This window comes from Marinobacter sp. ELB17, from assembly GCF_000169375.1.
Taxonomy (GTDB): Bacteria; Pseudomonadota; Gammaproteobacteria; order Pseudomonadales; family Oleiphilaceae; genus Marinobacter.
Genome location: NZ_AAXY01000006.1, coordinates 113,696 through 229,038, shown reverse-complemented (window position 1 = coordinate 229,038; position 115,343 = coordinate 113,696). Strand labels below are relative to the sequence as shown.

Here is a 115,343-nt window from a genome sequence, read left to right as displayed (position 1 = left end):
ATCTGGTCAAGCGGCACATCGCAGTAGTTGCTAGGAATAATTCGGGCATAGGGGTTCATGCCCAGGATGCGACTCTCAAGTGCTTTACGTTCCTCCTCAGACACCAGGTCGACTTTATTGAGCAGGATGACATCGGCAAACGCTATCTGCTCGGCTGCCTCTGAACTGTCAGCCAGTCGCGCTGGCAGGTTCTTGGCATCAACCACCGTTACCACGGCGTCCAATGACGTTTTCGCCCTCACCTCATCGTCTACGAAGAATGTTTGCGCCACCGGCGCCGGATCGGCAATTCCTGTTGTCTCAAGAATGATGGCGTCAAAGCCTTTCAGGCGCTTCATCAAACCTGAAATAATTCGGATCAGATCGCCCCGGACGGTACAGCAGATGCAGCCGTTGTTCATTTCGAACACTTCTTCGTCCGCCCCAACAACCAGGTCGTTATCGATGCCAATCTCGCCAAATTCATTAACAATCACGGCGTAGCGCTTGCCGTGCTGTTCCGAGAGGATGCGATTAAGCAGTGTTGTTTTGCCAGCACCGAGATAGCCGGTGAGGACTGTAACCGGAACTTTATTCATTAAGCTCTCCTGACAATTTCATAGATTAGCATGTTATAACATTACACTTAAGCGTCGGATGAGAAAAGGGTTTCGGTACTCATAATGCAAAACGGTATAGGAACAGCGTTTGCAGGGGGGTCAGGTGAGCAGGAACAGAATAATGGGTCCGTATGGCTCAGGCACTGAAAGAGCCTGCTCAGGGTTCGCTCCCTATAAAACCTTCTGCTGTTTTTTCAGTCTCAAGGTAGCCGCTTTTATAGCCGTCTGTTTCTCGGGCCGCTTCATTCCTTTCCAGGCTTTGATTTCCGCTCGTGTGCGGCCGCAACCCCGGCAGACGCCGCTGTCCAGTTGACAGATAGAGTTGCAGGGGTTTTCTACTTCCTTCGCCATAGGAGCTCCCTGCCTACGAATTGTTAGGTGTTGCCTACCCTTAATGTCTTGTGCGCCGTATCTGCGCCAGCCGCGCCAACCAGTTACCCTTCTGGGAGTTCGTGCAGGCTTCCTCGCTGTCGAACTGCAGGCAATTGGAAATGAGGCCTGGGTCCAGGCCGGTTTGTTCAAGCGCGGCTAACGTCCGCACACGCGCATGCTGTTTAAAATCATCAACAAGCGCTTGCTCGAGGTTGGCCCGGGTATCAAAAATCCAGGTCACGCGAAGGCCCGCCGGAAACTGATTTGCGCCGTTATCGTGTGTCAGCCAGCAAAAACCGGGTATTTCAGTTTTTGCAGCTTCGCAGGCTTCGGTGAGCGCCACGACAAACTGGCGTTCTATTTGTTTAAGTTCACGTTTATCAGGTTTCATAGTGTTATAGAGTAACATAACGAAAAGATCAGTTTCTCACTAATCACAAAACAAGGAGCCTCAGTGTCCACTAGCGTCGAAATGAGCGGCATTCACCTTGCCTATCCAACGGAATCAGGTGCTGTTGCCGTGCTCAACAACGCATCACTAAAAGTTCCACCCGGCGAGACGTTGGCGATCACTGGCCCATCCGGAAGTGGAAAAACTTCCCTGCTTCTGCTGCTTTCTGGCCTTGAGCGTCCGGACAAGGGCGAGATTCTGATTGGCAGCCAGCGCCTTGGTGGCATGGATTCAGATGCTCTGGCCGACTGGCGCAGCAGGCACCTCGGCATTATTTTTCAGTCGTTTCATTTGTTGCCCGGCCTCAGCGCGCTGGGTAACGTCAGCCTACCGCTTGAAATTGCCGGGCAAGCCCACGCTCGTGAGCAAGCTATTTCCATGCTGGAAGCCGTTGGGCTGAGCCATCGATTGCAGCACTATCCAGCGCAGCTGTCTGGTGGCGAGCAGCAGCGTGTAGCGATTGCCAGGGCCCTCGTACATCAACCGAGTTTGCTGTTGGGCGATGAGCCAACAGGCAATCTGGACCAGGAAACCGGCAAGAAAGTGCTTTCACTGCTGTTCGACCTGCATAAGAAAAGCAAATCTACGCTGGTGCTGGTGACCCACGACGAGCGCGTCGCGGAGCGATGTCAGCACAGGGTTCGGATGGACGGTGGGCACCTCTATGAAATCTAAAACCTCCGCCCGGCCGTTATGGATGCTGAAATTTGCGATCTCGGACCTGCGCTCGCGCATCTCCGCGCTCAAGGTTTTCCTGGCTTGCCTTATACTGGGCGTTACTCTGGTGGCTGCCACGGCCAGTCTCTACCGGGTTATCGAGCAGAGTCTGCTAGCGGATACCCGCATGCTTCTGGGCGGCGACGTCGAGCTGGAAGCCAGTGAGCCTCTGCCGGATGAAGTGCTTGCATGGGTTCGTGCGACTGGCAGCCTTTCGCTGGTTCGCGAGCTCGACACTATGGTCAGTGGAGCAGCGGTCAGTGGTGCTAGTGAAGCGGGTGATGATAGCGGCGCAAGCTTCGTCAGAGCCGAGATACTGATTCCGGATGCCGCCTATCCGCTTTACGGCAAGCTGCAACTAATGCCGGATCAACCACTTGCAGAGCTAACTTCACAGAAGAATGATCTTTGGGGCGCCATCATTGATCCTTTGCTTGCTGAGCGTCTGGGCCAGTCCATTGGCGATCAGATTCAGATTGGCGCAGCAACCTTTCGCATCAGCGGCCTGATTCAGGCGCAGCCGGATCGCAGCCTGAATGCCAACTGGCGGGGCTTGCCAATCATGATTTCCGAAGCGGCGGTAGAAGCAACCGGGCTGATTCGACCCGGCAGCCGCGTTGACTATGAGTACCGGGTGCAGACAGATCGCAACCTGGACGTCTGGCTGGATGAATTCGAGCGGGCGTTTCCCGATACCCGCTGGGATACCACAACCTTTGCCGAGCGCAGCGAACGCCTGTCCGAACGGCTTGACCAGATTGCAACGGCGCTCATTCTGATCGCTTTTACCACGCTGTTCATTGGTGGCCTGGGTGTCGCCAACAGCATACACGCCTATCTGGACGAAAAACTTGGCACCATCGCCACACTGCAAACGCTGGGCTTGCGCCGCAGGCCTTTGGTGGCCATTTATCTTCTTCAGATCGGCCTGCTGGGCAGCTTGGCCGGCATCATCGGCGGCGCCATCGGGTTGGCGCTGTCTGCTGCAGCCATTGGTATGGCCGGCGATGCCTTTGCGCTGCCCGGATCTGGCGACGCTGGTGTAGCTGGTCAGTGGATCGCTCTTTGGCTTGTGCCATTGCTGCTGAGCTGGCTGTTTGCTGTGCTGACGGCTTACGTCTTCGCACTGCCGGCGCTGGCCAGAGCACTTGCTGCGTCGCCGGCCGGGCTGTTCCGAGGCCGGGTTCAGGCGGCCAGTCATGAGCGTCGTAGCTGGCGGATAGCGAGTTATCTTCTGCTAGCGGTCTACATTGCCGCCACTCTGCTCTGGTTGCCTTCTCCACAACTCGGGTTCCTGTTCCTGCTGGCTGTCGTGCTGCTCTGGGGCTTACTGGAAGGTCTGATCAAGGGACTGCAACGCGCTGCCAGAGCTCTGGAAGACAGCGGCTTTGCTGGTCGAAATTTTGCCCGTCGACTGGCGCTGGCTAATTTGCACAGGCCAGATTCACCGTTGCGGGCAACCCTGCTCTCGCTGGGCACCGCGCTGACGCTTGTGGTGGCTTGCACTCTGCTTGTGGGCACCCTCCTTCGAGCGCTGGAATCCACGATACCGGCGGAAGCCCCTGCCCTGATCCTGTATGAGGTTTTTTCTGATCAGGTTGACCCGCTCAAGTCTGGCCTCGAATCCCTTGATCCGGCCAGCCGGATTGAACTATTGCCACTGGTTCGTGGCCGCCTGGCGGCGATCAACAACGAGCCAATCGCGGATGTTCTGGCAGACAATTCGCAAGCCAGACGCGAAGCGATGGGTGATGAGTACAAGCTCAGTTATCTGTCTGGAAACCCGGAAGATCTAGAGCTCGTCAGTGGCAGTTGGTGGTCGTCACCGGCACCAGAGGGTGAGCCCGCCTTCATGGCGATGGAAGACCGGGAAGCCAATCAGCTCGGGCTGACGGTAGGGGACCGGGTGGAGTTTCAGGCTGAGGGCCAGACAATTGCCGCCGAAATCAGAGCCATATACCAGCAAAAAGGCCTTCAAACCCGATTTTGGTTCGAAGGCATTCTACAAGATGGCGCGCTGGACGAATTGATTGGCAGGTATGTAGGCGTGGTCTACCAAACCGACCCGGCTGCAAAAATGTCACAGCAGTGGCTGGCCAGAAACATTCCGAATGTGATTACACTGCGCACAGCCGACTGGCTCGAGACCGCCGGTGACCTGCTGAACAAAGCGGCGGCCGGCCTTGCCACCATTGCCCTGGTAAGCCTGACGGCAAGCCTTCTTGTGCTGTCCAGCGTGGTCAGTGTCAGCCGCAGACGACAGCTCTACGAAGCCAACCTGCTTCACTGCCTTGGCGCCAGGCACCAGGCTATTCGGCAGTCCATGCTGCTGGAAACCGGGTTACTCACCTTGCTCTCTACCGTGTTCGCGACCGCACTCGGAGCGCTGATTGCCCTTCCACTGGCCAGCATGTTGCTAAAACTGCCGGCAGGCGATCTGTGGTGGCTTGGCGCGCTGGTGGCGGGAGCCGTCAGCTCCCTTGCCCTGCTGGCAGGCTTGCTGCCAACGCTGCGGGCCCTGCGACTAAACCCGGCCCTGTTGCTGCGGGAGGGTTGAGTGGATACCCTCAATTAGCAATCAAGCGAATGATAATGGCGGCCACCATAATCAGGGTCAGCCATTTCACCCACTGTGCACCCCGTGGCCCAACATTGACCTTCACCGCAATGATCGCCCCGGCAATGTTACCTGCGGCCAGGGTCAGGCCCATGGCCCAGCGTACTTGCCCACTGCCTGCGAATATCGCCAGTGCCGGGATGGTATACAGAAGAATGATGAAAACTTTGAGCACGTTCACCTGGAGCAGGTCTATTTTCAGCATACGGTGCAGCGCGACAATAAACAGCGCCCCTACCCCCACCTGAATAAACCCACCGTAAAGACCCACCACAAACATGGCGGCGTAGATCACCGGGCCGAGCCGCTCGGGGGTTAACGGACGAGTGTCCAGTTTTGGCGCGGGCAGCAGCAGAAATGTCGAGGTTGCTATCATGGCGGCAACCAGGATGAACTCAAAAACGGCTGCAGAGACGTCTGTCGCAAGCCAGGCTCCGAGCAAGGACCCCAGCACGGCAGGCACAGCCAGGCGCAAACCAATACCCAGCTGGCCGTGTCCGTTACGGAAAAAGCTGCCAACGGCGGTAATGCTCTGCAACGTTATAGCGACTCGATTGGTGCCATTAGCAACCTGAGGCGGTAAGCCCAGAAACATCAGCAAGGGCAAGGTCAGCATTGAGCCACCGGCGGAGAGTACATTAATAAAGCCGGCGACCCCGCCTAGGGCAGCCAGCAAAACCATTTCAGTGAGTGTCATTCGGTGACCGTATCGATGTTGAACCAAGGGTTTGCGAGCCGCCGCGGCAGAAGATTAGTGACTGCTCCAAGCTTGAATGCTTAACGCAAGGCTAACGGAGGTTGCACCAGAAAAGCTAATGGTAGATTTCACAAAACGTCCCTGTGTCATAATTTCGTTCCATTCAAGTGTATTGCGGTCGAGTCGAAGATTAAATCTAGACCTAACTAGCCGTCGCTGCCATGCTGCAAGACGACAAACTAACGTTCAGCCGACAAATCGCTAATAACGCCGCTGGTACAGACCGGTATAGCATGGCGGATTGACAAAAAATCAATGCTGCAGGAAGTTACGAATGACCTTCGCACGTATTACCGGCACCGGCTCGTACCTGCCGGACCAGATTGTTACTAATAAAGATCTAGAAAAAATCGTGGACACCACGGACCAGTGGATCCGCGAACGAACCGGCATTGAACAGCGCCATATTGCGGTAAAAGGTCAAACCACGGTTGACCTGGCCGAACAGGCTGCCTTAAGAGCCATAGAGGCCGCCGGAATAAACGCTGCGGATATTGATCTGATCGTGTTCGCTACTTCTACGCCCAACAAAGTATTCCCAAGCTCCGCCTGTATTTTGCAGGCACGTCTGGGCATTCGAGGCTGTCCCGCTTTTGACATTCAGGCTGTATGCAGCGGTTTTGTGTACGCGCTGGCCACCGCGGATAAATTCATCAAAACGGGAACCAGCAAAAAAGTGCTCGTCATTGGTGCCGAGGTATTTTCTCGTATTATTGACTGGAGCGATCGCGGTACCTGCGTGTTGTTCGGCGATGGCGCCGGTGCGGTTATTCTTGAAGCCAGTGATGAAACTGGGATTTTGTCCACCCATCTTCACGCCGACGGCAGCTATGAAAAACTTCTTCACGTGCCATGTGGCATCGCCGAAAACCCTGAAAAGTTCAAGGCCGGCCTTGGTTATGTGGAAATGAAGGGTAACGAAGTCTTCAGAATGGCGGTAAACACGCTGGGTAGAATTGTTGATGAAACCCTTGCTCACAACAATATGAAAAAATCGGATATTGATTGGCTTGTGCCTCACCAAGCTAATATGCGAATTATCGCCGCGACCGCTAGAAAACTGAACATGCCGATGGATCAGGTTGTGGTAACCGTTCACAAACATGGCAATACCTCAGCAGCGTCTATTCCGCTGGCCCTTGATGAAGCTGTACGTGATGGCCGGATCAAGCGTAACGAGGTTGTTTTACTGGAAGCCTTTGGCGGCGGTTTTACCTGGGGGTCTGCGTTATTACGGTTTTAAGTGGCAGCATTTAAAAATGCTGACTTAAGCTTGTACCCGATGTGCATCAAGAAAAAAAAGGAAGAAATGATGAGAATGTCACCTCGGGATACCCAGCCTGCGAGCCTCAGTCGCAGACGTTCACTAGTTGGCAGCGCTGGCGCCATGGCCTCAGCGAAAATGCCCGTTACATAACCGCCACGGTTGGCGAAACTCTGGCTAAAGGTTTGGACCCGAAAATCTTGATATTCGAGAGGTCTGTGCCCGTCCGGGCTCTGGATCAGGATCTAAGCGGCAACGCCCGAACCTGGAGCCCGCACTTATCGCCGGCTCCGGGGTTTTCTGTTGCCATTTAATCGGATGTACCTCTTCCTCCTCTCGCGTTTATTCCAAAAGTTTATATTTAAGTTATCCTTTATTCTTTCCAGTTTTAACCGCGCTTTGGTAACTTACCCCTCAACACATCATCTGTTTTAGGGGAATGTCATGCAACGTAAACTCAAAGGCCTGGTGACCGGCCTCGCGCTCAGCGCCTCACTTTTTGCCCCCGCGGCGGTATCGGCCGATCGTGAATTGCTGAACTCATCCTATGATGTCGCCCGCGAACTGTTCGCCGCTTACAACGTGCATTTCAATGAGTATTGGAAAGAAAAGACCGGCGACAGCGTTGAAGTCAGCCAGTCGCACGCAGGTTCTTCCAAGCAAGCACAATCGATTATCCAAGGCCTGAAAGCCGACGTAGTGACCTTTAACCAAGTCACGGATATCGACATTTTGCACACCCGCGGCAATTTGATTCCTGAAAACTGGGCCGAGCGGTTACCAAACAACAGCTCCCCATACTACTCAACCATGGCATTTCTGGTGCGCAAGGGTAATCCAAAAAATATTCAAAATTGGGACGACCTCATAAAAGAAGACGTTGCTCTGGTTATGCCCAACCCGAAAACTTCCGGCAATGGCCGTTATACCTACCTGGCTGCGCTGGGCTACGCCCAAGACAGCTTTGGCGGCGACCAGCAGAAAATCGACGCTTTCCTTCGGGATTTTCTAGGTCAAGTGAAAGTATTCGACAGCGGTGGTCGCGGCGCCACTACAACCTTTATTGAACGCGAAATTGGCGACGTTTTGCTGACGTTTGAGTCGGAAGTGCTGAACCTGGTTGACCGTTACGACAACGGCGAATACGAAGTGGTCACGCCCAAGGTCAGCTTTCTGGCCGAATTCCCGGTTACCTGGATAGACGAGTACGTTAAACAGAACGGCACCGAAGACCTCGCCAAAGCCTATCTTGAGCACCTTTACAGTGAAGACGCCCAGCGCCTGCTGGCCGGATTTCACTACCGCGTGCACAACGACACCGTGAAAAAAGAAACGTCTGACCGCTTCCCGGACGTGAAATTAATGTCCATAGACGCCATTGCCGGCAACTGGGAAAACGCCACCGAAGAGCACTTTGCCAGTGGCGGCAAACTTGACCAATTGCAGCGTCGTAAGTAATCAATGTCTACTGCTAATCAAGCCAGCGCAGCGAAATCACAGCGCTGGCCGCTGACTAAGGGCCGCAGTAAGCGGGTATTGCCGGGGTTCGGTCTGAGCCTCGGCATTTCGCTGTTCTTTATCAGCTTGGTTCTGCTATTGCCACTGACAGGGCTGGTTATTGAAGTGTCGGCCATGAGCCTTAGTGAATTCTGGTTTGTAATCACTGATCCACGGGTTGTGGCTTCCTACAAGGTAACCGCGCTGGCCGCATTAGCTGCGTCACTGTTTAACGGCGCCTTTGGCTTACTGTTGGCCTGGGTTTTGGTGCGCTATGAATTTCCCGGAAAACGCTTGATTGATGCGGTGGTAGATCTACCCTTTGCGTTGCCCACCGCTGTTGCCGGCATTACTTTGGCTACGCTGTTCGCTGCAAACGGTTGGTACGGGCAATTTTTGACCAAACTGGGTATAGAAGTCGCCTTCACACCCGTGGGCATTGTGGTGGCCATGGTGTTTACCAGCCTGCCGTTTGTGGTGCGCACTGTGCAGCCGGTTCTGGAAGAGCTGGCACCAGAAGATGAAGAAGCCGCCGTAAGCCTGGGCGCCAGCGACGCCCATGTATTTCGCCGGGTCATTTTTCCGGCGCTATGGCCGGCATTGGTCACCGGTGTAGCTTTGTCGTTTACCCGCAGCCTCGGCGAATTTGGCGCAGTTATCTTCATTGCCGGCAACATGCCTTACATCAGCGAAGTCACCAGTCTGATGATCTTTATCCGTCTGCAGGAATACGACTACGCCGCGGCCAGCGCGATTGCCTCGGTTATTCTGCTGGCATCACTGGTGCTGCTGTTTGCCATTACGGTATGGCAAGCGCGCTATCTCAAACGCCTGGAAGGACGCTAGAGCCATGGCAAGCAACCGAGCCCGCTCCACACGTTCTTTACAACACCGTCGCGTTGGCGACAGCCCGGCCATAAAGTGGCTGCTGATTGGCATCGCCATCGCTGTCACCACTGGCCTTTTAATTATGCCACTAGTGGTTATTTTTACCGAAGCCCTGAGCTCCGGATGGAGCACATTCGCTGATAACCTGCTAGACCAGTACACCCTACACGCGATCGGACTGACTTTGTTTGTGGCCGCTTTGACCGTGCCGCTAAACCTGGTGTTTGGTGTCGCGCTGGCCTGGCTGGTCACCCGGTTTCGTTTTCCCGGCCGTAAACTGCTAATCACCCTGATTGATATCCCGTTTGCGGTGTCGCCAGTTGTGGCTGGTTTGCTGTACCTGCTGCTGTATGGCCGTAACGGCTGGATTGGCAACTGGCTGGCGGACTATGACATTCAACTGATGTTCTCCTGGCCCGGCATTGTGATGGTAACGGTGTTTGTGACCTGCCCGTTTGTGGCCCGAGAGCTGATTCCGCTTATGCAACAGCAAGGCAGCGAGGAAGAAGAGGCCGGCGTGGTACTTGGCGCATCGGGTTGGAGAATATTTCGTACCATCACACTGCCTAACATCAAATGGGCGCTTATCTACGGCGTTGTGCTGACTAACGCACGTGCAGTAGGCGAATTCGGCGCGGTGTCAGTGGTGGCGGGTAATATTCGCGGACAAACCAACACCCTGCCCCTGCACGTGGAATTGTTGTACCAGGATTACAACGTTGTCGGCGCGTTCACCAGCGCTTCACTATTGGCCGGCATTGCCGTGTTTACGTTGGCCGCTAAAGGTTTTGTGGAATGGCGGCAGGCTCGTACCGTGATCCGCCTGCAAGCACAGGAGACTGTTTAATGAGTATTACCGTTGATGGCATCAAAAAGCGCTTTGGCAAGTTTCAGGCGCTGAATAACGTCTCTCTGGATATTCCCGAGGGCAAACTCACCGCTTTGCTGGGCCCCTCCGGCTCGGGCAAAACGACTTTGCTGCGCATTATTGCCGGGCTGGAGTCTGCAGACAGCGGGCAAATCTCGTTTTCAGGCCGGGATGTTACCGGGCTTCACGTACGCGATCGCAACATCGGTTTTGTGTTTCAGCACTATGCTCTGTTCCGCCACATGACTGTGGCACAGAACATTGCTTTCGGTCTGGATTCTCTGCCGCGCAAACAGCGCCCGGCAAAAGCGGGCATTCAGAAGCGCGTTAGTGAGCTGCTGGAAATGATTCAGTTACCCCACCTGGCCCAACGCTACCCGGCGCAATTGTCCGGTGGTCAGAAACAGCGGGTGGCATTGGCCCGCTCGATTGCGACCCAACCGAAAATTCTGCTCTTGGATGAACCCTTTGGAGCGCTGGACGCCAAAGTACGTAAAGACTTGCGCCGTTGGCTGCGCAATCTGCACGATGAATTCCACTTCACCAGCATTTTCGTGACCCACGACCAAGAAGAAGCGTTGGAACTGTCTGATCAGGTGGTGGTTATGAGCCAGGGCCGTGTGGAGCAGGTGAATGAACCCATAGAGCTTTACGCTCGGCCAGAGAGCCGCTTTGTGTTCGATTTTTTGGGCCAGGTAAATGTAATTTCTGGCCAAGTAAAGCAAGGCAGCCTGAACCAAGGTAATGCTTGGGTAACCGTACCCGGGGTGCAGCACAAGGGAGACGCCCAGCTCTACCTGCGGCCACATGAAGTCCGGCTTGCAACAGCACCGGTGGCGCATGCCAATTTGCCGCTGCGCATTGAAGCGGTCAGCCTGATTGGCTCGGAAGTGCGGGTTGAGTTACGCCCCGAGGGCTGGCAAAGCGAAGGCTCGAATAACATCTGGGAAGTGGGTATCAGCCATGCTGAATTCAACAGTCAGCGCCCTACTCGCGGCGATCTGCGTTATGCAGTGCCGGAGGTCGGGCATCTGTTTACCGGCAACGACGCTCAGCCCGCAACGGTCAACTGGGCCGAAGCAGAACTGGCACCCCGGGTTCGCTTGATCAGCTGAAGGCTGGTCATACTCAGCCACTGGTTTTTAACCAGTGTGGCGAGCGCCGGGGTGCACTCCAAAGCCAAATCAATCCGCTCTTGGGGCGCATCAATCAGAACCGTCAAACGCATGGGCTCGTGCCGCCAGTTCTTGCCGTCGTGCACCGACTGCCACGGCAAGCCAATCCGCAGATCGCTGCCATCACCTTCAATCACGCCTACATTGCCGCCGATCACCGAATGCAGAAGCTTATTGCCTGCACCGTAGGTTTCCGGTGCAGTCACCGAGGCGAAATACTGCAAATTAATCCAGCTGGCAACCACCACCGGGCCACCAAATATAGTGGTCAGTACATTGCCATCCTCGTCTGCCTCGGGGTCATAATCGTGCATGAATACCCGGCCACCCAGGTCGCATCCGCGCGACAATGTACGATTGCCAATCAGCATCGCGGCGTTATTGGCCAAACCCCACTCAGGGCGCACCTCTGCCCAGTTCCGGGTACGTCTTTGCAGTTCGGCCAGCAGCGCATTATCCCCTAAACCGTTTAGCTGAAGTGGTGTCGCCCGCTCCCTCCGCATGCTGGTGCCGGCAATGCTCAGGGCATTTTCAAAACGCGACATGACACCCCTATGACTGCTTGGTAAGGCGTTGCGGCGAATAATCTGAACTTGGTCGGTCACCGTGCAGTGCTGGCCGGCAACCACCCAGGTTTCCTGCGGAATAACGATACCTTCTTTTTCCAGACCTGCACGTACCACCGGCTCATTTAGCATGTCAGCCACAATCTGCGCATTCAGGCCGCCGTTGCGCCCCCCGCAGGCGCCACACGCCAAACCCGCATGGTGGGCGTTATTGTCGGTGTGGGCGCCGTGGCCCACCAGAACCAGCAACGGGGCAAAATGTTCCGTCAGCGACAGCGACCGCAAAAAATCTGTGCCCAGGCGGATTTTGTTCGCGTCAGACAACGGATCTCCGGTTCCGGCATGATGCATGCGCAGCTGTCCAGGCTCGTGACCTTCACCTTTACTGCCATTTCCTTTATTAAGACTGTCACGAACCAGCTTCCAGGCCCAGGCCAAACCGGTGGTTTCCACCAGGGTAAATGTTGACAGGCTGCCATACTTGGCGCCGCGAACGGCCTGGCGGACCAGTTCCTGCTGATTGGTTCTGCTTCGCTGTGCATTATCACCCTGGCTGGTACCCGTGGTGTCAGCGGCTATAATCGCCGGTTCCAACAGGCCCGGAAGCTGGCGCATGCCGGGCTTGTCGCTAAGCGTCTGATGAGCCAGAGCCAAGCCGAAAAAGCCGGCCATGCCCTTGGTTTGGATCCCGCCGTCCGCCTGTTCGAGGTTGCGCCGGATAACTTCCGAACGCACATCAATACAAAATACCGCTTGAACGTCCGGCTTTACCGCGGCAACCGGGCTTGCATCAAGATTCAGGCTTGATAGCAGCTGCCGCTGCCACGCCCGCTCAAACGCCTGCTGCCACAACCACAGTTGGCCGTCAGTGTTTGCGCCGTTATCGAGCCCGTTCTCATTAAACCCACTCTTGGCTGCCAGACCCCACTGGACTCGCCAGGCTTTTTGCGTAGCGTTATCGGCAAGCGCCAACCCTGCCCATTCCCATGCCAGCAACACAGCCAGCAGCTCACGACAGATATTACTGGTGCCCCCTTGATTTTCAGCTCGCCAGTCTATTCCGCGGCACCAGGACGCCCAGCCAATCAGATCCAGCAACAATCCGTGGCAAAGCGCTTCCAACGCCGCGGGCGGCAGAGCCAGATCGCTGGTCAGTTGTGCCAGGGCCTGTTCGGTCTCTTGCGGCAACCCGGCAAGCAAGCGTTGTAAGCCTTTAACGCCAATCTGCTTGTCTACCAGGTGGCTGGCATTCACATGCTGATGCCAGGCCGTGTAAAGGCCGTGTTCCTTGTCTGCAGCCCAGCGTGCCTGGCGCTGATCAAAATAACGGGCACAAAACCGACCGGCCTGGCGCACAACGGCGGCTTGAGAGTTGCCATCGCCAGCCGGCGCAAGGCCCTCATGGCTAAGAAAAATAGAGCAGGCCACCCGCGGCTGAACAGAATCACCCAAGCGCAAGCGCTTAATCATTTCTTCAAGCGATGGCGCAGGTTCAGGGCCAACCGCCTGCAACACATCCTGCACGTCTTCTGGACGAATACGTCCGCCTTCCCAGGCTGACAAGTAGAAAGACGCAGGCATTAACATGCTGATACCACCACGGCGCTGCAACTGATCGGCCGCCGCTGCCACCGATTGTTCCCGCATCCCCCACCAGGGATTAACGGCAATAAACTGGTCCAGAGGCCATATCGGCGCTATGGCCTCGCAAGCCGCGGTTACAGCCGCCTGTAATTCGTTTGGTACAACCTGGCTAGGGTTCATGACCGCTCTCCTGAACTCAACGGGATAACTTTGTTTAGGTTGGTCGGTTTGGCGCCGCTAAGGCTCAAGCTGTTGGTTTTTCTTGCCAATGCAGCACTGATGCGGTTCAACGGCAGGTCTAGCCCTAAGCCTTCGCAGCAGTAATGATGGAGCGCCTGGCTGATGCGGCTCAGCGGTTTAAGCAAGATCATCAGCGAGCCGGCCGCCAGAGCCGCGACGATGGCCAAGCCCGCCACTTGTGCTGCAAGTGGAAGCACCAAGTTACTGGTTGAACCCAGAGCCGGCGACAGCAGCGCATGCAGTAAGCTATAAAGTGGCAACAACATCAGGGTACAAAGCAGCAGGCTGGCTCGAACCGGAGCCTTGACCCAAGCTGGAATGCCCAGTGCGGCAGCGGTGCACGCCAACACCAGCAGCGTACCCAGAACCAGCTTCCCTTCCACTAGTGCCGGCACCGCCGACAATATAACCGCGGCGACCACGGCGGCAAGCACGCCGTTTATCACCTGAACCCGCTCCACTCCGGCGTACCCTGCCAGCGAATGACTGGCCACAACCGTGCGGCTACTGCCCAGGAACGAATGCGCCTTGTACAGCGAGTGCGCCAGAAGATGCAGGAAGGCCAAGGTGTAAGCGCCTAAACCAATTTCGAACAACATAAACCCCATCTGTGCTGACGTAGACCACGCCAGTGAGTGCTTTACTGATGACTGCGTCATCATAACCAGCGCAGCAACGACTGCGGTCACACCGCCGACAACAAGAAGAATGCCGTGGCCCGGGGTAAAACCGTCAAACACCGGGTACAAACGCAGCCATAGAAAACCACCCAGGTTGATAATGCCCGCGTGCAGCAGTGCCGAAACCGGCGTCGGCGCTTCCATAACCCGCAACAACCAGCCATGAACTGGCAGCTGAGCACATTTCAGCAGCGCCGCTATAGCCAGCAGTACAGACGCGGATTGCAACGCCAACGAATGGCCAGCCCCGCCGCCGGCCATCATTTCTGGAAGATAGAAGGTTCCGTAGTGATGGTGCAGCAGCAAAACGGCGCTGAGTACACACACATCACCTACCCTGCTGATTATGAACTTCTGCAAAGCGGCCGCGTTCGCCGCGGCGCGTTGGGGATAAAGGGTAAGCAAGTGGTGAAATGAAAGGCTCACGCCCACCCAGGCACCCACAAGGACCAGCAGGTGGTTGGTCAACACCAGAACCAGAACGCTGGCCAGGGTAATAAGGAACCAGGGGAAAAAGCGCGCACGGCCCGAGTCGCCGCGCAGATAGTCGTCCGCGTAACGAATGATGACCCAACCAATAAAACCAACCAGCATCGACATCCACAGTGCCAGGCCGCTGGGGAACAGGCCAAACTGGGCACCAATTTCCGGCAAACCGGTCGCGAAGCCCGGGCCATCGGCCAACAACATCAGGCCAATAAACCCCGTGATGGCCATCAAGGCAACGAATAGGCTCTTGGCGGCTGTCCAGCAATGGGCAAGCTTGCGTGGGTTACTGGTCCAGTTGGCATAAGCCGCAAGCAACAGCAGCGACAACGGGACTAGCAGCCAGCCCAACAGGGCAAGTTCTGCAACGACGGTGGCGATGGGGTTCATTCAGCAACTCCTTGAACAGAAAATTAGGCAACCTCGCTACTATGCCCACCGTGCATACATTTAAAAAATAGTTTATAAAGAACGTAACATTCACTTTTAAAGAACGAATACATGAAACTAAATTACCATCATCTTTTCTACTTCTGGGAAGTAGCCCGCACCGGACATCTGACTCGCGCTGCGGAAGCTTTGCACATATCCCAATCGGCACTGTCAGGGCAAATACGAAAGCTGGAGGATAGTTTTGGTGAAGCGCTGTTTATTCGCGAAGGGCGACGCCTGAAGCTGTCAGAAGCCGGCCGCGTGGCATTCAGCTATGCCGAGGAAATATTTCGCCAAGGCGCGGAGCTGTCCGCTTTGTTTGAAAGCGGACACCAACCGGCGCGAGAAACATTAAAGGTAGGTGCTGTGGCGACGCTCTCGCGAAACTTTCAGGAGGGATTTCTGGCACCGCTGCTAGAGCAGGATGATCTGGAGCTTAGTCTGCAAAGCGGCGGGCTTGACGATTTACTGCGGCGCCTGTCGGCACATCGGCTAGACTTGGTACTGTCAAACCAATCGGTTCAGGGCGACCAACAGAACCCATTTCGCTCTCGCCGCATTGCACGTCAGCCGGTTAGCATTATCGGGCCTCCCGACGCCGCCACCAACGTAGTATTCCCAGACTTTCTCCAGGGTTTGCGGCTCATTGTCCCCGGGGCCGAAAACAATATACGCCACGCTTTTGATCAATTCTGCGACTACCACAAAGTGCGGCCAAGGCTGATAGCAGAGGTGGACGACATGGCGATGATGCGACTGCTGGCAAGGGACACCCGCTACTTTTCGGTACTACCCCCGGTGGTCGTCCGTGACGAACTGAAAGCTGGAAGCCTTGTGGATTACGGTGCCCTACCCGGTGTTTTCGAAGAATTTTACGCCATCAGCATCCGCCGCCGATTCGAGCCTGCCATTCTGACCCGGCTGCTGGCCCAGCCGGCAGGCGATTTTCTAAATCAGATTTAAGGAGTGCGTCAGCCCCCGCCCATTCCGCCAAACAGGCTGGTCAAAATAGCCAGTCCAATAATCCAACCAATCACCGCCGGCCAGAAGTTAACGGATTGCGGCGGCTGTTCATTCTGCTCGTCTTCCTTGCCCATCATCTCTGGTTCGGGATAATTACGTTCGTCCGGCTGCCGCTCTTTTCCATGGCTGCTCGGCGCTTCGCGCAGGCTCGACCAGTCAAACCAGTCACCCAAAAATGCCGTTACCGATGCCGGAAACACGCCATTTTCGGCCATCGGCCGCAACTGTGACTCAAGCAGGCGGGCAATCTCAGCGCGCAAAGCAGGCTGGTCGGCTGGTGGCTCACACAGGATGGCCTTCCATACATCTGCATTTTCCGTCCGGATGCTGTCGTTCAGCAGCGCTTTGATCTGAATAACCACCTCACGCGCCACTTGCGCTGAATAAGCGTCCAGCTCTTTGGGTTGCTCAGGCTGCGCGTCAGGAGTACTTAGCGGCGTTTGTGCCTCGATATCAGAGGCAGCTGGTGCTGCACCGGTGGCTTCGCGAAAGGCTTGTTCCAGGCGCCGCGCTTCATCGCTGCTGGCAAATTTCAGTTGTTGCTGGTAAGCCTGTTCTACGCGCTGGCGATCGGATGTCGGTTCTATTCCAAGTAAGTCCCAGCAGTTCATTGCTACAGGTCTCCAATTATTAACAAATGTACATTTACGCGAGACAATCAAGCCCCACTGCAATAGCATACGTTTTGCGCTATACAAATCGATTACTCAAACTGCACTACACCACGAGTATAGAGTGACAATCATGGACGTTACGAACTGCTTCTGTTGCCCGACCAGAAATGGGGCGAACTCGCGTTTTGCAATAACGCCTTTGCAAGTGGCTCCGGGCACGACCATTTTACGCTGTGCAACCCAGGCATTCAGCGGCTTTCGACTATATTTTTCGGCAACCTTGCTGGGAGTCACAACGGCGGTAGCACCGGCCTTGGCTGACGGTAATGACATTCCCGATAAGGTTGAGCCTTTGCGCGGCTTTTACGGTTTCAGCGATGACATCCCCGAAGTGCTGACCACAACCCGCTTGCGGCAGCCCAAAACCCGGGTACCGGGTAGTACTACCGTTATTGAAGGCAATTTGATACGGCAGCTGGGCATTAACAGCCTGGTTGAGATTTTCCGCCTGGTGCCCGGCATGGTCGTGGGTGAGGTGGGCAGCGGTACGCCAGTAACAACCTACCATGGTACCGTGCACTACGAACAAAGGCGCATGCAGGTGCTGATCGACGGGCGCACGGCCCACCGCGCCACTTTGTCAGATATGGACTGGCAAAGCATGCCGGTTGCGCTGGAGCTGATTGAACGAATTGAAGTAAGCCGCGGGCCCAACTCGGCCGCGTACGGGATCAATGCGTTCTTGGGCACTATTAACTTTATCACCCGTGATCCCGGCGATACCGTTGGCACCGAGCTGCGCATTATGTCTGGCTCGCGGGATTATCGACGCACTTTTGCCAGCATTGGCGATGCCACCAAAGATATTGACTGGCGCTTGGCGTTTGAAAAACGCGAGTTCGGAGGGTTCGATTACCAAAAAGAGGATGGTGAATTTATACCATTTCATGATGGCCAGAATCTGAACTTTCTGATGTTCGACTCGCGCTTAAAACTAAAACCAGACTTCAATATAGAATTGCGGGCTGGCATTACAGACGGCGTTAACGAAGAAGATCAATACAAAACGGGCTACTTCCCGGCGCAAGCCAATCCCGATATTGATGTACAGGATTTTTATCTGGATAGCCGCTTTAACGTCATCCCATCAGCCGATCATTTTTTCCACGTTCAGGTAAGTTTCGAGAACTTCAAACGGCGCCAGCGGTGGCCAATTAAGGTACCCATAGAGGACGTCTTGCCTTTATTCAATGGAATCTGTTTAAACCCAGCTGATAGTTCCGTTAACTGCTCAAACTTGAACACCGCGCCTGAATCATTATCAGCTAATCTGAACGCCGATTCAGAAGATTCCCGGTTGGAACTGGAGCTGCAAGACACGTTGGTTCTGTCTGACACGACCAAACTGGTCTCTGGGCTGGGTTATCGCCACGACACCTATCGTTCAGAAACCTTTTTCAATGGCCGCGGCACCAGTGAACAGTACCGAGTTTTCGGCAATTTGGAATATAGCCCTACAAATTGGCTGACCTTTAACGGCGGTGGCAACTGGGAACATACAGACACGACCGGCAAGGGTTACTTCTCCCCGCGCTTAGCGGCCAACCTGATTTTCAATAATCAACATGCGCTGCGTTTTGTTTACTCTGAGGCCGTGCGCACGCCAGACAGCTTTGAACAGAACCCGAATTATGGTTTTGTGCTGCGTAATGTGAATGCCGCGTATGCCGGCGAACTGGAAGGTTATCGGTTGACCACCGGCGACATAGCGCGAGAGAAATTTTCCGATACCCTGGGCGTTGAATTACACGAAGAGAAAATTCGATCTCATGAAATCAGCTACTTTGGCCAGTTTCCTTTGACACCCGCTTTGCTCACTCTGGAGGTGCGAGGCTTCAAAGACGAAATGCGGGATATGATCAGCGGTGTTATCCAATTTGAAGAGTGGAATATTGATAACAGCGTAAACATCGACCAGAAAGGTTTTGAGGTAGAAGGTACGCTGGTTTTTCCGTTAACAACCTTCCGAGCCAGTTATGGGTATTTGGATCAGGATACCCGCTACAGCGGCCCGCTAAGCTACAACGGCCAAAACCTGCGCGAAGAAGAAGTACCCATTAAATTGAGGCTCCTTGAGCGGCTTTCAGTCAGACATTCTGGAAGCATTGCTGTCATTCAAACCTTACCCTGGAATGTGACCGCCGCCAGTGTATTCTATTGGGCAGATGAGTTCCGCAACTCCCAATTTGAACGCTTTGATATACGCCTGGCCAAGCAGATTATTCAGCCACGCTACACAGCGGAACTTGCGTTTGTTATGCAGCACTACCTGAACCGGGAGTTTGAGCTCAGCTCTGATAACAATATTGCAGACCAAAACCAGTTTTTTGTGGAAGCAGGGCTACGTTTTTAATGGACGTTAATAGGTAATGGCTCCCATGTATCGATCGCTCAGCAAGGTACGCCTGTTCCGGACGACATATTTTATCGCTCCCAGACGTGCTGCAGTTGCTGCGTTCTTCTGTTTTATCCTGATGCTGGCCGCCGGCGCTGCTCGCTCAGACATTACGATTCCGTTGATCTATGTGGTGGGTTCAGGTAATGATGTCCTGGACAACTATTTGCTGGATCAAGTTCGCCAGTTGGTTGGTCAAGAAGTACCCGTTATGCCGGTTAACGAGTCTGAAGCGGCATTAAATCCGGGCGTACCCATAGTGACCATTGGCCGCAGAGCGTTTACAACGGCGCTGGGCAGATATCCGCAGTCGCCGATACTGGCAACACTGATTTCACAAGAATACTATCGGGCTATAGCCAGTGCGCGTTCGGATAAGGAACCGGAGCGCTCTGTGTCTGCCATTTACTACGACGTGCCTCTGCTCAACCAAGCGCTTACAGGCAAGGCCATACTGCCCCAATCCCGCCGGATTGCCCTATTGGCTACTCCAAAGAGCACTCACCTTTACAGCGAATTGCTGTCGCAGTTGCCAAAGTACAATCTGGAAGCGCAGATGTTTGTTGTAAACAGTAGTAGCGAGCTCATACCGACTCTGGTGCGCGCGCTCTATTACGGTGATTTCGTGTTGGCAGCTCAAGACCCCAGCATTTACAATCCAAACACCATCAAACACATTCTGCTGACCGCCTATCGGCGTAACATCATGGTGATTGGTCCTAGCCAAGCCTATGTCAAAGCCGGTTCGCTGGCCTCAAGCTACGCGCCCTACTCTGCGGTGGCGCAAGCCTTGGTTAGCGCTCTGGAACAGTGGTTTGAAAAGGGTTTCTTGCCGAAACCGGCGTACCCGACCGATTTCAATATTCAAATAAACGAGCAAGTCGGACGCTCGCTAAACATCCCTCTGCCATCAGAGGCCAGCGTAAAGGAACAGGTGATAGAGCAGTTGCGTGAACAGGCGATGCCCGCCACCAAAGACGCGGCCGCGGATGCCGAAAACAGAGGAATGTTGCCATGACATCTCGGCCGCGGTCCTTTAAGGCGCACCGCCCACCTGCCAAACTTGCTCGAAAGTTGCTTATTCTTGGCGCTTTGCCCGCTGTTCTGATGTTCGCCGCTCTGATGCTGTTTTTTACCTATGTGCGCTTGCAAGACGCCAACGAACGGGTGGCGAAACACAGCCAGATTGTCGCTGACAGCCTGGCGTCCGCATTGGAATATGCGGTCGTATCCGGCAACACCAGTGTGCTCAACGACATTATTTTCGAATCTTTACGCCGCAGCCATGCTGACTGGATACGCGTGACTAACGTTCGCGGCGATGTCATCGGCTTTGTCAGTCACGCCAACGCCGACGCCAGTGATCGCAAGCGGGCCGATGTGGAAGCGCGAATAACGACGTTCGCAGCACCCGCTTTGGACAAAAACATTTATATGGCTGAGATTCTTCAAAAACCTTTGAACATGAACGGCTTAGATACCCCTGAGTGGTTCGATCCAGGTTTGAGCTTCGTCGGTGGAGCCTTGCGGGTAGGCAGCGTGCAGGTAGGTGCTGATCCGGACCTTCTTGCCAGCAAGCGCCGCGGCATCCTTTGGACGTCACTGGCTTTGAGTACTGCCCTGCTGCTGCTGACTATGTTTCTTGTTAATTACTTTCTCACCGATATCCTGCGCCCCATTCGTAGCATCGGGCTACGAATTAAAGCCCTCAGCCACCACGATTACAGCGTGACGCCGGTAAATCAATATCGTAATTCTAAGGAACTGATCACCATAGAAATACGCCTAAACGAGCTAGCGCAGCATCTAGAAGAGCAACGAGAGTTGCAGGAACACACCTTGGCTCAAACCCGCTCTGCCCTGGAGCAGGCCGAGCGCAACAGCCAGGCCAAATCCGATTTTATGGACATTGCGAGTCATGAGTTACAGACTCCTCTGCGGGCCGTGCTGAGCACTGTCAAACTGATCGAGCGCGAAAGCCTGAGCAAAAGCCAGAGCGAATACCTAACGACCGCCAGTCGCGCTGCGCAGGACCTACTACTGGTGATAAACGATATTTTGGAGTATTCACGCCTGGATCGTGGCACTGCGGTGCTGCGGTCTTATCCATTTGATTTGCACCAGTTGATTCACAACTGCGTGGCGTCCCACAGACAAATCGCGGTGGAATCCGGATTAACCCTGGATCTCAGCTTTCAATCTGGCTTTCCAGGCGTAGCGATGGTGCATGGTGATGCGCCAAAATTGCGCCAGATAATAGCAGGCCTTCTGGATAACTCGATTAAAGGCAGTCACGATGGCCACGTACAGATTGAAGCCTGCCTGAAATCCCTTGATTCCGCACAATTGCCGGATCATCGGAACGATGCCGATCAACTTCCTCCGGCGGTATTACTGAGCATTGCAGTGTCTAATACCGCTGCTCAAGCTTTATCGCACAGCCTAGGCGCTAGCTTTGACAACTTTGATGACATCGACAATGTAGGCCAGGGTAACCTGAGCGGAAACACCGGGTTTATGGGCCTGAGCCTGCCGTTGGTACAACGCCTTATTGAACTGATGGGAGGCCAGCTAAAAGTAGAGGCCGACGCCGATGGGCATTCGTTATTACGCTTCGAAATCCCCTTTGAGCAATAAAAAACGCCAGCTCCGTTCGCCGGAGCCAGCGTTTTGATTTCGCCTTGATCGTCAGTCGGGATCAACCTGAACCGGCTCACGCATGGTTACAAACTCTTCCGCTGACGTTGGGTGAATGCCCATCGTTGCGTCAAATTGCGCTTTAGTAGCCCCGGCTTTGATCGCCACAGCCAGGCCCTGGGTGATTTCACCGGAGTCTGGTCCCACCATGTGAGCGCCCAGCACTTTGTCTGTGCGTTTATCGACCACCAGTTTCATCATGCAGCGCTCATCTCGCCCACTTAAGATGTACTTCATGGGTCTGAATTCCGAGCGGTAAACCCGCAGGCTATGCCCGGCCAAGCGCGCTTCCTGCTCAGTCAGGCCAACGGTGCCGATGTTCGGTTGGCAGAAAACTGCGGTAGGAATCGCCGCGTAGTCCATTTCGCCTTCACCGTCGCCAAACAATCTGCGTGACAGCACCATCGCCTGGGCCAAAGCGACCGGGGTCAGCTGGGGGGTGCCAATCACGTCACCCAGCGCGGTGATTGAGGGTACTTCCGTCTGAAAATAGTCGTTTACCACCACGTGGCCTGAGTCATTCAGCGCCACGCCAAGCTCAGCCAGCCCAAGGCTGTCAACCAACGCGCGGCGTCCGGTCGCTGCCAGAACGAGCCCGGTTTTAAGTGTTTCACCATTGTTCAAAAGCACGGAATAATCGCCGCTTGCGCCGGTTACCGATTCGATGGTGACGTTAAACTGCAAATCTACGCCCTTCTTCATCATTTCTTGGGCTGTAAATGTGCGGATATCGTCATCAAAGCCACGAAGAAACAGATCACCGCGGTACAGCAGTGTGGTTTTAACGCCAAGCCCAGCCAGAATACCGGCAAACTCCACGGCTATGTAACCACCGCCCCAAACCACGGCATGCTGCGGAAGTTCCGGCAAGAAAAACATCTCGTTAGACGTCAGCAGGTGTTCTTTGCCGGGAATGTCAGGCACCACGGGCCAACTGCCAGTGGCAACGGTAATGTGTTTGGCGCTGTAGCTTTTGTCGCCTACGATCACGGTATTTGGACCGCTCAAGCGGGCACTGCCATTAATAATGGTTACGCCAGCATTTTCTAACAGGCGCCCATAAATGCCCTTCAGGCGCTCGATCTCGGTGTTTTTATTTGCGAGCAATGTGGGCCAGTTGAATTTTACGTCGGCAAGAGGTACCTGCCAGCCGTAACCGGCAGCGTCTTCCAGTTCATCGTGAACGTGGGCGCCGTAAACAAACAGTTTTTTTGGCACGCAACCCACATTCACGCAGGTGCCACCCAGGTAACGCGATTCCACCACCGCTACTCGCGCACCGCGCTGGGCAGACATGCGGGCCAATCGAACGCCACCAGAACCGGCGCCTATCACAATCAAGTCGTAATCTGCTGAGTCAGACACAAAGTCTCCCGTCATTAATTGATTTGAAGCTGTTTTATTCCATTCAGTTTTACGCTGGCTGAGCGCTTAAAGCCCAAGTGTCAAACGAGCTTTTACCTTGCCTGCTTCGGCAGTCTGTTCCAGCGCCGCCTGACCTATTACAACGCCACTTTCGACACTCAGAGTTTCCAGCCAGGAGGCCACATCGGCAAAGGGTACGTTATCCATCCATATACGAATAGAGTTATCACCGCTAGGCTCAAAGCGCTGCAACACCAGCCCGGACTCCCGTGAAGAACGGGTGACTAGAGCCATCAAGGCGCGGCTGTCTGTTGGTTTTTCGATAGCGGTGTCGGCGTCAGCGCGACTCGCTCCCGCTAGCGTGCTTATGCTAGCAGCGTTGCTGTTCATCCAGGTCAGAAGCTGGGCGGCGTTGAGCCGCGATGTCTCCGCGCGATCGTGATAACGGGTGGCAGGCAGCCAGAGTGCGAAATACAAAAAACCCGCCAGTAGGGCAACAACGAGCCATCGCAGGGCTTTTTGATCCCGCGGGGGGAGTAGCAGATACTGAACCTGAAGTTTGCGAACACCGGCCTGGTTTTTCAATTTTTCCAGCATCGTTTAACCTCCTGAAACCGTTAAACGCCCGCGAATTTCACCGGCTTCGTTCACCACCGAACCAATTTGCGCATCCAGTCCCTGGACCACAAGCCCATTGCGCAACCGGCTCATAAGGTCGTAACTGTCTGCGCGTAAATCCACCACCAGTTCGCCGCGGGCCTGGTTGTAATTCAGCGAATTAAAGCGAATACCATTACCGCCAGAAACCGCCGCATACTGCTCGCCGGTGAATTTCATCAGGGTTATAAAATTCAGACTTGGGCGGCTATCAGCGTTTTGTCTGAGCTGGCCTTCAACCACCCTGCGCACATTGCCGGGGTGGGTGCGCCTGTCGTCGGGAAATGCCTGTTGGTAAACACTCATGGCCTGTGCCTTCAGGTTGTCGGCCTGATGTTGATAGTACCAGCCTAACCCTGTTTCCAAAGACAGCTGAAGCACCAGCCAAGCGGCGGCTACCAGAATTAAGGATCGCCAGGGCGCTAAGGCACCTTTTTCCGCCGGTCCAGCGGCAAAGTTACCCTGGCACAGATTGATGGCGCCTGCACTCTGGCGCTGGTGAGACAGCGCCAATAGCTCCACTGGCAAGCGCTCGGAATGTTCAGCAGTAATCTCTATTCCATCTTGCGCCACGCTATCCGCCATAAGTAAAGACTGCTCATCGCCCACCTGCCCCTCAACATACAACGTCAAAGCCATAACCTCGCCTCTGCCGGGTACGGTCAGTGTTTGCAGGAACATGCTCAAATTGGTGGTTTGCACACTTAACCACTCACCTGCCGGGCCCAGCAACATGGTTACCTCGCCATCTACGCAGGCGCTCCAACCGTCAGCCCCGGGCGGGAGCAGCGATGCGTCGGCGTATATGCCACTCAAGGTAAGATCGCGCCAACCGCAGAACACACTGAACCAGTTAGCCATGCGCTCACGATCAATCGCTGCTACGCGGTAGCCCTGGTTGCCGCCGTTGCCGAGTGCCAGATGCAGGGTTTCTATATCTTGCGCTAGCTGTTCTTCAACCGCATAAGGCAGTGCCTGAGCAATAAACCGCTGCTGTTTTGCGGGTATATTGGCTAGGCAGAATGCGGCTTCGTCACCGGGAATTAGCCCAACTAGCAGGCTGTGTTCAATAGCGTTCTGCGCTAGCGTCTGCTCGATGTCATCCTGGCTATCGGCTTCGCCTCTGGCCTGGCAATGGCCGGCACTATCCAGCAGCGCCCAACTGTAACGCCGTTCGCTTGGCTGTTGCTCTACAGCGGCAAAGCCTGAAACCGACCGCACGTATAGGCGATAAGACATGGTCATCCTTCCAAAATGGTCAACGGCGCTTTGGTGATTCGGTTTTTTTGCCCTGTGTCCCGGTGCAATGTAGACACCTTACCCTCCGGGTCGCGGTAAACGGTGCTAACCATATGCACAACCCGCTTATCATAGGTAATTCTTGCAACAACCTCAAAAAAACGGGTCTGCAAAGTAAGGCCCTCGGGCCTCAAGCCTAGACCGGAAAATTGCGGCAGCGCCAGAAAATCTTTGATGTTCTCAAAGCGTTGTTCTTTTCGCATTTCAATCACCGCATTCACCTGAGCCGCGCTCAAGTCCGGATGCAGAGTTTGTAACACTTCTGCGCTGGCGGTGTTTACATTGATACCCAGGCCACTGACCGGCAGCGCCGCCACGAAGGGCCGAAGCGCCTGGTAGCCTTCCTCAGTCATGCCCTCCAGCAGGCGCAGTTCGGTTACGCTGGCAAACTTCTGATTGCCCGCCCGATAACCCGGCTGCGCCAGCAGATATTGGCCGTCTTCGGCACCATAAGCACTGATGGTTTGGTCGTTTGCATCCACCCAGTCAATAAACACATCGGCTTTCAAGCCGGTTATCTGAAGGTTCTGCAGTAATCGGTCCAAGCGTTCACGGCTCACCGGATCTGGCTCGTTATCGGCACCGATAAGGTCATTTAGATTCAGCCTGCCACCCAAACCGTCCAGCTGTATCTCGGCCACGCCGCCATCATCTAACGGCAGCTCAACTGAGTTAGCCGCCCAGAATTCGTCCAGGCTGTCGATCGGCGTTCCAGCTTCTTTGTCTTCTTCGTAGTCTGTAATCAGTATCTGTTGGGCAAACGATTCTGCACCCAACGCCACACTCAGCCCTTGCTGCTGAGCCAGATAATGCCCTGCCTTGAACACCCGAAGGCTTTGCTGATGTGTCATTCCGGTTGCCAGTATAACCACCAGTGCCATCGCCAGCAGCACCATGATTAACGCCACACCCTGCTGATTCCAGCGCGTCGAAGAATCTTCACTGTGGCGCATCATTGGCCACCCGCCGGAACCGACGTTTCATCCTCGGCGACGCTGTCGTTGGAGCCGCTTTCAACGCTGCGACTCAGGCTGGCCTGCGCCTTGCCGGCATCGAAATCTGTTAGTACGAAGATGCGCTCCAGTGTACCAAAACGGTCGTGCTCTATGGTCAGCTCCAGGCCCGCAGGCAGCGCGAGCGATTTGGCGCCGGTAGACGGATCCTGCACCGGCCAGTTGTCCTGCCACTGGCGGTTACTGTCCAGAAAACGCAGTTTGAAAGTTTTTAACCCGTCCAGCACCTGCGCTTGCCTGCGATTGTCTTCCTGACCTTGGTCCAGCGCTGGCCAGTAACTGCGCACCAGTGCATTGCCATCGTATTCCCATGCCACGCGCTGCAGTTCGCTGCGGCGCTGGCCAAGAGGGTTACGCCAGCCCTGACGGGTAAGAAGCAGGTTGGAAGGTTTGCTGCGACTGGTCAGTGCGGGCTGAACGTCACCATAAATATCCCGCGCAGGGCGATTGATAACCTGGTTCATATCTCGTTCAAACAACAGCATGGTTCGCTGAAGCGCTGCAAACTCATCGGCAACTTCGTTAACCCGGTCGCGGGCGGTAATCACGCCGTTTAAAACCTGCCAAACGCCCAAGCCAATCACGGCGGTAATGGTAACGGCTATCAGCATTTCCATTAACGTAAAGCCGCGCTGGCCTGCCATCATTTTGCACCCACAAAAGCGGCCAGGCTGTGCACTGTATCAGGGTCTGAGGATTCGTCTCGGTAGCGGCCGACACTCACCTCAACCCGCCGGATGTTAGCGTCTGCGGTGGCTGTTACGCGAGTGATCACTTGCCAGCGGTAAGGCCCGAACTCCTGGTCGCTGGCGGCGCCACTGGTGGCCGGCAAACTATTTTGCAGCCGTATTTCGTTGATCCGGTTTTCCGCTATCCACGCTGCCAGGGTTTTGTCGCGAACACGTTCGTAACTGGCAATATACTGGCTGCCCACTTGCGCAGCCGCCGTTGCAATCAAGCCAAAAATCAGCAGGGCCACAAGCACTTCAATTAAGGTAAAGCCCCGTGACCGATTCATGGACCATCCGCCTCAGCGCCGGGCTTTTGCCAGTGTATGAGCGCAATACCGTCAGAATACAAACGGTGGGGGGGCAACGTCTGGCCCTTTACCATCAACTCAATTTCAAAAGCTGTGTTTTCTCCGCTGGAAAAAAATACAACACTAGGCCGTAACGTCTTGTTGGCATTCGTTAAGCGCGGGGCGTCAGAGGCCACGATTGCATCCACTGACAGCCAGGGTGGCAGGACGTGGGCCTGAAACAGCCGCTCCGGACTGGCTTTCCAAGCCTGGGTTTCATCATCGAACACCACAAACTGGTAGTTGTCAGTATCTATCACCAAGCCCGCTTCCAGATTGTTTAAAACGGCTTGCTCGGACACCACCTGCATTCGCAGATACAGATCCTGAACCACAACTTCCAGCTCGCGCTGCTGCGAGCTGCCGCCCATAGTGAACACAGCTAGCGCAGCCATCAGTCCGACGATGACGAGCACAACCAATATTTCGATCAGGGTGAAACCGTTCTGGGTGGCGTTGCGTGGCACTGTTTATTAGCCTTTGGTGTTCCAAATACTGAGGTCGGCGGCGTCGCCCTCACCGCCTTCCTGGCCATCTGAACCCAACGAGTAAAGGTCATAGGCGCCTTCCGTACCCGGGCTAACGTACTGGTAAGACGTCCCCCATGGGTCTTCCGGGGCGTTTTTCAGGTAGCCGTCGGCGTTCCAGTTTTTCGGCTCCGGGCTACCCGCGGGCTTGTTAACCAAGGCTTCCAGCCCTTGCTGGGTTGACGGGTAATGGCTGTTATCAAGGCGATACAAATCCAGGGCATTGCCAATATTGCTGAGCTGGGTTTGTGCTACTGTGACCTTGGCCTGGTCACTACGGCCCATGATGTTGGGCGCCACAATGGCAACCAATAAACCAAGAATGACCATCACCACCATAATTTCAATAAGGGTGAAGCCTTGGCTGTGGCGAATATCGGGAGAGTTCGAACGCTTCATAATAAGACACGTATCCTTGGTTATGGGTCTATTGGGTCTGTTCGGATTGCGCTTCAAGAGCATTTATAATTTAGCCCACTAGATTACTCATATTCAGAATCGGCAGCATAATGGCCATCACGATAATCAGCACCACTCCACCCATCAGCAACAGCATCAATGGCTCAAACAGGCCAACGATCGCGGCAATTTTTGCCTGCAGAGTGTTTTCCTGCATTCTAGCCGTGCGCTCCAGCATGCTGTCTAGCTCGCCACTGGCTTCGCCGCTCGCAATCATGTGCAGCATCATCGGTGGAAAATAACCGCTCTGATCCAGCGCCCTGTGTAATGCTCCGCCTTCACTGACTTTACGCGCAGCATCTTTTAGCTCCTGACGCAGATAATCGTTACCGAGAACCTCCCCGGCAATGCGCATGGCGTCCACCAGCGGCACACCACTGGTGGTCAGTATACTCAGGGTACTGGCATAGCGGGCCGTGTTAACGCCGCGCACCATACCTGCCAGCAGCGGTAAGTGCAGCAGGCGCTTGTGCATGCGCAAGCGAAACGCCGGTTTGCCCATCGCAAAACGAAACGCCACCAGCCCAGCGCCCAGAGCAATTAGCAGATAGATACCGTAGCTTAGCAAAAAATCCGACATGGACAGCATGGCCCGCGTCAGCAATGGCAACTGTTGTCCCTGGCGCACAAACACAGCAATGATGTCCGGCACTACATAGGTGAGCAAAAACACCACAATGGAGACGGCGACTACGGTCAGAATAATCGGGTAAATAGCCGCCAACTGAATTTTCTGGCGGGATTCCTGGCGGCTTTCGGTGTAGTCCGCGAGCCGGTTCAATACTAGGTCAAGGTGGCCGGCGTGTTCGCCAGCAGCCACGGTTGAACAGAACAGCCGCGGAAAAGCCCGCGGGAACTCGCCCAGGCTATCGGCGAAGCTATGACCCTCCATCACCTTGGCGCGAATAGCGATTAACATACTGCGAATACGCGGATTATTCGACTGTTTTGAGGTCACACTCAGGGTCTGCTCGATGGGAATCCCGGACTGGATCAAGGTCGCCATCTGGCGCGTAACCAAAGCCAAATCTGCTGCGTTCAGTGAACCTCGCGCATTCAATGATGGACCCCGCCCCGATTTTTCCACAGCTGGCTCTACTGCCAGTGGCGTCAACCCTTTTTCCCGCAGTTGCTGGCGTACCGCCCGCGGTGCATCGGCTTCAAGTACGCCTTGTTTCTGTTTTCCGCGAGCGTCCAGTGCCTTATATTCAAAAGCCGGCATGATTTATTGGTTCCGGTGGGTAACGCGAAGCACTTCTTCCACGCTGGTGATGCCTGCCAAAATTTTGGCTACGCCGTCGGCGTGAATGCTGGGACTGTGCAAACGGGCTTCCCGTTCCAAAGCCAACTCGCCGGCGCGTTTATGAATCAGCGCACTGAGGCTTTCGCTGATCTCCACGGCTTCGTAAATACCGATACGGCCGCGATAGCCCAAATCGTTGCAGTGTGAACAGCCTCTGGCGCGAAATATTCGCGGTGGATTGGCTGGGTCCTGCTGCAGAAACTCACACTGTTCCGGCGTGGGCTCATAAGCTTCACGACAATAGGGGCACAACAGTCGCACCAAGCGCTGGGCCACAATGCCCACAATACTCGATGAAATTAGAAAAGGTTCGATGCCCATGTCCATCAATCGCGTTATCGCACCCACAGCAGAGTTGGTGTGCAAGGTGGACAACACCAGGTGGCCAGTCAAACTCGCCTGAACCGCAATTTCCGCCGTTTCAAGATCTCGCACTTCACCAATCATCACCACGTCAGGGTCTTGCCGCAGAATTGCACGCAGGCCGCGGGCGAAGGTCATATCCGCTTTGGTATTAACCTGGGTCTGGCCAATACCCGGCAGGTTGTACTCAATGGGATCTTCCACCGTCAGAATATTGCGGCTGCGGTCATTTATTTCCTGCAACGCCGCGTACAAAGTCGTGGATTTACCGGAGCCGGTTGGGCCTGTTACCAGCAAAATGCCGTAGGGGCGATAGATTAGCTTACGCACTTTTTTTAGGTCGTCACCGCCCATGCCCAGAGATTCCAGGCGTATAGCGCCAGCTTGCTTATCGAGCAATCGCAGCACCACCCTTTCACCAACCGACGAAGGCATGGTCGACACGCGGATATCCACTTCCCTACCAGCAACCCGCAGCGCAATGCGACCATCCTGGGGAATACGCTTTTCGGCAATATCGAGTTTGGCCATAACCTTGATACGTGACACCAACAAAGGCGCCAGCGCCCGCTTGGGCTGCACAATCTCGCGTAGAACGCCGTCTACCCGGAAACGTATAATCAATCGTGTTTCATAGGTTTCAATATGAATGTCCGAAGCACCGGTTTTCAACGCTTCAGTCAGTATCGCGTTAATCAGGCGTATAATAGGTGCGTCGTCTTCTTGCTCCAACAGGTCTTCGGTTTCTGGCACCGAATCCGCCAACGACGCCAGGTCCATATCGTCACCAATACCCTCTACCATTTGCATGGCAGCGGTAGAGTCGTTCTGGTAAGCATCGTTCAGGGCCTGATCGAACTGATCCGCCTTAACGGTGACAAAGCGGGCACGCCCTCCACATAGGCGGTTGGCTTCGGCCAACGCAATATGGGAAGAGCCAGGGCGCACCAGAATAACCGTTTCTCCGTCACCTGCACGGGTCACAATAACGCCGTTGCGTTTGGCAAACGAAAACGGCAGCCTGCTGGTAGCTCTATTATTATTGTGCGGCAGTTGTTGGGTTTCTGAACTCACGACGTTTCTCGCTGCTGGTCGGCGTGCCGACAAAACAAGTCTAAAGGCTACCACAGCGGGCAGGCCGGCTGAATAACCCGATGCTCTATACTGCCATTAAACGGTGGCTCTCTGGTAACCTGTTGGTGTTATCAGCCAAACCTGTCTTAGCCGGAACAACACATGCGCCTGGATTCGAAACATCTTATAACGGCTGCCGCCCTTGCGCTGGCAGTCATAATGCTGGTTTCCACCGCCTGGCAAGCTTGGGGCGTGTGGCAGCAGGAGTCGGCCGAGGGCGGCGTTATCGCAGCCGTCAGCACGGGTTCTGCCCCGGCGCAAAGGCCAGTTCCACAGATTGCGCTATTTAGCCTTCAGCTGTTTGGCAGTACACAGGCCAACGACCCGGGCGTTCAGCAAAACACAGAGAATCTGCCCGAAACCAATTTACAGCTCACCTTACGGGGCGTTTTGGCCGCCGCCGGCGACTTTGCTGGCAGTGCGCTGATTGAAGACGATCGCAACAATACCGACGCCTACCTGGTGGGCGACACCCTACCCGGCAACGCGACACTGCGCTCGGTTCACCCTGCACGGATCATCATTGAGCGCGCAGGCAAGCTGGAAAATTTGTATTTTCCAGAAATTGACAACCGCAGTGGTTTCAGCGCTGTTACCGATGAAACGCAAAGCCTAGAGCCTGCTTACACGCCACCGGCACGTCCGCAGCCGGCACTTTCACAAGCTGACTTATCACAACCTACCAGCGCTTCCACTGCGCCTACAGACGAACAAAGACGAGCCGAAATACGCGAAAGGCTTGAGCAGTTACGCCACAGCTTGCGCAATGGAGGTTGATAAGATTGATTCTAGCGTCCCAAGACCGCGCTTCGTTACCCGCAGCCACGATATCGGCGTTGCGCCGGCTTCTTGATGGCCGCTCTTGGTTGTGGGCGATTTTACTGACGGCCACTCTGGGCTCGGTTGGGAACGCGTTAGAGCTCACCGATACATTGATGAGCTATGTGCGCGCCGAGTTTGGTGATGAAGCCTACCAGCGCCTGCAGAATTATCAGCGCCTACAACTGCTAGCCAGCAGAGCCCCGATAGACCGACAGTTACGCCTGGTGAATTCGTTTTTCAACCAGTCGCGCTTTGTCAGCGACATGGAACACTGGGGCGAAGAAGATTATTGGGCCACGCCGGTGGAACTACTGACCACCAACGCCGGTGACTGCGAGGATTTTTCCATTGCCAAATACCAGACCCTGCGTTCCATGGGTGTGCCCGACGAGCAGCTACGAATTGTGTATGTCAAAGCTCTGGAGCTGAATCAGGCGCACATGGTTCTGGCCTGGTATCCACGCCCGGATGCCGACCCACTGATTCTGGATAATCTGATAAATGGCATTAAACTTGCATCACAACGTACTGATCTTGAACCAGTTTATAGCTTCAACGGTAGCGGCCTATGGTCCAGCAAAGCTGGCAAAGACAAGCGTATTGGCGAGGCAGACAAACTGTCTCGCTGGCGCGATTTGAACCAGCGGATGCAACAGTCCGGGCAACCCTGAAACTCGACAACAAGGAACCCACCAGATGCGACGTTGGAATGGTTGGGGTGATGATTCTTTTTCACTGGGACTGCCCCGCACCGGCGAAGATTTTCTAGCGGCGCGCATTGGGCACAGCAGTGCCCTGCAAGACGTGACCCTGGCCAGTGTGTGCGCCAAGGTTCCGCAAAGCCGCCTGGGCCAAGGGCGCCCCGCCGGTATTGAGCTCACTACCGACGCCGAAACCCGGGTACGCCATGCACGAGGCCAAAGCCTGCCGGACTGGTTGGCCATGCGCAGCGGGCAGATTGATTGCTTCCCCGATGCTGTGGCGTTTCCGCGATCATCTTCTGAGGTGCGCGAGCTACTGGCATTCGCCAGCGCAAACTCGCTGCACCTTATTCCTTATGGTGGCGGCACCAGCGTGGCGGGGCACATCAATCCGCTAGATCTAGGCCATCCCGTTATCACCGTCAGCATGGTGGCAATGAACCGCTTGCTGGATCTGGATCCTGCCAGCCAGGTTGCCACCTTTGGCGCGGGTACGACCGGCCCCCAGGTGGAATCCCAGCTTCGCGCCCACGGTTTAACCCTTGGCCACTTCCCGCAGTCTTTCGAATTATCCACGATAGGCGGCTGGGTCGCCTCGCGCTCCAGCGGCCAGCAGTCTCTTCGCTATGGCCGGATCGAGCAGCTGTTTGCCGGTGGAACTCTGGAAACACCCGTGGGCACTCTGGAATTGCCGGACTTCCCCGCCTCCAGCGCCGGGCCCGACTTGCGCGAGCTAGTGCTTGGGTCGGAAGGCCGTCTTGGCATTATTACCAAGGTTAAAGTTCGGGTCAGCCCGCTGCCACAGCGCGAGCGCTTTCAGGTGGTGTTTTTCCCTAACTGGGCGCAAGGGCGCGACGCCTGCCGTGAACTGGCGCAGCAACGAGTACAACTGTCGATGCTGCGCTTAAGCAACGCCGAAGAGACCCGCACTCAGTTGGCTCTGGCCGGCTATGAACGGGCCATAAAATGGCTGCAGCGAGCGCTGGCTGTGCGCGGGGCTGGCACGGAAAAATGCATGATGACGTTTGGGGTCACCGGCAGCAGAGTGCAATGCCGCAGCGCCCTGCGCCAGGCACGCCGCATAGCCCGGCGTTTTGGCGGCGTTTACACCGGCACCCTGCTGGGGAAAAAGTGGGAAGCCAAGCGCTTTACTATGCCTTATCTGCGGGAGGCGCTGTGGCAAAAGGGTTATGTAATAGACACTCTGGAGACCGCGACCAACTGGTCAAACGTAGACGCCTTGATGAATACCATGGAACATAGCCTTCGCAGTGGTTTGAACAGTCAGAATGAAGCCGTGCATGTATTTACTCACCTGTCGCACGTTTACGGCCAGGGTTGCAGCCTGTACACCACTTACGTCTTCCGCGCTGCTTCGGGCTACGCCACTGCATTAGATCGCTGGAAGATCCTGAAGCACAGCACCTCGGAGCTCATCGTTCGCCAGGGCGGGACCATCAGCCATCAACACGGTGTGGGTAAAGACCACGCGCCCTATCTATTACAGGAAAAAGGCGCGCTTGCAATACAGACGATTCAACACGTGTGTCAGGGCTTTGATCCGCAATCAATGATGAACCCGGGAACGCTGGTGCCCGCATCAAAGAAAAGTAAGGGCGCAAAGTCATGAGCCGCTCACAACAACTGTCAGAGCTAAAAAAACAGACACAGAGTTTTGATGTGGTGGTGATCGGCGCAGGCATTACCGGCGCGGGCATCGCCCTTGAAGCCGCCGCAAGCGGCCTGAAAACCCTGGTGCTGGAGCAGCAGGATTTCGCCTGGGGCAGTTCCAGTCGCTCATCAAAAATGGTTCATGGCGGGCTGCGCTATCTGGCCGGCGGCCACCTGCGCCTGGCCCGCAGCGCAGTTCAGGAACGCCAGCGCATGCTGGCCGAAGCGCCGGGCCTGGTAATGCCCATGCACTATGTTATGCCGCATTATAAAGGCGAGTTTCCGGGCCCGCGGCTGTTTCGGCTAATGCTGCGCCTGTACAACCGGCTTGCCGGCGCAGCGACCCTGCCCCCCTTGCAGCCAGCCCAGGTTCCACTCTGGGTGCCTGGGCTGAATTCTGAAAACCTGGCCGCTGCCAGCGTTTTTACTGACGCGGTGACCGACGATACCCGGCTGGTACAGCGACTGCTTGCCGAGGCACGCGCCAAGGGCGCGCTGTGCTTGAACTACGTGAAAGTGCTCAAGCTTCAGCGTAATGCAGACAGTCAAAAGCAAGTTTGTGGTCTGGTCGCCCAAGCGGAGGAAGACACCAAGCCGTTCACCATCAAGACCCTACTGGCCATAGCCGCCACTGGTGCCTGGAGCAGCCAGTTTAAATCAGCAGAAGAGAAACAGTTTCCCATACGCCCGCTGCGCGGTAGCCATCTGGTGCTGCCCTGGCAGCGTTTGCCGGTAGATTGCTCGGTCACCGCATTCCACCCGAAAGACCGGCGCCCCGTGTTCGTGTTCCCGTGGCTGGGGCAAACCGTGCTCGGCACCACCGACCTGGATCATAACGAGGATCTGGCCCAAGAACCGGCCATCAGCCAGGGCGAAGTAGATTACCTGATGGCGGTTGCTGCACACTTATTTCCGGCAAGCGAACTGAAGCCTGCCGACGTACTGTCAAGCTGGGCGGGTGTTCGGCCTGTAATCAGCACGCAGGAAAACGATGGAATTAAACGCTCGCCCTCCCGTGAAAGCCGCGAGCACAAGATCAACAACGATAACGGGCTGATTACCATCGCCGGCGGCAAACTGACTACCTTTCGCCTGATTGCCCGCGAGGCCCTCAAAATGGGGTTATCTGGAGGCACGAAACCAAAGCTGCGCGATAACCGCCTGCGGGTGTTTAACCCCGCGCCCGAACTGCAAAAGCCGGCCCGAATTAGCCATAAAACCTGGGCCAGACTGCGCGGCTATTACGGCCCCGATCTCCCTGCGCTGCTCGCCGCAGGACCGCTGGAACCAGTGCTGGATGCAAGCCTTGTGCATAACCCCGCCATCGACGTGACATGGGCTGAACTTTGCTATGCCTGCCGGAACGAGCAGGTCAAGCACTTGGACGATCTGCTGTTGCGGCGTACCCGTTTAGGACTCTTGATAGCAGACGGCGCCGCCGTGCTTCTACCGCAGATAAAAAGCCGCTGCAGACCGCTGCTGGGCTGGAGCGAAAGCCACTGGCACAGCGAAGTCGAACGCTATATGGCAATTTGGCAAAGCTATTACAGCCTGCCCCCGGGAACAGCCGAATGATGGCCACCCCCCTGATACTGGCCATCGACAACGGCACCCAAAGCGTGCGGGCGCTTTTGTTTGATGGCGAGGGCAACCTGCTTGGCAGCACTAAACAGGAGTTGGAACCCTACTTTTCCACTCAACCGGGCTGGGCGGAACAACACCCGCAGTATTTCTGGGATGCCTTGGGCCAGGCCTGCCAGCAGCTGTGGCAGGAAACCGCCGCAAACCCCGCGCAAGTCAAAGGCGTCACTCTGACCACCCAGCGAGGCACCGTGGTCAATCTGGACGTTAACGGCACCCCGTTACGCCCGGCTATTATCTGGCTGGACCAACGCCACGCCGACGCCAGTGCACCGCTGCCAGCTTACCTACGCTGGCCGTTTCGCTTGCTGGGCCTTGCACCCACCATTCAGCGCTTTCGCGAAAATTGCCAAGCTAACTGGATTGCCCAGAATCAGCCGGATGTGTGGCGCGATACACGCTACTTTCTTTTATTGTCGGGTTATTTAAACTATCGCCTGACCGGCGAGTTCCGCGACTCCAGCGCTAGCCAAGTGGGCTACCTGCCCTACGATTACAAACGCCAGGCCTGGGCCCGCAAACGCAACTTCAAATGGCGACTGATGCCGATTCGCCCTGAACAACTGCCGCAGCTGATTGCGCCCGGTGAAATAGTGGGAGCACTGACCGTTGCCGCGGCCGGGCACCTCGGGCTACCAGCGGGCCTGCCGGTGCTGGCGGCAGCGTCGGATAAGGCCTGCGAAGTGCTAGGCAGCGGCGCGATGTCGCCGGACACTGCCTGCCTAAGCTATGGTACTACCGCCACGGTGAACACCACCAACCCGCGTTATGTGGAACCAATACGTTTTATACCGCCCTACCCGGCAGCCATCCCCGGCCACTACTCTACAGAAGTAATGATTTACCGGGGCTATTGGATGGTGAGCTGGTTCAAGCGGGAATTCGGGTTGCACGAGCGCTTGCTGGCAGAACAACGTGGCATTGCGCCAGAACAGTTATTCGATGAGCTGGTGGACTCAGTCGGCGCAGGCTCCATGGGCCTGATGTTGCAACCTTACTGGTCCCCCGGCGTGCGCCAGCCCGGCCCGGAAGCCAAAGGCACCATTATTGGCTTTGGCGACGTGCATACCCGCGCGCACCTGTACCGCGCCATGCTGGAAGGTTTGGCGTACGCGCTGCGGGAGGGCAAAGAGCGCATTGAAAGACGCAACGGCCAGAAAATCCAACGCCTGAGAGTGGCCGGTGGCGGCGCACAAAGCGATGCTGCCATGCAGCTGACCGCCGACATTTTCGGACTGCCCGCGGAACGCCCGCACACCTGCGAAACCTCTGGTTTGGGCGCCGCTATTACCGCTATGGTCGGCCTGGGTATACACCCGGATTTTCCGACGGCAGTTGCCAAAATGACACGGGTAGGCGCGGTGTTTCATCCAGACCCCGCAAGTCAGGCACTCTATCAGCAGCTGTACAGCGAAGTTTACCTGAAAATCTATCCGCAGCTGGAAAGCCTGTATAAAACCATCCGCCGTATTACCGGTTACCCGCGCTAGTATTTTTTAAGGCTAACCAGAAAATCCTTTTCTCCTACAGCATTTATCGATATTTTTTCACCAGGTTGTTGACGCTCGAGGAAAGATCCGTATAATTCGCATCCGTTGTCGGGCTACAACTTACGACAGTATTTGCGGGAATAGCTCAGTTGGTAGAGCGCAACCTTGCCAAGGTTGAGGTCGCGAGTTCGAATCTCGTTTCCCGCTCCAATTTTTTCTGGATGAATCAGAGAAAAATGCTTCAAAAGTCTCTCACCCCACTAGAGAGAGCAAAGCCAAAAGGCTTTATCAGGCGCGGTGGCAGAGTGGTCATGCAGCGGACTGCAACTCCGTTAACGCCGGTTCGATTCCGACCCGCGCCTCCAATTTTTCGTTACTTATCAAAGTATTAGACGCCTCGAAGTAGTTGTCAAATGCACTGAAAAAATAATGAAAATATACTGAAAAATAACCCGCTTTATTCCGTGCCCGAAGTTCATTCGCGATTAACCTACGCTGTCGTTCTTATTAGCTTCTTCGCGAAGAAATTTGATCGTCGATCTGGCGCGTTTCGGCGGTTTTATTAGTCTGTAATGATCCGCCATCGCCTTAGTCTCATGGCCGCCTTTATCGTTCTCACCTTGAGTCACGTACTCTTCAGTAAGTCCTTTTTTTCGGAGATCTGACAGGTGATACAGGCCGCCGTAGCCAGCCTCTTTGCACGCCTCCCTCCATGCCTCTTGCAGAGTCCTATGGGTTGCCGATTCTGCCCTGGAGCGCATATCAAAATATCGCGGGTTGACCAGAAGATATGGACTGATAATTTGTTCCTTTTTCTTCATTGTGATGAACCATTGCCAGAGCTCCGCTAGTTCTTTATTCATACCCAGCCCAACCCCGATCTTGGTTTTGTGCCTAGCAAAACTTATAACTCCATAAATCAGCTCATCATCCACTGTCACAGGTTCGGAATAAATTTCACCCTGACCTTCCGTGATTCCAAAAACATCGATAGGTTGTTGGCTCATCATATAGATAAGATCGCAGATTTTTGCGCGCCACGTCCCATCCGTTATCCGCCGATTATGTCTGTGAACACACAGCCGCGCCGTAATGGCTATATAGGCATCGCTCGGAACCAAAACGTTTCGTTTTGGCACAACTGCTTTGCGAAGATCGATCATAGGATTGCGCTGAACAGTTCCGTCTTTCACAGCATATATATACACTCGATTAATTGTATTCTTTAACCCGTTATAGTGACTGGGCTTATCGAGCCAAGGAGACAAGAGCTTTCGAATTTTTCTTAACGAGTCTGGATCAGATAAAGCAAATTTTGCGTCACCTGATGCTTCAAGCTGTTGACAATCCGATGCGTAATCACACTTAGTCGAAGATGCTATGGGCTTACCACCACGCAGGGAAGCCAGTTTGCACTCGCTCCAAACGTTTTTCCCATCCACGAGCTCATGACCCAATTCTTCTTTACGCCAGGTGCTCATGTAGTCACACAAGAGCACCTCCCCTTCAGGGTCGTGCGGTGTGGATAATGCGGAAAGCTTTGCTACCAACAAATCGCTACGCCACTGGTTTATTTCTTTTTCCCAAGATTGGCTTATTGCCGTCCATCGACGAATTGCTGAGGGGCGGTCTTTAGTCCAAAGTAGCGTAGCTAGGCGGAAATCTGGAGAAATCTCTAGTCAGGAATGTGGTCTTAGAGCAACGAGAACCGATGATTAGCCGACGTACAAACCCTTTTTAACCAGCTTAATAACCGTGTTCGACGGATTCATTGAATAGGAGGCCGGATCTTAGTGGATGAAGAGCTCGCAGCCATTGAACTTAAATTGTCGGAGATTGAGAAGAAAAAAGCCGCCCTACTTTCCCGAAAGAAAGAGCTTCATCAAGCTGCGCGCCGATCCACGTTATCGCACCTAACCCCCGCTCAAAAAGTCGAACTGTTCAGGACGCTCTTTCGCGGCAGACAGGATATATATGCGATTCGTTGGCAGGGTTCCGGTGGCCGCTCCGGCTATGCTGTGGCCTGTGAGAACGAATGGGCCCCGGGTATTTGTCAGAAACCCAAGATCAAATGCGGAGAATGCCCACACAGAAAATTCAAGCCTCTGGATTTCAATGCGGTCTACGACCACCTGTCAGGCAAGCATACCGCCGGGTTATATCCTTTACTACCAGACAGCTCCTGTTACCTCCTGGCGGTGGATTTTGATAAGGACGACTGGAGAGCAGACGTTCGTGCGTTGGCCGAGGCCTGTCGTGGTGAAGCTATTCCTTATCTCGTTGAGGTGTCTCAATCCGGTGCTGGTGCCCATTTATGGATCTTCTTTCCGGAAGCCGTCTCGGCCTTTTCTGCGAGAGCTCTGGGGTTCAAGTTGCTGGATAAAGCCATGGAGCTCTATCCAGGCTTGTCCTTCGATTCCTATGACCGGTTGTTTCCCAACCAGGACACGATGCCCGATGGTGGGTTTGGCAATCTGATTGCCCTTCCGCTTCAACACGAGGCGCGAAATCGCGGATGTACTGTGTTCGTCGACGATGAATTAACTCCATATGCGGATCAGTGGACGCTGCTCAGTGAGCAAAAGACCCTTTCATTAGCCCAGCTTCGAGAGATGGTCGGTAAGGGGCCTGATTCTGATCTTACAGCAGAGGTTTCGTTGCCATGGGAACAATCGTTACCGGTAGAGGCAGGTATCATTACAGGATGCCCTGAACGCATCACTCTCATTTTAGCAAACCACATTTATATGAAGTTGTCCGACATACCGGGGACATTGGCTACTCGAATAAAGCGCATGGCCAGCTTCGCCAATCCAGTGTTTTTCAAAACACAGGCACTTCGTTTCTCTACTCATGGTATTCCTCGTTACATATCCTGTGCCCGGATTGAGCAAGGTTATCTCTCCGTACCGAGAGGCTGTTTTGATCAGCTTCAGGCATTGCTATTTGATCAGGAGATTACGGTAGATATCGATGATCGCCGGATTCCAGGTCAGCTGCTGAGCGGCACCAGTCTAAAAGCAACCCTGCGTGATGATCAAAAAAAGGCTGTGAAGGCGCTTGCCGATCACGATACCGGAATACTCCACGCCCCAACCGCTTTTGGTAAAACCGTAACGGCAATTGCGATGGTAGCCAAGCGTGGGGTCAACACATTGATCCTGACTCACAGTCGTCAGTTACTAGACCAATGGAAGGAGCGCCTGGAAACCTTCATTGAAGGTGCAGCAGTGGGTGTGATTGGCGGTGGCAAAAAGAAACCTACCGGTCAGATCGATGTTGCCACCTACCAGAGCCTGATCAACAAAAAAGACAACACTGTTTCAAGCCTGGTCAGGGAGTATGGGCAGGTCATCATAGACGAATGCCACCATATTTCCGCTCCCCGTTACGAAATGCTCCTTAATGAAGTCAGCGCCCGTTACGTCGTCGGCCTGACGGCAACACCTGACCGTCAGGATGGGCACCAAAAAATCATGTTCATGGTTGCGGGGCCCGTTCGTCACAAAGTTCGGGCAGACCACAGCTCTAGGTTTGTCCAACGCCTCATCGTTCGGGAGCGTCATGAAAGTCCACCCACCGACATTTATCAGTCGGGTGGGCGGCCCCATATAGCATCGGTTTACCGTTGGCTCTCCCAGAGCCCCGCCCGGAATCAGGATATTGTTCAGGATATCGCAAACTGTGTGCGCAACCAGTCAAACTGTCTTCTGCTGACGGAGCGACGAGAGCACGCGGAGACGTTAGCAATAATGCTGGACGCTGAATCCATACCGTCGGTTGTGCTGCGTGGGGGAATGCGCGTCAGAGAGCGCCGGGATGCAGAGGCGCGGTTACATGAAGCTCAGGTTATCGTTGCAACAGGAAAATACATCGGAGAAGGTTTTGATTTGCCACGGCTAGACACTCTGTTTTTGGCCCTGCCAATCGCCTGGAAAGGAACGCTGGCGCAATATGCCGGCAGAATACACCGCGAAGCCGATGGCAAGCAGGAGGTCACCGTGTATGACTACTTGGATGCTGGGCTGCCAATGCTAGAGCGAATGTTCCGAAAACGCGAGAAAGGCTACAAGGCAATGGGATATAAATTTGTATCTTCCGGGCAACCCAGATTATTGTAGAAAAAAGACGGTTTTACAGCACAATATAATCAGTAATGCAGTGGGATAAACGAAATAATGGAGATCACAGGTCAAACGATAATCCGCAATACCGGCGCACTTGCTTTTGCCGATATCCTCCACTATCGCCAAAAGCACCGTCAGTCGCACCCGCTGCGACAAGATTCTTGAAGTCTATTCCCGACCGATGATGGCGAAAGCCGCCAACGATATCCGATTCGGAGGTCGAACCGCCTACGCAGTTGGTGTGGTGTCGGACTTCGAGTTTTTTGGCATAACATCCTGCGCCCGGCCTAGCGCTATCCTGATCTCACGAAGCAATCTGAATACCTTTTTCACGAAACGATTGAATACGAAAATATCTCGAAAAAATTTGTAGATTAATTCCCCATTTCCAAGGTCACCCGACCCTCCTGTCACTGAAATAGAAACACCCTTTTGCAGATTGCTACAGGATCAGGATTTTGCTGGCTGAAAACGTAATCTCTTCATGTGACGCTCTCCGGTTCTGAGGAAGCCATATCAATAGTTTACTGATGTGCGTCGAAATTACAATTTTTAACACTCTTGTAACATAAGACGCCGAACAGGTTCAACGTGGTCTAAATCGGTTGCCACTAAAGAGCCACCTCTTCAGTATCAGGTGGACAAACCTCACCTTGGGCAAAAGCCTCAATCCAATTTTGGTCACATCGTAAAGCTGCCCAGCCGTTTCTCAATGGAATCAAGAAACCCCATCATATCAACCAGTGTTTCGCTCTCAGGAGTTGTCGTCTTATCCTTCAAGTCAGCCGTAACAATGCCATCCCCTACGGTATCTTTTAATGCTGCTTTGAGTCGGGCGGAATAATCAAGCAAGGCTTCATTGCGCTCCCGGCGGCCCAAGGTTTCCAGGGCATTCGCGAGGGCGTAGATCAGCGCTGAGGGGTTGAAATGCGCGTCTTTTCCATTGCTTTCCAGGTATTTGAGGTATAAATCGTGGGCTGTTCCATGCGGTGCCTCAAAGAGCATCGTGCTGCTCTTGCTTTCGATGATGGAGCTTGCGGTGGCAAGGCTGCCGCCGAGAGCAGCAGAAATATCAGAAAATATATCTCCGTCCAGGTTCTGGGCAGGGTAAAGCGCACTCCGGGGAGGATCAGTTATCATTTTTATCAGCTGGCTCGAAGGTCGCATGATCATGAAAGCGGGCGGCGAAGTGTGATCCGCGGCCAGTTCGCGGCGCACATCGTTGATGACGGTGCTAAATACCTCGTCGTATTCCATGTATTCTCGTTTGAGACCAAAATATACTTCTTTGTGCTTGCTTGAGGCATCCCTAAAAACCTGGCTGACCCAGTCCTTGATTGCCTCATGGTCATTGGACATGAGCAGGATTGGGTCGCCCTGACTGACACGACGAGCATGCTTTTCTACTCCATCGACGACAACCTTGAGGATGCCGTCTTCCTGAGCAGGCATGTTGAAACTGCCGTATTGATCACCACCGCCGGCACTCATGCGCGAGATCGAAACATGAGCGTTTCGGACGGGTATGCCGTAGCGTTTTAGCTGCTTGACAAGCTTATACAGTTTTCGGCCGGTGGTGTTGTCCGGCACGCCCCACAGTGCGCGCTCTGGCGGGTTGGCAACAATACGGGCGGCCTGCGCATCGACCAGTTCGTAGTAGTAGTTGATACCCACCGCTTCAAATTGCTTTTTGTATTCCTGTTTGTAAATAGCTTCTATAGCGGCGCGCATTACGCCATCGTAGCCAGCAATCACGGTATCTTTGAGGCCGAGGTAAGCATCTCGTTTTTCGTCAATTGCGCGTTGGAAAAACCGGTGAGCCCAGGCTTTAACATCGGCGATGTCATTAGTAGCCAGTAGCCAGGGGTCGCCTTTTTTCACATCACGCCGGTGCAGCTCGACCGGGTTCCCGCTTTTTCCGACGAAGAGCAGTTTGACCACGCCCGTTGATGAGGACAATTCATTGTAACTGTCCTTAATGCCCCCGTTGTCCATGGTGTCGACATCAATATCACGATCAATCCAGTCGGGTTTCCGCACCCTGAGATTCTGGAATTGAATATCCTCCCGGGTGATGTTGCCCCCGATCCCTTTGCGTATTGCGCCATTAGGTGACTTGGTCGCGAGCGGATCAAGCCTGGACTGACTGAGCTCTGGGTGCTTTTCAAGCATCGCATCCAATTGCTCTCTGTTCACGGTCATGCCGGCGTTCTTGACGCCAACACCGTATTTTTTGAGTGCCTCGATGGCTTCGAAAATAACTTGGCCGTTCGTCAGAAACCGATGTTCGGCCGATAAATCGATTTCTATCAGCTCAATAGCCAGACGGGTTGTGACAAACTTTTTCAGGATTTCTTCAAAAGCCACCTGAGCCATCTCATCGCCGTGCAGAATGACCAGCGGTGATTCCACCTGAATTTTATTGACCATTGCTTCCTCCAGTTTTCGGTTGGCTCAAACGCACGGTCAATGAACGTGTGAGACGTTCATTGATAATTGGTGTCGATGCGGTGAGTCCATTTAAGCCTTGAGAACGTTGCGGGGACAACCCCCCAACTAGGATGCGAGTTGACTGTCCGGAATGCGGAGCGCGCTCAAGCAAGTCCGGATGCTCTTCCACCATCAATTGGTAACGCTCCTGTACAGGCAAGCTATGATGGCGAAACTCATGTTCACTGATGGTTTCAGCCAACTCTTCCACTAAAACCAGTGCTCAGATCATCCAGAAATTGCCTTCCAGAACAGGTCGTTTCCTTCACCAAGTTGATACCAAACAGACGGCTAAGGTCGCCTCTTAAAATCTCATGTTTAGGCAAACTTGACTGATTACCCGTGATCCGGGTAGCCCGCATTTCTGGAGACGCCGGGAATGGCGCGTTGGAAAGTTTATTCATCGGTCACCTCCTGTCATCACAGGTACGGGCATCGAGTAGATCAGAGGCGAGCGGTTATTAAGGCTCACCTCAAAGATGCCCAGCACATGGACTAGCTTACATGATAATGATATTATAATTAAGGTATAACCTAATTACCATAAGGTGCCATGATGACTAAAAACTTTAAGCAGGCCGCGCTGGACTATCACTCGAAGCCCGTCCCCGGGAAGATTTCCACTGGCCTGACCAAGCCTGCAAGTACGGTGGGCGACCTCTCACTTGCCTACAGTCCGGGTGTCGCGGAGCCAGTGCGCGAAATCGCCCGCGATCCGGATAATGCTTACCTGTATACCGGGAAAGGCAATCTGGTCGCGGTGATTACCAATGGCACCGCGATTCTCGGGCTCGGAAATCTGGGGCCGCTGGCCAGCAAACCAGTAATGGAAGGCAAGGCCTTGCTATTTAAGCGTTTCGCAGGCATTGACTCCGTTGATATCGAGGTCAAGGCAGATACCGCCCAGGCGTTTATCGATACCGTCATTTCCATCTCAGATACCTTTGGCGGCATTAACCTCGAAGACATAAAGGCACCTGAGTGTTTCGAAATTGAGCGAGTTTTGATTGATCGCTGCGATATTCCAGTATTCCATGACGATCAGCATGGCACCGCCATTGTGACGGCGGCAGGTATGCTGAATGCATTGGAAATCCAGGGTAAGACGCTGAACACCGCAAGAATTGTCTGCTTGGGAGCGGGTGCGGCGGCCGTTGCCTGCATGCGAATGCTGTTAAGTCTCGGTGCGAAACGAGAAAATCTGTATATGGTTGATCGCAGAGGTGTGATCCGCTCCGGCAGGGAAGGTTTGAATAGCTTTAAGGAAAAATTTATTAATGATGGCGGAGCAAAGACACTGGACGATGCCATTGATAGCGCAGACGTTTTTGTTGGATTATCCGGGCCGGATTTGCTCAATGCTGAACAGCTTAAACAAATGGCACCCCGGCCGATAGTTTTTGCGTGTTCGAACCCTGACCCTGAGATTTCACCCGAACTGGCAATGTCGGTTCGGGACGACCTGATTATGGCTACAGGTCGCTCAGATTACCCTAATCAGGTTAACAACGTACTTGGTTTTCCGTTCATTTTTAGGGGCGCGCTGGATGTACGCGCTAAACGAATTAACGAAGCCATGAAGGTTGCAGCTGTTTATGCAATTCGAGATCTGGCGAAAAAGGAAATACCGCAAGATGTCCTAGCCGCCCATCAACTGAGAGAACTGTCTTTTGGGCCCCACTACATTATTCCTAAAGCCATGGACTATCGGTTACTGACGGAAGTGTCAGACGCAGTTGCCAAAGCGGCCATCGAATCGGGTGTTGCACGTTTGCCCTATCCTTCACACTATCCGTTATAGGGAGCCCCAACGTGCCACAATATATTGAGGACAAGTGTTCGGCGACAATTAGGATGACCGGTCGGATAGGATAGTTGACGCCGAACAGACAAGCATTCATCGAAGATGATCCTCTTTCTTGCAGGTCGTGAAAAGTGTTCTGACGGCTACTCTGGGTGTGCAAAGTCAGAAAAATTTGGAACGCGACGGTCAGCAAAAAGGTGTGTGCACCCTACGTCGTCGGAGTGTTGGTGGTGGTATTGTTTGTACTCACGCTGATTGGAGTGGTTGCCCTGGTTGTTCGCTATGCAAGTTAGAATCAAGCGCTTAAACAGTCGCCACTATCTTAAGGAGGCGAGCGGAAATCTGGAAAGACAGTAACGTGTTGGATTATAATGAAGTTAACATATTATGCTACGTGCTCAGGTAATTTCTTATGGAAACGAAAACGGCCCGGTTAACGATTCTCATCGACCCGATTAAAAAGAAGGCCCTCGAAGACTTATGCGCCTCCCAGGACATTACGACTTCGCAGGTAGTCCGACAGTTGATTCGTGACTATCTGGAGCGGAATGGCACTGAATATGCCACCAAGCCCAAGCCCCTTTCATCAAACGCTACAAATAGATAGTCTAACAACGATAAACAGGGTGCCGATTTTAATAAAAAGGGCTGTTTTCTCCGCTTCCATTGTGATTACCGCCGCGAAATAGCGTTAATCGCAGAAAATGGTTCAGTATGGGAAATCCCAGGTGCTTCTCAAGGGAGAGTGCGCGTGATTTGAACTCTGCACGAGCTTGCCCCGGACGTACCTTCGAGGCAAGCACAATCAGATTGCCGGTGAACATGTGGCATGTGAATACAGCCTCGAATTTTTTATCAAGCAAACGCAGAGCATTCCCGGTTTCACTCTGGTAGTTGAAAAAGTTGAAAACGGCCCAGCCTCCTTCATCCAGAACATCATGACAGCGGCTCAGGAAGTCTGCTCTGCACTGTTGTGGGTCCATACCGTAGGCATTGTATATATCGCAAAAAAGCAGGTCGGTTGAGCGTTTCTCACTGCGCGCGAGGTAATGTCCCGCATCCTCACAGAAAATTGATAGCCTTGGATCTGTAGGCACCTGGAAGAAGTCGTGTGCAACGTCGATAACGGATTGACGGAGTTCAACGGCCGTTAGCTCCATGTCCGGAAAGCGATGGAAAAGGCAGTTCACCAGGCTACCCCCTCCCAGCCCCAGAACGGTCGCGCGACGGGGCAAATCAAATATCAGAGGCAGCAGCATGGCTCGGGTGTGCTCATGCATGAGAAAGCCGGGGTCGTCTTTTCTTTGACAGCTCTGCTCATACACGGAGCCGAAGGTGAAATAGCGCTCATAGCTGTTATCAAATACCTCAACACAGTCGCTCCCGTCATGGAACTCGGCAATCTTGTTTCCCAAACAGAAACCATCCCAAAGCGTATCCGGCATTTAACTGTTTCCTTTTTTGCGCGTTCGTTGAAGTGGGTGTCTGGCGATAGCCGTAGTCCTGGCTAAAACATAATCTCTGCCCGCTTGAATCCCAGAGTCCGGAGCGCCTCAATCGCAGCATCAACGGATGAGTAACTGCAGACCTTCTCATCATCTGTCACCAGAAAATGGCTATACCCCTGGCGTTCCTTAAAGAGCAAAATCCATTCTTTTCGTTTAGCGGACGGGGCCTGAACGATGTGCACTTCGGCAATCTCGCCCTTCCGTTGCGATTCTACTATTTCGCTTTTCTTCACTTTTAGATCCTTGAGCCTGGGAGGCGAACGAGGCAGACGCTGGGTGCTAGACGTTGCTGTTACCGAATCCCGCTGAATGCGCATTGGATTACCATTACATTATAATGATATTATAACAATATTATAACCACATTATTAAATGAGGACTGACTGGATGAACCTGCTTTCTACTCAGTTGATGGATCTGGAGCCAGCGGAGCTGATTGAACACACGCTGTTCCGGAAGGAAGGTTTTTTCGCCAATAATGGCGCACTCTCGATAACCACAGGAAAGCGGACCGGCCGATCACCGGCTGATCGCTTCATCGTTGAGGACGAGCTGACCCGACAGACGGTGGACTGGGGGAAGGTAAATCAGCCCTTTTCCCAACAGAAGTTTGAAGAACTCTGGATGCGGGTCCAGGATACCCTGGCGACGGAAGAGCATTTTTTGTCGCATCTCTCGGTGGGGGCCGATCCGAGATTTGCGATTCCCGTGTCGGTCTATACTGATACTGCGTGGCAAAGCCTGTTCGCCTACAACATGTTTGTACGAACCAGTCCGTTCGAGACAGGTGACATGAAGCGGTGGACATTAATGAGCTGCACGCGATTCACCTGCGATCCGGTGAGAGATGGTACTCATTCTGAATCTGCACTGATTATTGATTTTTCGAGCCGGCGCGTTTTGATTGCTGGCCTGTGCTACGCCGGCGAAATCAAGAAGGCGATGTTCTCTGTGCAAAACTTCCTTCTGCCACAAAATAACGTACTGCCTATGCACTGTTCCGCAAACGTCGGAGAAGACGGGGAGACCTGCCTTTTCTTCGGGCTGTCGGGTACGGGCAAAACCACGCTCTCGGCGGATCCTGACCGTTTTCTGATCGGTGACGATGAACATGGTTGGGCGAAGCATTCGGTGTTCAATATCGAGGGTGGCTGCTACGCAAAGACAATCGATCTTTCGAGGAAGAACGAGCCGATCATCTGGGATGCCATTCGGTTCGGTGCTATTATTGAAAATGTGCAGGTTGATCCTGTGTCCAGGCGTCCGGATTATGCTGATGCCGAACTCACGGAGAACGGGCGTTGCAGCTATCCGTTGGAGCACGTGGACAAGCGGGTTGAAGAGAATCAGGCTGGGGAACCGGCTACCGTCATCTTCCTGACATGCGACTTCTTTGGCGTTTTGCCTCCGGTGTCGATACTGACTCTGGAGGCGGCCGCCTATCATTTTTTGAGTGGCTATACTGCCAGGGTCGGCTCCACGGAAGTTGGCGGACAAAAGGGTATTGCGCCAACCTTTTCAGCTTGTTTTGGCGCTCCCTTTATGCCATTACCTCCCCAGGTGTATGCCGAGCTTCTGATGAAACGGCTCTCTGAGTTCGGCTCAAGAGTGTATCTGGTGAACACCGGATGGACTGGTGGTTCAGGCACCGCGGATGGGGGCGGCCAAAGGTTCCCGATTCCAGTCACTCGCGCCATTGTCTCGGCTTGTCAGTCAGGCCAGCTTTCAGATGCTGAAACTGAACGCTTGTCTATCCTGAATCTGGCTATCCCCAAAAAAGTACCGGGTGTCGACGAGCATTATCTTAACCCGCGTAAGGCCTGGCAGAATCCGTCGGATTATGACGCAGCTGCACGAACACTGGCAGATTTGTTTAACGCAAATATTCGCCGGTACAACGTGCCGGAGTCGATTCTGAAAGCTGGTCCAGGCCAGGTTGAGTAATCACACTTTGGCCAGCGTGGGTATAACGCCACGAACGCTGAAAAATCAGGAAATCCAGCAAATACGACACAGCAGGGAGTTAACCAATGGCAATGCCTAAGATGTTACGAAATTTGCCAGGAATTGCGACCGGGTTGCGGTCCGCTTTTAAAGAAGGCTACGGCCTAGCCGATCTTCGCAAGGATGTAATGGCAGGGCTGACCATTGGTACCGTGGCGGTACCGCTTTCCATGGCTCTGGCGATTGCAACCGGCGTTCCTCCCCAGCACGGGCTTTATACCGCCATTGTTGCAGGGGTAATCATTGCACTGACTGGTGGCTCCCGCTTTAACGTTTCAGGACCCACGGCTGCATTCGTCGTGATCCTATTTCCCATTGTGCAGCAATACGGACTCGGTGGTTTGCTGATCGCTTCCATGATGGCCGGTTTGATTTTGGTGGCATTAGGCCTCGCGCGAATGGGCCAACTGATTCAGTTCGTGCCCTACCCGGTCGTGCTGGGATTCACCGCCGGCATTGCGGTCGTGATCGCAGTGCTTCAGATCCCTGATTTTCTGGGGCTGGAAGTGGGTCAGATGGGCGAACACTTTGTGGAGAATCTAGGCAGGATAGGGGCCTCGTTGCCTTCTATTAATCCGTTTGAGCTGGGAATCGGCTTTTTCTCACTAGCAGTTTTTATCCTCTGGCCTCGCCTGAAGCTACCTTTACCAGCACCCCTGATGGGCTTGGTTGCAGGAGCCATAGGCGCTTACCTGATCAACAGTTTGATGGGGGGTGACGGAACGACGGTCGAAACTATCGCCTCTCGGTTCACGTGGGAGCATCAAGGAGACGTAGGTAGCGGTATTCCACCGATCGCCCCCACTTTTATGGTGCCCTGGTCGTTACCCGGCGCTAATGGAGAACCACTAAAGCTGAACTTTGAGCTCATCCGCTCGTTGATGGGCCCCGCGTTCGCAATCGCCATTCTGGGGGCGATTGAGTCTCTACTTTGCGCAGTGGTTTCGGACGGCATGACCAAAACCCGGCACGACCCCAACGCTGAACTTATTGGCCAGGGCCTTGGAAATATAGTGGCGCCTCTTTTTGGTGGGGTCACGGCCACAGCGGCGATCGCACGGACTGCGACCAGTATCCGAAGTGGTGCTCGCTCCCCCATTGCTGCAGTGGTGCACTCGCTGGTTGTATTGCTTTCCGTCGTGGCGCTTGCGGGGTTGTTGGGGCTTGTCCCAATGGCAGCCTTGGCAGCCCTCCTACTCGTCGTCGCCTGGAACATGAGTGAGGCCCGCCATTTCATGCACACCTTGCGATCAGCTCCCGCTGGGGACGTGGGCGTTCTTTTGGTGTGCTTTGGTCTGACTGTAATCTTCGACATGGTGCTGGCCGTTGCAGTTGGAATTGGTTTGGCGGCTGCCTTGTTTATTCGGCGAATGGCACTGCTGACCCGCACCGACAAGATAGACACAGAAACCCACTCAACGGTTAACGGACTGCCGCCCGAGGTTGCCGTTTATGGTGTCAACGGACCGATGTTCTTCGGTGCTGCAGAGAAAGCACTTACGTCCCTGCGCCTGGTCGATCCTCAGGTCAGAATTATTATCCTCGACATGCAAGGCGTGCCGAGTATGGACGGCACCGCCATAGTAAATCTTCAGACCCTGGTTGAAGACATGCTGCAGGATAATGTCTCGCTGATTCTGACCGGACTACCAACTCGCATCATCGTCAAATTGCGTCGGGCTCATGTGCGGAAAGTCATTGGCAGACTTACCTACGCTGGCAGTCTGACACAAGCCAGAGCTATTGCGCTTCGCTGGCTGGCCTCACAACGGTAAAACGAGGCAGGCCGTTGGATATTTTTCGTGGGTAGAACAACTTTCGATTTTTGCATGGCTCGTGCACCGGCTCAGACATTTAGCTGCAGGCGTACTCCAATGCTTGCGGCATAACCCAGTGCAATGGCGGGGCTACACCTAATTTGAAATGGAATGCGATTGCAGCAGCATTAGGAATGAGGTTTTGATATGCCCGCTGCAATGTTGCTCTGATCAAGGAGCTGTTAGCTATCCCGTTGAGGACCGGTAGGTCAAAACATCATGTTTACAGAATAACTGACTCCTTTTACACATTAAGCGCACCAAGAAGGCCTGGGCGTCGTTCAGTCAGCTTGGGGGCGAGTATCAGTTGCCAGGATAAATCGTAGTTCTGGTTGGTGGATGTCTAATGCGGTTTTCAGCCACGCTGAAGCTGGAAAATCATTTAGGGCATTTGCGTTGTCGATGCCTTTTTCTTCCGATAAAAGTGTCTGAAGTGCTTCAGCGGATTGTTTACTTTCCAGAGTGTCGGACCGATAGACTACGCAACGCCCGAAGCCGCTCCGATAGGCTTTGGAAGCCCTGTTCGCTGGTCGCAGTAGGAATGCCGGTCACCCGGCACCCCCTGCACAGATCCGTACGTGCGCTACTAACGCATACGGCTCCTATCTTGAGTGTCTACCGTCAAATCGTTTGTTTGGCCAAGGATGCACAACTCTGGGTTGTGGCAGCGCGTCTCGCAAGAACTGACCGAAGCGCGCCCACACGAAATGATAGCGCTGGCTGCGGCGCCGTAACGCCTTCATCCAGAGCTTTCCAAGTTCCGTGTGAAAGCGGCTCACCCTGATGACGTTGCCTGGAACGGCAAAGTAGTTCAGGTGACCCCGCATCACCGCAGCCAACCAGCGTTTCTGCTCGCCAACCGGCCGATGCCTGTTTCGGTATACCCCGTCCTTGACGCTATGCAGCGTTCGTCGCATGCGGCTCACAGATGTTTGCCGCAGCAGCATGAACGTCCGTCTATCACGCAGGACTGCACAGCTGTGCGTGAACCCCAGAAAATCGAACGACTCAGGCTTTGGTAGCCCTGCTGTCGCACAGTCCTTCCGGGCAAAGCGCCCAAAGCGGATGAGCTTCGTCTTGTCCTCGTTGAGCGACAGTCCAAAGCGATCCAACCTCTGGTGCAGCTGACTCAGGAACGCCTCCGCATCGGCAACTGATGGTGGTTTCTTCAAACAGGGTGTATTGGTCGCTCTCTATCAGCAATATTTTGCCGTAACCCTGAGAACGCCGGGCACCCTGGAGGTCTTTGAAAACAGGGGCCGCAGGGGAGTGGTCACGTTTGCGGCCAGTCTTCGTAGAGAACTCCAGGTCCGTTTGTGCGACGCATGACGGGTCTCCACCATAAGATAGAATTTAATCCTACTCCATCCTGCGGAGATAGTGACGACTGCGGCGACCAAATTTAGTTCACCACTACACGCTAGGCCGCTCGCTCCAGCAGTCGGGATTCAGGTCCCGACATGACCTATGTCATATTATTCCGCCGGTTTGAGGCTACACTGAAAGTTCGCCACACCCTCTGATTCAGGAGCACATATGGCACGTCAAGACAAGACTGGCATCCTTTGGCTGGCACTAGGGCTACCCATAGCGCTCGGGCTCGCCTGGGTCACCCAGGGCAGCGGGGTGATCGAGGACGACCCGGAGCGCAACATCTCAATCCCCGATGAGCTGAACATGCCCTTGCAGGTCCAGGCCGCGTACAACGACGAGCGGATCTTTTTCCGCTACCGCTGGCCCTCCGAACGCCCGCATATCCTCCATGACGTACTGGTCTACGAGAATGGCGACTGGGTGAAAAAAGGCAGCGCAGTGCCCGGCTCCAACCCGGACGGCCTCCACGAAGATCGCGTCGCGATGATGCTCGATGACGGCAGTGTGCCAGACTTCGCCCGCTACGGTGGCTACATGACCATCGGGGCTGGGGCCGCTGGCTTCACTGACGAGGCCCCGGAAGAGGTTACCAAGTCGATGCCCGGCACTCGCATCGACCTTGGTGACTGGGCCAGCCGCCAGGCGCCGGAGACTCTCCAGGCCCAGCGCGAGGCCGGCTACTTTCTGGACCTCTGGCACTGGCGCGGCCATCGCTCCAACCCGCTGAACCTTTCCGATGACCAGTGGGTCGGCGCGGAACGCTCCGGTGACGCGGGACGCAGCCCCTACACGACCAACTGGGATGGCGATGCCGGCCAACCGCTGTGGATGCTCGACCCAGAAGTAGCCGGCCAGGCAGCCCTGCGCTGGGAGGACATCGAGGCCGGCCGGGTAGACTTCGACAGTCCCTACTTCCTGGCGGAGGACACCGCGATCGACTTCGATCCCAACCAGGACTGGCAGAACGGAGATGTCATCCCCCGCCGGCTCGTTCGACAGACAGAAGGCTCCCGGGGCGACATCACCGTGCTAGGTGAGGGGCGCTGGAACGATGGCTACTGGGATGTGACCCTCTCCCGCCGCCTGGATACCGGCAATCCACTGGACGACAAGATCCTGCACGACCAAGGGCTCTATACGGCAGCCTTCGCGGTACACCGCAACGCTACCGGGGGACGCTGGCACCTCGTCTCTCTGCCAGTCTCGCTGGGCCTGGGGCGTGATGCCGATCTTACGGCTATTCCGTTCCAGGGCAGGACGCCAGACTGGGCGGATGACTGGAAGGAGGTGACCCTTTTCTACCCCGGGCAGGTAAACTGGCCATTGTTGGTCAGCCGCGCCCACGCGGGCGCACCGGACATCGCCGAGGGTACCCCGGTTCACGCCCGGCACAGCGAACGTCAGCTGGCGATCTACGGCGTAGAGATGGAGTTTAACGACGCCATCATCCGCCAGTGGATCCTGACCCTGATCGCCGGCCTTATCGCCATGTTCGGCGTGGTGGTCGCGTTGCTCCCAGCCTTCCGCAACACCTCCAACAACCGCAAAGGAGAACCATCATGAGCGGCTTGCACCATATGCTTGTTCACTTCCCCCTGGGCTTCTGGGCACTCGCCACTCTGATGATCCTGATTGGCGCCCTGCTGCCCGGCCGGATGGCCGAACTCAGCCGCGCCGCCCTGTTGCCGGTGCTGGTACTGAGCCTGCTGGCCGCTCTGGTTGCCATCGCCAGCGGCCTCCTGGTCTGGCCCATCGAAGCCAGCACCTCCAGCCCCTTGGCTCGCAACCACATTCTCACGGCGCTCTGGTCGCTGGGGGTCTTCAGCATGTTGACCGTGCTCGTCTGGCGAGCCGGCAGCACAGCATTCGACGGTGCCCGACGCTGGGTACTGCTCCTGCTGGCGTTGATCGGCATCTCAATCTTTGCCACGACCGGCACCATTGGTGGCCACTTGGTGGGGGCAACGACCCAGTTCTCCGAACTGCTGAAACTGTTTGGCTGGGACGTCTACCACACATTCTTCGTGCCGACCTGGGTAATCGCCGTGATGGTGCTCATCGGAATCGTCTGTGCCGTTTTGGGCCTCAAGGGGCGACGGGCGGCCCTCTGATCCAACTCGAAGCACTCGAAGCGTGAACAGTCGCTTGTAGCGATAAGGGGACAGATTTAAAATCTGTCCCCGAGAGTGCCGCAGCTAGTCCGCTAAACTATCCAACGCCTGCTCTAAATCGGCAATTAAATCCCCCGCATCCTCAAGCCCCACTGACAATCGCAGTAAGCCCTCGCTGATTCCCCTTTGTGCCCGGTCTTCGGGTGTCAGGCGGCAGTGGCTGGTGGCGATTGGCTGGCTGACGAGGCTTTCGACGCCGCCCAGGCTGCGGCTAGCAGGAAGATTTGCAGGTGGTCTTCGACGCATTCTGCGGCTTTGCCGCCACCGACTACATTAATGCTGAGCATGCCGCCGAAGCCGTGCATTTGTTGTTTGGCGAGTTGGTGGCCGGGAAAATCTGGCAGGCCGGGGTAGAGTACGCGGCTGACTTTCGGGTGTTTTTCCATGGCGATGGCCAAGGCATTTTCGTTGTGCTAGCGGACTCGTACATGCAGGGTTCGTAGGCTGCGCGACAGAAGCGCTGCCATTTCCGGTGCCAGTATCTGGCCCAGGCTTTTACGCAAGGCGGCGACGGGTTTGGCGAGTTCTGCGCTGGACATGAAGGCGCCGGCGGTTAAGTCGCTGTTACCGAAGATACTCGCTGACCGTGGGGCGGCTGACGCCGCAGGCCGCTGCAATCTGTCGGTTGCTCAGCCCTCGCTCCCATTTGAGGCGGAGGACTTCTTTGATCTTACGCATGGATAACCTCTTCGCAGGCATCTGGTCTTCTCCGGATGAAAAGACTCAGAGTACCGTTAAGTTATCCCGCGCCGGACGGTTTCGATGGGGCAAACCAGGCAACCTGCCGGGGTGGCAGCTTTGCCGTGGAATCAGTGGCAGCTTTCGCGTGGAATGGGTGGCAGGCTTCGTCTGGAATCAGTGGCAACCTTGGTCTGGAATACGCAGACTACGAGAATATCTCGAAAAAATTTGTAGATTAATTCCCCATTTCCAAGGTCACCCGACCCTCCTGTCACTGAAATAGAAACACCCTTTTGCGGATTGCTACAGGATCAGGATTTTGCTAGCTGAAAACATAATCTCTTCATGTGACGCTCTCCGTATAGATTAAATGGAGCTCTTTTGTTGATCATCACTGATGTCTTCGGGTAGGTTTCGTCGGTGGCAAATGGACTTGTCGCGCATAAAAGAACCAAAAAATACCTTTATAGCGCCCTAATGAAGTTAAGCAAATTGACAGGGCCGTTTGGAAAAAGTCGTCCGCACCTGTTCAAACCGATCTAACCTAGTCTACTTTGCCGCAGACGAAACACTAGAGTGCCTGATGCCACTTTTCTTTTTGACACAAAATTAATGAGGTAAGCCCAACGCATGAGCGTTATCTACTATGGACCTGGAAAGCACCCAGCAGGATTTGTAGGATTTATAGTGACACGAACCCCCATAGAGGGATTCAAGCCAGAGTGTTTTTCAACATCACATATACGCGAGCAACTCGATCATGATGTCCGCTTCAAATATCTGCGATTGAAAGCCGAATATCTTGATACGGCGTGGGAAGCCGAAATTTTGATCCTCCAATATCGCCGATTTGTGTCTTCAAACGATCCTTCAACCGGCTCAGATTGCGGAGTTGGTGTTCATGGGATTACAACGTCATTTGTTCTCGATCGCCAAAAAAAGTGGCAGGCTTGCTTCCTGGTATCTGCGTCGACTTCTGGGACGCACCGTCGAGAACAGCGAGAATTTACATTCCGAAACCTTCTGTTTTCACAAGTGTGGTACCAGGCCGTTGAGTTCTGGGCGAGAGAACATGAAATTCTTCGCGATGACACAGTGCGCGTACTTGCCAGCCCCCCTGCCCCTGAACAGTTCAAACGACTCCGTCGAAACCTTAACGACCAAAAAGGAACAGACATCCCTATCGAGGCTCTCTCCCCGGTGTTCGAAGAGCAGCGGGCGCTGCTGGCCCATCAACGCCGTGAGAAAGGCAAAGCTGCACGTAGTCCAGCACCGACTCAAGGCACGGATACTGATCCGTTACAATCAGAGATGGCGGCTTGGTTTCAGCACCAGTTACACAAAGCACAGCCTTAAAACTGATCTTTTAGGAAACTCTAGGTCTGTCAACTATTGGGAAAACGCGCGCGCCGCACAGTGAGTAAGAACGGGAAATGGGGAGACATCAATGATGTTTGATCCGGTACCCCTAGTAGCAATGGCAGGTCACCTTCGTTCGTATATTTGCGCCGGCAGTTATCCACATTTTTTGGGGATAACATGACGAGTAATCGCAAGCGGGCAGTAACGATGTGTCAAACTAAAGCTGAATAATTTATGGCCACTTCGATAGAAAGCGCATGGTGATTAACACTAAAGTGCTTGGAACGATTAAGTATGCTGCTGGGTGAGTTTTTGCTGCCGGTTTCGTCTATCGCTGCTTTATAAGCTTCGGTTTCTCTAATCTCGCGATAGCTGGCATCAACATTGGTACTGGCTTGATAGCCATAGAGCCTGCCGCACTTGCCTCGCAACGGCTGGGTAAGCTGGGCGAGGCACGTTTGTAGAATTAAGCCGACGGAATCGATATGCTAGTCGTCATTTTTGACGCGTGATCCGTTACCAGATTGCGGCTGGACTCAATGCTTGGTTGCTATCGTCTTCGATCAGGCATTATTTTCTGTTGACGTCGAAGCGTGTTCTCAGTTCGAATACATGCCCTACCCTCGTTAGTCAGTATCGTTGCTTGGAGGGGGTGAACTTCTTAGACTCAAGGGCCGGACGAAGCCATTGAATGCAGTCACGGATGTGTATCTATCGCTGCAGCAACCGGTGAGGTGCATGGCTGCTAGGCCAACGTGAATCGAAGGGGCAGCTTACTTCTCTGCTAGCTAAACAGCTCTCAGCCTAGTAATGTTCAGCGAACAAAAAGACGACAATCTGAAAAGTGATTTTCAGATTCAACGATAAGTGCTTAATACTGTTACTGTTTACAGCCATGTTCGCCTATTTGTTCCTGCGCTTTTCGGTGTCGAAAGCGATATGCTGGTTTCGTGCACTAGACGAATGTCCCGTCATTTAATCAGCAGCGCTTGATGTGTCTGCCTTCGTGTCTGAAGAATGAGAAGTATAATCAAACATGACTCGTCTACTCCACCGCGATTACGCACATTGCAGCGCAATGGTTTGGCGAGGCGTTATCTTTTCAGTGCTCTCCTGATTGCGCTAATACCGCTGGCACTACTGGCAATTGTTTACGATACCCAGTACGTCCGAGTCCTAGAAAAAGTCACTGAGAGCCGCACCAACGCTAGGTTATCGGGCGCCGAAAACCTTCTGAGAACTTTTCTCCAAGAAAGAATCTACGAGCTGGAAGGACTTTCCGATGTTCCGGAAATTTTTGAGTGGCTCACCTCTGCACAAGCGGGCGACACGCCCAGCCAGATGATGCTTGCCCAGCTCAGGCAGCAACTCGACAGTCCTCACATTTACGGTGTAGTGACAAAGCCTGCTCAGTTTGATCAACCACAATGGCACCTGACACAGACCTTGCTCAATGGCGTTTCGTGGCGCGCTCTGCCTACCACACGCTTTGCCGGTGCAGAATTGCTGGGCCCGGCACTTCCAACCTCTGAGAGGCCAGGCTGGATCATTCTCCGACTTAGTCCTACCGGGAATCCGGCTCCGGAGGCTTGGATTGGGCTGGTTGTAAGGCTCGCAAGCCTTACAGAACAAATTCAGGATCTTACGCTAGCCGGTTTGCAGGCTCCCCTGATCGTGCCACCTCAAGAAGTGATGCTGACATCTTTGGGCAGTCTTGAGCCGCTCAGACAGCTCTCTCAAAAAGATATTATTTCCCGAGACTTTATTGAAGGATGGCATATTCGCTTGCAGTGGTTGGGTGACCCTCTATTAGGGCCGTTGGAGTCCGCAAGATTTTGGCTGATTTTCCTAGCCATCGCAGCCGCACTGGGCGTTATAGTCCTGTCCCGTCATTTATCAAAGCGGCTTGAGAGACAGATAACCCCTCTCGTCGAGGGCGCCGACCGGGTTGCCAGTGGTGACTTCGAAACGCCACTCAGTATAGAAGGTACAGCTGAAATCGGACATCTCTCGTTCGCACTTGAGCGCATGCGCCTTCGCCTCAAACGCTTGGTAAAGAGCATGGTGGACGTTGAGCGAAGGGCGGTTCTCGGACAGTTCTCCGCTGGGGTCGCTCATGAAATAAGGAACCCTCTCGCAACCATAAAAACAACGATTCAAGCGTTATCTAGAAAGGAGTCTGACCCCAAACGCCAAAAATTGATGGAATCCGTTGACCGCGAAATTGACCGGGTAAACGATGTCGTTCAGCTGTTACTAGATTATGCGCGCCCTAGAGAGGCGACGGCGGGAAAGGTTAACGTCCTGGACGTAGTGGAAACAGTCAAAATTCTCGCGGATGCCATTGCCCACAGTCATCGCGTCGAACTGATTCAGATTGAGCATCCTCCAGTTTTTGCCTGGGCAGATCCATCCCAGATCCGCCAAATCGTTATGAACCTGGTGATGAATGCAATCCAGGCACTCGAAGGCATGGGAGGGCGGGTTACTATCCGAGTCAAGCAACATGGGCTGGCGGTTTATATTTCAGTCAGCGATAACGGTCCAGGGGTCACGTCTGAACACTTAAGCCACCTGACCGAACCGTTTTTTACAACCAAAATCAACGGTACGGGACTGGGTCTAGCCATTTGCAAGCAACTGGCACAGGCAAACAAAGGAAACTTGAGGTTTCAAAGCGTCTCCGGCGAGGGACTAAAAGTAACTCTGCAGCTGCCGGTGTATTTGAACAGCTAGATCGTGGAATTAACTGATGCGCAAACCGACAATTTTGATTATCGACGATGAGAAAAACCTCGTCGACATTCTGATTTTTTCTCTGGAAGAGGAGGGGATGACTGTTTTCGCGGCATACACGGGTAAGGGTGGCCTTGCCCTAATTGAAACCGAAACTCCCGACATCGTTCTCTTGGACCTCAAACTGCCGGACCACTCGGGTTTCGACATTTTAGATATCATTAATACAATGTCTGCTCCGCCCACAACCATAATGATTTCTGCCCACGGCGATACTCGCGCAGCCGTAGAAGCCGTTAAAAAAGGCGCTCAAGACTACATCACCAAACCCTTTGATCTGGAGGAATTAATTCTTCTGATCTTGCGCAACCACAAGCAAAGGCAGCTGAGCGAAGAGGTTGTCTACCGGAGGGAAAAGGATACTAATACCCACGGTCTTAGTGGAACGAGTAAATCGATGCAAACGCTGCTTCAGCAGGTAGAGCGTATCGGGAAAAGCTCGGCCCGCACTATTCTGCTTCAAGGCCCTTCCGGGAGTGGTAAAACAATTATCGCCAAGGCACTGCATTCAGAGAAAGATAAACGCGCGCCCTTTATCTCTGTTAACTGCGCTTCTCTTCCCGAAAATCTGATAGAAGCAGAACTCTTTGGCGCCGAGAAAGGTGCCTATACCGGCGCGGATAAAAGACGTATTGGCTTGGTCGAGCTAGCGAGTGGAGGAACTCTTTTCCTTGATGAGATAGGAGAGCTACCAATGCCCCTCCAGGCGAAACTACTGACCTTCTTAGAAACTCATCGGTTCCGGTCGGTAGGGGGCCATACGGAAATTGAGGCTGACATTCGGGTTATTGCAGCTAGCAACCGCGATCTACAGGCCGAAGCCCGATCTGGCTCGTTCCGGGAAGATCTTTTTTATCGTCTGAATGTTATGCCGCTGCGCATCCCATCTCTTGCGGAACGCAGGGCAGACATTCCGCAACTGGTTGCAGATTTTTCAGCAGATCTTGCGCTGCAGGAAGGATGCAGTCCAATCACCATTCCGCCGGATACCATGGCGCTTTTGTACGACTATCAATGGCCCGGCAATATCAGGGAACTGCGTAATACTATTGAGCGGCTGACAATTCTCCACGCGGGGGAGGCAATTGCACCGGTTCGGTTGCCTCCTGAAATTGCTGGCGCTAATTCTGCTCGGAACACCGAGGGGGTATGCGCAGGCGCTGGCAACGCACAGAGCGACGACTCATTGTCGAGTGAAATGGCAAAGCGTGAAGCTCAGTGTATTTGCGACGCGCTTATGCAGTCACGGGGTCGGAAAGGTGACGCGGCAAGCGCACTGGGCATTTCTCGGCACGCCTTGAAACGGCGAATGCATAAGCTTGGGTTGAGAGGAGATGAGTTTTGACCAAAAAAAAACTTGGCAATAATTATCGTTACTTACTGTTCCTTAGCACCATTTTTTTGCTGCTAAACTCGACAACACCAGTCTACGCAGAGGGGTTAGGCGCCTCAGAAGATCAGGCCGACATTACCGTTGGCTGCCTTTACCCAATGTCTGGCCGGGCAGGTATCCTGGGGCGCGACTCGGTAGTCGGCATACGCCTAGCCCTAAAATACCTCGAACAGCAAGCATCTGCGGATAGCCCTCGCCTGCGGATTCTGCTTGGTGATACCAAGTCTAAGGTTTCAACGGCAACTACCCTAGCTCGGCGTTTTATTGAAGACGAAGGCGCCAGTTTTTTGTGTGGCGTCGTTAACTCTTCTGTAGCCATTGAAATTACATCCATCGCAGAAGAGACCGGTGTATTTTTTATCGGCACTGACCATGCTTCATCACGACTCACTAGCGAGTTTCTCCATGATCGCTATTTCAGGGTAACCAACGATACCCAGCAATCAATGACTGCCGGGGCCTTGTTCATCAGGGAGTACTTTTCAGACCACTTATCGCAAAAACCGTTGCGAATATCCTATCTCGGACCCGACTATGAATATGGCTACCAGGTGTGGGCTGATTTCCGAGAGGCCCTTGAGCGTTTCAATGTTGACTATGAGATCGCCGGAGTTCTGTGGCCAAGGCTGAACGAACCAGACTACAGTCATTACATCAATGAACTGATCAAAGAGAAACCCGACCTAGTAGTAAACAGCCTATGGGGCGGTGATTTTGTAGCCTTCGTGACCCAGGCCACAAATACCGCGCTGTTTCAGGGTTCACGTTTTGCCAATTTTGAGAAAGGTGGTGATTATGAAATTTTCGCGCAACTCGGAAACCAAATGCCCTTGGGTCTTCTTTTAGCGTCGCGGCATCATAACAACTGGCCTGAAACCGACTTTAATCATTGGTTTGTGGAAGAGTTTCGACGCAAGACCGGATATTACCCTTCATCCGGCGCGCAAGGTGCATTTACTGGCATAGTCGCTATCGCAGAAGCCGTGAAAAAAGCGGGCGCCAATTACCAAGACCCAACAGCTATTCAACAAGCGTTCGAAACGTTAACACTGACCACTCCCGAAGACCCTATCGGATTTCAGTCTTACATGGACCCAAACTCGCACCAAATCCAACAGGTCATGGCCATTGGTGAAACCGTGTCCGATGATCGCTACCCCCCAGCAACGGTGGTCCTGGGAAACTGGCACATCTACTCCCCTGCCGAACTTGAACCTGGCCTTATCAAACCAAATTGATCGGTTTCCGCTCATGAGCGCTCATGTCAAATGAGCGGAAATCGCTCAATTTTCTCTTTTTTTAGAAAACAGAATTTACTTCATATAAATCATAAAGATAGAAAAACCCCATTCTGGCACAGGACCTGCAATTCTAATATGCCGGCCTGCTAAAGCGTCGGACAGGACGACCAGAAATAACCTACTGGTCGTCCGACCACACGACACAAAAACAATAGTTTGGGGAAAAAAAATGAAACACTCTCTGCTGACCGCAGCGACGGTTGCCTGTGCCATGACAACAGGCGGACTGAGCTTAAATGCGTACGCCGCTGACGAATACAAATTGGGCCTCGTTACCTTTCTTTCCGGTGCGGCTTCCGGCCCATTCGGTATTCCTGCCAAAAACGCCGCAGACTTAGTCATCGACGCCATTAACGACGGAACCCTGCCCGCCCCGATCAAAGGCAACGGCATTGACGGTCGTATGATTACCCCGGTTTATCTCGACGAAGCCGGTGGCGCCACCAAACAAACCGCAGAATTCCGCAACTTAGTAGAGCGAGATGGGGTCGACGCTGTTGTCGGTTACATTTCTTCAGGTGACTGCCTTGCCATTCCTTCGGTAGCTGAAGAACTGAAAACGCTGACCGTACTGTTCGACTGCGGCACACCTCGTGTATTTGAAGAAGCCGATTACAAATACGTTTTCCGCACAACCGCCACGGCAAGCATGGACAACATCGCTGCTGCCCGCTACGTGCATGAAAACTTGTCAGATTTGCAAACCATTGCTGGTATCAACCAGAACTATTCCTGGGGTCACGACAGCTGGCGCGATTTTACCGAAACTCTGAAAGTTCTTCGCGGTGGTGATATTGAGATTACCACCGAGCAATTCCCGAAATTGTTTGCAGGTCAGTACGGTGCTGAAATCTCAGCGCTGCAAGTGAATTCTGCTGATGTCATTCACACCTCATTTTGGGGCGGGGACACCGATGCATTCGTATTGCAGGCAGCGGCTCGTGGACTGCTAGCAGACAACGAGGTTATTTTCACCGCCGGTGAAACAGCGCTGAACAGCTTGGGCGAACACCTACCCGACGGAGCGATTATCGGTGCCCGTGGCCCATTCGGCCCGTTCGCACCTGAAAGTGAGCTGAATACCTGGTTCCAAAACGAATTCACTGAGCGCTTTGGCACACCGCCTACCTTCCCCGCGTACCACATGGCACAAGCTCTGATTGGCCTAAAGCTTGCGCACGACCAAGCCGGAGTTGGCGCTTCCACCGACGAAGTCATCTCTTCGTTCGAAGGTCTTGAGTTTTACGGCCCGGGTGGCAAGGTTGAAATGAGCCGTGGCAAAGGTCATCAGGCTGCTACCGAGATGGTTTATGGCCGGCTCACGCGGGTTGACGGCGAGATCACATTCACCGACATCACCCGTTACCCAGCAGACTGCGTTAACCCGCCAGATGGTACTGAAACCCTTAAGTGGATTCAGAGCGGCATGCCAGGCGCTGAGTGCAACTAATCGTCCCGACCTAGCACAAGATTCATCGCAGGCCCCGATCGGGGCCTGCGATGAATCTACCCACTGATCTTTCACCCCTGTTCCACCCTAATTCGGTAGCCGATTGGGCAACAAGGGTCGTGCAAAGAATCGGGAGTATTCAAATGAAACAACTTTTAGCAATCCTCGTGGATGGCTCGGTCTACGCGTCCTGGCTGTTCATCATTTCTGCTGGTCTCACGTTGATTTACGGGGTCATGCGCATCCTTAATATGTCCCACGGCAGTTTCTATGCCTTGGGCGCCTATTCCGGCGCCTCCATGGTGGGCTGGTATTTCTCCACAGGTTCTGTGCCTTGGTTAAGCTTTGTCGTTTTAATCGGCGCCGCCTTAGCAGCTGGTGTCACCGTTGGCCTGTTGGTGGAACGGGGCCTATTGCGCTTCATGTACGGTCGAGACGAAGTGGTTATGATTTTGGTGACCTATGCCGTCCTATTGATCATGGAAGACGCTATCAAACTGATTTGGGGTGTTGAGCCTTACTTTGCGTACCAGCCTTACACCATGCTGGGGCGAACGAAATTCATGGGACTGACATTCGCAAATTACGATTTCATGCTGATTGGTGTGAGCATCCTCATCGGACTAGCACTCTGGTATGGGCTCAACCGCACCCGAAACGGAAAACTGCTTCGGGTGATCATCCATGATCGTGAAATTGCCGGGGCGCTGGGAATCAATGTATCCAAAATTTTCACTATTACCTTCGTGATCGGTGCAGGAATAGGCGCGCTGGCCGGTGCGTTGACCGCTCCAGGCCTATCCGTCGTTCCAGGCATGGGAATCGAAGTGATCGTGCTCGCCTTTGCCGTGGTGGTAATCGGTGGCCTGGGCAGTATTTCCGGGGCCTTGGTTGGCGCCCTGATCGTGGGCATGGCTCGGGCTACTGCCGTACATCTATATCCGGAAGTTGAACTGTTCGTTATCTACGCAGTGATGGGTCTGGTACTGGCATTTCGTCCACAGGGCCTTTTTGCCGTTGCTAACGCGAGGAAAATCTAATGAGTAAAAGATCCCTAGCGCTGCTATTAATCCTCGGGGTTGCCACCCTCGTGGGCGGCCTACTGTTGCCAAACTGGATGTCCTATCTGTTCACGATAGCCATGGGCAAAGGCCTCGTAGTTCTGGGCCTAGTGTTGCTGATGCGAGCGGGGCTGGTGTCCTTCGGACAGGGCCTTTACTACTGCTTGGGCGCCTACGTTGCCGGCATGCTGACTCAGTTCGCCGAAGTCACTGATGTACTTCTGATACTTTTAGCCTCAGTCAGTTTTAGCGTTGTCATAGCCGCCATTATCGGGCTGCTGCTATGTCGATATAGAGAAATCTTCTTTGCTATGTTTTCAATGGCTTTTTCCATGATTCTTTATGGTCTGTTGGTACGCAATCAGGTGCTTGGCTCAACCGACGGCTTCAACGTTGCCAACCCAAGTTTGCTAGGTTGGGCCCCTGGGCCAGAAGGTGCCTCGAACTTGGTGTTGGCTGTAGCCGTACTTCTAGTGTTCACTCTCGGCATTTTGGCTTGGCGTTATCTCAAATCACTTTCCGGTTACGCCGGCGAAGCAGTCCGTGAAAACGAGATTCGTCTGGAGTATCTCGGCGGCTCAGTGTTTAAGATTATCTACGTTAAATACATCATTGCTGCAGGACTAGCTGCTATCGGTGGAACTGTCACCGCACTGGTCAGCGGCCATGTCGACCCCGAAATGGCCTACTGGACCACCTCCGGCGAGTTTGTCTTTATTGCCTTAATGGGTGGGACTGGACACGTCGCAGCTCCGATCATTGCCGCGGTGTTGTTTGAGTCTCTGCGCACCTACGCGTCTGCCGTTGCCCCTTACACTTGGCAAATGATTCTCGGTTTCGCACTGTTGGCAATAATCCTGTTCCTGCCTTCCGGCCTCTGGTCGCTGGTTGAGCGTTTCCAGAACAAGAAACCGAGGAAAGCCCCATGAGCGCTTTATTGAAAACGGTCAATCTAGAAAGAACCTTTGGTGCTGTCATCGCCGCGACCGATATCAATATTGAAATTAACAGTGGTGAAATCGTCGGGGTTATCGGTTCCAACGGTGCCGGCAAGACTACCTTTATTAACATGGTAACCGGGTACATTCAGCCGTCAGATGGCGATATTCTCGTCCGGGGGAAATCGATTATTGGAAAATCACCCAGAGAAGTGTCTCTAGCGGGTGTTGGTCGCTCTTTTCAGATCGCCCAGTTATTTCAGGAATTGACCGTTCTAGATAACATTCTGATTGCTCATGGCTTCTCCGTAGATCGCAAATTGAACTTCCTGAAGCCCCTGCGATCCGCTGACAAGGTTGGAAAAGTCCGTTCGGTGCTGCGTGAATATGAGATCGAGGAGTATGCCAATGAAGTCGTATCGACGCTGCCACAGGGCGTCCGAAAGCTCCTTGATATCGCCATGGCCATGTTGTCGAAACCCGGCCTGATGCTGCTGGACGAGCCCACATCCGGTGTTGCCGTTGAGGACAAATTCCTCCTCATGGATACCGTCATGGCAGCAATACGAAAGAGTAACGCGGCCACCTTGTTCGTTGAACATGATATGGAAGTCGTTCTGCGCTATGCCGACCGAGTATTGGCGTTTTACGACGGCCGTGTTCTGGCCGATGGTCCAACTCAAAAAGTTCTGTCAGATCCCAAGGTACAAGAACTTGTTGTGGGCCACCACCTGGATTTGAGTGACGTAAAATACGCCACCAAGAAGGACTCCGACCATGCTTGAACTCAAAAACGTAACCACTGAAATAGCGGGCACTACCATTCTCCGTGAAGTCAGCTTCTCAGTTAGCAAAGGCTCCATGGTCGGACTAATCGGCCGCAACGGTGCCGGCAAAACGACCTCACTTCGCTCGATTATGGGTTTACTTAAACTGAAATCTGGACAGGTCATCATTGATGGCATCGACATGACCAAACAAAGCTCGTTCGAGCGCGCCGGTATGTCGATCGGCTATATGCCGGAAGATCGTCGCTTAGTGCCGGACCTGACTGTAGAGGAAAACATTATGGCACCGGCATGGGCTTGTAAAATTAACAACGCCGGTGCCCGACTGGCCTGGATTTACGAAATGATGCCAGAAGTTGAAGTCTTTTCCGATCGCCGCGCGTTGCAATTATCCGGTGGCCAACAAAAGCTGGTCGCCTTGGCTAGAGCCATGATGACGGGCACTCACCTGTTATTACTCGACGAACCTTTTGAAGGCGTGGCTCCCGCCCTTTCGCGACGACTGGCCAGTGTATTAAGCACGCTGAAAGACGAAGGCCTGACCGTGCTGTTGTCGGAATCGGACCAGTCGCATTCAGCAGATCTGATCGACAAAGCGTTTATGATCGAACGAGGCAGCGTTAAGCCATTGGCGCCATTGACCTAGGAGATAATCATGACAGCATTTACCTTTAACACGACCAAAAGCATCATCTGTGAACCAGGATCCATCAAACGTCTTGGCACCCTTGTGCGAGCACAGATTGGTAAGAGCGTTCTGTTGGTGACCGATGCGGGCCTGATCAAAGCGGGCTTGCTGGGCGCCGCAACAGACTCTCTGACTCAGGCTGGCGTAAGCTATCGCGTATTTGATGGTGTTGTCGCCGACCCCCCCGTTGCCGTGGTGGAGGCCGCCCTAGCGGAAGCCCGAGCGGCAAACATCGACGGCGTTATCGGTTTCGGCGGAGGCTCCTCAATGGACGTCGCCAAACTGATTGCGCTATTAATTGGAGGCGGTGAAAAACTGGAAGACGTCTACGGCGTTGGACAGGCCAAAGGCCAGAGACTCCCGCTGATCCAGATCCCCACCACTGCGGGCACGGGCTCTGAGGTGACGCCTATTTCAATCATCACCGTCGGTGAAACGGAGAAAAAAGGTGTGGTGGCGCCTCAACTGCTGCCAGACATTGCCCTACTGGATGCCGAGCTTACTCTTGGGCTGCCAGCTCCTGTAACGGCAGCAACGGGTATCGACGCCATGGTTCACGCCATTGAGAGTTATACCTCCGCATCCGCGAACAACAACCCCGTGTCGCGGGCTTTAGCTCGTGAAGCCCTTCGATTGCTCGGCGCTAATATAGAAACAGCGGTAAAAGAAGGCAGCAACGTTCAGGCGCGTTCAGGCATGCTCCTGGGTGCCATGTTAGCCGGACAAGCCTTTGCAAACTCGCCGGTGGCAGCAGTGCACGCTTTGGCATACCCGATTGGTGGCATTTTTCATGTACCGCACGGGCTTTCTAATGCGTTGGTGTTGCCCCATGTGATGCGCTTTAACGCCAGCGTTTGCGCCGATGCCTATGCCACCCTGGCTCCAGATGTTTTTCCGGACCTGGCCTCCGCTCCAAAAGAACAGCGAGTCGGCGAGTTCATCAATCGCCTTGAAGCACTGAGTGCAGACCTGGGGCTTGAGCAAACCTTGCGTGAAGTCGGTATTGGTGAGTCTGATCTGTCAGTCATGGCAGTTGATGCCATGAAACAGTCCCGCCTACTAGTGAACAACCCAAGAGAAGTCTCGGAAGCTGACGCACTGGCTATCTACAAAGCCGCATTCTGAAACAGCCGCCCGACATTCGGGCGTCTACCGGTCGCCCATCAGGCAAAGTCGTTCACATGCGGCAGCGCCTATTTTGATTGAGGTTAGTTATGTCACTTGAGCTTAAGAATCCGGAACTTCTGCGCGATCGCGCCTATATTAATGGTCAGTGGACAGCGGCACGTTCCGGCAAGACCTTTGATGTTACCAATCCGGCCAACGGCGAGCACCTAGCGAATGTTCCGGACATGGACGAAACAGACACCCGTATAGCCATTGAGTCCGCTGAGACCGCATGGCCAGCTTGGCGTTCCGCACCGGCCAAGGAACGAGCCAAGATCCTGCGAAAGTGGTTCGACCTCTTGATGGAAAACCAAGAAGATCTAGCCCGCCTGATGACCGCAGAACAGGGCAAACCCCTGGCTGAATCCCGCGGTGAAGTTGGCTACGGAGCCAGTTTTATCGAGTGGTTCGCAGAGGAGGCCAAGCGCGCTTATGGAGACGTTATTCCCAGCCACGGCAAGGATAAGCGCATCCTCGTGATCAAACAGCCGATTGGCGTAGTTGCCGCGATTACACCCTGGAACTTCCCGATAGCCATGATTACCAGAAAGGTCGCACCAGCACTCGCTGCGGGCTGCCCGGTTGTGGTTAAGCCTGCCGAAGATACGCCGCTGTCCGCCCTGGCCATCACGGCACTTGCGGAACAGGCAGGCGTGCCAGCCGGTCTGATCAATATTATTACCTGTTCAAAACCCAATGCGGCAGCAGTTGGTGGGGAATTAACGGGCAACCCCGTTGTCCGCAAAATATCCTTCACCGGCTCCACGCCCGTTGGCAAGTTGTTGATGCGCCAGGCTAGCGATACCGTCAAGAAAGTCAGTCTGGAACTGGGGGGCAACGCACCGTTCATTGTTTTTGACGATGCAGACCTTGATGCAGCTGTCATCGGCCTGATGGCGTCTAAATACCGCAACACCGGTCAAACCTGCGTGTGCGCAAACCGCGTTTATGTTCAATCTGGTGTTTACGATGCCTTTGCCGAGAAACTAAAAGTTGCTGTCAGCAAAATGGTGGTGGGTGCTGGCCTAGAAGGTGATACAGAACAAGGGCCGCTGATCAACAAACCAGCGCTGGATAAGGTGAAACGGCACATTGCCGATGCCACGTCTAAGGGCGCTAAAATTATTCTCGGTGGACAGCCGCATGCACTGGGAGGCACATTTTTTGAGCCGACCATTCTTATCGACGCCACTCAGGACATGCTGATCGCTAGCGAAGAAACCTTTGGTCCGGTCGCCCCTTTGTTCCGGTTTGAGACCGAAGAGGAAGCCATTGCCATGGCCAACGATTCAGTATTTGGTCTTTCGGCTTATTTTTACAGCAATAACATTCATCGTATCTGGCATGTCGCGGAAGCACTTGAGTCCGGTATGGTCGGAATTAATGAAGGCATTATCTCCACTGAAGTGGCTCCGTTCGGTGGTGTCAAAGAGAGTGGTCTAGGCCGCGAAGGTTCTCATTATGGTCTAGATGAATATATGGAACTAAAATACCTCTGCCTTGGCGGTATGCGCTAACTCGTCGGCGACGTTCGGGGCTCCGCGATGGAGAGTCGCCAGAGGCCCTAAACGCGCTGCTACGGAAGCCCCTAGACCAAGGCCGCCAGGTGCCCAAATCATCATCATGGATCAACACGTGCAATTGATTGCCCGTGTGTTCGCGAACAGATAATCGCGATAGGGCCTGGACGAGCAGAACACCTGAACGACATGCGCCCTGATTTGCCCAGCCCACATGCCCTGTGGTTCTGTGGTTCTGTGGTCAATCTCGTTTTTTTTGGCGTTGAATACTAAAGGGTTCTTATGATCACTGCTAAAAATAACGGACCAATCCGTTTACGCTTGTACAAAAAATTCATGCCAGCTATCTTACTACCAGTAAACGACCAGTTTAGTGCCACATGTATTTGTCAATAACAAAAAATAAAGAGCTAACCATTATGACTATATATAAACATTCTCGATCCGGATTTTTTTTCGCGTCTGCCCTTGCGGTCAGCTTGTGCGCAGGTAACGCTATGGCTGCTACCGAGATAAAGCTTGGCTGGACGACCTCTGATAGTGAATTAGATCCCTACGCCATAGCGGCTCGCTATTTTGCCGAAGAGCTAGAAAAGGCCGCCCCTGGGGAATTTGATGTATCGTTTTTCCCAAATCATCAACTTGGCAACGATACCGAAATGCTCGAAGGACTGCAGTTTGGTACTATGGATGCGGGTGTCATTACTGGCACTCAGGTGGGTCAGTTGGACACGGCATTTCAACTCAATGACCTCCCTTTTCTTTACGCAGACAGTGCGCAGGCTCACGCAGTTTTGGACGGTGCCGTCGGCGTGGAACTATTAAAACGGCTTGAATCCCAAGGAATAAAGGGTTTAGGTTTTGCAGAAGCTGGATTTCGCCAAACTATTAATAATAAAAAGCCGGTTACAAAACCTGATGATTTTCAGGGTATCAAACTGAGAGTTCAACCCAGCGACTTGTTTATAGACAGCTTCCGCGCGATTGGTGCAAACCCGACTCCTATGGCCTGGAGTGACGTTTTTACGGCAGTACAACAGGGGACAGTAGATGGATTGGAAATCCCGTTAGCTGTTATTTATGCCAACAAATATCCAGAAGTCACCAAATATCTTTCATTAACCAATCATACTTACAACGCCCTCGCGGTACTTATGTCAAAAGACGTATTTGATAGGCTATCTGAAGATCAACAGAAAGCCGTTCAGGATTCTTCCAGAAAGGCGATTGATCGTCAGCGAAAAAAAGTTGCGTCGAATGAAGAGGAAGTGTTGCAGAGAATTAAAGATGCAGGCATGCAAGTAAATGAGATCAGTAATGTCGAACTCTTTCGATCCAAAGTTGCCAGCGTTTATGACGAATATAGCGAAGCGATCGGTCCCGATCTGCTAAATAAGGCGCTAGATCAGGTAAGTAAGTAATCAGATAGCACTGGCAATCCTCGCGCGATGCGAGGGTTGCCTAAACGGAATCCTGTCTTAATGTATCAATATTTGAATGTTGCCAGCCAATGGGTGGTTAAGGTTTCTTCTTTCTTAGGAGCAATCAGTGCTCTGGTGATGCTTACGAGTCTCCTCGCAGGCGTATTCTTCCGATATGTGCTTGATGCATCTCTGTCATGGAGTGGGGAAATTGCCACCCTCTCCTTCATTTGGACCATATTTTTGTTTTCTAGTGCTCTTGTCCGTAACTTCGGTCATGTCCGAGTCGCCATTTTACTCGACTCCCTGCCTCGCCTAGTCGCTGAGATTTTCGAAAGAGTCATCCTCCTTCTAATTTTGATTTTTGGTTATATCTTACTCACCACTGGATGGGATTTTACCGAATTTACAGCCAATCGCGTGTCTGCGGCAGTTCGTTATCCTATGTGGCTACGCAACGCAGCAATTCCGGTTTGCGGCGGTTTAATAATTTTCCATTCGGCGGTTCTGTTACTGAGCCCAACCCTGATACGGGATCTACCTGAGGTGACGAATGGGTGATATCGGTACAGTGATGATCATTGGACTCTTCGTAATGTTGGTACTCGGGGTTCCCATTGCCATAACACTGGGACTTATTACCGCGATTGGTGTGTGGATGGCAGATAGTAATCCCATGATCATGGCCCAGCGATTTCTCGCAGGTGGCTCAGTTTCCAGTCTTCTGGCCATTCCAGGATTCATTCTGGCTGGAGAACTGATGAGCGCAGGCGGCCTCTCTCGCCGTCTTGTGCGAGTAGCATCGGTGTTTTTTGGTCATCTGACCGGAGGTCTTTCAATGTCTACGGTTGTAGCCGGCACTTTTTTTGGAGCCATTTCTGGATCCGCCCCTGCCACTACCGCTGCAGTGGGTTCGATAATGATCGACGAACTCGAATCCAAGGGTTATAAAAGAGGCTATGCTGCAGCGCTAGCGACAGCTGTTGGCCCGCTCGGGCAGATGATTCCTCCCTCTATCCCTATGGTGATTTGGGGCGTTTTGGCAGAAGAGTCTATTTCGAGGCTTTTCCTGGCCGGAGTTATACCCGGGCTTATTGCTGCGCTTGGCTTCTGCGTTGTCAGTGTTCTCTATGCTCGCCACATGAAAATACCCTGCGAAAAACGTGCTACAAAAACAGACATCTTGTTCGCGCTGCGGGATGGATTCTGGGCCCTATTGGCGCCTTTAGTTATTCTCGGAGGTATTTACAGCGGTATTTTCACCCCCACCGAAGCAGCGACAGTGGGTGCATTTTACAGTGCAGTTGTCGGTCTATTTTTATATCGCGACCTCAGCTTTAGGGAGCTACCTGCGATTCTGGCCAAGGCCATGCGCACAACCGCTGTAATTATGTTCATCATTGCCACGGCGTATGGGTTTGCCTGGGTGATGGCAAGCGAACAGATTCCTGGCAGGCTTACCGAGAGCCTGATGGCTCTTACCACCAACCCACTTCTTCTGCTTTTAATCATAAATCTTATGCTGCTAGTTTTAGGCGCAGTAATGGACAACATCTCAGCCATGGTAATTCTGAGCACTGTGCTGATCGGACTAGGTCAACAAATCGGTCTGGATCCTATCCAGCTCGGCGCGATGGTAGTTATAAACTTTGCAGTGGGAATGGTGACTCCGCCCGTTGGCTATTCTATTTTTGTTGCATCCAGCATCAGCGGGCTGCGCGTCGAAACAGTATCGCGCCATATCTGGCCGTTCCTATTGGTACTGCTCGGAGTCGTTGCGCTGATTGCTTATGTACCCGCCGTAACGCTCTGGCTTCCCAGCCTGTATGACTGAACGTTATCTCAATGGTTAAGAGGTGATTCCCACAATGATCGCAGCTCCCGATATCCCGGCGCCAAATCCGAATCCCGGTCAGCCATCTGAACGACTACCTGCAGGTGCTTGCGACACCCACGCCCACCTGTTCGGGCCCCAGGAACGCTACCCCTTTAATCCGAACCGAAACTATACGCCGCCCGACGCTAGCGAAACGGCTTATCGACACCTCTTGAAGACTCTAGGATTTAACAAAGCGGTTTTAGTCCAGCCAAGTGTCTATGGGACCGATAACAGCAGGATGCTGGACACTCTCTCAGCCAGCCGTAATGACGACGAAATACAATGGCGCGGTGTGGCCGTTGTTGACCGCAATGTCAGTGACGGTGAGCTTCAGTCCATGCACAATTTAGGTGTGCGGGGCATTCGTGTGAACCTAGTATTTGCCGGAGGAGTGACATTTGAAGACGTAAAAGCCCTCGCTGATCGCATCAGGACCCTGAACTGGCACGTCCAATTCCTCGTTGATGTCTCAAGTTTTGAGCGTCTAGCAGATAAATTGAACAGCTTACCAGTACACTCGGTCGTTGATCATATGGGACACATCCCGACCTCTCGCGGCGTTGAACACCCTGGGTTTAAAGCTCTCCTGAGCCTCATGACCGAAGGGCGAACTTGGGTAAAACTCACAGGCCCCAATCGCATCAGCGCATTTGATCAAGCACCATTCACGGATGTTGATCCCTTTTTCCAGGCGTTACGCGAAGCTCGCGAAGACCGTTGTCTTTTTGGTACAGATTGGCCACACGTTAAGTTACCGGGCCCCATGGCCAATGATGCTGCTCTGGTTGATGAGTTTTTGAGGTTGGTTTCGGGGCCGTCCACTCGCCGGGCCATCTTGGTAGATAATCCAACAAACTTATATCAGTTCACCAATAACGATTAAATCGTTATCCACTCACTTATAAAAGAATCAGAGATTAAGCAATTTAGTTCGCAAATCCAAACCATTAACACCTACGTTTGGACGAGCCAGCATTCGTCGGCCGAGAAGATGTCTCCACACCTGTCGCTGAGGCGCAGCTCATCCACGATCACATCACGGGCTCGATGCTCTGCGTCATTGATGATGCAGCCCATCTTCCAAACATTGAAAGGACCGCAGAATTCAACCGAGTGTTGAAGCATTTTCTCTCGCGACTCGACGCAAGCACTTTAGAAGCCAGGGATTAGTACCGGCCTACTTTCAGCGCTGAACATTCGGGCTTTAAAGAGCTATTCGCGATCATGGAAAAGGGCTGTTTCTGCTGAGCGAGAGCAATTCAGCTACACGTAGAAACAGCCCAGTCACTTGCTTGCTTCAGTGAAGCCCATCATTTCATGATTGGAGCCAATTCGCGCTTTCAGCCATCGATAAGCTTCTAGCGCACTTTTAAAGACACACTCTTCGGTGCCGCACCAGATCAAAGATGCGGTTACTGTCGATTTATAGCCACCTAAACTGGTGAAAAAATGGAAACGTAACCATATGATTTAAAACGAAAGAAAAATGCCGTAATGAGCGATAAAGCACGCAAAGAAAATTAGCTAAAACACTGATTTTAAACAATTAAACCTGTCCAATTAGGCAGGACTGCAACTCCGTTAACGCCGGTTCGATTCCGACCCGCGCCTCCAATTTTATCAGTACATCAAAAACTTTTAGTGGCGTTTAAGTGCACTGCACAATAGTGCAAGTAATGAGTTTTTATGAGTTCAGAGCCCTTCCCCCTGATCAACCTAGACCTTCATTTTCTAGCTTTTTCACGCAAAATTATGAGCGTGACCCCGATTCGCTTTAGCGGCTCAATTAACCGATAGCAGTCCACCATCGCTTTTGTCTCACACAATCCGAACCCCAGAAGACACATCTTATAAAAATTATTTAATATAAATCTTAAAGAATGTGCCCTAAGCTTAACCTTTAATTAGATGAGAAATGGCTCTATACGTCACATCACTGGGGCGCAGCAGAATCTGAAACCGATTCACGCAAACCGGAGGTATGAATCCATGAATCTACTGGACCATCATGGTGGGCATTGTCAAAGGCCAGCGCGAGCTTGTGGCAGAAAAGGCTCAGGGCAGCCATAGTATCTTTATACTCAAGCAGAAAATGACTCCGGAAGACCGCAAGGCACTAATGGCTGCTATACCAAATGCGTTTTTGCAGCGGGATCGTGCGTTTCACGAGATCAGCGCCGACCTGGTAGATAGATCTAACGCGAGATAGTTATGGATTATAATCAGATAGTTATCTTTGATAGAATATGCAACTTCTGCAATGGAGCAGTAAATTTCATCTTTAAAAGAGATTCTAAAGCAGTCTTTAAATTCGCTCCGGCGCAGAGTGAAATAGTCCAAGAGCTTTTATTAACGTATCAAGTTCCTGAAGTAGGTTATGACTCTTTTGTTCTGATAAAAAATGGAAATCCTTCTTACGCACAAACGCAGTGCTTGAGATAACACAAGACCTTGACGGTTTCTGGTTTATGTTTAGAGCCTTTAAAATTGTACCTGCTGTTGTTCGGAATTATTTTTACAGGATTCTTGCTTGAAATCGATACACATTATTTGGCAAACGAGCCGCGTGCATAATGCCGAAAAAGGAAGTGCGTGATAGGTTTTTAACATAAAAATCTGCAATCGGACGGCCTACTGAACGGCAGAGACCTTACTATTCGGATCATCACCAGACACCTCCTTCTGCATACGCAAGCTGTTAAGCAGAACACACACGCTGCTGAGTGACATGGCAATGGCCGCAATGACGGGCTGAACCCAACCGATAACGGCTATTGGGATCACTACAGCGTTGTAACCTACTGCCCAGAACAGGTTCTGGTGCATAAGCTTTCGGGCTCGTCGCGCGAGATGCAGAGTGGCAGGCACTTTGGCGATGCTCTCGGTCAGATAAACGGCCGCTGCTGCACCGGTGGCAGACGCGGCATTACCTACGGCAATGCCAAGCCTGGCAGCCGCCAGGGCGAGGCCATCGTTGAGGCCGTCACCTACGAATACCGCATTAGTTTGCTTCTCGAGAGTCTCGATAAAACGGTGCTTCTGCTCGGGGGAATAGCCGGAAAGAACACGGATGGGTGAAATTCCAAGGCGTTCGGCCAAATCAAGGCATGCGTTGCGCGTATCGCCGCTGAGCAGGTAAAGGGTATAGCCCTGGCGACTCAGCTGGCGGATAGTCGACTCAGACTCCGGCCTGAGTGTCTCCTGAAAACCGATTTTACCCGCGTAAAGGCCTTTGTAAGCCAAGTGAACGCTCATTCCGGTATCCTCGGTTATGGGTACCTCTACACCGTGGTTGCGGAGCCAGCTCGCTTGTCCGGCCAACGCGGTATCTCCGCCATTGATCCAGCGCGTGCCTGCGCCTGCAAAACTCTCTCGTGTGCCTTCGGGGGCTGTTACAAACGAAGATCCCGCATCCGCCAACAACCCCCGGGCGACAGGGTGCGTCGACTCCCTGAGAATGTCCCGAGCTAGCTGCCACAGTGTGCTTTCAGTCCATTGGCCCGCCGGCGTGATCTTGTCTACGCTGGGTTCGCCCGTGGTCAGGGTGCCTGTCTTGTCGAAGACAATAGCGCCAACCCCTGCGGCAGCCTCTAGTGCAGCGGGATCCCGCAAAACGATACCACGGCTGATCATATTGGCGTGGCCCATGGTGATCACCAGCGGAATGGCGAGACTAAGTGCACAAGGGCAACTTATGATCATGACGGCCAAGCCACGGGCTGCCGCTTCCGGGGCAGAAACGCCTTGAAAAAGAGCCAAAACCACGGCCAGGGCGGCCGCAGTCACAATGACCGGCAGCAGAATTCGGGCAATCCGGTCGGTCAGTCGCTGCAAGGTGGTTTTGCGGCTGAGCAGAGCGCTGATGGATCGCGATAAGCGGTCGATCCGGCGCTGGCCAATGATGGCGGTTACTGTTAGTTCAAGTTCACCTTCAACCAACTGGCAGCCTGCAAACAGCTCGCCCCCCGGCCCAAGCGATTGCGGCAGGTGCTCTCCGGTCAGCATGGACAGATCTGCCTGACCATGCCCCCGGAAAACGTTTCCGTCCAATGCCAACTGGTCACCGGCCTGGAGAAAAATGCGTTCGCCAGCGCTAACATCCTTGGCTAGGCGAGTTTCGAGCTTGCCGTCAGAAGCTTTTACGGTCACCAGCTCGGGCACATCTTGAAGGTAGCGTCGAATGACCTCCGAGGCGCGCCGGCGCACGCTGGTATCCAGCAGTCTTGCGATCAGCTGGAAAGTGATCAGCATAATGGCCGCATCGAAGTACACATGGTGGCTGCTGGAAAAAAGCTGCCAGGTTGAGATGATACAGGCCGAAAAAACCGCCAGAAAAATTAAACTGTCGAGGCCCGGCGCGCCAGCAATCAGCGTGCGCCAGCCTACGCGATAGAAGTGGGATCCGGAGTAAAGTACAACGGGCACCGCGAACAGACCGCTGGCCAGAGCGAGCGGCCACAGAACTTCCGGCTCTGCCGCTCCGAACGGTGCCAGATAAATCAACAAAGCAGGCATCATGCTCCACATGCCAAAGACAACCGCCACCGCCAGTCGTCTTTGCAGGTGCTTGCGCACGGACTCTGCCTGGAACTTGCTCCGCTCGGGATCAACCGAATCGTGCAGGCGATAACCCAATCGGGCGACGGCATGCTGAAGATTCGCTAGCGGAGGTTTTTCCGTGTCCCAGCAGATAAGTGCTACGTCGGCCGCAAAATTAACCGCCGCGTCACGAACGCCCGGCTGTTTTTTTAACAGTGCTTCTACGGCAATAGCACAACTACCACAGTGCATCCCCTCAATCATCAGGATTTCCTGGCGCTCAGAATCCCGGTGCTTGGGCTCCCTGTGCCGAGATTCCTGTGCTGTACTCGCGTTATTGGCGGGCATCCTAGGGTTTCCCGAAAACCTTCGTTAACTCTTCTGCTGACCATTCCTTACGGTCCCCGAAACGTTCTCTATGTTCGGTGACCGCGCCCGAGCTGATCGCGCTCGCGTCATTGCCCCATTGGCTGCGTGCATAACTCAATACAGCCGCCAGTTCCGCATCGGAAAGTTGGCCGCCAAACCTTGGCATAATGCCCTGAAACTGATTGCCTGCAACTTCAATTTTTCCCTGCAGGCCATCGTGGACGATAGCGACAGGGACGGCCGCGTCGGCCAACATCCACTCGCTTCCAGCCAAGGGTGGAAAGGCGCCCGGTATACCCAGTCCAGTTGCCTGATGACAGGCGCTGCACTGGGCGCTGAAAATAGCAGCGCCATTGGGTTCTACGCTCGCTGTGCGGCTGTTAGGGACCGAACCTTGTGAGCTAGCAGTGTTTGAAACCTCTGGATCTGAGATCTCAGCATCCGTAGATTCAACAGCGTTCTCAGCGCTTGAACTTTTTACCGGCTTGGACTCCTGATACGCAGTTGCAACGGGTGTGCGGCTGTCACCACCCAGCAACGGCTTGCCAATCTGCCAGGCGTAGTAGCCAACGCCCCAGACAATCAGGATGGCAATCCAGACGAATACAATTTTTGGAGCGGCGCGATTGCCCTCCTCCGGTTCGGCAGCTTCCCGGTTTTGGGCGCGATGATCATGCTGGTTCATAGCGCTCGTTACTCCTTGGGGTTATCGGCTTTCGGCAAGGTAGGTGCCGGATATGTATGGTCAAGGGCAAGCAGATACTCGGCGAGTGCCAGCGCATCATCGGTAGCAACAATCTGTCCGGATTCAGGGCCAAAAGCCGCCTGCAGGTAAACGACTTTGTCACCCGCCTCAGCCTCATCTACATGGCGAAACAGAAACGTATATGACGGCATGATGCTGTCTTGGTAGACCGCCCTCGGGTTATAAAGGTGCAGCAGTTGCCAGTCTATGCTGGGCAGCCGTGCGCCGACATTGAACAGATCAGGTCCGGTGCGCATGGTGCCAAGCAGGTGGGGCTGATCGTAAGCGTAGTCCCCGGGTACGGAAGGGCGCCCCCAGCCCCGATCTCTGTCTCCGGAAGCAAAACCCGGATCCCGCGGTTGCTGGCTATGGCAGTAAATACAGCCGTTCGCTATGTACAACTGCCGACCGCGCTGCTGCGTTTCGGTATAAGGCTTGAGATCAGGCGGAACCTGTTCTGCCGACATTTGCAGATACGGCATAACCACCAGCGTAAGCATGGCCAACAATAAAATAAGGGCCGCACCGACCATAATTGCAAGAGCACCTTTCATTGAGTGAACTCCTTAATAGCAGGACGAAAGAGAGTTGGTTGCTGATTGCCAATTCCACGACGCATCAGCATCGCAACGAAATGGAACGCAAACACCAGGTGCCCAAGCGTCATTAGAGCGCCACCCACCGTGCGGGCCTGAAGTGCGGGCATTGTCATTCGAACGATGTCCATGAACGGCATTGCCGCATCGAGCAAGGCCACACCCTGCTTCCAGCCAGCAATGCTTAGTGACACTACATAAATCACGATGCCGACGCTCACCAGCCAGAAATGCAGGCTGATCAACCCGCGCCATGGCCACTCCCAGTTGGTCAGGCGGGGCATGATGAAATAAATCGCACCAAACAGAATGAAGCTCAGGAAGGCGTACATACCCAGGTGCGCGTGGGCAATGGTGTAGTGGGTAAAGTGAGTGATTACGTTAACGCTGCGCAGTGCTTCCATAGACCCCTGAAGCGACGCCACCGTGTACATAAGAGCGCCAATCCACACAAATCGAAGTGTTGGCGAATCTTTAAGACGCCCAAAGTTGCCCATCATAGTCCCGTGGTGGTTGATGGCGACGGTAATAACCGGTATCGACATCATCACGCTGTGGACGATTGACAGAGTCACCAGCCAGGTCGGTATGGGGCCGCCAATTATGTGGTGGATACCCACCTGGCTGTAGAACAATGCCAAAGACCAGAAACCAATCAGCGATAACTGATAAGAGATAATCGGCCTGCCGAGAATTTTTGGAATCATGTAATAGGCTATGCCGATGCCGATGGGCGTTACCCAAAGCCCGAGAACGTTATGGGCGAACCACCAGTTAACCGTGGCGCCGGATGCGCCGGGAAAAGTAAAAGGCAGGTTGGCGATCAGAAACAGAATCGGAAACCACACCAACGCCGCCATCAGATACCAGCTACTCACGTACAGGTGTTCGACCTGGCGGTTGGCCGCGGTTAACAGTAAGGGTATAGCGCACAGACCGCCCCCCACCACAAATAGAATGTCGATCTGCCATGGAAACTCCAGCCACTCCTTGCCATCGGAAAGGCCTATGATGATGGCCGTCAGGCCAAGAATCAGACCAATGTTCCAGATAACAGCACCAAAAACGGCGTACTTTCCACCTGCCAACGACGTTTTGAACAGCCTGGGAATCAGGAATAACGCCACCCCAATGCCGGCCATAGACGCCCAACCGTATGTAACTGCGTTTAGGTGAGCAGGGCGTATCCGGCCGAAGGTTAAAAACTCACTGGCCGCCAGAAATTCGGGGAGATGCATTTTGATGGACGACACCAGGCCGAAAAACGAGCCTAAAACCAACCAGAAAATGGACGAACTCAGCCACGTAAGCACGGCCGTTCGGGAAGATTGATCGGCGGTCCAGCGTGCGTTGATCGCGGCGGCCTGAGCTGTGTTTTCTCCTGTGAACGAGGGGTCGGCAGGGCGTGCAGGGTCCTCACTGTGGCCCTCCTCGCCCGGCGAGAAAATGCTGCGTGCGGCCTCCTGGCCATGGCTGAACTGATTGTTGGCAATAGACCAGATCAGCAACAGCAAACCAACCGTTGAGAGCACGAAGGTAATGATCAGCAGAATGGCGATGGTAGGTGTCATAAACCGTCCTATTTGATTTATATTAGATAAATCTTAGTGGATAAGTACAGACACATGTACAGCAACTGTAGCCTCAAAAGTGCGGTATTAACACGTTCTGGAGGGACAGCTAACACTTACCATACGCTAACGCCACCGAGATGGCTGAGCTATGGTGTTACGTATTCTAGATCAAGTCCGGACCGCTGGCAGGCTTTGATGGCTGGTTCGAACGGTTCTTCTAATAACCTGATCTTCGCACTCGAAGGGGTCAATTTGAGCAAGAGAACACTCACGTTCTGAAACGAATGAAACATGAGCAGCCGCGCAATCTGGAAGCACCAATCGCCCGGATGAACGAGGAGCATTCGCTCATTAAGTTGCAACTGGGTACCTTTCGTGCCGAATGGCATGGACCCGCCCGAGCACACTCACTATCTGAACCACTTCGTAAGTGGGTCTTGAAGAACCATCAGGCCACATTCGCCCGAGACCGCAAGGCCGCTCCGGGTGCAGGGCTCCGTGGAGCGCATTTAACGCAAGGCGAAAAAGCAGGCAGACTGGTAGCTCGACTGAAGCAGGTATAACATCTTGATCTCAACACTGTGCAATATCTAGCGATAAGATGAGTCAAAAAACACTCCTTTCAACCGACGACGTTCGCGACCGCTTCTCAAAGGCTATGTCGACTATGTATCAAGCAGAAGTACCTCAGTACGGCACCCTGCTTGAACTCGTGGAATGCGTAAATCAAGAAATGCTTGGCCAACAACCTGAGCTTTACCGGCGTTTGGAAGCGCAGGGTGAACTTGCACGCCTTAGCGTCGAACGCCACGGAGCAATTCGTGTGGGCACAGCGGGTGAGCTGTCTATGTTGCGACGCTTGTTTGCCGTTATGGGGATGTATCCTGTCGGTTATTACGATCCGAAAGCAGTCATCGAAGGGCCACCACATCGTGAATGCGCCATTTTGCTTCGCCAAACCAGCTTTAAAGCGTTGGAGGAGTCGATTCGCTTTGCCGGTGATACGCAGGGTACCCACACCGCTCGCTTTGGTGAAGTTGAGCAGCGAGGGGTGGCGCTTACGCCAAAAGGGCGTGCATTGTATGACCAGCTCCTCAATGACGGCCGCAAGCAAGCGACAGAACTCGATAACGATGCGCACCAAGCGGTTAGGAATAGCGTATTTGCGGCGTTTCCCGATAGCGATCAGGCGATGCGTCGTGAGGGGTTGGCCTACTTTCACTATCATCTGACCGACGCTGGGCAAGCCGCTAAAGACTGTACCGACAAAGATACGGAAGCCTTGATTGCGCAAGGGCTGATTGAAGCGCAGCCGATTACCTATGAAGACTTTTTGCCCGTGAGCGCGGCGGGTATTTTCCAGTCAAGCCTTGGGGGCGCGCAAAGTGAGGCCTATGTAGGTAGCGCGAATCGTGATTCCTTTGAAGAGGCTCTTGGTGCCTAGGTAACCGATGAGCTATCTCTTTACGCCGAACGCGAAAGGGCCTCGAAAGCTAAGGTGATGGCAAGCTTACAAGGCTCAGAATTTGGGTAAAGATTTTTTGCTCTAAAAATACTGTGATGGCGATACGTCCATACACCTTGAGTAATCGCTCAAATTAAGTTTGAACGATCACTCAAGTTAAGTTACAGTTATTCCTGTTAAACCTATTTCGAAAATTTTGCGCCTAAATTTGAGCGATCACTCAAATTTGACGGCAACATTTAACTCAATGTAAGTCACATCACGTTTACCTTTACCGCAAGGAGTCATTCCATTACCAACTTTACTCTTCACGACAAAGAAAGCGCCCCACAAGAAAGCCAGAATTTACTCGACAACTCCATCAAAGCTCTTGGTATGGTTCCAGGCCTTCACGCGGTTATGGCAGAAGCACCAGGCTTACTTGAAGGTTATCAGCGGCTTCATCAGCTCTTTCTCGATAGCAGTTTCGACGACGAAGAAACTACCGTGGTGTGGCAGACCATCAACGTCGAACATGCTTGCCATTACTGCGTGCCCGCGCATACCGGCATCGCCAAAAGCATGAACGTTGATGACGCCATCACTGAAGCTCTGCGTAACGAAACACCGTTACCAACAGACCGGCTGGAAACCCTGCGCGACTTCACTCTCGCCGTTGTGCGCGGCCGCGGCAACGTGGATGACAGCGCCGTGGCAGCATTTCTGGAGGCTGGTTTCACCAAGCGCCAGATTCTTGAGGTCGTTCTTGGCACCGCACAGAAGGTGATGAGCAACTACACAAATCACCTTGCCGACACGCCGATAGACAAGCCGTTCCAGAAGTTTGAGTGGCATAAGGCTGACTAACATGCCGAGCAAGTCGGAGGCGGTTCTCATTGCCCGCCCTGACTTGTCGCTGCTGTATTGAACGCATTATCTATTTTTGAAAGAGGGCCAAGATCATGTCGAACAGAAATCAATATGAACCACCACAGGTTTGGACCTGGGACGCAGAAAGCGGAGGAACATGGGCCAGTGTTAACCGCCCCATAGCCGGCGCGACACATGAGGCGACGCTGCCGCGTGGAAAGCACCCTTTGCAGATTTATTCGATCGGAACACCCAACGGCCAGAAGGTCACCATTATGGCCGAAGAGCTGCTGGCCATCGGTGAAACCGGGGCCGAATACGATGCTCACCTGATTCAGATTGGCGAAGGCGACCAGTTTTCATCCGGCTTTGTCGACGTAAATCCAAACTCGAAAATCCCGGCTCTGTTTGATACGGAAAGCGGCAGTCGAGTTTTTGAAAGCGGTGCCATCCTTTTCTATCTGGCTGAGACGTTCGGGCACTTTCTACCAAAGGACATGGCTGCACGCACCGAAGTACTGAACTGGCTGTTCTGGCTGCAAGGTTCAGCGCCCTATCTGGGCGGCGGATTCGGGCACTTTTACGCCTATGCACCCGAGAAGTTTGAGTACCCGATCAATCGCTTCACGATGGAAGTGAAACGCCAACTGGACGTGCTTGACCGAGAGCTAGCCGAGCACCGTTTTCTCGGCGGAGACGAGTATTCCATTGCCGACATAGCCACTTGGCCATGGTATGGCAATCTGGTGCTGGGAGAGGCCTACGGTGCGGGTGAATTCCTGCAGGTCGAAAGTTACAAGAACTTGCGCCGCTGGGCACAAGAGATCTTTGAGCGCCCCGCTGTCAAACGTGGCCGCAAAGTCAACCGCACTTGGGGTGAGCTTTCAGAGCAACTGCACGAGCGGCATGATGCCTCGGATTTTGATTTGAAAACCCAGGATAAACTGGCACCTGAAACGATCGACTAAACAGTCTGCCTTAAAAAACCTGCTCCCTGCCCTAAGGCAACAAGAGAAGGCAAATACACGAGAAATATTAGCGTTTATCTGTAACACCGTCTTTACGCAGAGCTTCCAGGGACAGTGCCATATCTTCAGCAAGAGCATGAACGGTCGCACTGTCGACGTCGCGCTGAGCAAAAGCGCGTAGCCCCATTACCTCGGCTTGCAACCGCCGGCCGAGGCGAACGGGATCAAGCCGGCTATCCAGTTCCCCGATCTGCTGTGCCGCATCGAAACGATCAATAAAGCGTTCTTCCATACCTGCCAGCAGATCTGCTGCCTTGCGCCAGGCGGCTTGCTCCCGTTCGCCCAGCTCCAACAGGCTCTTGACCAGCATACAGGCTCGACTTGGCAATTCCCGATCGCGAAGGCCACCTAGCCCGCGCAAATAAGCGGCAAGCCCCGCCAATGGTGATGGGTAAGCGTGCAAAGTGCGTTCAAACTCGGCTAGCCCCAAGCGAGCATAGCGTTCCATAGACTCCTGAAAAAGCCCATCCTTGCTGCCAAAGGTGGCATAAATACTACCCGGCCGCATGTCGAGCGCTTTCTCCAGATCCTTCAACGAGGTGGCATGAAAGCCTTTTTGCCAGAACAGCTGAAGAGCCCGTTCCAGAGAGTCTTGGCGGTTGTGAATCGTTGCGCGAGCCATGGTCAATTCCAGATTTTTGAGGCCGAGATACGGCACAAGGAAACATTTTGAGTAATTGCTCAACTCTATATTGAACAATCACTCAAGTACAGCCACATCCCATTAAATTCGCAATAGCACGCCGCATCGGTGGCGGACGTTTGCGCATTGGAGGCGTTGGTTGAGCACATTTGCAAAGGGTTCGTGTATCACGGAGTTTGACACGGTCTCCAATGCAGACAAGAGCTTTAATCGTATTTTTGCATGTTGGTATAGTTTTTCGATTTCCCGTATCGTCCTTATGAGACTTAGCCTGTTATACTCGCCTTTCTCAACGGGGTGCCTCCAACAGGCTGAGACCATACCCGCGGAACCTGCCCCAGATAATGCTGGCGAAGGAATTGAGCTTTAATCAGCCGACAACCGCGCGTGGTGCCCTAAAACCGAGTTTTGAGGTTTAACCACCATGTCGTATTCGCTGCTACAGCGCATTGTTCAAAATAGTCAGACTGCTTTGCTCCCCGCTAAAACTCGGACAGTCTTAGGGCTCTTTATCCTCATTTTTACCAGTTTATCCAGCGCCGCCGAAAACCCCGCATTAACCGTATACACCCACCCCTCGTTCGCAGCGGAATGGGGGCCGGGGCCGGCGGTAAAAACGGCGTTTGAACAGCGCTGTGACTGCCAACTTAATTATGTGGTGCTCGACAGCGGCACGCATTCTACTTCAAGCTCTGGAGGCCACACCGCAAAGCCAAAAGCGCCTGGCTAGCCAGATGGGGCTGCGCGGTTTTATAGTGTGGCGGGTTCTGGACTGGCCGGTCATGAAACCGGTGTTGCCCGGGTTGCTGGCGCTGGTGTTTACCCTTTGCTTTACCAGTTTTGCCATCGTAATGACTCTGGGCGGCGGCCCAGGCGCGACCACATTGGAAGTGGCTATTTACCAGGCCCTGCGCTTTGAATTCGATTTTGGCCGCGCTGCCTTGCTTGCGCTGGTGCAGCTGAGTATTTGTGGGGGCCTGTGGTGGCTGGTTATGCGCCTGGGTGAGCACACCAGAGTGTTGTCGGAACGACGCTTCAGCCAACCACCGCCGCGGCGCGATAATCGCGGACGCGCGCGATTTTGCGACGGCGCACTGGTACTGGCCTTCGCCATTTTCCTTCTGCTGCCGCTGCTGGCTATTGTCGCCCGCGGCTATCCTGGGCTGGCCACGCTGCCCATGCTTGACCCACAAACACCGCTATTCCAGGCCACCGTGAAAAGCCTGGCGATTGCCCTGCCCGCAGGCCTCTTTGCGGTCATCGCCACTCTGGCCATTGTTGCGGCCGGGCAATTCCCCAAGGCAAAAATGGTCACTCACAGCGCCGGCTACTTGCCGTTGATAGTGCCGGCGCTGGTATTGGGAACCGGTCTGTTTCTGCTGTTTCGCCCTAGCCTGGGCGCAGCCGGCCAAGGAATGCTTCTGGTAGCGCTGATTAACGCCATGATGGCGCTGCCCTTCATTCTTCAGCTGGTTCGTGGGCCGCTGGCAAGCCTGGACCAGCCAAGCCGACAGCAGGCTGACCAACTGGGTATTCTGGGTTGGTATCGCTGGCGCTGGTTACACTGGCCGCGGCTCAAGCGGCCGTTAGCGTTGGCGCTGGCCTACGGGGTTGGCCTTTCTCTGGGGGATTTTGGGGTGATTGCGCTGTTTGGTTCGCCTGGTGCACCCACGCTTCCGGTGCTGCTGTACCAGCAGCTCGGCAGCTATCAACTGGTTGCAGCAGCGGCTACCGGGCTTTGGCTTATTCTACTGTTGTTGATGATATTCAGCCTGGCTCATGTTCTTACCCGCGCCGCCCGCTTACGCCCATTCGCCCGACCGCAGAACGTATCCGTTATGGACATTCGCCATGCTTGATGTTTCCGGTCTAGGTTTTCACTACCCGACTTCACCCGACCAACATAGGCCAAAGTGGCAGTTTGATTTTACCCTGGCACCCGGCGAATGCCTTGCTATTCATGGCGTCAGTGGTTCTGGCAAATCCACCCTGCTCAATCTGCTTGCCGGGTTTCTGCAAGCAAGTGGCGGCTCTATTCGCTGGCGCCAGCAGGAATTGACGCCATTGCCACCTTGGAAGCGCCCGATCACCAGCGTGTTTCAGGAGCACAATCTGTTTGAGCACCTGAACGTTGCCGATAACATCGGCCTTGGCCTTCATCCGGGATTAAAGCTGTCAGGCACACAGAAGCAAACCATCGCCGCTGCGTTAGAGCGCGTGGGTCTGGCCGGCATGGGCAAGCGCCGCCCGGCGCAACTGTCCGGCGGTCAGCGTCAGCGGGTGGCCTTGCTGCGAGCACTGCTGCGCGGCCAACCCCTGTTACTATTGGACGAACCCCTGACCGGGCTTGATCCAGACGCCCGTCATATTTTGCAGGGCCTGTTGCTGGAACAAAAAGGCGACGGTGTGGCGATGATACTGGCCAGCCACGATGCGGAAGACCGCCAGGTACTGGCGGATAAGGTGTGGAGTCTTTAAGCTGCTATCCATTCGTTATTATCCTAGGAGTTTGGCAACAACGTGACCCGCGCTGACATATCGGATTACTCACAACCTGGCCAGAGCGCCGCTGGCAAACTGCTGATTGACGGCGACCAAATAAGCGCCTGCGGCGACTGGACCCTGCCCTACTACCACGCCCTCTATTCATCCGTTACCGCAGCTGGCCAAGACTCCGACCGCTATCAAACCCTGAACCTGCAAACGTTGGGGCGCATAGACACCGCCGGTGCGGCACTGCTGGCCGAACTTGTTGGGCCCCATAATCTGGAGCAGTGGCTAGCGGATAACCCGCAAGCCGTTAGTCGTGAAACCGCCGCGCTTTTGAGTGCAGTCGCAACCGCCATGGCCGATCAACAGCCACTGCCAGCCCCACCCGGCTTTACGCTGTCTGGTTTGGTGCGCGATGTCGGCGCTTGGGTAAATGAGTTGTACCAACTCGTTGTTACCCTTATTGGCTTTATTGGCCAGATTATTGCGGCCCTGGCGTGGACAACACTGCACCCACGGCGCTGGCGCATGACGGCTTTTGTGGCTGCGGTTCAAGACACCGGGCTGAATGCGGTACCCATTGTAGCCCTGCTCACCTTTCTGGTGGGTGCTGTTGTCGCTTTCCTCGGGGCCACCGTACTGGCAGATTTTGGCGCCACCATTTACACCGTTAACTTGGTGGCTTTTTCATTCCTGCGGGAGTTTGGCGTTTTATTGGCGGCTATCCTGTTGGCTGGCCGCACAGCCAGTTCTTTCACCGCCCAGATCGGCGCCATGAAAGTGAATGAGGAGTTGGACGCGCTGCGCACGCTAGGCCTCAGCCCCATCGAACTGCTGGTGTTGCCGCGGGTACTTGCAATGATGGTGAGCCTGCCGTTGCTGACATTTGTAGGGATGATATCCGGCATGGTGGGTGGCGCCCTAGTGTGTTCGATGACGCTGGACATCACTCCGACACAATTCATATCGATTGTGTCGCAGGACGTCGCGTTGAAGCACCTTTTGGTGGGTTTGTCCAAGGCACCCATATTCGCTTTTCTAATTGCAGCCGTGGCTTGCCTTGAGGGTTTCAAAGTCAGCGGCAGCGCCCAGTCGGTAGGCGTTCACACCACATCCAGCGTAGTACAGTCGATTTTTATGGTTATTCTGTTCGACTCCATCGCAGCGCTGTTTTTTATGGAGATGGGCTGGTAAATGACACAAACAACGGATGGAGAAAACAGATCCCAAACTTCGATTATCCAGGTGCGAAACCTGGAAAACCGCTTTGGCAGTCACGTTGTTCACCAACAGCTTGATTTGGACCTGTTTCGCGGTGAAATTCTGGGAGTGGTCGGCGGGTCTGGTACCGGCAAGTCGGTTTTACTGCGCAGCATCGTTGGTTTAGTCAAGCCGTCAGGCGGCGACATTCGAGTATTTGGCAAGGATTTGCTCGCACTGTCTTCTCGCCAACGCTCGCTTACTGAACAGCGCTTTGGCGTACTGTTTCAAAAAGGCGCGCTGTTTACCTCGCTCAATCTTCAGGAAAACATTGCCCTGCCGCTGATCGAACATCGCAAACTGCCGCGATCCGAAGCCGAGCATCTTGCACGCATGAAACTGGCACTGACCGGTTTATCGGTAAAAGCGGCTACCCAGTATCCGTCGGAGTTATCCGGCGGCATGATCAAGCGCGCGGCGCTGGCAAGAGCCCTGGCTCTGGATCCGGAAATCCTGTTTCTGGACGAGCCAACCGCCGGGCTAGACCCAATCGGCGCAGGCGCCTTCGACCAACTGATTGTTACCCTGCGTGATGCACTGGGTTTAACCGTGTTTCTGGTGACCCATGACCTGGATACGCTCTACAACAGTTGTGACCGGGTAGCGGTACTGTCGCAGAAAAAAGTTCTGGTGGCCGATTGTTTGCAGAAAGTTATCGAAAATCCCGACCCGTGGATTCAGGAGTATTTCCTTGGGCCACGGGGCCGGGCCGCCAGCTACGCGGTTCAAACCAACCAGGCATTGCAAGCACCCCATTCCCACCAGGAGTTATCATAATGGAACCCAGGGCCCATCATTTCCTGATTGGAATGTTTACGATTAGTACGGCGGCCGCCGCTCTGGTGTTCGCGTTGTGGCTTGGCAAAACCAGTAATGAGCGGGAATGGGCCTGGTATGAGGTGGCGTTTGATTACACAGTCGGTGGCCTCTCTGAAGGCAATCCGGTTCTTTACAACGGCGTCGATGTGGGCGACGTGGTGTCTTTGCGTTTGGTGCGGGAAAATCCTGGGGAAGTGCGAGTGCTGGTGCGCGTCGATGAGACCATTCCGATGCATGAAGACACCCGGGCCAGCTTGGTACTGGCGAACATCACCGGCAGTATGAGCATCGAGTTCAGCGGCGGCAGCCAGAACAGCCCGTTATTAATCGGTAGCCGTGAGAACCCCCCGATTATTGACGCCCAGCGCTCCGCGCTCAGCGGCTTGCTGGACAACAGTCAGATACTGATGAACAAAGCCGACCAACTGCTTCGTAACGCCAACCAGTTATTTTCTAATGACAATATCGAGCAGGTGTCTGCCATTCTGAGCAATACCCGTGAGGCCAGTGAAACGCTGGTGCGCAAGAGCGCCGCTCTGGACGAGCTGTTTGCAAATCTGAATCAGGCCAGCGCGAATGCCAGCCAGGCCGCCGCCCAAATAGCCGAAGTGTCCGGCACCGCCGATGCGCTGTTGCGTAACGAGGGTCGCTCGGCGCTGCGCTCGATGGACCGCGCCCTGGGTAATTTTGACGCCGTTATGCAGAGGCTGAACACCCTCACCTCCGACAACGCCGGCGCACTGGATGCAGGACTGCAGGGCATGGGCGAGCTGGCACCAGCCCTGCGGGAATTGCGTAACACACTTAATAACCTGAACCGCTTTACCCGGCGACTGGATGAAAACCCGGCAGGGACACTCTGGGGCGTAGACACTATCAAGGAATTGCCACAATGATTCGCTACTCGAAAAATTTTGTACCGGCCACCCTCTGCGCACTGGTGATGACAGGCTGCACCATTTTTCCGGTTCCTGAAACGCCACGGGTAATGGATTTCGCGCCCGCGCCTTTAACCCTGGGCCGCGCTGGTGACCAGCAGCCGTATAGTCTTCGTGTAGATACACCGGTGGCATCCGAGCCCATCAACAGCACTCGTATTCTGGCAAAACCCGAGGCTACAGAATTTCGCATATACGGTGGCGTGCGTTGGCGCGACACAGCGCCCGTTATCATGCGCGATGCGATAACTGCGGCATTGCGCAGAAGTCAGGGTTTTGAGCGGGTAATTACGGACGTCAGCCCGGCCGAAGCCGATCTGACCATGGTCACCGAATTGCTGGCTTTTCAAAGCCAACCCGGCGCTAATCACAGCGATGTGGTCATCCGCCTATACAGCGAAATCATGGAAAATCGCAGTCGCAGAACGGCGTGCTCGCAGGTCTTCGATATTAAAACCAGCGCCGCCAGTAATCGTTTGGACGATGTCATTATTGCATTTGATGGCGCCGGCCAACGCATGGTGAGTGAGCTTGCGCTCTGGGCGAGCGCCTGTGAAGGGCTATCGGCCGACCCAAAAGTGGAAAACGAGTGGCCTTGAACGCTTACTTGCGCGGAAATAGATCCGGCCAGGCCGCCTTCAAATATAACCCCATAGACCACAATGTCAGCCCGGCAGCGAGATACAACAAACCGATTGCGATGTCAGCCTGAACCACACCGGGTGGAAAGGCCAGCAGCCCGATAATGGCCGCCATTTGGGCAACAGTCTTAATTTTACCAATATAAGACACCGCTACGCTGGCGCGGCTGCCAATTTCTGCCATCCATTCACGCAGTGCGGAAATCACAATCTCACGACCAATAATGATGGTTGCCGGCAACGTCAGAATCAACGCCGCATGCTCTTCAATCAGCACCGCCAGAGCCACAGCCACCATAAGCTTGTCAGCGACCGGGTCCAGAAACGCCCCGAAAGGCGTGCTCTGGTTCAGTTTGCGCGCCAGATAGCCGTCCAGCCAATCGGTCACGGCAGCCAGTGTAAAAATAGCCGCGCTGACCAGGTAGCTCCATTGCACCGGCATGTAAAAGATAACCACAAACACCGGAATCATCACGATGCGGGAAAGAGTGAGAATATTCGGTATGTTCATTCGTTGCCTACTCGTCGTGCAATGCTGCGTAAATGGTTTCAGCCAGAGCCTTGCTGATGCCAGGAATTTTAATCATTTCGTCAATGCCGGCTTTGAGCAGCTCTTGTATGCCGCCAAAGTAACGTATCAAATCGCGCCGGCGCTTTGGACCTACACCTTCGATCCCCTCAAGGGTGGACTGACGGCGCTTTTTATCACGGCGAGCGCGATGGCCGGTAATCGCAAAGCGGTGTGATTCGTCACGGATATGCTGGATCAGGTGCAGCCCGGGTGAATCTGCTGGCACCCGAAACACCCGTCCGGTAACCGCATCGATCAACTGCTCCATTCCCGCCCGCCGGGCAGCGCCTTTTGCAACGCCAATAAGCGGAATGTCCGTAAGTTCTAACGATTCAAAGACTTCACGGGCAATATTAAGCTGGCCTATACCACCATCAATAAACACTAATGAGGGCCTTTTGCCCTCTCCGGCTACCAATCGCTTATAGCGACGGGTCAGAACTTGGCGCATTGCTGCGTAGTCATCGCCGCCGGTGATACCTTCAATATTGTAGAGCCGGTAATCGCTTTTCAATGGACCGTTTTCATCGAATACCACACAAGACGCCACGGTATTTTCGCCATGGCTGTGGCTGACATCAAAACACTCCATACGCGCTGGCGTTTCTGCCAGGTCCAACAGGTCTTTTAGCGCCAATAAGCGGCGGTATACGGTTTCCTTGCTGGCCAGGTGCGTCAGCAGCGTCTGGCGAGCGTTGGTTTGCGCCAGCTCTAACCAGCGCCTACGCTCGCCGCGCACATTACCACGAATGCGGGTGTCTCGCTTGGCTGCCTCTGACAAAGCTTCTGCTAACAGCGCCATGCCCTCGGGTTCAGAGCTCACCAAAATATCCTGGGGAATCTCGCGTCGAGTGTCTCCGGCAAAATAATACTGGCCCAAAAACGCCGCCAGCAATTCACCGTCAGACTGCTCAATGATAAATCGCGGAAAGTAGTCTTTGGTACCCAGCACTCTGCCACCGCGCACGATGATGACAACCACACACACTATGCCCGCGTCTTGGGTTATGGCGATTACATCGGCATCGCCGCCTTCACCATCAACAGACTGCTGCTCCTGAACATGTCGCAGGTGGTTCATCTGATCGCGGTAGGCAGCGGCCTTTTCAAAATTTAGCTCTGCCGCGGCCGCTTCCATAGCCTGCATCAGATCTTCAATAACCACCGGGTTCTTGCCTTCAAGAAACATCGCCGCACGGCGTATATCCTGTTGGTAGTCCTCTGGGGATATATAGTCCACACAGGGCGCGGTGCAGCGATTGATCTGATATTGCAGACAAGGTCGATTTCTGTTCCTAAAATAGCTTTCATTACACGATCTTATGCGGAAAACTTTTTGCAACACATTAAGGCTTTCTTTAACCGCACCCGAGCTGGGGAAAGGCCCGAACCAGGTGCCGCCACCTTTTTTTGTACGCCCCCGGCGAAAGGTCAGTGAGGGATAATCCTGGTGCGCGGATACATATATGTAGGGGTAAGATTTATCATCGCGCAGCAGTATGTTGTAAGGCGGCCGCAACGACTTGATTAAATTCTGTTCCAGCAGCAAAGCTTCGGTTTCACTGCCGGTTATGGTGACTTCAATGGAACAGATTTTTGCCACCAGGGCCTGGGTTTTCGGCGCCAGGCCGGTATTACGAAAGTAGCTGCTAACCCGGTTTTTCAGATTGCGCGCTTTACCCACATACAGCACCTTGCCGGCGGCGTCGTACATCCGGTATACGCCCGGCCTTTCAGTAAGTTGTTTGAGGAAGTGCCGGCTGTCAAAAGGCGCCGCCGGAGGCGCGGCCGCATCAGACGTTACTGGCATCGTGAAACCCGAGGCGAACGACCATGAGGGCCAGCTCAACATCACTGGAAATTCCGAGTTTTTCAAACACACGGTAGCGGTAGGTATTGACGGTTTTCGGGCTCAAGCAGAGTGCGTCGGATATGTCCTGAACCTTTCTGCAATTCACCACCATCAACGCTATTTCACGCTCACGCTCGGAAAGACGTTGGAACAACGTCAGTTCCGGGTGATCTTCATTGCCCTGCCCTAACGCCATTTGCTGGGCAATTTCCGGGCTGATGTAGCGTTGTCCGGCGTGGGCTTTACGCACAGCGCGAATGATCTCGCGAATATCGGCGCCCTTGGTAATATAGCCGGCAGCACCTGCCTGCATAACCCGTACCGGATAGGGGTTATCTGAACAACCGGTTACCACGACTACCCGCACGGCGCCATTCAATCGCAAAATTTTACGGGTTGCTTCAAGGCCACCAATACCTGGCATGCGGATGTCCATCAACACCACATCGGGCGGGTTGCGGCGTACCTGTTCAATGGCATCTTCACCATTTTTAGCCTCGCCGATTACCTCGATGTCCGGGTTGTCAGACAGCATGCGTGAAATCCCGGATCGAACCAGATCATGGTCGTCTACCAGTAACACTCTGATCAATATGCACCTCACACAAAGCTAATAGCATTCAGGCCGTAATTGTAACGGTTAACGCCGAATCACGATAGGCAACAAACCATGACGAATCATAGTCAGCGCTGGGCCTGCGGCCTGTCCAAACTGGCGGTATTGTTGACTGGATCAAACCACACAACCAGCTCTCCCTTGTCGACCGCAGCCTTGACCCTGCTGGTTTCCACCAGAGGATTTTCCTGATCGTTCAAGCCGTGATAACGGGTGCAGTATTCTTCAACAAGGCCCAGTATCTGATCGTCGGCCAGCAAATCGACAGGTACAATAAATAATTCTTCTCGCGGGTCCTGCTCAGATACCGTAGTAAATGACTCGCTCATTATTTAAAACCTCAGTCATTAAATCATAAATATCGACGGTCTAATTGGCGTTCACTCGCAAAAACCATACATTGTTGTAACGCTCAACGGATTAGTTGCCTGTATACTAAGGCAAAGAATAAAAGGCTGAATTTCCAGTATCCACTTTTTGCGTAAATTTATTATACGGTAATGCAAAGTGTGTTTCTTTAATGATTCCAACCACAAAGGATTTTTAAATATGTCTAACGATATATTCGAAAAAGCGAGCCGGCTGAACGAAACCCTGTTAGAGCAGCTGGGCAAAGCCGCTGAGATGCAAATGAATGCATTTCAACGCTACTCCGAAATGGCACTAAGCCAGGCGAAAAAAGCCTCTGAAGTTCGTGATCTGGATGGCCTGAAGAGTCTTGCTTCTGAACAGAGCGAAACTCTGGAAGCGTTGAACGATCAGTTTACTGACGACATCAAGGCATGGCAGGATTACTCCAGCCAAGCGCGCGAAAAAGTTCAAAAAGCCGTATCCAGTGCCGATGAATCTGCCACATAAAAAAGCAAAACCGGCGCGCAAAAAAACTAATTGCGCCTAGTTTGAATAGTAACATTTTCGCGGTCGATCGGGCTTCCATGCCTAACCGACTGCTCTTGTTTCGCTTGAGGAATTCTGCATGTTGGGAATGGAAAAACTGAGTAAAACCAAAAAATTAGTGGCGGGTGTCGTCGACACTAATGTGCGCCGTGGTCAAGAGCGACTGGCAAAAATGCTAGGCGATAAAGGCTTGGTCAGCCCAACCACCCTGTCAATGATGGGAGAAATGTCGGATATTTATAAGGCCATGGCCGCCGATGTTGCCAAGAATCCGTTGCGCACGATTTCGGCAGAAAGCGACTTGCTGCGCAAATATCTGGCGCTCGGTTCCTATACGTTTAGCCGCGCAATGGGTAAAGATCAGGATTCAGTGGCTAGCCCGGAATCAGACGACCGCCGTTTTCAAGCTGAAGACTGGTCCAAGCACTTGCCCTTTGATTTGCTATTACAAGCTTATCTGATCAACTCCCAGGCATTTCAAGATTGGTTAGAGGGCATGGACAACCTGCCCAAAGACACCCGCGACCAAATGCTTTTTTACGCGCGCCAGGTTACCAGTGCGCTGTCCCCTGCTAACTTCCTGGTCACCAACCCGGAAGCCCTGCGCATTACCTGGGAAAGCAAAGGCAAGAACCTGTTGACGGGTGGCAAGCAATTTATTGACGACTACCGCCAGAACCCGAAGCTGTTCAACGTGGGTATGACCGACCGCTCTGCGTTTGAGGTCGGTGGCAACCTGGCAACAACGCCAGGCAAAGTTGTATTCCAGAACGAACTGATCCAACTGATTCAGTACGCCCCGACAACAGACACCGTAGCAAAGCGCCCGGTGTTGATCGTGCCGCCCTGGATCAACAAGTTTTACATTCTGGACTTGACCGCTCGCAACTCGTTTATTCAGTGGCTGGTTAATCAGGGTCAAACCGTATTTGTTGTTTCCTGGCTAAACCCGGGGCCCAGCCAGAGAGACCTGGTGTGGGACGACTACATGCAAAAAGGCGTGGTCGCGGCGATGGACAACGTCACCAAAGCCACCGGCGAAGCGAGAATGAACCTGATTGGCTACTGCGTTGGTGGCACCCTGGTGGCATCAACCCTTTCTTGGTTGAAGAAAAAAGGCCGCAAACCAACCGTCAGTGTGACCTACTTCACCACGCTTCTGGACTTTACTGATCCAGGCGGCATTAGCATATACATCAACGATCGTTCGCTTGCGGGCATCGAAAAGATGATGAACAAGAAGGGCTACCTGGACGGCCGAGCTATGGCCTTTACCTTCAACCTGCTGCGTGAAAACGAGTTGTTCTGGTCTTTCTGGACCAAGAACTACCTGAAAGGTGAAAAACCAGCGGCTTTTGATCTGCTGTACTGGAACACCGATGGCACTAACCTGCCCGCGGCGCTGCACGGCCCTTATCTGCGTGAAATGTACCTGAACAACCGACTGGTGCAACCGGATTCGCTGACATTCTGTGGTGAGACCAATAATCTGCAAGATATTGACGTGCCGTCTATGTTCATAGCCGCACGCCAGGATCACATTGCCAAGTGGAAATCCTGCTACACCGGCGCTCAGGCTCACGGCGGAAAAGTGAAGTTCTTGCTGGGCGGCTCCGGCCACATTGCCGGCATTATTAACCCGCCGTACAAAGAAAAGTACGGTTTTTGGACCAATAATGTGGATACATTGCCAGAAAATCCGGACGACTGGCTGGCAGAAGCCGCGCAGCACCCTGGTTCATGGTGGCCGCATTGGGTTGAGTGGCTGGCCCAGTATCAGGGCGATCAGGTTCCTGCCCGCGTCCCAGGCGAAGGCAAACTGAAGGCGTTGGAAGATGCCCCTGGCAGCTACGTGAAAGTCCGCGCAGCGGATGCAGCGAAAAGCTGATACCAGAGTGTAAAATGATCCACCCGAAAACCGCGGCGAAGCTTATGCTTCGTCGCGGTTTTTTGGTTCTTCAATCTGCGCTTTAAATTGACTATCATGGCCGCCTTTAAAAATAGTTTGGATGCTAATGACTCCTTCCGCGTTTCGACTCACCCTGCCAATCCTGTTTGGCTATTTGCCGCTGGGCATGGCGTTTGGCGTACTGTTTGCCACACAGCTTGATTACCCGTGGTGGATAGCCCCGCTGATGGGTGTACTGGTGTACGCCGGTGCCGCGCAGATACTGGCTGTCAGTTTGCTGGCCGCCCATGCCGGATTGCTGGAGGTGTTTATTGCGATGTTTGTGCTCAACGCCCGGCATTTGTTTTATGGCCTGTCTTTGCTAGGGCAATTTCGCGGCGCTGGCTGGCGTAAGCTGTATTTGATATTCGGCCTGACCGATGAAACTTACTCGCTTCTCACCAGCCGCCAGCGCACCGAAACGCGCGAGCAGGAGTTGCATACGGATTTTCGCATTACCCTACTGAACCAGTTGTACTGGGTCGTCGGCTGTGCGGCCGGTGGGTTTTTGGGGCACAGCGTTGCCTTCAACAGCACCGGCATTGAATTTGCGCTGATCGCTCTGTTCATTGTGCTAACCATTGAGCAGTACAAAGCCCTGGGTGAAACCTTTCCGCTCTGGCTGGGTGCTCTGGCCGCCGGGGTGGCTATGGCCGTTCTGCCAGCGCCGCACCAACTCATCGGAGCCATTGTGATCGTTTCACTGGTGTTGTTACTGCAATATCGCCGGCACAGAGACGCTCTGACCCGCAATCGCAGCGAGGAGACAACCCATGGCTGAGAACCTGTTTCAAAACTACTATCTGTCCAGCTTTATAGCAGTAACGGTGCTGGCAACGTTCGCCACCCGCATCATTCCGTTTGTATTTTTCGAGCGCCATACTGAACACCCCCTCATCAAACACCTGGGGCGCTATTTACCCGCCGCTGTTATGGCGTTGCTGGCTATCGTTTTTTTACAACGTTCGGCGACATGGTCTTTACCGGTGGTTGGTCTGGACGCGCTAATCCCCGGCGTTCTGGTGGTGCTGGTTCACCTTTGGCGCAGCAATGCCCTGCTGTCCATCGCTGCGGGCACCCTTCCGTATATGGCCATTCAACAGGCCGGTCTGTTCTGAGTCATAGCGTTCTGAGTCATAGCGTTCTGAATGACCGGGCCGGAATCATTGGAAAACACCTCTATGGAATTGCTGGATACCTTTGCCCGAACCCTGGAAACCACACTGCCGGTATTCTTCATGGTCTTTATTGGCATGGGGCTGCGCCGCGTTAATTGAATAGATGATGCGTTCGTCAATACCGCTTCAGCCCTGGTGTTCAAAGCAACATTGCCAACGCTGATTTTTCTGAGCATTACCCGTGCGGATCTGAGCATCGCTCTGAATCCCGGTTTGCTTGTGTTCTTTTTGATGGCGACCGTTGGCACCTTTTGCCTGGCCTGGGTGTGGGCGCACTTCCGCGTGCGTCGGGAAAACCGAGGTGTTTACGTACAGGGGGCATTCCGCGGCAACTGTGGCATCGTGGGGCTGGCTCTGGCGGCCAATCTGTACGGCGATTATGGTTTGTCTGCCGGTGGCATTCTGCTGGGCCTGGTGATTATTTCCTACAACATCTTGTCGGTGGTGGTACTGCTGGCCTATCAGCACAGCCAAAGCGCCAGCCCAGGAAAAATCCTCCATAATATTCTGCATAATCCACTGATCATTTCGGTGGTTGTTGCCATTCCCGTCGCTGCGTTGAATCTGGAACTGCCCGCCTGGGTAATGACATCGGGGGATTACTTTGCTTCTCTCACTTTGCCGCTGGCACTTATGTGCATTGGCGCTACCGTATCACTGCGCTCCATTCGCACCCACAGCCGCACGGCGATGGGCGCCAGCCTGATGAAAATGGTGACGCTTCCTGCGCTGGCCACAGCGGCGGCATGGCTTTGGGGCTTTCGCGGCGCAGAACTGGGCTTGCTGTTCCTGTTTTTCGCCAGCCCGACGGCGGCGGCCAGTTTTGTAATGGTCAAAGCGTTGGGGGGGAACGACCGCCTGGCCGCGAACATTATCGGGCTGACCACTTTGCTTGCCAGTGTGACCGTTACACTCGGAGTATTTGTTTTGCGCAGTTCCGGCATTATTTAACCGGGGCGGGTGTACCTTGCACGCTTTCCCTGTTTAGATACAGCCAACGCAACCGGACCGAATGGCTATGGATAGACTGGCTATAGAATCCCCACTTCTGGACACCCACTCAGCCTGGCAACTTATTCTGCAGGCACGGGGTTGTGCCAACGTTGTTTTGCCGGTTCCAAACAGCACAGAACCCGCGCTCGCCTTGTCTGAAGACGACGGAAACTGGCGTTTGTTACGCCCTGCCAGCGAACAGGCACAGCAACTGTTTGATTTATTCTTACCTTTGGCAAGCCCACTGGCAGACGGCCAGACCACATCGGTTATCGGCCAATTAGGCCAGAGCCTGGACGGCCGTATTGCCACGGTGAGTGGCCATTCGCGATTCATTAATGGTGATGATGGTATTGTCCACTTACATCGCATAAGGGCGTTATCAGACGCGGTTGTGGTGGGTGCTGGAACGGCCGTGGCCGACAACCCCCAGCTTACAGTCAGACGCACCTCTGGTGACAATCCGGTACGGGTGGTTATCGACCGCCGCCGCCGGGTGCCCGCCAGCCATCATCTGTTTACCGACAACGCAGCCCCAACACTTCGGCTGGTCGCCGGCGATTACCAACCCGGCCCGAAACCAAAGCTGCAAGGGTTAACGAGTGTTCTGGAAGTTCCATGCCTGGGTCATAACCAGCAACCCGTTTGCCCCGCGCAAATATTGGCGGTGCTGGCAGACTTTGGTTTGCACAAAATATTCATAGAAGGTGGCGGGGTGACTGTGTCGGCATTTCTGCGCGCGCAATTGCTGGACCGATTGCACGTGATGGTGGCGCCAATGATCATCGGTAGCGGTCGGCCAGCGTTTACGCTGCCCGAAATTGATCAACTGGACGACGCGCTGCGGCCGCGGGCAACGATGGTCAACCTGGGTTCTGATATGCTGTTTGCTCTGGAATTCAACGTTAACCACGGCGGCCTTTAAGCAGCACCAGGGCGCCTGGGCAACTGCCAATAAACATCAACGCACCGTAGCCGACACTGAGCGCCACGCCCTGCTCCGCCGGCAACCCCGCCAACGGCCACAGCAAAGCCGCGGCGCCTTCGCGTATACCCCAGCCGGCCACGGTCAGTGGAACGACCATACTCAGCAATAACACGGTACACAGCGCCAGAAGCACAGCCGCTGCAGCGGCACTGTTGACGTAATCCGCGGCCACCGCCAGCAATAAAAAAACCGCAAGATAGCTGGCCACAACCAACAACGACGACATCAGCTGCAGCGGCAAAGCGGGCCAACTGAACAAAGCCTGGCGCACATCAACACGCAAGGCCAGAAGATAAGCCTTGAACCGGGCGCTGTAAATCCGCAACAACAGCAAACCACCCGCTACTGCCAGCAGCAAAACAATAGGCAGCCAGCCGATTGCAGCGGAAGAGCCCGCCAGCGACGGTTTGAACACGTTTGCCTGCCAAAGCACTATCAGACCCAGCCCAACCACCAGCGCTAAAACCAGTTGCCCAGACAGCCGTTCAATCGCCACCGCGTGGGCCGCTTTTTGTCGCTTGCCGGCTTTGGCGCCGTGGCGAAACGCACGGTTCACATCCCCCAGAACGCCGCCGGGCAAAACCTGGTTTATAAACGTGGCCAGGTAGTATTCCTGCACGGCATCACCTAAGCCGATGCTCAAGCCGAGGCGTTTGCATGTGTAACGCCAGCGCCAGGAAGAAATGACGACCTGAACCGCACTTAGTACAACGGCCGGCAGTACCACCCAGAGCGGAATTCGTTGCAGCTCACGCCACAAGGCCGTGGTATCGACCAACAAGAAAAGTGCGCCAAGCAAAATTGCACTCGCCAGCCAGCGCCAGGCAGCGGTGCCCCGCACGCCCGGTTTTGTGGTAGCAGACATACCGGCTACCCGGCCCTTGGCGGCAACGCGAGCAGATCTTCATGGCACACCGTAATGCGCAAATCCCCTGCGGCCAGCTGCCGTTCTCTGGCGTCAAGCCAGACCCTTAAACGTGTGCTCTGATCCAAGTCCTGCTGGATGGCAGCATTTACCCAACCGTGCATCAATTGGCGCGCCAGCTCAGCATGCTCTTCACCTTCACCTTCACCCAGCTGCCAGTCACTGGCGGCAATGTGCACCTCATAACCACAGCTCTTCAGTTCTGCGGTCAGCGCTGCAGTGGCGCTTGGCCCCAGCGCCGCTCCCAGGCCTTTGTCGCCATGTTGGTGTTGATTCACCAGTACGCGCAGCAGATCGTCATCAGAGTGCTGGGGGCTAAGCTCGAAGCGTCCGGCGTAGCTCAGCACAACCAATAGGGCCGCGCGTTTGTCCGCGACCTCTTTTACCAGCGCCTGCAACCATTGGGCCGACACAAGGTCAATCAGCGCCGATGCGGTCACCAGGCGTGTATCCGCGGGTAATAGCCCGGCAAACGTTTGTGGTAACAGCTGTAAAGCCCGGAGCTCAACGCTCAGGCCTAGCGGCTCTAGTCGCGCCGCTGCGGCTGCCAACAAACCCGTGTCTTGGTCGATCAAAAGCCACTTCTGCGAGTTATCAAGTACCTTGGCCAAATACCCGGCATTAGACCCCAGCCCGGTACCCAGATCGACCAGCGTTGGCGGCTGCGGCCTTACTTGGTCACCCGATTGCTGTTGTAGCCAATCACGCAGCATGGTGTTGAGGTTTTGCGACCGCGCCTTATAATCCGCTGGCTGTCGCAGGCTGAGCCAGTCAGCGCTGAACTCGGTATGCGGGTGATGGCTTTGAAAGTCGGTTAGCGCGGCCGTAAAGGCGGCGGCTGTATCGGCCCAGGTGCGCACACGCTGCGACTCGGACTCGGCACTAAGGCGGGCTTGCGCCAGGACGTCAGGCTTGGTTATCCAAATACCCAAACGTTCACGCAACGCTGCCACATCCCCCGCGTTGTACATCGCAACGCCGGGGCGATCGGCGGTGTGCAATAAAGCGCCACCGTTGGAGGAAATAACCGGCAAACCGACACCCAGTGCTTCATCAATCACCATGCCATAGCCTTCGTACAGCGACGGCAACACGAAGATATCGGCGTTGCGGTAAAGTGCTGCCAGCGCATCGCCGTCCACTTCGCCGGTCAGCGTAATACTCGAACACAAATCAGCCTGCTGAATCTGCCGGCGCACCTGCTCGGCGTAGTGCGGATCACGATCACAGGCACCCGCCAGAACGCACTGCCACGAGGGTAGCTCTTTCAACCCGGAAAGGGCTTCTACCAACTGATGCTGGGCCTTACGCGGCGACAGTTGCGCAACGCATAACAGCCGTATCGTCTTTGTGTCCTCAACCGTGCCACCGGCAGAGTGTTCCGGCGCACCCAAAGCACGCTTTTCGACACCCGGTTGGGCGATGCGGATGCGGTCTGGCGATACGCCAAAATCCTTAAGGCGTTCTGCGGTGAAGCGGCTGGTGGTCACAACGTGGGGCACCGCCGCCAGCGCCCGCTTTTCGGCGGCAAAGAACCACGCTTGCTGCTGCGAGCTCAGGCCAGTTTCATCGGCCAGCGGATGGTGAATCAACGCGACCAGATTGAGCCGTGACCGGTGTGCTTCCAGTATTTCTGGCATGGCGCTCATGGCAAGTCCGTCGAGCACCACCCAAGACTGGTCTGCCGCACTCGCAAGCAACTCGTTCATGGCCGTTAGTGCCACGGTATCAGGCTGCGGAAACTGGCCTGGCAATCCCGTTATTCGTGCGTTTATGCCGGGCTGGTTTACCGCGCCAGCTTGGTTGAGCGCGGCTACTAACTCGCGTACGTAGCGATAACCACCGGTGTTCTGTTGCGGATCACCCGGTACAACAAACAGCAGCTCGTGGCTGGATTCAAATGTCGCCATGGTAGCTGGCCCAGGCAATATGGGATTCCGCCAAGGTTACCTTCAGGCGTTCAACACCTTTGCCTGACTCCCCCAGTTGGCCGGTTCGAATCACCGCTGCAAGTCGTTCAAATATAACCTTTGCCATAAATTCGGTGGTGGTGTTGCGGCCTTTGAATTCCTCCACGTCGTCCAGATTTTTCATGTTGAACTCCGCCAGCAGTGCTTTCAACTGCTCTGAAGCAAGGCCAATGTCCACAATCAGATCGTCATAGTCGAGCGTCTTACGCTCAAAGCTAACGTCAACGATATAAGTGGCGCCGTGGGTTTTCTGAGCGGGCCCAAAAATTCCGCCGTTAAAACTGTGGGCAATCATGATGTGATCGCGAACGGTCAGGCTGTACATTTAAATCTCCTTTGGCAAAGCATAATGTGAGAAGCCTACTGTGCAAAGCTGTCTATAAAGAGTTATGACTAATAACGAATTCGATGGCATAAAGTATCATCACCCGGGCCAAGAATTTGCGCCATGGTTTGCGGCATTTGCTCGAACGGGGTTTCTGCGCTGATCAGAGCGTCTAACACCGGATCTTGCAGCAAGTCCAGAGCCAGTATCAGGCGCCGGCGATAATCCCAGCGCGGCTGGCGAAGCGGGCTAATCCCACCCACCTGGCTGGATTTCAGGGTCAGGCGGCGGGGATGAAAGGCCCCGCCCAGGAGTGCGTTGACGGGCTGGTCGCCGTACCAGCTCATTTCCACCACCGTTGCCTCCGGACCAGCCAGGCCAAGGGCTGTCGCCAAGCCGGCACTTTGGCCACTGGCGTGAATCACCAGGTCAAAATCATCGGCGCTGCTTTGGCTGGCGAAGTTCAGGCCCAGCTTACGCGCCACCGCCTCGCGACCAGAGTTGGTGTCCAGAGCGACGACGTGGGTTCCGGGTATGCGGCTGGCTAACCAGGCTACCAGCAACCCAACAACACCCAAACCCACCACCGCAATGCGGTCGCCCACGCCGGGCATGGCATCCCAAAGGCCATTTACAGCGGTCTCCATATTGGCTGCCAATATTGCACGAGCCGCAGGTAACCCCGGCGGCAAAGGCGCAACGGCCGAAGCAGGCACTTTATAACGTTGTTGATGTGGGTACAGACAAAATACCGTCTTGCCGGCTAATCCCTCGGGGCCACTGACAACTCGGCCAACATTGGCGTAGCCGTATTTAACGGGCCAAGGGAAATCTCCCTGCTGAAAAGGTGCGCGCATACTCTGGTGCTCGCTGGCAGGCACTCGGCCATGAAATACCAGAGATTCGGTGCCACGGCTAACACCGGAGTACAACGATTGCACTGTTACCTCAGTGTCGGTAGTGGCCGCACTCGTGCCTGGCGGGTCACTCAAAGCCGTGTCCAGTATTTTCCCTTCGCCAGCGGCGGTAATCCAGAATGCCCGTGTCGCAGCGTGCGATGAGTCATCATTTGTGGAACTCATCTAGTACTCCTTGTGTCTATACTGAAAGTTAAACAGTCTACAGAATTATTAACGGAGTTCACTGATGAATTCAGCACCCCAGGCGCAAGGCCTTGCGCCATGGATGGACCTGCTATGGAGTGCCATTGTGCTGGCGGTTTTGTTTGCACTGGTGATTCCGCCTGTTGCATCAACCCAGGCTGCCGCAGCCACACTGGCCACCGCGATAACCATCATTCTTTATGCCGCTATTGTGGCGAGTGTGCTAACACGCTGGCCGCCACACCAAAATTTTGGCTGGGCCAATCGGGCAACTCTGCTGCGCGGTTGCATGATCATTGTATTGGTGGCCATTGCCTGCGCTGTGGCCGCAGGTGCTGAACTGTCGGTTAACCGCCTTTGGTGGTATGCCGTTGCGGCTTTGTTAGCACTGATACTGGACGGCGTAGACGGTCAGTTGGCGCGGCGCACCAACAGCACCAGTGAGTTCGGCGCCAGATTCGATATGGAACTGGACGCGCTGTTTATTCTCGGCCTGTGCCTGATGGTTTTCGCCATTGGCAAAGCTGGCGCCTGGGTACTGGCGCTGGGCCTGATGCGCTATGGATTTGTAGTGGCTGCCTGGGCCCTGCCATGGATAAACCAGCCGCTGCCGCCGAGCTTCCGCCGCAAGACAGTCTGCGTATGGCAGATTGTCACGCTGATGGTGGCAATTGTGCCGACAGCGCCTTCCCTGCTTGTCAGCGTGTCGCTGGCAACGGCGCTGTTGCTGTTAACCTGGTCGTTTTTTCTAGATGTATATTGGCTCTATCAACGGAGAGAACAACATGAAACAGACTGAGAAAAACCGTACTTCCGGAATCGCTGTCCTATCCTTGCGCCAAATTGCTAGCGCTGTTCTAGTGCCTGTTTGTTTGGCTTCAGCCCCGCTGGTTCACGCCGAGCCGACCCACTTCAAGGTCGATGACGAGCACTTTTCCATGGTGTTTGAAATCATGCACATCGGCTACGCCCCGGTGATGGGCATGTTCCGCGAGATAGAAGGAGCATTTGTTTACGACGAGGAAACCCGTGAGCTCAGTTCCGGCAAGCTGATATTCAAAAGCGACAGCGTATTCACCAATCACAAAAAGCGCGACGAGCATGTCACCAGCAAAGACTTCCTCGACAGTTCCAAGCACCCCGACATCGTTTTCACCATGACCGATTTCAACACCACCGGCGATAACACCGGCCAGGTCACCGGGGACCTGGCCATGCTCGGGCAAACCAATCCGGTTGTGTTAAACGTAACGCTCAACAAATCTGCGGTTTATCCGTTCGGGCACGAGGAATACACCCTGGGTATTAGCGCCGAAACCCGACTGAAACGCAGCGAATGGGGCATGACCTACGGCCTTGATGGCGACATGGTGGGCGACGAAGTTACCCTGCGCTTTGGTTTTGAAGCTATCAAGGAATAGGGTTAGCTCTAAGTTGACCGACTCTAGGCCGGTTGTTGGCGGCCAGATTTCATAGATGCCACCACCGAGCCGGCCACTACCAGTAACGCCGCCACCGGCAAACGCCAATCCGGGGAGGCAATGCCCGCAACAACCAAAAGCACCGCGGCCAATACCGGCACCGCATAGGCCAAGCTGCCAACCAACGCCGTAGGCCCGGTACGCACAGCCAGGTCCCAAGCCACCATAGCAAGCCCATAAGGTCCAAGACCAAGAGCGATGCCGGCCAGCAAAGCCCCACCGGAAGGCATTCCCAGTGCGCTCCCAGTCAAAGTATCTGCGGTTGCCGCGCCGGCGCCTGCAACCAGAAACAGCAAGGGCATCAGTGGTGCAATCGCTACCGGCGCCGCCTGACAAATCCACGAATACAATGCCCAACAGCAAGCGGCCAGCAGTGCCAATGCATAACCGGCGTAATGGCCGCTAGTGCCTGCTCCCAGGGAATCAGGCGATATCAAGACCGCTGCGCCACAAAATGCAATACCGGCCCCGACGATGACTGGCAATGAAATGCGCCGATGAAACATCCATTGGCTAAGCACAATAAACAGTATGGGCCAGGTGTACGTAATCAACGCGGCCTCCGCAGCAGGCGCCTTATCCATGCTCGCCAGATAACTGGCCACGGCGCCAAAAATCAGCGCCGGTACCAATCCGTAAATCACCAGTTTCCACTTGAGCGACAGCGTTACCTGCCTGGGTTCCGTTTGCGCTTTTTTGCGCTTGCGCAACGTCATGGGCAAAGCCGCCACAGCACCACTTAACAGAGCAATTGTTGCCAGCCGAAACGGCGGTACCGCGCTTGCGATATCCACCAGCAGCGGCGCGATCGCCCACAGGACAACGGCGACAAGTGCCGCAAAGACGCTGAGATAAAGCGGTTGGTGTATTGCAATGGTATGGCTACTCACCGTTAGTACTCCCTCGACGCTGCTGAATTAGCAAGACAGGGTCTAACCCTATACACTTTAAACACATCACAAAATCGACATTTTTTGATTGATAACATAACAGGAATTGATGATTTGAGACGGCGCATTCTGGATCTGAACATGTTGCGTACGCTGGTCGCGATTGCCGACGCCGGCAGCGTGACTGCGGCGGCTGAACGCCTGGCTTACACACAATCGGCTGTGAGCATGCAGCTGCGACGGCTGGAAGCATCATTGGACGTTGCCCTGCATGAACCCGAAGGTCGTAAAATTCGCCTGACAGCCGAGGGGCAAAAGCTGGTGGGGTACGCGCGAAAAATGCTGGCGCTAAACAGCGAAGCGGTGGACGACGTTCAACGCCGACAGGTCTCCGGCGAGCTGAGCCTGGGTATTCCCGAGGATTACGCCTTTCTGCTGACGTCCGTGTTATCGCACTTCAGCCAGCGATATCCGGCGATTCAGTTACAGGTTATTTGCCGCTCCAGCGTTGATCTGGTGAAGCAGGTACAGGATGGCGGCCTGGATATGGCCGTGGTAACGCGTCAGGTGCGTTCACCGGGCGGTGAGGTGATTCGCCGCGAACCGCTGGTATGGGCCGTTGGCGCCACCGCGCAACCATCACTGGCCGACCCGATACCGCTCGCGCTTTATTCGCCGGGCGCAGACGTGTTTCGTGATGTTGCTGAAGCGTCGCTGGCGGCTGCAGGCCGGAGCTGGCGCATGGCCTATTCCAGCCAGTCCATGACCGGCCTTTTACCGGTTGTCGTGGCCGGTTTGGCGGTGGTTGTGGTAACCCGCAATATGCTAACCGATCAACTGCGGGTGATTGACGAGCGCAGCGGCATGCCGGCGTTACAATCCGTTGAAATCGCCCTGCACCGCTCTATTGGCCGGCCATCGGAACCAGCACGTCAACTGGCAGACCTGATTCGGACTCACCTGGCGTCAAATGATTAAACTCGAACCAGCCCTGTGATCCCAAAGGTTGGTCGAGCGCTTTCTGCAGTCTGGCATCTTGTTGATAAATATCCGGGCGAAACACCAACTCGCCGTCTTCGCCCGGGTGTACCGTCCAATAATGCAGTATGACCGGCATCGTGCGCCGCAGTTTAATATTGCGGGTGTCTCCAGTCGCAATCAATGCTTTCACATCCGCAGCCGTGTCGGTGTCGTCAAACAGCAGTTGTGCCAACTCCGTTATGCCTTGTACCCGAATGCAACCCGAACTGAACGCCCGCTGTTGGCGCCCGAACAGCGCCTGCGCAGGCGTATCGTGCAAATACACCAGGTGGTTGTTGGGAAAACGCAGAACCAATTGCCCCAGCGCATTCATCGGGCCCGGGCCCTGGCGCAGCATAATGCTACCGGGATTCCACCAGTCGATCTGTTGCGGATCCAGGCGCTGCCCCCGAAGGTCAAGCACGCTCATGTTCTGGCGATACAGATAGCCGATGTCATCGCGAATTTTTGGCAACGAGTCTTCCCGATAAATGGTCGGTGGCACTGTCCAGGTCGGATTGACGGTTAAGTGGGTAATCTCGGAGCGCAGCGACGGCGTGCTGCGATAGGGCTGGCCAACCACAATCCGCGAACGCCAGATTTCGCCGTTAGGGCGAAAGTAGCTTATGCGATAACCGGCAATATCCACCAGAATAAAAGCGCTGGCTTCGCCGTGTAACAACCAACGAGCGCGCTCCAGGTTGGCTCGAATCTGGTTAATGCGCTCGTCAACAGACACATTAAACGCGTTTCGTGTTTGTTGACCCACTATACCGTCTGCCTCCAGCAAGTGGTGTCGCTGAAAAAGACGCACGGCCCCTACCATGGCTTCATCGTATTCAAGAAGAGTCGCAGTCTGTTCTTCGGGCTGGACAGCGGACATGGCGTTTTGTAAGCCCAGGCCTCCTATCATCGCCAATCGCTGGCGTAGCAGAGGGACATCGGCGTCGACATCGCCCGGCCTTAGTGACTGAGGTCGTTGCGGCAACTGCTGCCAGCCGCCCTCCAGCTGGATATTGCGATAGTATGCCAGCCCCGCACGCAGGCGTTGGTAAGGCGCCGGGTAAGGCCGTGCCAGGGAAAACGCCTGTTCAAAACGCTGCGCATCTACCGCCTCGGAAATTCCCTGATAATCCAGAGCGCGCGCCATAACCGGTATTTCCCACTGAGGATCAATCTGATACGGGTCCACCTTGCCGCGCTGCAGGTGCGTCAACGCGGTCAACAGGATTCGGCTTACCGACAATTCAAAGCGCAGGCGATCATTGGCTGTAGTGTACGGTGCCTGCAGTTGACGATAACGCGCCATGATGGCGCCGGGTTGGTAGTCGGTTACATTCAGGCCATCACTTTGCAGGGTATTGAGTGCAGCAGCAAAAGCCGCAACCGATTCACTGTGCTGCCACACAAACCGACCGTCTCTAGCCGCGTAAAAAGCGCGCAAATCTTCAGTTTCAAACGATAGGTAAGCAGCGAAATCTTGGTCTGACTCGCTGTTTTCCTGCACCGCCACGCTGTGGCCGGCAACTCCCAGCCACAATACAAGCGGCAGCAAAAAGCGGCTTATCGCATGACGCCCCAGCATACAATTCCTCCATGTGCCAGATAAAAACTGGCTATTTCGACCTCTAACGTTATAATTACGCACCTTGCGGAAAACCGGATGATCCGCGTTTATAGTGACAGTATGATCCGCCTTTACCAGTAAGACAGTTTAACGTCAGGTAAAGTCCTGCCTTTAATACGGATTTTCTGGATGCCGATGATACGTTTAAACCAATGGCTGCTCGGCGCGGCTCTGTGTAGTCAAATAATTCTGGGGGGCCACAATGCGATGGCCGCCAATTCCGACAAACCCTTAACTAAAGCAACCTCTGATAGCGCAACGTTTAGTAGCGCAACGTCTACAGCCCAGCAAACTCGCCTCAACAACACACTGGCAAAGCTGGCACCAAGAGCCAATCCACAGGTCTTGCGCCTGGCAGCGCGGGCACTGGCCTGCGCACAACCCGATGCCAAGAGGCTTGCCGTCATCGATTTTTCATTGCCATCAACTGAGCAGCGGCTTTGGGTGTTTGACCTTAAACGCCAAAAATTGCTGTTTAAAGAGCTTGTGTCCCATGGCCGGGGCTCGGGCAATGCCGAGGCCAAGTCATTTTCCAACATTCCGGAAAGCTATCAATCCAGTATTGGCCTGTTTCGCACGCTCAACAGTTATCACGGTCGCAACGGCTACTCATTGCGCCTGAAAGGATTGGAGGCAGGCGTAAACGATCTGGCCTACCAGCGGGCCATCGTCATTCACGGTGCCGATTACGTCAGCAAGAACTTCATAGAACAAACCGGGCGTTTGGGGCGCAGCCACGGCTGCCCTGCAGTTCGCCAGGAAGTCGCCATCAAACTGATCGATAGCCTGAAAGAAAACCAGTATCTGTTCACCTACTACCCGGATCCCGAGTGGTTGGCAACGTCTGAATTCTTAAGCTGTAAACGCACAGATGCCCGACTGGCCATGAACTGATGTCTAGTTTCCGCGATTAATAATGCAACCCAAAAGAGAATGTTCATGCCCGACAAGAAGTTTCCATCCATTATTGTGTTTGATGTGAATGAAACACTTCTCGATATAACCACTCTGGAGCCTTTATTTCATCGCGTGTTCGGCGATCGACAGGTGCTGAGGGAATGGTTTTCGGCATTGGTTCTTTATTCACAGACAATGACTCTGTCCGGTCTTTACACGCCCTTTGGAGCACTTGGCGTGGGCGCACTGCGGATGACCGCCGACATTCACCAGGTGGACATTGGGGATGACGATATTGCGGAGTTGAAAACGCGGATGAGTACAATGCCGGTGCATCCGGACGCTATTCCAGCTCTTACCCGGTTGCGCGATGCAGGTTTCAGACTGGTCACCCTGACCAACTCCGCCAGCGGCGCTTCGCCCACCCCGCTAGAAAAGGCGGGATTAAGTCACTTTTTTGAGCGAACCTTCAGCATCGAGGAGACGGGTAAATTCAAACCCGCCCCTGAAACCTATCGCCTGGTCGCGAAGGCGTTGTCTGTCGAGACCTCAGACTTGTGCCTGGTCGCCTGTCACCTTTGGGACACCATAGGCGCCCAGGCCGCCGGTTGCCGCGGTGCATTTGTCACCCGCCCCAACAACGCTATTCTACCTGCCCCTGGCGTACCCCTTCCAGACCTGGTTGCAGCCGAACTAACCGACCTCGTCGATCAGATTATTGGCTGCCGGTAACACGTTGTAAAAACGCCCGACTGTCGCACACAGGCAGTCGAGCCGTTCAAACCAGAACGCGTCAGTAGGCGCCGTCGCTGTAAAACAACTCGTAGCTGTGGCTGTAGATTTCCACAATGTTTCCGAACGGGTCTTCCATTTTTAACGTGGAGAAAGGCTGGTGACGCCTGCCAGTATTTCAAAGCCGAACTGGGAAGTATTAATGGAACTCGGGTTTATAGATCACCCGGATGGCGCCCATCATGCTGAAATGCTGCTAGGGGCTAATTACCCTGAGTTTCAACACAGCAATCTGTTTGAAAAAAAGGGGTTCTCAAATCAGATCGGCCTGACTCTGGAGCCCGTGAGCTTAGGTTTAGGCTTTACCGTATTGCCGGCTCATGCGGTTGAGGCCTTTCAGGAGCGTCAGCTTGTCAGGACTCACCAGCTTCCCAATCCGGTTAGCGAAACCCTGTATCTTGCGGTAAGGCGTGAGATACCGATGCACAACAGGATGAACACTGTGATCACAGAAGCACGCAAATGGCTGTGAGTTCAGAGGGGTCATGCAGCCTAACCAACCGAGCCATCAAGCGCTGGCCATCATTCGACGTGTTTTGTGCCTTTTTTGATACCACGTCAGGCTAAAAGAGCCGTTTTATGATCATCAGACATCTCGTTTAGAGCCGCAATATTACTCACAATCTGGATCCCGCTCACTGCTTTCTTGGCCTTGGACTTGGCAACCGCTGCGGTCGCTGCCAGATCTGCTGCGGAACCAAATGCCCGGCTATCTGCAACAACGATTCCTGCTGAGAGAGCCACGAGGGGGAACTGCCTTGGCAGGCCATCACGATCTTCACCCGTTATGAAGCCCGCCTGACGTATCGCTTCCGGATACCGCGTTGCCGCCTCTAAGGCAAAAAGTTGTTGCACTTCTTCGCAGCGTTTTCGGATTTCAAGCCGGTCGCTGAATACCACAAAATCATCCCCGCCAATGTGGCCAACCCACTCATTATCCCCATTGAAAACCGTGCACAGTTGTCGTGCCAACGACAAGATGACCTCATCACCTTTGCTATAACCCAACAGGTCGTTGAAAGGCTTGAAGTGGTCAATATCGAAATAAATGCAGGTGAACGGGTTGTTTTGCTGAAGCCGGCGAACGGCTTCCTGCTGAATCAGAACATTTCCCGGCAACTGAGTAAGAGGATTGGCATGTCTCGCCTGCTCCACCCGACTCCGGGTCATCATGCGAAGCAGAGACCGGGTTGAACCCAGCCCTATGTAATGGCCATTCCTGGTCACGATGAAATGCTGTTTGAGGTAATGAAGGTCGTCCTCTAAAAGCGACTGGCTGACCGCTTCCAGAGATTCGTCATGCTCCACGACAAGCGCATCATAGGCCGTCAAACTAGACACCGGCTTTGTCTCATTGAGAGCACGACCATAGGTTGAGCTGAAAACTTCCAATACACGCCATTTATGCAGCAGACCGAGAGGCCTGTCATTATCCACCACGGGCAACGCAAATATGGAGGGCGAAGATTGCAGAACCTGCCAGGCCTCGCCCAGTGACGCCGTTGGAGCAAGTGGCACGATGTAGCGCCCCAGGTATCCCGCATCGGAGGTCGCCTGACCCCCGCCGATGGGAGCCGGATTGTCCAGTGCTGACAATTCGGCGGTAGGAAACGGATTGGGGCGTCCCAACAGAAAGCCCTGAATCAGATGAATTCCCATTGAGCGCAACAGCGTCAGCTCAGCAACTGTCTCAACGCCTTCTGCAATCAGCCGGCACCCCAGCCGCTCACAGAGGTTAATAACGGACCGAACGAATTCTTTTTTTACCAGGTCTCGATCAACATCGCGAATAAAATGCCGGTCAATTTTGACAAAATCCGGCTGAATTTCAGACCAGAGTTTTAACCCGGAGTAACCCGTGCCCAGGTCGTCTATCGCAACCCGGAAACCACGTTTCTTCAACGCAGTCAATCGAGCCTTTAGCGCCTCCGGGTTATCCGCCGGATAACGCTCGGATAATTCAATAACAACGTTTTCCGGCTTGAGGCCGTTGGTCGTCAACAAAGACTGTAAGCGATCCTCCGCAAACACTTTCGGTAACAGCAGCCCCGGTGAAACATTCACGAAAACCAGGTGGCTGACTCCGTGGCGAATGCAGCTTTGCCCGGCTTCCAGCAGACACGCCTGCTCCAGGCTGATCACCTGCTTGCATTGCTCTCCTGCCTGAAACAATGCAGGAGCCCCGTGAAGCGGGCTGTCCGAAGGTCCCCGGCTAAGTACCTCATAGCCAAGAACAGTTCCTTTCTGGCAGTCAACAATGGGTTGAAACATCGTTGAAATAAGCTGCTGATCAATAATACGCTGTAGCTCTCTCGCTTGGTCACCGGCTGTCATTCTGTGTTATGCCCCCTGAATCTGGAAACGAGAAATCAGGGCTCGCAGCGATTCTGACTGCCCTCGCAACTGATCGCTTACCGTTTTAGTGTGACCGATATGCTGTTCCAGACCCTGAGAGCTTTCTCCCAGCGCATCCGCGCGCCGCCCCACCCGGCCAATCTCATCCCTTTGAACGTGCACTGCCTCGTCTACCTCAGTGGTAAAATGGCTGAGATCATCAAAGGTTTGTTTAAGTGCCACCAGGTGGGTCTTGAGTGTTCCCAACGTCTCCCGGTTAGTGCCACCGGCTGCCCGGGTCTCATCCAGTAAGCCGTTGGCACTATTAACCTGGGTGACAAGCTCGCTAACCCACTGACGCACCTGATTGGTGGATTCACCTGTGCGACGGGACAGGCTTCGTACTTCATCGGCCACAACGGCGAAACCCCGGCCCTGCTCTCCGGCGCGGGCCGCCTCAATCGCTGCGTTCAGGGCCAGCAGGTTGGTCTGCTCAGCGATGTCCGCGATCACGCCAATCACCTGTTCGATCTTTTTACTGGAACCGTGAAGGGCCTCAATCGCTCCTGCCACGCGATTAATAACCTCAATCGCATGTTCAGCGGCACGCTCACTCTCGCGCAGCTGGTTCTGAACATCATCGTTGCCTGCCACAGCGCCAGTGACCTGCGTTCGGGAATGCTGCGCTGATTGCTCAATCTGGCTTGCGCTCTTGGTAATGGCGTTCATTGATGAAACCACATCGTGGATCTGGCGAGTGTTATGTAACGACGAGGCCTGGACTGCATCGGCCTGCTCATCCAGATTGGCTGAACGCTGCTGTAAGGCGGCTGCAGCGTCTGTGACATCCCCCACGAACAGTTTGAATTTTTCGATCAGACCGTTGATTGCTAACGCCACAGCCGTTACTTCATCACGACCTGAAATCGGCAGCGGGGTGGAAAGGTCTGAAGCGGCTTCCATGGACCGGAGGCGTTCCGCGATCAACTGAAGCCTCGTGGTCACCGTGCGGCGTAGCCAGTATGTTAATAGCAGGATACCAAACAAGACAAAAAGGGATCCCCCAACCAGTAAGTGTTGTTGCTGTTCGAGGAATTCGACCAGCGCGGCAGACCCTGCCTCCGCCTGTTGGCGGCCAACCGAGCGCCGGGCATCAATGCCTTCAAGCATGGGATCAAGGGCTTGATAAAGCTGAAAGTCCACCACTTTGCCGGCCGAATAATAACTGGCTTCATCAATAGGTTCTTTCAGAGCCACAAGCAGGTTCAAAACGGCCTGATGGGCCTCCATGTTCTTCTCAGCCCAACCTTGCAGGCGCGGGTTACCAAGAGCTGACTGCCATTGCGCCTGTATTGCCACCGAGGTTTCTTCGAACTGTTCGTTGATCTCATCCCACAGCAGCAGTTGAGCTTTAATTTTGTAGGAAAGGCCCTTGAGTTGGCGATGGCTGCGATCCAGATCCGTAAGCAGCCAGACATCCGAAATCTGCTCTCGCACGAGTCGATCCGTCGCCTCCTCAGCCTCCCGCACCACTGACATAGAAAGCCATGTCAGACCGGTAAGAGCTATTAAACAAAACCCAGAAAACACTACTAAGCGCTGATGGACGGTAAGACGCATAACGTGAACTACCTCTCGAAACGTTCACGGTGAGCATAGGTCACGATCATGACAGCTTTGTTTCAATGGTTAGCGTGCCAGAAGCATTTTTAAATATAATCAAATTTTTTCAATA

General features: G+C 54.0%; 102 protein-coding genes, 2 tRNA genes, 4 pseudogenes and 1 riboswitch (1 of these 109 cut by a window edge). Of the genes and pseudogenes, 65 read left to right on the top strand and 43 right to left on the bottom strand.

All coding sequences use genetic code 11. The features are described from left to right. The 3 genes from MELB17_RS10305 to MELB17_RS10295 all read right to left on the bottom strand — a co-directional run. Positions 1-578 carry the 5' portion of a CobW family GTP-binding protein gene (locus MELB17_RS10305; RefSeq protein WP_007350173.1) on the bottom strand. Its footprint begins 397 nt before the window's first position, so only the first 578 of its 975 coding nucleotides appear in the window; it begins with the start codon at positions 576-578; its stop codon lies beyond the left edge, outside the window. A 192-nt stretch (positions 579-770) separates the two neighbouring features. Beyond that, on the bottom strand, positions 771-950 hold the full coding sequence (locus MELB17_RS10300) for a DUF1289 domain-containing protein (protein WP_007350172.1): 180 nt from the start codon (positions 948-950) through the stop codon (positions 771-773). 40 nt (positions 951-990) lie between these two features. After that, positions 991-1,380 (bottom strand): hypothetical protein, encoded by a 390-nt coding sequence (locus MELB17_RS10295; RefSeq protein ID WP_227498869.1) that lies wholly within the window; start codon positions 1,378-1,380, stop codon positions 991-993. A 63-nt stretch (positions 1,381-1,443) separates the two neighbouring features. Between MELB17_RS10295 and MELB17_RS10290 the strand changes: the two genes are divergently transcribed. Beyond that, positions 1,444-2,097, top strand: a complete 654-nt coding sequence (locus MELB17_RS10290; protein WP_007350170.1) for an ABC transporter ATP-binding protein — start codon at positions 1,444-1,446, stop codon at positions 2,095-2,097. Continuing rightward, positions 2,087-4,696: an ABC transporter permease gene (locus MELB17_RS10285; RefSeq protein WP_007350169.1), complete on the top strand. Its 2,610-nt coding sequence runs from the start codon at positions 2,087-2,089 to the stop codon at positions 4,694-4,696. The genes MELB17_RS10290 and MELB17_RS10285 overlap by 11 nt, the downstream gene beginning before the upstream one ends. Positions 4,697-4,706: 10 nt before the next feature. Here the strand turns inward: MELB17_RS10285 and MELB17_RS10280 are convergent, their stop codons facing one another. Next, entirely contained in the window at positions 4,707-5,453 is a 747-nt protein-coding gene (locus MELB17_RS10280; RefSeq protein ID WP_007350168.1) for a sulfite exporter TauE/SafE family protein, read from the bottom strand. Positions 5,454-5,787: 334 nt separating this feature from the next. Here MELB17_RS10280 and MELB17_RS10275 point away from each other — a divergent pair, with 334 nt between their 5' ends. From MELB17_RS10275 to MELB17_RS26150, 5 genes are all read left to right on the top strand, one after another. Continuing rightward, complete coding sequence (locus tag MELB17_RS10275; protein ID WP_007350167.1) at positions 5,788-6,756, top strand: beta-ketoacyl-ACP synthase III; 969 nt, start codon at positions 5,788-5,790, stop codon at positions 6,754-6,756. 465 nt (positions 6,757-7,221) lie between these two features. After that, positions 7,222-8,235 carry a thiosulfate ABC transporter substrate-binding protein CysP gene (gene cysP / locus MELB17_RS10270; RefSeq protein ID WP_007350166.1) on the top strand — a complete coding sequence of 338 codons (1,014 nt, stop codon included), beginning with the start codon at positions 7,222-7,224 and terminating at the stop codon, positions 8,233-8,235. Between the two features lie 3 nt (positions 8,236-8,238). After that, the gene (cysT, locus tag MELB17_RS10265) at positions 8,239-9,120 is read left to right on the top strand and encodes a sulfate/thiosulfate ABC transporter permease CysT (protein WP_007350165.1); all 882 of its coding nucleotides are present in this window, start codon (positions 8,239-8,241) and stop codon (positions 9,118-9,120) included. 4 nt (positions 9,121-9,124) lie between these two features. Continuing rightward, complete coding sequence (gene cysW, locus MELB17_RS10260; RefSeq protein WP_007350164.1) at positions 9,125-10,009, top strand: sulfate ABC transporter permease subunit CysW; 885 nt, start codon at positions 9,125-9,127, stop codon at positions 10,007-10,009. Continuing rightward, complete coding sequence (locus MELB17_RS26150; protein WP_007350163.1) at positions 10,009-11,145, top strand: sulfate/molybdate ABC transporter ATP-binding protein; 1,137 nt, start codon at positions 10,009-10,011, stop codon at positions 11,143-11,145. The genes cysW and MELB17_RS26150 overlap by 1 nt, the downstream gene beginning before the upstream one ends. Here the strand turns inward: MELB17_RS26150 and MELB17_RS10250 are convergent. Together MELB17_RS10250 and MELB17_RS10245 are read right to left on the bottom strand one after the other, a co-directional pair. Further along, positions 11,082-13,535, bottom strand: a complete 2,454-nt coding sequence (locus MELB17_RS10250) for a DUF2309 domain-containing protein (RefSeq protein ID WP_007350162.1) — start codon at positions 13,533-13,535, stop codon at positions 11,082-11,084. The genes MELB17_RS26150 and MELB17_RS10250 overlap by 64 nt on opposite strands. Beyond that, a complete protein-coding gene (locus MELB17_RS10245) occupies positions 13,532-15,151 on the bottom strand; it encodes an NADH-quinone oxidoreductase subunit L (RefSeq protein WP_007350161.1) in 1,620 nt (539 codons plus the stop codon). The genes MELB17_RS10250 and MELB17_RS10245 overlap by 4 nt, the downstream gene beginning before the upstream one ends. A 111-nt stretch (positions 15,152-15,262) precedes the next feature. Between MELB17_RS10245 and MELB17_RS10240 the strand changes: the two genes are divergently transcribed. Continuing rightward, positions 15,263-16,156 (top strand): LysR family transcriptional regulator, encoded by an 894-nt coding sequence (locus tag MELB17_RS10240; RefSeq protein WP_007350160.1) that lies wholly within the window; start codon positions 15,263-15,265, stop codon positions 16,154-16,156. 8 nt (positions 16,157-16,164) lie between these two features. Here the strand turns inward: MELB17_RS10240 and MELB17_RS10235 are convergent, their stop codons facing one another. Further along, the gene (locus MELB17_RS10235; protein ID WP_007350159.1) at positions 16,165-16,827 is read right to left on the bottom strand and encodes a hypothetical protein; all 663 of its coding nucleotides are present in this window, start codon (positions 16,825-16,827) and stop codon (positions 16,165-16,167) included. Between the two features lie 208 nt (positions 16,828-17,035). Here MELB17_RS10235 and MELB17_RS10230 point away from each other — a divergent pair, with 208 nt between their 5' ends. From MELB17_RS10230 to MELB17_RS10220, 3 genes are read left to right on the top strand one after another with little or no spacing between them, the layout of a single operon-like run. Beyond that, the gene (locus MELB17_RS10230) at positions 17,036-19,243 is read left to right on the top strand and encodes a TonB-dependent receptor domain-containing protein (RefSeq protein ID WP_157133280.1); all 2,208 of its coding nucleotides are present in this window, start codon (positions 17,036-17,038) and stop codon (positions 19,241-19,243) included. A 25-nt stretch (positions 19,244-19,268) separates the two neighbouring features. Then, positions 19,269-20,303: an ABC transporter substrate-binding protein gene (locus MELB17_RS10225; protein WP_036184342.1), complete on the top strand. Its 1,035-nt coding sequence runs from the start codon at positions 19,269-19,271 to the stop codon at positions 20,301-20,303. Then, on the top strand, positions 20,300-21,922 hold the full coding sequence (locus MELB17_RS10220) for a sensor histidine kinase (RefSeq protein ID WP_007350156.1): 1,623 nt from the start codon (positions 20,300-20,302) through the stop codon (positions 21,920-21,922). The genes MELB17_RS10225 and MELB17_RS10220 overlap by 4 nt, the downstream gene beginning before the upstream one ends. Before the next feature lie 51 nt (positions 21,923-21,973). Here MELB17_RS10220 and gorA read toward each other — a convergent pair whose 3' ends face one another. The 10 genes from gorA to gspE form a co-directional block, all read right to left on the bottom strand. Continuing rightward, positions 21,974-23,362, bottom strand: a complete 1,389-nt coding sequence (gene gorA, locus MELB17_RS10215; RefSeq protein WP_007350155.1) for a glutathione-disulfide reductase — start codon at positions 23,360-23,362, stop codon at positions 21,974-21,976. Between the two features lie 51 nt (positions 23,363-23,413). Next, positions 23,414-23,944 (bottom strand): type II secretion system protein GspM, encoded by a 531-nt coding sequence (gene gspM / locus MELB17_RS10210; RefSeq protein ID WP_007350154.1) that lies wholly within the window; start codon positions 23,942-23,944, stop codon positions 23,414-23,416. 3 nt (positions 23,945-23,947) lie between these two features. Further along, complete coding sequence (gene gspL / locus MELB17_RS10205) at positions 23,948-25,243, bottom strand: type II secretion system protein GspL (RefSeq protein ID WP_036184340.1); 1,296 nt, start codon at positions 25,241-25,243, stop codon at positions 23,948-23,950. A gap of 2 nt (positions 25,244-25,245) precedes the next feature. Further along, positions 25,246-26,259, bottom strand: coding sequence for a type II secretion system minor pseudopilin GspK (gene gspK / locus MELB17_RS10200; RefSeq protein ID WP_007350152.1), 1,014 nt, complete (start codon positions 26,257-26,259; stop codon positions 25,246-25,248). After that, positions 26,256-26,960, bottom strand: coding sequence for a type II secretion system minor pseudopilin GspJ (gspJ, locus tag MELB17_RS10195; RefSeq protein ID WP_007350151.1), 705 nt, complete (start codon positions 26,958-26,960; stop codon positions 26,256-26,258). Before gspJ ends, gspK begins: the two co-directional genes overlap by 4 nt. Continuing rightward, positions 26,960-27,334, bottom strand: coding sequence for a type II secretion system minor pseudopilin GspI (gene gspI / locus MELB17_RS10190; protein ID WP_007350150.1), 375 nt, complete (start codon positions 27,332-27,334; stop codon positions 26,960-26,962). Before gspI ends, gspJ begins: the two co-directional genes overlap by 1 nt. Further along, on the bottom strand, positions 27,331-27,861 hold the full coding sequence (gspH, locus tag MELB17_RS10185; RefSeq protein WP_007350149.1) for a type II secretion system minor pseudopilin GspH: 531 nt from the start codon (positions 27,859-27,861) through the stop codon (positions 27,331-27,333). Before gspH ends, gspI begins: the two co-directional genes overlap by 4 nt. Positions 27,862-27,867: 6 nt before the next feature. Further along, positions 27,868-28,320, bottom strand: a complete 453-nt coding sequence (gspG, locus tag MELB17_RS10180) for a type II secretion system major pseudopilin GspG (protein ID WP_007350148.1) — start codon at positions 28,318-28,320, stop codon at positions 27,868-27,870. Positions 28,321-28,390: 70 nt separating this feature from the next. Beyond that, entirely contained in the window at positions 28,391-29,602 is a 1,212-nt protein-coding gene (gene gspF / locus MELB17_RS10175; RefSeq protein ID WP_007350147.1) for a type II secretion system inner membrane protein GspF, read from the bottom strand. 3 nt (positions 29,603-29,605) lie between these two features. Continuing rightward, positions 29,606-31,120, bottom strand: a complete 1,515-nt coding sequence (gene gspE / locus MELB17_RS10170) for a type II secretion system ATPase GspE (RefSeq protein ID WP_007350146.1) — start codon at positions 31,118-31,120, stop codon at positions 29,606-29,608. Between the two features lie 162 nt (positions 31,121-31,282). Here gspE and MELB17_RS10165 point away from each other — a divergent pair, with 162 nt between their 5' ends. The 7 genes from MELB17_RS10165 to MELB17_RS10135 all read left to right on the top strand — a co-directional run bounded on the left by MELB17_RS10165 (position 31,283) and on the right by MELB17_RS10135 (position 37,870). Then, on the top strand, positions 31,283-31,957 hold the full coding sequence (locus MELB17_RS10165) for a type II secretion system protein N (RefSeq protein ID WP_007350145.1): 675 nt from the start codon (positions 31,283-31,285) through the stop codon (positions 31,955-31,957). A 5-nt stretch (positions 31,958-31,962) separates the two neighbouring features. Beyond that, positions 31,963-32,673, top strand: coding sequence for a transglutaminase-like cysteine peptidase (locus MELB17_RS10160; protein ID WP_007350144.1), 711 nt, complete (start codon positions 31,963-31,965; stop codon positions 32,671-32,673). A 25-nt stretch (positions 32,674-32,698) separates the two neighbouring features. After that, positions 32,699-34,333 carry an FAD-binding oxidoreductase gene (locus tag MELB17_RS10155; RefSeq protein WP_007350143.1) on the top strand — a complete coding sequence of 545 codons (1,635 nt, stop codon included), beginning with the start codon at positions 32,699-32,701 and terminating at the stop codon, positions 34,331-34,333. Then, entirely contained in the window at positions 34,330-35,949 is a 1,620-nt protein-coding gene (locus MELB17_RS10150; RefSeq protein WP_007350142.1) for a glycerol-3-phosphate dehydrogenase/oxidase, read from the top strand. The genes MELB17_RS10155 and MELB17_RS10150 overlap by 4 nt, the downstream gene beginning before the upstream one ends. Beyond that, on the top strand, positions 35,946-37,505 hold the full coding sequence (locus MELB17_RS10145) for an FGGY-family carbohydrate kinase (protein WP_007350141.1): 1,560 nt from the start codon (positions 35,946-35,948) through the stop codon (positions 37,503-37,505). The genes MELB17_RS10150 and MELB17_RS10145 overlap by 4 nt, the downstream gene beginning before the upstream one ends. Before the next feature lie 134 nt (positions 37,506-37,639). Further along, positions 37,640-37,715 (top strand) — tRNA-Gly (locus MELB17_RS10140). Positions 37,716-37,796: 81 nt separating this feature from the next. Further along, positions 37,797-37,870 (top strand) — tRNA-Cys (locus tag MELB17_RS10135). Positions 37,871-37,990: 120 nt separating this feature from the next. Here MELB17_RS10135 and MELB17_RS10130 read toward each other — a convergent pair. Then, positions 37,991-39,058 carry a hypothetical protein gene (locus tag MELB17_RS10130; RefSeq protein ID WP_227498866.1) on the bottom strand — a complete coding sequence of 356 codons (1,068 nt, stop codon included), beginning with the start codon at positions 39,056-39,058 and terminating at the stop codon, positions 37,991-37,993. A gap of 240 nt (positions 39,059-39,298) precedes the next feature. On the opposite strand from MELB17_RS10130, the gene MELB17_RS10125 reads away from it, so the two are divergent. Next, positions 39,299-41,626 (top strand): TOTE conflict system archaeo-eukaryotic primase domain-containing protein, encoded by a 2,328-nt coding sequence (locus tag MELB17_RS10125; protein ID WP_007350139.1) that lies wholly within the window; start codon positions 39,299-39,301, stop codon positions 41,624-41,626. Positions 41,627-42,313: 687 nt separating this feature from the next. Here MELB17_RS10125 and MELB17_RS10120 read toward each other — a convergent pair. Next, entirely contained in the window at positions 42,314-44,062 is a 1,749-nt protein-coding gene (locus MELB17_RS10120; protein WP_007350138.1) for an isocitrate/isopropylmalate family dehydrogenase, read from the bottom strand. A 254-nt stretch (positions 44,063-44,316) separates the two neighbouring features. After that, positions 44,317-44,526, bottom strand: a complete 210-nt coding sequence (locus MELB17_RS24575; protein WP_157133275.1) for a hypothetical protein — start codon at positions 44,524-44,526, stop codon at positions 44,317-44,319. Positions 44,527-44,678: 152 nt separating this feature from the next. Between MELB17_RS24575 and MELB17_RS10110 the strand changes: the two genes are divergently transcribed. The 3 genes from MELB17_RS10110 (at position 44,679) to MELB17_RS10105 (ending at position 46,533) form a co-directional block, all read left to right on the top strand. Beyond that, positions 44,679-45,923: a malic enzyme-like NAD(P)-binding protein gene (locus MELB17_RS10110; protein WP_007350136.1), complete on the top strand. Its 1,245-nt coding sequence runs from the start codon at positions 44,679-44,681 to the stop codon at positions 45,921-45,923. Between the two features lie 127 nt (positions 45,924-46,050). Continuing rightward, positions 46,051-46,233 carry a DUF2970 domain-containing protein gene (locus MELB17_RS26480; RefSeq protein ID WP_227498865.1) on the top strand — a complete coding sequence of 61 codons (183 nt, stop codon included), beginning with the start codon at positions 46,051-46,053 and terminating at the stop codon, positions 46,231-46,233. 105 nt (positions 46,234-46,338) lie between these two features. Further along, on the top strand, positions 46,339-46,533 hold the full coding sequence (locus MELB17_RS10105) for a ribbon-helix-helix protein, CopG family (protein WP_007350135.1): 195 nt from the start codon (positions 46,339-46,341) through the stop codon (positions 46,531-46,533). Positions 46,534-46,561: 28 nt separating this feature from the next. On the opposite strand, the gene MELB17_RS10100 is transcribed toward MELB17_RS10105, so the two are convergent. Together MELB17_RS10100 and MELB17_RS10095 are read right to left on the bottom strand one after the other, a co-directional pair. After that, on the bottom strand, positions 46,562-47,371 hold the full coding sequence (locus tag MELB17_RS10100; protein ID WP_007350134.1) for a spermidine synthase: 810 nt from the start codon (positions 47,369-47,371) through the stop codon (positions 46,562-46,564). 62 nt (positions 47,372-47,433) lie between these two features. After that, positions 47,434-47,667 (bottom strand): hypothetical protein, encoded by a 234-nt coding sequence (locus MELB17_RS10095; RefSeq protein WP_007350133.1) that lies wholly within the window; start codon positions 47,665-47,667, stop codon positions 47,434-47,436. Between the two features lie 154 nt (positions 47,668-47,821). Between MELB17_RS10095 and MELB17_RS10090 the strand changes: the two genes are divergently transcribed. Together MELB17_RS10090 and dauA are read left to right on the top strand one after the other, a co-directional pair. Beyond that, the gene (locus tag MELB17_RS10090; protein WP_007350132.1) at positions 47,822-49,378 is read left to right on the top strand and encodes a phosphoenolpyruvate carboxykinase; all 1,557 of its coding nucleotides are present in this window, start codon (positions 47,822-47,824) and stop codon (positions 49,376-49,378) included. A gap of 86 nt (positions 49,379-49,464) precedes the next feature. Then, the gene (gene dauA, locus MELB17_RS10085; protein WP_007350131.1) at positions 49,465-51,213 is read left to right on the top strand and encodes a C4-dicarboxylic acid transporter DauA; all 1,749 of its coding nucleotides are present in this window, start codon (positions 49,465-49,467) and stop codon (positions 51,211-51,213) included. A gap of 644 nt (positions 51,214-51,857) precedes the next feature. Here dauA and MELB17_RS25605 read toward each other — a convergent pair. Continuing rightward, positions 51,858-52,427, bottom strand: coding sequence for a hypothetical protein (locus MELB17_RS25605; RefSeq protein WP_007350130.1), 570 nt, complete (start codon positions 52,425-52,427; stop codon positions 51,858-51,860). A 364-nt stretch (positions 52,428-52,791) separates the two neighbouring features. Between MELB17_RS25605 and MELB17_RS10075 the strand changes: the two genes are divergently transcribed. Both MELB17_RS10075 and MELB17_RS10070 read left to right on the top strand, forming a co-directional pair. Then, positions 52,792-54,192 carry an ethylbenzene dehydrogenase-related protein gene (locus MELB17_RS10075; protein ID WP_007350129.1) on the top strand — a complete coding sequence of 467 codons (1,401 nt, stop codon included), beginning with the start codon at positions 52,792-52,794 and terminating at the stop codon, positions 54,190-54,192. Further along, positions 54,189-54,740, top strand: a complete 552-nt coding sequence (locus MELB17_RS10070; RefSeq protein WP_007350128.1) for a DUF2231 domain-containing protein — start codon at positions 54,189-54,191, stop codon at positions 54,738-54,740. The genes MELB17_RS10075 and MELB17_RS10070 overlap by 4 nt, the downstream gene beginning before the upstream one ends. Before the next feature lie 84 nt (positions 54,741-54,824). Here the strand turns inward: MELB17_RS10070 and MELB17_RS23780 are convergent. Both MELB17_RS23780 and MELB17_RS23775 read right to left on the bottom strand, forming a co-directional pair. After that, positions 54,825-55,339, bottom strand: a pseudogene (locus MELB17_RS23780) (PLP-dependent transferase). Positions 55,340-55,370: 31 nt separating this feature from the next. Then, positions 55,371-55,499 (bottom strand): annotated as a pseudogene (locus MELB17_RS23775) (helix-turn-helix domain-containing protein); the annotation flags it as partial. Between the two features lie 612 nt (positions 55,500-56,111). Between MELB17_RS23775 and MELB17_RS10055 the strand changes: the two are divergent. From MELB17_RS10055 to MELB17_RS26475, 17 genes are all read left to right on the top strand, one after another. Further along, positions 56,112-56,837 (top strand): hypothetical protein, encoded by a 726-nt coding sequence (locus tag MELB17_RS10055; protein WP_007350123.1) that lies wholly within the window; start codon positions 56,112-56,114, stop codon positions 56,835-56,837. Between the two features lie 1,074 nt (positions 56,838-57,911). After that, positions 57,912-59,579: a sensor histidine kinase gene (locus MELB17_RS10050; protein ID WP_227498864.1), complete on the top strand. Its 1,668-nt coding sequence runs from the start codon at positions 57,912-57,914 to the stop codon at positions 59,577-59,579. Positions 59,580-59,595: 16 nt separating this feature from the next. Then, complete coding sequence (locus MELB17_RS10045; RefSeq protein WP_007350121.1) at positions 59,596-60,984, top strand: sigma-54-dependent transcriptional regulator; 1,389 nt, start codon at positions 59,596-59,598, stop codon at positions 60,982-60,984. Beyond that, entirely contained in the window at positions 60,981-62,270 is a 1,290-nt protein-coding gene (locus MELB17_RS10040; RefSeq protein ID WP_007350120.1) for an ABC transporter substrate-binding protein, read from the top strand. Before MELB17_RS10045 ends, MELB17_RS10040 begins: the two co-directional genes overlap by 4 nt. A gap of 232 nt (positions 62,271-62,502) precedes the next feature. Next, entirely contained in the window at positions 62,503-63,783 is a 1,281-nt protein-coding gene (locus MELB17_RS10035) for an ABC transporter substrate-binding protein (RefSeq protein WP_007350119.1), read from the top strand. A gap of 143 nt (positions 63,784-63,926) precedes the next feature. Continuing rightward, entirely contained in the window at positions 63,927-64,823 is an 897-nt protein-coding gene (locus MELB17_RS10030) for a branched-chain amino acid ABC transporter permease (protein WP_007350118.1), read from the top strand. Further along, positions 64,823-65,773, top strand: a complete 951-nt coding sequence (locus MELB17_RS10025) for a branched-chain amino acid ABC transporter permease (RefSeq protein WP_007350117.1) — start codon at positions 64,823-64,825, stop codon at positions 65,771-65,773. The genes MELB17_RS10030 and MELB17_RS10025 overlap by 1 nt, the downstream gene beginning before the upstream one ends. Further along, complete coding sequence (locus tag MELB17_RS10020) at positions 65,770-66,567, top strand: ABC transporter ATP-binding protein (RefSeq protein ID WP_007350116.1); 798 nt, start codon at positions 65,770-65,772, stop codon at positions 66,565-66,567. The genes MELB17_RS10025 and MELB17_RS10020 overlap by 4 nt, the downstream gene beginning before the upstream one ends. Further along, entirely contained in the window at positions 66,560-67,216 is a 657-nt protein-coding gene (locus tag MELB17_RS10015) for an ATP-binding cassette domain-containing protein (RefSeq protein WP_007350115.1), read from the top strand. Before MELB17_RS10020 ends, MELB17_RS10015 begins: the two co-directional genes overlap by 8 nt. A 9-nt stretch (positions 67,217-67,225) precedes the next feature. Next, positions 67,226-68,383, top strand: a complete 1,158-nt coding sequence (locus MELB17_RS10010; RefSeq protein WP_007350114.1) for an iron-containing alcohol dehydrogenase — start codon at positions 67,226-67,228, stop codon at positions 68,381-68,383. A gap of 89 nt (positions 68,384-68,472) precedes the next feature. Beyond that, entirely contained in the window at positions 68,473-69,942 is a 1,470-nt protein-coding gene (locus MELB17_RS10005; RefSeq protein WP_007350113.1) for an NAD-dependent succinate-semialdehyde dehydrogenase, read from the top strand. Between the two features lie 500 nt (positions 69,943-70,442). Further along, a complete protein-coding gene (locus tag MELB17_RS10000) occupies positions 70,443-71,366 on the top strand; it encodes a TRAP transporter substrate-binding protein (RefSeq protein ID WP_227498863.1) in 924 nt (307 codons plus the stop codon). Positions 71,367-71,426: 60 nt separating this feature from the next. Continuing rightward, on the top strand, positions 71,427-71,927 hold the full coding sequence (locus MELB17_RS09995) for a TRAP transporter small permease (protein WP_007350111.1): 501 nt from the start codon (positions 71,427-71,429) through the stop codon (positions 71,925-71,927). Next, positions 71,920-73,200 (top strand): TRAP transporter large permease, encoded by a 1,281-nt coding sequence (locus MELB17_RS09990; protein ID WP_007350110.1) that lies wholly within the window; start codon positions 71,920-71,922, stop codon positions 73,198-73,200. Before MELB17_RS09995 ends, MELB17_RS09990 begins: the two co-directional genes overlap by 8 nt. Before the next feature lie 34 nt (positions 73,201-73,234). Then, the gene (locus tag MELB17_RS09985; protein WP_036184330.1) at positions 73,235-74,128 is read left to right on the top strand and encodes an amidohydrolase family protein; all 894 of its coding nucleotides are present in this window, start codon (positions 73,235-73,237) and stop codon (positions 74,126-74,128) included. Positions 74,129-75,253: 1,125 nt separating this feature from the next. Continuing rightward, entirely contained in the window at positions 75,254-75,454 is a 201-nt protein-coding gene (locus MELB17_RS09980; RefSeq protein ID WP_007350107.1) for a hypothetical protein, read from the top strand. Between the two features lie 2 nt (positions 75,455-75,456). Next, positions 75,457-75,687, top strand: coding sequence for a thiol-disulfide oxidoreductase DCC family protein (locus MELB17_RS26475; RefSeq protein WP_227498862.1), 231 nt, complete (start codon positions 75,457-75,459; stop codon positions 75,685-75,687). A gap of 189 nt (positions 75,688-75,876) precedes the next feature. On the opposite strand, the gene MELB17_RS09975 is transcribed toward MELB17_RS26475, so the two are convergent. From MELB17_RS09975 to MELB17_RS09960, 4 genes are read right to left on the bottom strand one after another with little or no spacing between them, the layout of a single operon-like run. Then, the gene (locus MELB17_RS09975) at positions 75,877-78,132 is read right to left on the bottom strand and encodes a heavy metal translocating P-type ATPase (RefSeq protein ID WP_007350106.1); all 2,256 of its coding nucleotides are present in this window, start codon (positions 78,130-78,132) and stop codon (positions 75,877-75,879) included. 1 nt (position 78,133) lies between these two features. Continuing rightward, positions 78,134-78,838 carry a c-type cytochrome gene (locus MELB17_RS09970; RefSeq protein ID WP_007350105.1) on the bottom strand — a complete coding sequence of 235 codons (705 nt, stop codon included), beginning with the start codon at positions 78,836-78,838 and terminating at the stop codon, positions 78,134-78,136. Positions 78,839-78,846: 8 nt separating this feature from the next. After that, positions 78,847-79,452 (bottom strand): cbb3-type cytochrome c oxidase subunit II, encoded by a 606-nt coding sequence (locus MELB17_RS09965; protein WP_007350104.1) that lies wholly within the window; start codon positions 79,450-79,452, stop codon positions 78,847-78,849. Beyond that, positions 79,449-81,065 (bottom strand): cbb3-type cytochrome c oxidase subunit I, encoded by a 1,617-nt coding sequence (locus MELB17_RS09960; RefSeq protein ID WP_007350103.1) that lies wholly within the window; start codon positions 81,063-81,065, stop codon positions 79,449-79,451. Before MELB17_RS09960 ends, MELB17_RS09965 begins: the two co-directional genes overlap by 4 nt. Positions 81,066-81,669: 604 nt before the next feature. On the opposite strand from MELB17_RS09960, the pseudogene MELB17_RS09950 reads away from it, so the two are divergent. The 3 genes and pseudogenes from MELB17_RS09950 (at position 81,670) to yghU (ending at position 84,350) form a co-directional block, all read left to right on the top strand. Continuing rightward, positions 81,670-82,602, top strand: a pseudogene (locus tag MELB17_RS09950) (VOC family protein). A 222-nt stretch (positions 82,603-82,824) separates the two neighbouring features. After that, positions 82,825-83,379: a carboxymuconolactone decarboxylase family protein gene (locus tag MELB17_RS09945; protein WP_036184325.1), complete on the top strand. Its 555-nt coding sequence runs from the start codon at positions 82,825-82,827 to the stop codon at positions 83,377-83,379. Between the two features lie 95 nt (positions 83,380-83,474). Next, on the top strand, positions 83,475-84,350 hold the full coding sequence (gene yghU, locus MELB17_RS09940; protein WP_007350099.1) for a glutathione-dependent disulfide-bond oxidoreductase: 876 nt from the start codon (positions 83,475-83,477) through the stop codon (positions 84,348-84,350). A gap of 67 nt (positions 84,351-84,417) precedes the next feature. Here the strand turns inward: yghU and MELB17_RS09935 are convergent, their stop codons facing one another. Then, the gene (locus tag MELB17_RS09935; protein ID WP_036184324.1) at positions 84,418-85,032 is read right to left on the bottom strand and encodes a TetR/AcrR family transcriptional regulator; all 615 of its coding nucleotides are present in this window, start codon (positions 85,030-85,032) and stop codon (positions 84,418-84,420) included. A gap of 304 nt (positions 85,033-85,336) precedes the next feature. Next, a riboswitch (TPP riboswitch) is annotated at positions 85,337-85,429 on the top strand. 259 nt (positions 85,430-85,688) lie between these two features. Between MELB17_RS09935 and MELB17_RS09930 the strand changes: the two genes are divergently transcribed. From MELB17_RS09930 to MELB17_RS09905, 6 genes are read left to right on the top strand one after another with little or no spacing between them, the layout of a single operon-like run. Continuing rightward, positions 85,689-86,912 (top strand): ABC transporter permease subunit, encoded by a 1,224-nt coding sequence (locus MELB17_RS09930; protein ID WP_227498859.1) that lies wholly within the window; start codon positions 85,689-85,691, stop codon positions 86,910-86,912. Continuing rightward, entirely contained in the window at positions 86,905-87,531 is a 627-nt protein-coding gene (locus tag MELB17_RS09925) for an ATP-binding cassette domain-containing protein (protein ID WP_007350096.1), read from the top strand. The genes MELB17_RS09930 and MELB17_RS09925 overlap by 8 nt, the downstream gene beginning before the upstream one ends. Positions 87,532-87,573: 42 nt before the next feature. Continuing rightward, positions 87,574-88,737, top strand: coding sequence for an MlaE family ABC transporter permease (locus tag MELB17_RS09920; RefSeq protein ID WP_007350095.1), 1,164 nt, complete (start codon positions 87,574-87,576; stop codon positions 88,735-88,737). Next, positions 88,738-89,580, top strand: a complete 843-nt coding sequence (locus MELB17_RS09915; RefSeq protein ID WP_007350094.1) for an ABC transporter ATP-binding protein — start codon at positions 88,738-88,740, stop codon at positions 89,578-89,580. Next, positions 89,580-90,518, top strand: a complete 939-nt coding sequence (locus MELB17_RS09910; protein ID WP_007350093.1) for an MlaD family protein — start codon at positions 89,580-89,582, stop codon at positions 90,516-90,518. Before MELB17_RS09915 ends, MELB17_RS09910 begins: the two co-directional genes overlap by 1 nt. Further along, a complete protein-coding gene (locus MELB17_RS09905) occupies positions 90,515-91,159 on the top strand; it encodes an ABC-type transport auxiliary lipoprotein family protein (RefSeq protein WP_007350092.1) in 645 nt (214 codons plus the stop codon). Before MELB17_RS09910 ends, MELB17_RS09905 begins: the two co-directional genes overlap by 4 nt. 4 nt (positions 91,160-91,163) lie before the next feature. Here MELB17_RS09905 and pgsA read toward each other — a convergent pair whose 3' ends face one another. The 4 genes from pgsA to MELB17_RS09885 all read right to left on the bottom strand — a co-directional run bounded on the left by pgsA (position 91,164) and on the right by MELB17_RS09885 (position 94,569). Further along, positions 91,164-91,712, bottom strand: a complete 549-nt coding sequence (gene pgsA, locus MELB17_RS09900) for a CDP-diacylglycerol--glycerol-3-phosphate 3-phosphatidyltransferase (protein ID WP_007350091.1) — start codon at positions 91,710-91,712, stop codon at positions 91,164-91,166. A gap of 7 nt (positions 91,713-91,719) precedes the next feature. Next, positions 91,720-93,582 (bottom strand): excinuclease ABC subunit UvrC, encoded by a 1,863-nt coding sequence (uvrC, locus tag MELB17_RS09895; protein ID WP_083796375.1) that lies wholly within the window; start codon positions 93,580-93,582, stop codon positions 91,720-91,722. Further along, entirely contained in the window at positions 93,566-94,216 is a 651-nt protein-coding gene (gene uvrY, locus MELB17_RS09890) for a UvrY/SirA/GacA family response regulator transcription factor (protein WP_007350089.1), read from the bottom strand. The genes uvrC and uvrY overlap by 17 nt, the downstream gene beginning before the upstream one ends. Positions 94,217-94,308: 92 nt before the next feature. Continuing rightward, a complete protein-coding gene (locus MELB17_RS09885; RefSeq protein ID WP_007350088.1) occupies positions 94,309-94,569 on the bottom strand; it encodes a hypothetical protein in 261 nt (86 codons plus the stop codon). A 220-nt stretch (positions 94,570-94,789) separates the two neighbouring features. On the opposite strand from MELB17_RS09885, the gene MELB17_RS09880 reads away from it, so the two are divergent. The 7 genes from MELB17_RS09880 (at position 94,790) to MELB17_RS09855 (ending at position 100,181) form a co-directional block, all read left to right on the top strand. Next, positions 94,790-95,098 (top strand): phasin family protein, encoded by a 309-nt coding sequence (locus MELB17_RS09880; protein ID WP_007350087.1) that lies wholly within the window; start codon positions 94,790-94,792, stop codon positions 95,096-95,098. Between the two features lie 118 nt (positions 95,099-95,216). Continuing rightward, a complete protein-coding gene (locus MELB17_RS09875; RefSeq protein ID WP_007350086.1) occupies positions 95,217-97,025 on the top strand; it encodes a PHA/PHB synthase family protein in 1,809 nt (602 codons plus the stop codon). Positions 97,026-97,152: 127 nt separating this feature from the next. Next, positions 97,153-97,866 (top strand): AzlC family ABC transporter permease, encoded by a 714-nt coding sequence (locus tag MELB17_RS09870; protein ID WP_036184296.1) that lies wholly within the window; start codon positions 97,153-97,155, stop codon positions 97,864-97,866. Beyond that, positions 97,859-98,203, top strand: a complete 345-nt coding sequence (locus MELB17_RS09865; RefSeq protein WP_007350084.1) for a branched-chain amino acid transporter permease — start codon at positions 97,859-97,861, stop codon at positions 98,201-98,203. The genes MELB17_RS09870 and MELB17_RS09865 overlap by 8 nt, the downstream gene beginning before the upstream one ends. Before the next feature lie 30 nt (positions 98,204-98,233). Further along, positions 98,234-98,362, top strand: coding sequence for a hypothetical protein (locus MELB17_RS26145; RefSeq protein WP_007350083.1), 129 nt, complete (start codon positions 98,234-98,236; stop codon positions 98,360-98,362). After that, a complete protein-coding gene (locus tag MELB17_RS09860; RefSeq protein ID WP_264673227.1) occupies positions 98,363-99,214 on the top strand; it encodes an AEC family transporter in 852 nt (283 codons plus the stop codon). Between the two features lie 61 nt (positions 99,215-99,275). Then, positions 99,276-100,181, top strand: a complete 906-nt coding sequence (locus MELB17_RS09855; protein WP_007350081.1) for a RibD family protein — start codon at positions 99,276-99,278, stop codon at positions 100,179-100,181. Here the strand turns inward: MELB17_RS09855 and MELB17_RS09850 are convergent. The 4 genes from MELB17_RS09850 to MELB17_RS09835 all read right to left on the bottom strand — a co-directional run bounded on the left by MELB17_RS09850 (position 100,162) and on the right by MELB17_RS09835 (position 104,546). After that, positions 100,162-101,109 carry a lysylphosphatidylglycerol synthase transmembrane domain-containing protein gene (locus tag MELB17_RS09850; RefSeq protein ID WP_007350080.1) on the bottom strand — a complete coding sequence of 316 codons (948 nt, stop codon included), beginning with the start codon at positions 101,107-101,109 and terminating at the stop codon, positions 100,162-100,164. The two genes, MELB17_RS09855 and MELB17_RS09850, sit on opposite strands and share 20 nt — an antisense overlap. A 5-nt stretch (positions 101,110-101,114) precedes the next feature. Next, positions 101,115-103,079: a glycosyltransferase family 4 protein gene (locus MELB17_RS09845; RefSeq protein WP_007350079.1), complete on the bottom strand. Its 1,965-nt coding sequence runs from the start codon at positions 103,077-103,079 to the stop codon at positions 101,115-101,117. After that, on the bottom strand, positions 103,066-103,464 hold the full coding sequence (locus MELB17_RS09840) for a 6-pyruvoyl trahydropterin synthase family protein (RefSeq protein ID WP_007350078.1): 399 nt from the start codon (positions 103,462-103,464) through the stop codon (positions 103,066-103,068). The genes MELB17_RS09845 and MELB17_RS09840 overlap by 14 nt, the downstream gene beginning before the upstream one ends. A gap of 68 nt (positions 103,465-103,532) precedes the next feature. Then, on the bottom strand, positions 103,533-104,546 hold the full coding sequence (locus MELB17_RS09835) for a zinc-dependent alcohol dehydrogenase (RefSeq protein WP_007350077.1): 1,014 nt from the start codon (positions 104,544-104,546) through the stop codon (positions 103,533-103,535). A 64-nt stretch (positions 104,547-104,610) separates the two neighbouring features. Between MELB17_RS09835 and MELB17_RS09830 the strand changes: the two genes are divergently transcribed. Next, complete coding sequence (locus MELB17_RS09830; protein ID WP_007350076.1) at positions 104,611-105,366, top strand: CDP-alcohol phosphatidyltransferase family protein; 756 nt, start codon at positions 104,611-104,613, stop codon at positions 105,364-105,366. Beyond that, positions 105,353-105,988 (top strand): YceI family protein, encoded by a 636-nt coding sequence (locus MELB17_RS09825; RefSeq protein WP_007350075.1) that lies wholly within the window; start codon positions 105,353-105,355, stop codon positions 105,986-105,988. Before MELB17_RS09830 ends, MELB17_RS09825 begins: the two co-directional genes overlap by 14 nt. Before the next feature lie 23 nt (positions 105,989-106,011). Here the strand turns inward: MELB17_RS09825 and MELB17_RS09820 are convergent, their stop codons facing one another. Beyond that, positions 106,012-106,938, bottom strand: coding sequence for a DMT family transporter (locus tag MELB17_RS09820; protein ID WP_007350074.1), 927 nt, complete (start codon positions 106,936-106,938; stop codon positions 106,012-106,014). Between the two features lie 114 nt (positions 106,939-107,052). On the opposite strand from MELB17_RS09820, the gene MELB17_RS09815 reads away from it, so the two are divergent. Further along, the gene (locus tag MELB17_RS09815; protein ID WP_007350073.1) at positions 107,053-107,916 is read left to right on the top strand and encodes a LysR substrate-binding domain-containing protein; all 864 of its coding nucleotides are present in this window, start codon (positions 107,053-107,055) and stop codon (positions 107,914-107,916) included. On the opposite strand, the gene MELB17_RS09810 is transcribed toward MELB17_RS09815, so the two are convergent. Beyond that, positions 107,843-109,543 (bottom strand): L,D-transpeptidase family protein, encoded by a 1,701-nt coding sequence (locus tag MELB17_RS09810; protein ID WP_007350072.1) that lies wholly within the window; start codon positions 109,541-109,543, stop codon positions 107,843-107,845. The genes MELB17_RS09815 and MELB17_RS09810 overlap by 74 nt on opposite strands. A gap of 171 nt (positions 109,544-109,714) precedes the next feature. Between MELB17_RS09810 and MELB17_RS09805 the strand changes: the two genes are divergently transcribed. Further along, positions 109,715-110,479, top strand: a complete 765-nt coding sequence (locus MELB17_RS09805) for a murein L,D-transpeptidase catalytic domain family protein (protein ID WP_007350071.1) — start codon at positions 109,715-109,717, stop codon at positions 110,477-110,479. 45 nt (positions 110,480-110,524) lie between these two features. Beyond that, positions 110,525-111,214, top strand: a complete 690-nt coding sequence (locus MELB17_RS09800) for a haloacid dehalogenase type II (protein WP_007350070.1) — start codon at positions 110,525-110,527, stop codon at positions 111,212-111,214. Between the two features lie 61 nt (positions 111,215-111,275). On the opposite strand, the pseudogene MELB17_RS26355 reads toward MELB17_RS09800, so the two are convergent. Further along, a pseudogene (locus MELB17_RS26355) lies at positions 111,276-111,356 on the bottom strand (glyoxalase); the annotation flags it as partial. A gap of 18 nt (positions 111,357-111,374) precedes the next feature. Between MELB17_RS26355 and MELB17_RS09795 the strand changes: the two are divergent. After that, complete coding sequence (locus MELB17_RS09795) at positions 111,375-111,746, top strand: LysR family transcriptional regulator (RefSeq protein ID WP_007350068.1); 372 nt, start codon at positions 111,375-111,377, stop codon at positions 111,744-111,746. An 86-nt stretch (positions 111,747-111,832) separates the two neighbouring features. Here MELB17_RS09795 and MELB17_RS09790 read toward each other — a convergent pair whose 3' ends face one another. Continuing rightward, positions 111,833-113,608, bottom strand: coding sequence for a bifunctional diguanylate cyclase/phosphodiesterase (locus MELB17_RS09790; protein ID WP_007350067.1), 1,776 nt, complete (start codon positions 113,606-113,608; stop codon positions 111,833-111,835). A gap of 6 nt (positions 113,609-113,614) precedes the next feature. Then, positions 113,615-115,105 carry a methyl-accepting chemotaxis protein gene (locus MELB17_RS09785; RefSeq protein WP_007350066.1) on the bottom strand — a complete coding sequence of 497 codons (1,491 nt, stop codon included), beginning with the start codon at positions 115,103-115,105 and terminating at the stop codon, positions 113,615-113,617. Positions 115,106-115,343 lie beyond the last annotated feature (238 nt).

Bases quoted from the DNA above. Each gene is read 5' to 3' on its own strand.
- MELB17_RS10300 (WP_007350172.1), bottom strand. From the start codon at position 950: ATGGCGAAGGAAGTAGAAAACCCCTGCAACTCTATCTGTCAACTGGAC.
- MELB17_RS10295 (WP_227498869.1), bottom strand. From the start codon at position 1,380: ATGTTACTCTATAACACTATGAAACCTGATAAACGTGAACTTAAACAA.
- MELB17_RS10290 (WP_007350170.1), top strand. From the start codon at position 1,444: ATGAGCGGCATTCACCTTGCCTATCCAACGGAATCAGGTGCTGTTGCC.
- MELB17_RS10285 (WP_007350169.1), top strand. From the start codon at position 2,087: ATGAAATCTAAAACCTCCGCCCGGCCGTTATGGATGCTGAAATTTGCG.
- MELB17_RS10280 (WP_007350168.1), bottom strand. From the start codon at position 5,453: ATGACACTCACTGAAATGGTTTTGCTGGCTGCCCTAGGCGGGGTCGCC.
- MELB17_RS10275 (WP_007350167.1), top strand. From the start codon at position 5,788: ATGACCTTCGCACGTATTACCGGCACCGGCTCGTACCTGCCGGACCAG.
- cysP (WP_007350166.1), top strand. From the start codon at position 7,222: ATGCAACGTAAACTCAAAGGCCTGGTGACCGGCCTCGCGCTCAGCGCC.
- cysT (WP_007350165.1), top strand. From the start codon at position 8,239: ATGTCTACTGCTAATCAAGCCAGCGCAGCGAAATCACAGCGCTGGCCG.
- cysW (WP_007350164.1), top strand. From the start codon at position 9,125: ATGGCAAGCAACCGAGCCCGCTCCACACGTTCTTTACAACACCGTCGC.
- MELB17_RS26150 (WP_007350163.1), top strand. From the start codon at position 10,009: ATGAGTATTACCGTTGATGGCATCAAAAAGCGCTTTGGCAAGTTTCAG.
- MELB17_RS10250 (WP_007350162.1), bottom strand. From the start codon at position 13,535: ATGAACCCTAGCCAGGTTGTACCAAACGAATTACAGGCGGCTGTAACC.
- MELB17_RS10245 (WP_007350161.1), bottom strand. From the start codon at position 15,151: ATGAACCCCATCGCCACCGTCGTTGCAGAACTTGCCCTGTTGGGCTGG.
- MELB17_RS10240 (WP_007350160.1), top strand. From the start codon at position 15,263: ATGAAACTAAATTACCATCATCTTTTCTACTTCTGGGAAGTAGCCCGC.
- MELB17_RS10235 (WP_007350159.1), bottom strand. From the start codon at position 16,827: ATGAACTGCTGGGACTTACTTGGAATAGAACCGACATCCGATCGCCAG.
- MELB17_RS10225 (WP_036184342.1), top strand. From the start codon at position 19,269: ATGTATCGATCGCTCAGCAAGGTACGCCTGTTCCGGACGACATATTTT.
- MELB17_RS10220 (WP_007350156.1), top strand. From the start codon at position 20,300: ATGACATCTCGGCCGCGGTCCTTTAAGGCGCACCGCCCACCTGCCAAA.
- gorA (WP_007350155.1), bottom strand. From the start codon at position 23,362: ATGACGGGAGACTTTGTGTCTGACTCAGCAGATTACGACTTGATTGTG.
- gspM (WP_007350154.1), bottom strand. From the start codon at position 23,944: ATGCTGGAAAAATTGAAAAACCAGGCCGGTGTTCGCAAACTTCAGGTT.
- gspL (WP_036184340.1), bottom strand. From the start codon at position 25,243: ATGTCTTATCGCCTATACGTGCGGTCGGTTTCAGGCTTTGCCGCTGTA.
- gspK (WP_007350152.1), bottom strand. From the start codon at position 26,259: ATGATGCGCCACAGTGAAGATTCTTCGACGCGCTGGAATCAGCAGGGT.
- gspJ (WP_007350151.1), bottom strand. From the start codon at position 26,960: ATGGCAGGCCAGCGCGGCTTTACGTTAATGGAAATGCTGATAGCCGTT.
- gspI (WP_007350150.1), bottom strand. From the start codon at position 27,334: ATGAATCGGTCACGGGGCTTTACCTTAATTGAAGTGCTTGTGGCCCTG.
- gspG (WP_007350148.1), bottom strand. From the start codon at position 28,320: ATGAAGCGTTCGAACTCTCCCGATATTCGCCACAGCCAAGGCTTCACC.
- gspF (WP_007350147.1), bottom strand. From the start codon at position 29,602: ATGCCGGCTTTTGAATATAAGGCACTGGACGCTCGCGGAAAACAGAAA.
- MELB17_RS10165 (WP_007350145.1), top strand. From the start codon at position 31,283: ATGCGCCTGGATTCGAAACATCTTATAACGGCTGCCGCCCTTGCGCTG.
- MELB17_RS10155 (WP_007350143.1), top strand. From the start codon at position 32,699: ATGCGACGTTGGAATGGTTGGGGTGATGATTCTTTTTCACTGGGACTG.
- MELB17_RS10150 (WP_007350142.1), top strand. From the start codon at position 34,330: ATGAGCCGCTCACAACAACTGTCAGAGCTAAAAAAACAGACACAGAGT.
- MELB17_RS10145 (WP_007350141.1), top strand. From the start codon at position 35,946: ATGATGGCCACCCCCCTGATACTGGCCATCGACAACGGCACCCAAAGC.
- MELB17_RS10120 (WP_007350138.1), bottom strand. From the start codon at position 44,062: ATGGTCAATAAAATTCAGGTGGAATCACCGCTGGTCATTCTGCACGGC.
- MELB17_RS24575 (WP_157133275.1), bottom strand. From the start codon at position 44,526: ATGAATAAACTTTCCAACGCGCCATTCCCGGCGTCTCCAGAAATGCGG.
- MELB17_RS10110 (WP_007350136.1), top strand. From the start codon at position 44,679: ATGACTAAAAACTTTAAGCAGGCCGCGCTGGACTATCACTCGAAGCCC.
- MELB17_RS10105 (WP_007350135.1), top strand. From the start codon at position 46,339: ATGGAAACGAAAACGGCCCGGTTAACGATTCTCATCGACCCGATTAAA.
- MELB17_RS10100 (WP_007350134.1), bottom strand. From the start codon at position 47,371: ATGCCGGATACGCTTTGGGATGGTTTCTGTTTGGGAAACAAGATTGCC.
- MELB17_RS10090 (WP_007350132.1), top strand. From the start codon at position 47,822: ATGAACCTGCTTTCTACTCAGTTGATGGATCTGGAGCCAGCGGAGCTG.
- dauA (WP_007350131.1), top strand. From the start codon at position 49,465: ATGGCAATGCCTAAGATGTTACGAAATTTGCCAGGAATTGCGACCGGG.
- MELB17_RS10075 (WP_007350129.1), top strand. From the start codon at position 52,792: ATGGCACGTCAAGACAAGACTGGCATCCTTTGGCTGGCACTAGGGCTA.
- MELB17_RS10070 (WP_007350128.1), top strand. From the start codon at position 54,189: ATGAGCGGCTTGCACCATATGCTTGTTCACTTCCCCCTGGGCTTCTGG.
- MELB17_RS10055 (WP_007350123.1), top strand. From the start codon at position 56,112: ATGAGCGTTATCTACTATGGACCTGGAAAGCACCCAGCAGGATTTGTA.
- MELB17_RS10045 (WP_007350121.1), top strand. From the start codon at position 59,596: ATGCGCAAACCGACAATTTTGATTATCGACGATGAGAAAAACCTCGTC.
- MELB17_RS10035 (WP_007350119.1), top strand. From the start codon at position 62,503: ATGAAACACTCTCTGCTGACCGCAGCGACGGTTGCCTGTGCCATGACA.
- MELB17_RS10030 (WP_007350118.1), top strand. From the start codon at position 63,927: ATGAAACAACTTTTAGCAATCCTCGTGGATGGCTCGGTCTACGCGTCC.
- MELB17_RS10025 (WP_007350117.1), top strand. From the start codon at position 64,823: ATGAGTAAAAGATCCCTAGCGCTGCTATTAATCCTCGGGGTTGCCACC.
- MELB17_RS10020 (WP_007350116.1), top strand. From the start codon at position 65,770: ATGAGCGCTTTATTGAAAACGGTCAATCTAGAAAGAACCTTTGGTGCT.
- MELB17_RS10015 (WP_007350115.1), top strand. From the start codon at position 66,560: ATGCTTGAACTCAAAAACGTAACCACTGAAATAGCGGGCACTACCATT.
- MELB17_RS10010 (WP_007350114.1), top strand. From the start codon at position 67,226: ATGACAGCATTTACCTTTAACACGACCAAAAGCATCATCTGTGAACCA.
- MELB17_RS10005 (WP_007350113.1), top strand. From the start codon at position 68,473: ATGTCACTTGAGCTTAAGAATCCGGAACTTCTGCGCGATCGCGCCTAT.
- MELB17_RS10000 (WP_227498863.1), top strand. From the start codon at position 70,443: ATGGCTGCTACCGAGATAAAGCTTGGCTGGACGACCTCTGATAGTGAA.
- MELB17_RS09995 (WP_007350111.1), top strand. From the start codon at position 71,427: ATGTATCAATATTTGAATGTTGCCAGCCAATGGGTGGTTAAGGTTTCT.
- MELB17_RS09990 (WP_007350110.1), top strand. From the start codon at position 71,920: ATGGGTGATATCGGTACAGTGATGATCATTGGACTCTTCGTAATGTTG.
- MELB17_RS09985 (WP_036184330.1), top strand. From the start codon at position 73,235: ATGATCGCAGCTCCCGATATCCCGGCGCCAAATCCGAATCCCGGTCAG.
- MELB17_RS09980 (WP_007350107.1), top strand. From the start codon at position 75,254: ATGGTGGGCATTGTCAAAGGCCAGCGCGAGCTTGTGGCAGAAAAGGCT.
- MELB17_RS26475 (WP_227498862.1), top strand. From the start codon at position 75,457: ATGGATTATAATCAGATAGTTATCTTTGATAGAATATGCAACTTCTGC.
- MELB17_RS09975 (WP_007350106.1), bottom strand. From the start codon at position 78,132: ATGCCCGCCAATAACGCGAGTACAGCACAGGAATCTCGGCACAGGGAG.
- MELB17_RS09970 (WP_007350105.1), bottom strand. From the start codon at position 78,838: ATGAACCAGCATGATCATCGCGCCCAAAACCGGGAAGCTGCCGAACCG.
- MELB17_RS09965 (WP_007350104.1), bottom strand. From the start codon at position 79,452: ATGAAAGGTGCTCTTGCAATTATGGTCGGTGCGGCCCTTATTTTATTG.
- MELB17_RS09960 (WP_007350103.1), bottom strand. From the start codon at position 81,065: ATGACACCTACCATCGCCATTCTGCTGATCATTACCTTCGTGCTCTCA.
- yghU (WP_007350099.1), top strand. From the start codon at position 83,475: ATGTCGAACAGAAATCAATATGAACCACCACAGGTTTGGACCTGGGAC.
- MELB17_RS09935 (WP_036184324.1), bottom strand. From the start codon at position 85,032: ATGGCTCGCGCAACGATTCACAACCGCCAAGACTCTCTGGAACGGGCT.
- MELB17_RS09925 (WP_007350096.1), top strand. From the start codon at position 86,905: ATGCTTGATGTTTCCGGTCTAGGTTTTCACTACCCGACTTCACCCGAC.
- MELB17_RS09915 (WP_007350094.1), top strand. From the start codon at position 88,738: ATGACACAAACAACGGATGGAGAAAACAGATCCCAAACTTCGATTATC.
- MELB17_RS09910 (WP_007350093.1), top strand. From the start codon at position 89,580: ATGGAACCCAGGGCCCATCATTTCCTGATTGGAATGTTTACGATTAGT.
- MELB17_RS09905 (WP_007350092.1), top strand. From the start codon at position 90,515: ATGATTCGCTACTCGAAAAATTTTGTACCGGCCACCCTCTGCGCACTG.
- pgsA (WP_007350091.1), bottom strand. From the start codon at position 91,712: ATGAACATACCGAATATTCTCACTCTTTCCCGCATCGTGATGATTCCG.
- uvrC (WP_083796375.1), bottom strand. From the start codon at position 93,582: ATGCCAGTAACGTCTGATGCGGCCGCGCCTCCGGCGGCGCCTTTTGAC.
- MELB17_RS09885 (WP_007350088.1), bottom strand. From the start codon at position 94,569: ATGAGCGAGTCATTTACTACGGTATCTGAGCAGGACCCGCGAGAAGAA.
- MELB17_RS09880 (WP_007350087.1), top strand. From the start codon at position 94,790: ATGTCTAACGATATATTCGAAAAAGCGAGCCGGCTGAACGAAACCCTG.
- MELB17_RS09875 (WP_007350086.1), top strand. From the start codon at position 95,217: ATGTTGGGAATGGAAAAACTGAGTAAAACCAAAAAATTAGTGGCGGGT.
- MELB17_RS09870 (WP_036184296.1), top strand. From the start codon at position 97,153: ATGACTCCTTCCGCGTTTCGACTCACCCTGCCAATCCTGTTTGGCTAT.
- MELB17_RS09865 (WP_007350084.1), top strand. From the start codon at position 97,859: ATGGCTGAGAACCTGTTTCAAAACTACTATCTGTCCAGCTTTATAGCA.
- MELB17_RS26145 (WP_007350083.1), top strand. From the start codon at position 98,234: ATGACCGGGCCGGAATCATTGGAAAACACCTCTATGGAATTGCTGGAT.
- MELB17_RS09855 (WP_007350081.1), top strand. From the start codon at position 99,276: ATGGCTATGGATAGACTGGCTATAGAATCCCCACTTCTGGACACCCAC.
- MELB17_RS09850 (WP_007350080.1), bottom strand. From the start codon at position 101,109: ATGTCTGCTACCACAAAACCGGGCGTGCGGGGCACCGCTGCCTGGCGC.
- MELB17_RS09845 (WP_007350079.1), bottom strand. From the start codon at position 103,079: ATGGCGACATTTGAATCCAGCCACGAGCTGCTGTTTGTTGTACCGGGT.
- MELB17_RS09840 (WP_007350078.1), bottom strand. From the start codon at position 103,464: ATGTACAGCCTGACCGTTCGCGATCACATCATGATTGCCCACAGTTTT.
- MELB17_RS09835 (WP_007350077.1), bottom strand. From the start codon at position 104,546: ATGAGTTCCACAAATGATGACTCATCGCACGCTGCGACACGGGCATTC.
- MELB17_RS09830 (WP_007350076.1), top strand. From the start codon at position 104,611: ATGAATTCAGCACCCCAGGCGCAAGGCCTTGCGCCATGGATGGACCTG.
- MELB17_RS09825 (WP_007350075.1), top strand. From the start codon at position 105,353: ATGAAACAGACTGAGAAAAACCGTACTTCCGGAATCGCTGTCCTATCC.
- MELB17_RS09810 (WP_007350072.1), bottom strand. From the start codon at position 109,543: ATGCTGGGGCGTCATGCGATAAGCCGCTTTTTGCTGCCGCTTGTATTG.
- MELB17_RS09805 (WP_007350071.1), top strand. From the start codon at position 109,715: ATGCCGATGATACGTTTAAACCAATGGCTGCTCGGCGCGGCTCTGTGT.
- MELB17_RS09800 (WP_007350070.1), top strand. From the start codon at position 110,525: ATGCCCGACAAGAAGTTTCCATCCATTATTGTGTTTGATGTGAATGAA.
- MELB17_RS09790 (WP_007350067.1), bottom strand. From the start codon at position 113,608: ATGACAGCCGGTGACCAAGCGAGAGAGCTACAGCGTATTATTGATCAG.